Genomic DNA, 111,267 nt, shown 5'->3' on the forward strand with positions numbered 1-111,267 from the left:
GACTTCCCGCGCGCGACGGGGACGGGTGGGGCTAGGAGGAGGGGCGGACCCAGGTGTTGAGGGGCGAGGAGAAGGGGCAGGTTTCAGGGGCGGCCGCGGCGCAGGACGGCCTCGGCGAGGTCGACGGCCTCCCGCACCGGGACGAGCCGGCAGTCGGCGGTGCCGATGCGGGCGGTGGTGATGCCGCGGGCGGTGCGCAGGACCTCCTCCCCGAGGCGGTCGAAGTGGAGGTCGTCGAGGTCGGGGGCCCGGAAGGTGGTCCAGCCGTCCGCCCCGACGCAGCGGTACTCGCGCACCGGGACGTCGGGCATGCGCAGGTCGGCCAGGTGGAAGGCGGTGAACCGGCCCATCGGCACGCCGAGCATCAGCACCCGGGCGTCCAGTTCGTAGAGCCGCCCGAGCGGCGACTCCGGGCCGAGGTGGGAGGTCAGCGGGTGGCGCCCGGTGATCTCCCGGGCGAGCCGGCCCACGGCCGCCCAGGAGGTCTGCGGGTGGTGGCTGCGCAGTGCGCCCGGGTGGGTGCGGACCGCCTCCGACAGCGCCCCCATGGAGGGCGAGGCCGGGGTGGTGGCCGGATCGAAGCGGGGCATCCGGGCCTGGTAGTCGGCCACCGCCGCCGGGGAGAGACCGGCGGTGGCGCGCTGGTGGACGCGGGAGGTGGCGGAGTTCTCGGGCGTGGCGGTGTAGGCGACCAGGGTGCCGTCGGGGCCGAGGAGTTCGAGCAGGGCCTCGACCACACCGGCCGCCCCTCCGGGCACCGGTCCGAGGGCGCGCAGGGACGCCTGGACGTGCAGCACCGTGCCCGGACGGACCCCGAGGTCGGCGAGGTCGCGGACGAGGGGATGGACGGGGGAGGCGACGGCGACGCCGCCGCGGGGTTCGGTGAGGATGGCGTTTCCCCGGGGTTGATGGCCCCGGGCGAGGGAGGACCCGGGGCGGCGGGAGTGGGAGGTCAGACCCCGGCCCGTTCGCGCCGTACCCGGTCGGCCGCCAGCTCGGCGGCGGCGGGCAGCGGCAGGGCGAGCCAGGGTGCCACGGTGGCACGCATGCCGTCGGCGAAGCGCGAGCCGGTCCCGGTCAGGGCCCCGGACGACGCCAGCCGCTCCACGGCTTCGGCGGTGTACCGCCGCCAGAGCGCGAACTGCTCCCGTGCCCGGTCGGCGGCCGGTCCCGGCAGTCCGTCGTACGCGCGGGTGCGGGTGCCCCAGTACTCGGTGACGGCCAGGTGGGCGTACGTGCCCTGGAGCAACCCTTCGAGCGGCCGGGGGTCGGGCCGCCAGGGGGCGAGGTACAGCGTGGTGTCGGCGCGGTCGTACAGGTCCGTCAGGTCCAGCACCGCGCCGAGCTTGACGTGCTGGAACTCGTGCGCGAGCAGCAGGGCGAGGGTCGGCGCGGTGGCGGGCCGGGCGATGCCGACCGCGCCGTACGCCTGTCGGGCCGCCGAGCTGACGTCCCGGCCGGTCGGGCCGGGACGCAACGGGGTGACCGTCGCCAGGCCGGCCCGGATGCCCTCCGCGTACCCGGGCAGGTCCCGGCCGAGCAGTTCCCAGGCCTCGCGCAACGCGCCCGTCCAGTCGAGCAGTTCGCCCTCGGACAGGCGGTCCGCCACCGGGTGGTCGTGGCTGTCGCGCAGCGGGTCGGTGTCCTCCAGGGCGACCGTCCAGCCGCCGGCCAGCCGGACCCGCCGCAGCGGTTCGTCCGGCACGGTGTGCACCGAGCCGTCGGACGCCCGCACCTCGAAGCCGTCGGCCCGCCCGGTGACCACGGCCTCGCCGTCGGGTACGGCGATCCGGCCGAGCGTCGGCAGGTGCAGCCACCCGCCGCGGACGGGCACCGCCACCGCGTCCCCCCGCCCGGCCCGCACCGCGGCCGCCGCGGCGAGCGCGGCCAGTGGGCCGAGCCCGACCGGCAGGTCCCCGGCGAGTCTGCGGGCCGCCCAGGAGCGGGCGTACGGGTGGGCGAGCACGGTGTCCACGGCGGCGGGGGCCGCCGTGTCGAGCTCCGTCAGCAGGGCCCACGCCTCGGCCCGCCCCTGTCCGGAGGCGTCCCAGGCGGCGGCCAGCATCGCCCGGGTGAGGGCGAGTTGGGAGCGGCCGAGCGCGGCGATGGTCTCCGCGCCCCCGTATCCGCGCGCCAGCTCGTCGAGTTGCGACGGGGTGAGCGCGCCGGGCGGCAGCGGCTCGGCGCCGGGCCGGGCGGCCTCGGCCGCCCGCACCGGAACGCCAGTCGAACTCCCGTTCCCCGCAATGCCGTTGATGAACGTCATGAGATCACCGCAGTAGACGGAGGGATGGTCGAAGCTGCCTCCTCCATCGTCGCTCCGATAGCGGTGGGCGTACAGCCCGCCACCGCAGGAGCGGACCACGGAGCAGGCGCGGCAGGCCTCGCTCAGTCCGGCCAGGCCGGACTGGCGGGCGGCGATGCCGGGGTGGCGGGCCAGGTCGTCGAGGCTGTGCGCGAAAACGTTCATGCCGGTGACGGGCGCGCCGTCGTACGCGGTCTTCAGGCTGTCGGCCTGCTCGAAGGTCCCGTCCGTCTCCAGGACCGCCAGGTCGGAGGGCTCCAGGCCGAGCGACTCGGTGAGGCTGGAGAATCCGCGCAGGGTCCGGTGCACGGACTCGAAGGTCCGTACGGCGAACGGCCGTCCGTCCGCTTCCCACAGCCCGTGGACGGTCAGCAGCCAGTCGGCGTACGGGGTGGTGGCCGGCCCGGCGGGGCGCGCGGGCGGATCGTCCCAGGTGGCGTGCGGAAGCAGGAAGTCCACGGCGGGCGGGCGGAGTTCGGCCAGCGCCCGGTACACGGCCACCGGGTCGTTCTCGACGTCCATCGTGCACAGCAGCCCGGCGAACAGGTGCCGGTACTCGGGCTCGTTCAGCAGCGCGACCGCCCGCAGCACCTGCGGGTGGCTGCTGCGTCCGTCGGCGAACCGCCGGTGGCGGTCGTTGGCGGCCCGGTCGCCGTCCAGCGAGATGCCGACCTTGATGTCCTGCTCCGCGAACAGCGAGCAGAAGTCCCGGCTCAACAGCACGCCGTTGGTGTGGATGCGCAGGTCGAGCACGCAGCCGGGCGGGAGCGCCGCCCGGAGCGTCCCGGCGGCGCGGCGCAAGCGGTCCGGGCCGGCGAGCAGGGGTTCTCCCCCGTGCAGGACGACCCGGACGGCGGGCAGCCGGTGGGCGGCCGCGTGCTCACCGATGCGCTCGGCGGCCTTGGCCATGATCCCGTCCGCGATGACCTTCGGCCGGGAGCGCCAGCTGCTGTCCGCGTGCTCGTAGACGTAACAGTGGTCGCAGGCCAGATCGCACCTGCTGTGCATCTTGACCACGAACTGCGTCAACGGCAGCGGAATCGACGTCGTCATGGAACTGTTCGGCTCGGTTCGGTCTGCTCGGTCTGGGTTCCGCTCGGAGGTCCGGGTCGGGTCAGATCGAGGAGTTGAAGGCAGCGACCGGCACGAGGCCGGATTCCGCGCCGGGGAGCGCGCGCTGGAGCCGGGAGGCGAGTTCTTCCGCGCCGAGCGCGGCGAGATCGGCGAGGGAGGGGCGTTCCGGCGTCTCCTGAGGGTCAGTGAGCTTGCCGGCCGGCCTGATGCTGGTTACCGGGGTCATATTCGTTTCCTTAGGCGCGGTTAGGACCTGCCGAGGGTGGGTAAGCCCACCCGGTTGCGACCAATGTAGTGCCAGCGAAGACTCCGCGCGGCACCTTGCGGACTCACGTTGAACTCCCCAGGCGGTCCACGTCGTACGACAGCGCGTTGAGCCCCCAGAATTCACCCGTTCAGCGGTCGCGCACTTCGCCCTGGCGCACGCCGAAGCGCACCGCCGGGACGAGCGCCCGGACGAACACCCGGGCCCGCATCCGGAGGAGAACCCGGAGGAGGCCCCGGACGGGAACCGGGACCAGCACCTGAAGCAGTACCTGGACACACCCCGGGAGTGCCCGGGGAAGCCCTCCGGCAAGCACGCCATCCGGCCAAGCGTCCGATGTCCGGGATTCATTCCCCCGGCTCGCCGAGCTCCCGGACGGTCCGCACCAGCTCCTCGGTGAACTCCAGCCCGCTCGACGTCAGTTCGCCGCAGCCCAGGAGCGTCCGCCCGGCGGCCAGGGTGTGCGTCCGCCAGCGCGCGAACTCCCCGTGCGCGCGGGCGGCGTCGCCCGCCCCGGCGGCCGCCTCCGCCCGCCAGAAGTCCGCCACGCCCAGGTGCGCGTACGCCCCCTGGAGCAGCGCCCCGGCCGGGCGCGGGTCGGGCCGCCAGGGGGCGTGGTGGACGGCCGGGCCGTTGGGGCGGTGCAGCGGCACCAGGTCCAGCAGGGCGCCGAGTTGGACGTGGAGGAACTCGTGCACCAGGGCCAGCGCCAGCAGCACCGGATCGCCCGGCAGCGAGGCCGCCACCGCGCCGTAGGCCCGCCGGGCGGCGGCGCTCACCGCCTCCCCGCCGGGGGCGGGCCGCAGCGGGACGACGGTGGTCACGCAGGCCGCGACGGCCGCCGCATGGCGGCGGTGACGGCGCACCAGGATGTCCCAGGCCTCGGACAAGCGCTGCTCCCAGAGCCCGATTTCGGCGTCGGCGAGCGGACCGGCCGGCGGACGTCCGTAGTCCACCCGGCGCGGACCGGCGTGGTCGATCGACGGCGCCCAGCGCAGCCCGTCGCACTCCAGCGCGAGGGGCGCGCCGGAGCCGGGGCGGAGGAACTCGCCCAGTCCGCCGAGCGGAACGTCCTCGCCCGCCGCCGCGCCGCGCAGGCAGTCGGCCGCCCAGGCGTCCAACTCGGGCCGCAGCAGCACCTCCTCCCACTGGTCCCGGTCGTCCCGCTGCAGCGCCCGCACCCGGGCGTACGCCTCCCGGTAGCCGTCGTGCTCCGGCACCGCCCGGCGCAGCGCCAGCAGCAGCAGCGCCCGCTTGCTCAACTGCCCGCCGCGCAGCAGCCGGACGGCCTGCGGCCCGCCGCGCGCGCCCGCGATCGCCCGGAACGTCTCCCGGTCCACGCCGTGCCGGGGCAGCCCGTCCGCCCCGCGGGCGCCCGGTACCCCGGCCGCCACCACCTCGCCCGTACCCGCCACCGGTCCTCCTCCTCGTCCGTTCGGCTCCCGGCCCGGTCGGCCGGCCCATCGCCCAACCCGCCGGGTCCGCCCGCAGTCTCCCCGCGCCGGGGCGGATCAGCCGGACGGCGGCCGGGCATGACCCGGACGGGTGAGCCGAACCGCCGCCCGCCGACGTCCGACGCCTGACGCCTGACGCCTGACGCCCGACGCCTGACGCCCGACGCCCGACGCCCACCAGGAACCCACCGCCCGGCCCCGCACCGGTCCTCAGCTCCCCGCCAGCCCCGCCACCCCCGCCCGCAGGCGCCCCGCGATGTGCCGGACCAGCCGGTCCAGGTCCGCGCAGTACACCGACGGGTGCCCGAAACCGTCCCCCGCGTACCGGTGCGCGTACAGCCCCCCGCCGCAGACCCGGGCCAGCGGGCAGCCGGCGCAGACCGGCCCGAGGCCCGCGAGGCCGCGCTGGCGGGCCCGGAAGGCCGGGTGCGCGCCCGCCCGCGCGAATCCGTGCCGCCACACGTCCAGGCCGGTCCCGGGGGCGCCGTCGTAGGCCACCTTGAGGCTGTCCGCCTGCTCGATCGTCCCGTCCGCCTCGACCACCACCAGGTCGACGGGCGCCAGCCCGACCGCCTCGCTGGCCGCCCGCCCGCCGAGCAGCAGCACCGCCAGTTCCTCGAACAGCCGTACCCCGGTCTCCCGGCGCGGCGCGTCGTACCAGCGGTCGAAGGCGGCGATCAGCCACTGCCCGTACGGCGCCGGCTCCGCGCCCGACGGCGGCGCGGCCGGCACCGGCCGCGGCCGGACGCCGGGCGGCGGCTCCCGCCAGGTCGCGTGCGGCAGCAGCAGGTCGATCCGGGGCGGCGCGAACTCCAGCAGCGCCTCGTAGGTGGCCACCGGGTCGGACTCCAGGTCGACCACGCACAGCAGGCCGGCGAAGAGGTCCCGGTGCCGGTCCGAGCCGAGCAGCCGCACCGCCTCCGCGGTGCGTGCCCAACTGCCCGCGCCGGAGGGCAGTCTGCGGTGCCGGTCGTGGTCGGCCCGGGTGCCGTCCAGCGAGACCCCGACCGCGACCCGGTGGCGGTGCAGCACGTCGAGCAGGGCCGGTTCGTCCAGCAGCCGCAGCCCGTTGGTCTGCACGGTGAACCGCGTCCGGGGCCGGACGGCCGCCAACTCGGCCAGCAGCGCGTCCAGATGGGCCGCGCCGACGAGCAGCGGCTCGCCGCCGTGCAGCACCACGGACACCTCGTCCAGCCCGTGCTCGGCCGCGTGCTCCTCGATCCGCCGGGCGGTGCGGCGGACGGTCGCGAGTTCCATCCGCCGCGGCCGCCCGCGCCAGCTCTGGTCCGCGCCCTCGTACACGTAGCAGTAGTCGCAGGCCAGGTTGCACCGACTGTGGATCTTCAGCAGGAACTGCCGGAACGGCACCATGCCGGTGAGCCTAGGCCACGCCGGCCGACCGTCCGTCACACGTGCGGCGGCTCCACGTCGGAGTCCAGCCGCGTCCCGGCCCGCACCGCGATCGTCGTCGGGTGCTCCTCCCCCAGGGTGATCCGGGCCCGCCGGATGCAGTCCGCCCGCAGCTCCGCCGCCCGCTCGGCGTACCCGAGGGCGGCCATCGACAGCGAGAGGTTGGAGTTGATGCCGATGGAGTCGTAGTGGTCCTGGCCGAGGGCCTCGGTCATCAGCGGCGCGGCCTCCAGTTCCAGGTCGAGCGCGTCCTGGAGCTCCCCGGCCAGCGACAGGTCGTTGGCGTGGTTCATCATCGCGATCGGGATGTAGAGGTGGTGCGCGCCGAGGACGGTGCGGAACTGCGCCAGCGTACGGCCGGACAGCTCGCGCGCCTCCGTCGCGCGCCCCGCCAGCCGCAGGTACACCGAGAGGTTGTTGGCGCCGGCCAGCGTCACCGGGTGGTTCTCGCCCAGGTAGTCGCGGTACCGCGCCAGCGCCCGTTCGGCCAGCGGGATCGCCCGCCCGGTGTCGCCGAGCGCGTTGAGGTCGCTGGCCAGGTTGGTGGCGGCGGCCAGGGTGTCGGGGTGCTCGGGGCCGTTGATGTCCAGGTAGCGCTGGTAGATGTCCTCGTCGATCTCCAGGGCCTCGTGGTACCGGCCGGCCCGGCGCAGCGCCACGGCCAGGTTCTTGCGGGCGCGCAGGGTGTCGGTGTGGCTGTCGCCGATGGTCTGCTGGTAGATCCGGACGGTCTCCTCCAGCAGGTCCAGGGCCTCCCGCAGCCGCCCGGTCTCGCGCAGGTCGCGGGCGTAGTTGGAGGCCGAGGAGAGCGCGTAGAGGCTGTGCGCGCCGAGCGCGTCGCGCTGCTGGAGGTAGTTGCTGCGGTGCCGCTCCAGGGCGGCCCGGCGGTCGCCGGCCAGGTAGTCGGAGACGGCGAGGTTGTTGGTGATCATCAGGGTGCGGGGGTGGTCCGGGCCGAGGGTGCGCCGGGCGGCGTCCAGGGTGCGGCGGTCGAGCGCCCGGGCCTCGTCGTAGCGGCCGAGGAAGCGCAGGTCGGCGCCGAGGCTGTTGGCGACGGCGAGGGTGTGGGAGTGCTCCGGGCCCAGGGTCGCGGTGAAGCGCTCCAGGATGTCCCGGTCCATCTCGTACGCCTCCTGGAGGGCGCCCTGGGAGCGGCGGATGTTGCTCAGCTGGGTGCGCAGCATGAGCGTCTGGGCGTCGTTGTCGACGTCGAAGCCGGGCCCGCCGTAGCCGTCCTGGCGCCAGTGCTCCAGGGTCCGTTCGGCGAGTTCCCGGCCGGACTCGTGCAGGCTGCGCTTCCACTGGTAGCGGACCGAGTCGATGATCCACTGCCGGACGTCCTCGTCGGCGCTGTCGAGCGCTCCGGACGGCCAGAGGTGGGGCAGGAGTTCGGCGTACTCGGCCCAGTTCACGGGCACGTCCGGGTCGCCGGGGTTGGCGGTGGCGAGCGCGGCGTGGACGACGCCGCGCAGTTCGGCCCGCCGCTCCTCCTCGACCTGGTCCCGCAGCACCGCCTGGACCAGCCGGTGCACGGTGATGGTCTCGCTGCCCTGGTCGGTGCGGGCGAGCCCGAAGCGGTTGATGGCGCGCAGGAACTCGCCGATCGCGAGCTTGTCGCGGGGCGCGCGCGGGGGCAGCCGCAGGGCGCGGGTGACGGCCCGGCTGTAGAGCAGCCGCATCGGGATGGCGTCCGGGCCGAAGAAGGCGCAGATCTCCAGGATCTGGGCGGCCGGGGCGTTCATCCGGCGCAGCTCCTCGACCGAGATGCGCCAGGTCGCGGCGGCCGAGTGCGGGTAGTCGGCGGCGCGCAGCCGGGTGCGCTCCAGCATCTCGGTGAGCTCTTCGTCGAGCAGTTCGAGGTAGGTGGCGATCGGCATCGACGTCTCCTGGAGCCAGACGGCGGCCTGGCCGACGGCGAGCGGCAGGTCGCCGAGGCGCTGCGCGACCTGGTCGGCGTCCTCCGAGGAGAGCCCGCCGTTGAAGCGGCGCAGCAGCCGGACGCTCTCCTCGCGGAGGAAGACGTCGACCTCCACCAGGCCGGCGTGCCGGGCCCAGCCCTGGTTGCGGGAGGTGATCAGCACGTGCCCGCCGGAGGAGCCGGCCGGCTGCCAGGGGGCGAGCTCCTCGGGGGTGCCGGCGTTGTCGAAGACGAGCAGCCACCGGCGGTACGGCTGGCCGCGGCGCAGCGCGTCGAGCACGGCGGCGGCGGTGTGCGCGACGTCGTCGCTGGTGGGCACGCCGAGCCGGGGCGCGAGTTCGGCGAGCTTCTGCGGGATGTTGGCGGGCTCCTCGGCGGGCACCCACCAGACCACGTCGTAGGCGGCCTTGAAGCGGTGCGCGTACTCGGCGGCGATCTGGGACTTGCCGGCGCCGCCGAAGCCGTAGAGCACCTGGCTGAGCACGGCGGCGGGCCCGCCGGTGAAGCGGTTGCGGAGCAGTTCGAGCAGCTTGCCGCGGCCGATGAAGGCGGCGTTGCGCGAGGGCGCCTCCTGGACCTGCGGGGCAGTGCCGGGGAACCGCGCGGGGGCGGCGAACTCCCCGCTGTCGGTGTCCGATTGGCGGCTGCTGCCGGGCGGCGGGCCGAGTTCGGCGTAGAGCTGGGACTCGGCGCCGACCGCGGAGGAGCGGACCAGGTCGGGCACCGGCGGCCCGGTGAACGGGCGGGGCACCGGCTCGTCCGAGTCCTGGAGCCGGAAGGCGACCAACGACGGTGATCCGGAGGCGAGTTCGCGCCCCTGGAGGAGCTGCCAGACCTCGGCCGCGCGGGGCAGAGCGGTGTACTCGGGCGAGAGCAGCGCGAGCAGCCGGCCCTGGCCGTCGACCGGCCCGGCGACCTCCGGCGGCCGGGGGCCGCTGTACGGCTCGGCGGCGCTGTGCAGGGAGGTCTGGTAGCCGAAGCGGGTGAGCGTCCCGGCGGCCCACTCGGCCCACATCCGGTCCTCGGGGGCGTAGCTGACGAACACCTGGCGCGGAACCGCCCGGGCGGAGCGCAGGTAGGCGCCGTAGAGCCGGCGGCGGGTCTCGGCGGTGAGCGGGCGAAGGGCGCGGACCCGGCCGTCGGTGATCCAGCCGGCCAGCCGCTCGAAGGCGTTGAGCAGGCTGCGGGCCTCCTGCGGCCGGTCGGCGACGGTGGCGGGCACCTCCTCGTAGGCGTAGAAGGGCTTGTACGGCACCTCGACGTCGGCCCAGTAGCCGGCCCGGCGGTCGCCGGCCAGCCAGCGGCCGAGGTAGGGGGCGAAGGCCTCGCGGGCGTAGTCGCGGCCGGCCTCCAGGCGCTCCTGCTCGGCGTCCTCGACCCGCATCGGCACCGGCAGGACCCGGATCGCCCGCTCCTCGGCCGCGGCGATGTCGCGGGCCGCGTCGACGCCGCCGCGGATGTTCTGGACGCTGAAGGTGAAGCAGTCCACCACGGTGTCGGGCATCAGGACGGTGCAGATGCCGGAGGTGTCGCTGACGCCGGTGCGGCTGTCGATGAGCACGTAGTCGTAGCCGCGGGCCCAGCGGTCGCGCAGCTCGCGCAGGAACTCGCCGCCGCGGATGTCCCGGCCGTGGTAGAAGCTGCGCCAGTTGAAGCTGGTGACGGCGGCGGCGTAGGCGGCGTTCTGCCGGCCGGCGGGCAGGAAGTCGAGCCGGCCGCCGGGCGGCAGGTCGAGGGCGAGGCCGCAGACGTAGCCGTCCAGGCGCCCGGGCTCGTCCAGCCAGGCGGCCGGGGACTGCCCGACCGGCCCGGTGGCGGAGGGCAGCGCCTGCTTGACGTAGGAGCGCAGCAGGTCGATCAGGCCGTCGGTGGAGTGCAGTTCCGGGTCGACCAGCAGCGGGTGGTAGTACCGGTGGAGGCCGGGCGCCTCCAGGTCCCAGTCGACGACCAGGACGCGCAGGCCGCGGCTGGCGAGGATCCAGCCGACGTTGGCGAGCGCCATGGTGCGGCCGGTGCCGCCCTTGAAGGAGTAGAACGTGACGACCGATCCCGGTCCGCCGCGCTCCGGATCCGCGCCGGGCTCAGTGGTCATCGTTCTTCTCCCCCCTCAGCGGGACAGCGGTGTCCTTGCCCCGGCTCTGGTGCGGCAGGTCGGTGGAACCCGGGAGGCCCCGGTTGACGCGTGCGGGCCCCGGGCGGGGTCCCGGCGGGCCGGCCGGGATGGTCAGCCCGGGCATCGCCGGGCCGGTGTCCGGGCCGCCGGGGCCGAGGCCGAAGGCGTCGCCGCCATCGTCCCCCCAATCCAGGTTGTCGTCCATGAGCTTGTTCTGAGCGACCGTCACCATGATGGTGAGGTCGTTGTCGAAGCTCTCCCGGCTCACTTTGACCCGGAACAAGTGCTCCAGGTCGCTCCGGCGCAGCCAGTTGCGCCGGAACACGTCGCGCACGCCCGCCCAGAGCGCGTCGCGCCCCGGCCCGTCGGCCGGGTCACCGCTGCCGGTGGGCACCATCACGCCGGTGACGGGGTGGTTCTGCTCGTCGTACGCGCGCAGCGCGGAGCGGTAGCGCTCGGCTCCGGCCACCCACGGGTCCACCAGCAGGATGCTGACCTGGCTGTCCTCGCGGGCCTGGTCGAGCTTGTCGGCGAGGGCGGTGTCGACCTCCTCCAGCGTGGTGGTGTGCCCGGCACCGGTGATCACCTGCTGGGCGCGGGCCGCCAGGGAGGGCTGGACGGGCGGGTGGTAGGGCGCCCAGTGCCACGGTTTGGAGCCGTACCAGCCGCCCTCGGCGGCGGACTCCGAGGCGCGCCCGGCCGCTATGAACAGCCGCACCATCCCGGGGGCGGACGCCGCGGGCGGCGCCGCCGGGGGCGGGAAGTAGCCGCGCACGGCGCCGAGGTCGAACTCGGGCAGCTCGCCGAGCCGGCGCGCGGCCGCGTCCCGGACCCGCTCCGCGACCACCCGGACGACCTGCTCGTACGCCCCGCCCTGCGCGGTGCGCAGCAGCGCCCGCAGGCCGTACCGGGCGTAGGCCTCGCCCATGTCCGGCTGGGCCCACTGGATCTTGTTGACCTCGTCGGCCAGGTCGCCCGGCTCGACGGGTTCCCAGAGCACCGGGACGAGCGCCGGGATGAGTTCCCCGGTCTCCTCGTGGTGGCGCCGGACCCGGCCGCGGAAGGCGGTCCACTCCTTGCCGCAGTAGAGGCTGGTGAAGTAGGCCGGGGAGTAGAGCGCGATCATGGTCCGGCTGCGGCCGAGCATCGTGGCCAGCCGCTCGGCCCAGTCGTCGCCCAGGCGCAGCTGCTCGGTGTCCCGGTAGGCCAGTTCCTCGCCGCGCACGCCGGTGCCGACCAGCCGCCCGAGTTCGTCCCGCAGGTCGTTGAAGAACTGGTTGACGAAGGCGTCCTCGGCCTCGAAGTCCCGACGCGCGTAGCTGAAGAAGAAGTACGGCCGGTGTTGTTCCTGCTCCATCACCTGTTCCCCCCGTGCCCAACGGTCCGCGACGGCGCTGGTTTCATACCCCAGCATGTCCCGAACTCCACCGTCCACGCTGGCGAGTTGGCGGATTCGACCGCCTCGGTGGGTTTAGCCGGTGGTCAGGCGCACTTCCCCGGCCGGGGGCGCTCCGGCGCTCAGGGGGCGCACCGGTGGGGGCGCGGGCGCCCGTCGGGCTCGACGCGCCGGGCGCGGGGGCGCGGGCTCCCGCGGTGCTACCGGTCGAGCGCCGACTGGAAGGCCGCGAGCGGCTCCGCGCCGGGGGTCAGGGCGTCCGCGACCACCCGGCGCAGCAGGTCACCGAGGACGGTGTCGGGCAGGGCGTCGAGTTCGTCGAGCGGCAGGGCGGCGACGTCGACCAGGTCAGAGCCGAGTCCAGCGGCGGTTCCCGCACCGGTGACGCCCATCAGTCCCTCACTCAGTCCCTCACTCGATCGTGTCGGCACGGCGGGCCGCCGGCCGGAGCTGCATCGGCCCAGGTCCGCGACGGGCATCCTACCGGACGGATGACGGTCCATCAGCTCCGCGCGGACGCCGCGCGGAGCCTTTGGGCCGAAGGGATCACGGGCAGAGCCGCTCCACCCGCCACCCCGTCGGGTCGGACGGGTCGGCGACGTAGCGGAGCCGGTCGTGCAGCCGGTTCTCCCGGCCCTGCCAGAACTCGACGCTCTGCGGGACCACCCGGTACCCGCCCCAGAACGGCGGGACGGGCACGCCCTCGCCCTCCGGGTAGCGCCGCTCCAGCTCGGCGTAGCGCTGTTCGAGGACCTCCCGGCCGCCGACCGGGCTGGACTGCTCGCTGGCCCAGGCGCCCAGCTGGGAGCCGTGCGGGCGGGTGCGGAAGTAGGCGGCGGTCTCGTCCCGGCCGACCTTCTCCACCCGGCCCTGGACGATCACCTGGCGGGCCAGCGCGATCCACGGGAAGAGCAGCCCCGCGTACGGGTTGGCGGCCAGCTCGGAGCCCTTGCGGGAGCCGTAGTTGGTGAAGAACACGAAGCCGCGCAGGTCGTAGCCCTTGAGCAGGACGGTGCGCGAGCTGGGCCGCCCCCCGGCGTCGGCGGTGGAGAGCACCATGGCGTTGGGCTCCACCACCCCGGCGTCGTCCGCCTCGTGGAACCAGCGGGTGAACTGGCCGATCGGCTCGGGCGCGAGCCGCTCCTCGACCAGGCCCTCGTGGCTGTAGTGCTTGCGCATCACGGTGAGGTCCGGGCCGGGGCGGGCCTCGTCGGCCAGGGTCCGGTTGGCGGGGCTCGGGGGCGTCGACTGGGCGCGATCCGGGGTCTGCACGCCAACATCATCCCGTACGACAAGCAACCGGCGCCGCTACCTACGGACAAACCCCGGTGGGAGATGAGGTGGCCCGCCGCCGCTTGACCGACCGCCCCGCGGGGAATTGTCCGGAACAGGGCGTTTGGTTCCCGGGATCGCAGGGGTTCCGGGGCTCCCCCGGGCGCGACCGGCCCGTCCGGCGGGCAGGTCGAGCGGGCCCGCGGGAAACATCACCACGGTGGTGTATGGCGCAATGCACCCCGTGCCTGTCACTCTGGCACCGAGTGCCAAACACCATTCGGTCACTGGTGCGCCGCCCCACCACGGCGGAGCGCCGATCACAGAACTGAGGGAGCCGTCGCATGTCCGATTTCGTACCCGGGCTTGAGGGAGTCGTCGCGTTCGAGAGCGAGATCGCCGAACCCGACCGTGAGGGCGGCGCCCTGCGGTACCGCGGTGTCGACATCGACGACCTGGTGGGCAACGTCTCCTTCGGCCACGTCTGGGGCCTGCTGGTGGACGGCAAGTTCAACCCCGGCCTGCCGGCCGCCGAGCCGTTCCCGATCCCCGTGCACTCCGGCGACATCCGGGTCGACGTGCAGTCCGCACTCGCCATGCTCGCCCCGGTCTGGGGCCTCAAGCCGCTGCTGGACATCGACGCCGAGCAGGCCCGCGACGACCTCGCCCGGGCCGCCGTGATGGCCCTGTCCTACGTCGCCCAGTCGGCCCGCGGCCAGGGCCTGCCGATGGTCCCGCAGAGCGAGATCGACAAGGCCGAGACGGTCGTCGAGCGGTTCATGATCCGCTGGCGGGGCGAGCCGGACCCGAAGCACGTCAAGGCCGTCGACGCCTACTGGACCTCGGCCGCCGAGCACGGCATGAACGCCTCCACCTTCACCGCCCGGGTCATCGCCTCCACCGGCGCCGACGTCGCGGCCGCCCTCTCCGGCGCGGTCGGCGCGATGTCCGGCCCGCTGCACGGCGGCGCGCCGTCGCGCGTGCTCGGCATGATCGAGGAGATCGAGCGCACCGGCGACGCGACCGCCTGGGTCAAGAACGCCCTGGACAAGGGCGAGCGCCTGATGGGCTTCGGCCACCGCGTCTACCGCGCCGAGGACCCGCGCGCCCGGGTGCTGCGCCGCACCGCCAAGGAGCTCGGCGCGCCGCGCTTCGAGGTCGCCGAGGCGCTGGAGAAGGCCGCGCTGGAGGAGCTGCACAACCGTCGCCCCGACCGCGTGCTGGCCACCAACGTCGAGTTCTGGGCCGCCATCATGCTGGACTTCGCCGAGGTCCCGGCGCACATGTTCACCTCGATGTTCACCTGCGCGCGCACCGCCGGCTGGTCGGCGCACATCCTGGAGCAGAAGCGCACGGGCCGGCTCGTGCGCCCCTCCGCGCGCTACATCGGCCCCGGCCCGCGCCGCCCCGAGGAGATCGAGGGCTGGGACGCCATCGTCCACTGATCCCCTCCCGGGGATACCGGACGAGCGTCCGGACAGTGCCCCTGAGCAGCGGGTCCGGCTCCGGCCGGGCCCGCTGCCGCCTGTCTGCGGCCCGCCTCCGGGCAGCAGTGATCACGGTCTCAGCGGGCGGACGGCCGTACCCCGCCGAACCCTCCGGCCGGTAGGCTGCGCGCGTGGCTCAGATCCAGATCCCCGCTGACATCAAGCCCGCAGACGGCCGTTTCGGCTGCGGACCGTCCAAGGTGCGCCCCGAGGCCCTGAGTGCCCTCGCCGCGACCCAGACCTCCCTGCTCGGCACCTCGCACCGCCAGGCCCCGATCAAGGACCTGGTCAAGCGCGTGCGCGAGGGCGTGAGCAGCCTGTTCTCGCTGCCGGACGGCTACGAGGTCGTCCTCGGCAACGGCGGCTCCACCGCCTTCTGGGACATCGCCGCCTTCGGCCTGGTGCGGGAGAAGTCCCAGCACCTGGACTTCGGCGAGTTCTCCTCGAAGTTCGCCTCCTCGGTCAAGGCGGCACCGTGGCTCGGCGAGCCGACCGTGATCAAGACCGCCCCGGGCACCCACCCGCTGCCGGTCGCCGAGGCCGGCGTGGACGTCTACGGGCTCACCCACAACGAGACCTCGACCGGCGTCGCGATGCCGATCGGGCGTCCGGTGGGCGCGGACGAGGGCTCGCTGGTCCTGGTGGACGCGACCTCGGGCGCCGGCGGCCTGCCGGTGGACATCACCGAGACGGACGTCTACTACTTCGCCCCGCAGAAGTCCTTCGCCTCCGAGGGCGGCCTGTGGCTGGCGACCTTCTCCCCGGCCGCGCTGGAGCGCGCCGCCGAGATCGCCGGCTCCGGCCGCTACATCCCGCCGTTCTTCTCGCTGCCGACGGCCATCGACAACTCGTCGAAGGACCAGACGTACAACACCCCGTCGCTCTCCACCCTCTTCCTGCTGGCCGACCAGCTGGAGTGGCTGAACGGCAACGGCGGGCTGGACTGGGCGGTCGCCCGCACCGCGGACTCCTCGTCCCGGCTGTACTCCTGGGCCGAGAAGTCCGCCTACGCCACCCCGTTCGTGGCGAACCCGGCCGAGCGCTCCCAGGTGGTCGGCACCATCGACTTCGACGAGTCGGTGGACGCCGCCGCGGTCGCCAAGGCACTGCGTGCCAACGGCATCGTGGACACCGAGCCGTACCGCAAGCTGGGCCGCAACCAGCTGCGCATCGCGATGTTCCCGGCGATCGACCCGGCCGACGTCGAGGCGCTCACCCACTGCATCGACCACGTGGTCGAGCAGCTCGCGAAGGTCTGACCGGTCCCCCGAGGACACGGCCGAGGGCCACCGCCGACGGGCGGTGGCCCTCTCGCCGTTCCGGGGCCGGGCCGGGGGTCCTCCCGCCGGGGCCCGCCCTAGCGGCCGACCAGCGAGCTGATCAGCACGACGACCAGCATCAGCACCAGGGTGCCGGAGACGATGCGCATACGAGTCTTGGGATCCACGGTCATCGAGCGTACCTGCGGCCCGCCCCGGACTTCTCCCGGGCCCCGGCCCCGGGCCCCGCGACCCCGGTCCCGGAGCCGCCCCCGGGGGCCTCAGCTCCAGTCCGCCAGCGGCCAGGTGTGCAGCGACTCGTAGTGGACGGAGCCGCCGCCCGGGTCGCTGCGCACCAGGTGCAGCCCGGTGGCGTCCCAGTCCGGCCCCCGGTAGTCGGCCAGCGCCGCCACCAGGCCGTCCAGCTCGGCCGCCGCGACCCGCCGCACGGCCCTGCGGTGGCCGCGCGAGGAGCCGGCCCGGGCGAGGGTGAGGTGCGGGTGGAAGGCGTAGTCGTCGGTCGCCCCGGTGACCTCGGCGGTGGCCGCGGTGACGGCGTCGGCCAGCCGGCGCAGCGCCCAGGTCCGGCCCTCGACCCCGGCCCAGAGCACCCGGTCGCCGAACCGCCCCGCGCCCGCGATCCGCAGCCGGTGCACCGGGTGGACCTCGGCGACGGCGGCCAGGCCCGCCGCCAGCTCCGGCAGCCGCTCGGCCGGCACCTCGCCCAGGAAGGCCAGGGTCAGGTGCCAGCCCTCGACGCCGGTCCAGCGCAGCCGTTCCGCCCCGGGCAGCTCCCGCAACGGCGCGACCGCGTCGAGGAGCCCCTGCAGCGCCTCGGCGGGCGGCAGCACCGCCACGAACAACCTCATGGATCAATCTTCCCGCGCACGCCGGTTCGGGATAGAACGGATCCATGATCGATTCCAGCGGCGTGAAGATCCGCACCGGCGGCCCCGAGGACATCCCCGACGTCCTCGCCCTGCTCGACGGCGCCGTGGCCTGGCTGGCCGGCCGCGGCCGCACCGGCCAGTGGGGCGACCAGCCCTTCAGCACCGACCCGGCCCGGGTGGAGCACATCGCGAAGTACGGCGCCGAGCCGTTCCTGATCCGTCTCGCGGTGGACGACCGGGGCCGTACGGTCGGCTCCTGCGTGCTGTCCGAGGAGCGCGGCGCGTACGTCCCCGCCGTGGCCGAGCGCGAGCTGTTCGTCCGCAACCTGGTCACCGACCGCACCCGCAAGGGCTCGGGCATCGGCGCCGCGCTGATCGCCGACGCGGTGGAGGAGGCCCGCCGCCGCGGCATCGGCCTGCTCCGGGTGGACTGCTACGCCGGCGCCGACCGCGGGCTGGTCGCCCAGTACCGGGCGCTCGGCTTCACCGAGACCGAGGGCTTCGAGGTCGAGCGGCCGGACGGCGTCTGGCCGGGCCAGGTCCTCGCCATCCGGCTCTGAACCGCCACGGCCCCCCGGGACGCCCCCCGGGGGCCCGACGGACGGTCAGCAGGCCGCGGCCAGCTCCGACTTGGCCGCCGGCGCGGTCCGCGGCACGAAGGCCACCACCCGGCCGCCGCGGCCCGGGTGCAGGTCGAACCGCACCCGCAGGTCCGCGCTGCGGGCCAGCACCAGGCCGACCGTGCCGGCCGCCGCCGCGGACACCAGTCCGCAGGCCAGCAGGCCGAGCCGGGGCCCGTACGAGGCCGTCACCCAGCCGACGATCGGGGCGCCGATCGGCGTGCCGCCGGTGAAGACCAGCACCAGCAGGCCCATCACCCGGCCGCGCATCGCGGGGTCGGTGGCCAGCTGCAGCGAGGAGTTGACCGAGGTGTTGAAGCTCAGCCCGAAGACCCCGACCAGCATCAGCAGCAGCGCGAAGGTCCAGTAGTCGGGCGCGAACGCGGCGACCACCTCCAGCGCTCCGAAGGCCAGCGCCGCGCCGACCAGCCGGCGCAGCCGCGGCACGCCCCGGCGGGCGGCGAGCAGCGCACCCGTCAGCGAGCCGATCGCCATCGCGGTGTTCAGCAGGCCGTACTGGCCGGCGCCGACCTTGAAGGTGTCGTACGCGAAGCCGGAGAGCAGCGTGGGGAAGTTGAAGCCGAAGGTGCCGATGAACCCGGCCAGCACCATCGGCCAGAGCAGTTCGGGCCGCTCCTTGACGTACCGCAGCCCCTCGCGCAGCTGACCCTTCTCGCGGGCGATCGGCTCGGTCGGGCGCAGTTCGCTCTCCCGCATCGCGAGCAGCCCGCCGATCACGGCGGCGAAGGACAGCGCGTTGACGGCGAACGCCCAGCCGCTGCCGACCGCGGCGATCAGCAGGCCCGCGACGGCGGGGCCGACCAGCCGGGCGGTCTGGAAGTTGGCGGCGTTCAGGCTGACGGCGTTGGCGAGGTCCTTGGGCCCGACCATCTCGGAGACGAAGGCCTGCCGGGTCGGGTTGTCCACCACGGTGACCAGGCCGAGCAGCAGTGCGAAGGCGTACACGTAGTACGGCGTCACCACACCGCCGACGGTCAGCACCGCGAGGCCGGCGGCCAGCAGGCCCATCGCGCCCTGGGTGAAGACCAGCAGCCGGCGCTTGGGCATCCGGTCGGCGAGCACGCCGCCGAACAGGCCGAGCAGCAGCATCGGCAGGAACTGCATGGCGGTGGTGATGCCGACCGCGAGCGGGCTGCCGGTGAGGCTCAGCACCAGCCAGTCCTGGGCGATGCGCTGCATCCAGGTGCCGGTGTTGGAGACCACCTGGCCGGCGAAGTAGTAGCGGTAGTTGCGAACGCGCAGTGAGGAGAACATCCCCCCGGGCCTGGTGAAGCGGGTGCCGGTCGGCGACGAGAGCGGCCGGGCGGAGCCCGTCGCAGGAAGGGCGGTGGCGGGCGACGGGTGGGAGGCCGCGTGGGCGCGGCGCTGGGCGGCGGAGTCCGCCGCGGTGCGTTCGTCGGGGTCGTCGTCGCCGTTGCCGGGCAGCCCCGTGGGGGCGGGTGCCTGGGCGTCGGCGGCCGCGGCGGTGGCAGCGGCGGGGTCGGTGGTCGGGTCGTCGGTGCGGATGGCGGCGGCGCTGGCTGCGGCCGGCGGTGTCACGTTGGTCTCCCCTCGTGGGGGGGGGGGGGGGGGGGGGGGGGGGGGGGGGGGGGGGGGGGGGGGTCCGGTGGTCCACCCCGGGGGGCGCCCGGGCCTGGGGGGGGGCCGCCCCGCTCCTGGTGTCGGTGGTCGGTCCTGCGGTGATGCGGGCTCCTTCTTCTCCCGGCGGCCGGCCGGGGTCGGTGTGCCTCGGAGGTGTACGAGCGACAGGTGTACGGGCTACAGGTGGGCGAGCTTGTAGAGCACGGGCGCGGCCTCCCTGAGGACGGCCCATTCCTCCTCGTCGAGCCCCTGGGCGAGCTCGGCGAGCCAGACGTTCCGGCGTCGACGACTCTCCGCGAGGATCGTCTCGGCCTGCTCGGTGCTGCTGACGACCACCTGGCGGCGGTCCTCGGGGTGCGGTTCGCGCCGCACCAGCCCCTTCTCCTCCAGCATCGCGACGATCCTGGTCATCGAAGGAGGCTGCACGTGCTCCTTCCGGGCGAGCTCACCCGGCGTCGCCTTTCCGCACCGGGCGAGGGTGCCCAGCACTCCCATCTCGGTGGGACTCAGCGACTCCTCCACCCGCTGGTGTTTGAGTCGTCGGGAGAGGCGCATCGTGGACGATCGCAGCTGACTGACCGCTGCGAGGTCCTGCTCGGACATCTCGGGCATCTCTTTAGCCTACGTCATTACTCTCGCTAAGGAAAATGAGATCCGCCGCCGTGCCGGAGGGTCACCGCGGTGCCATATTGGTCATGGGCCTCAGCTCTCTCCCAGAAGGGCCGACCTGCCATGTCCGACCTCGCCACCGAGCAGTCCGAGCGGTCCCAGCGGTCCGAACAGCCGCAGCCGTCCGAGCGGTCCGCGCGCACCGGGCCCGGCGACACCGGCTTCGCCCGGCTCGCCATGGTCACCATCGACTGCGCCGACCCGGTCGCACTGGCCTCGTTCTACGGCGAGCTGCTGGGGTGGGAGACCAGGCACGCGGACGAGCGCTTCGCGATCCTGGACAACCCCGAGGGCGGCAGCCCGCTGGGCTTCGGCCGGGTGACCGGCTACCGGCCGGAGCCGTGGACGGAACCGGACGGCAGCAAGCACTTCCACCTCGACTTCTACGTCGACGACCTGGACGAGGCCACCGCGAAGGCCCTCGCGCTCGGCGCCACCGAGCCCGCCTACCAGCACGGCCGCACCCTGCGGGTGCTGATCGACCCGGCCGGCCACCCGTTCGGGCTAGCCCCCCTGGAGTGAGCGCCGACGGCGGCCCGCAGTCACCCGGAGGCGGTGCGCAGGCGGTGTCAGGGGTTGGTGCCGGGATCATGCAGGCCGCGTAAAGGCCCATCCTGACCTGGGACTTCACGAAAAGCACGAACATTGTGCGACCGCCGGGCAGTGGTTACTCTCCCCGATTGTCAGGGGCACCACATGCCAGGCTCCTCCCCTGCGGGAGCACGTTCCCGCTCCGGTGCCCGCCGCCGCGCGCCTTCCCCGGCCAGCCGCGTCCGCCCGCGCCCCGGTGCCCTCAACCCTCCTCCAGGGAGCTCCATTGGGTGAGATCCACCATGCCGACCACGGCTGGGTGACACCGGCGGTCTCGTACTTCGTCGCCTGCGTCGGCGCCTTCGTCGCCCTGCGCAGCGCCCGCTGGGCACTCGTCTCCCGGGGCCGCACCCGGGCCGTCTGGCTGCTGTTCGCCTCGACCTCGCTCGGGGCCGGGATCTGGTCCATGCACTTCATCGCGATGCTCGGCTTCTCCGTGACCGGCGTCGAGATCGGCTACCGGCCCGGCCTGACCGTGCTCAGCCTGCTGGTCGCCGTCGCCGTGGTCGGCGTCGGGCTCTTCACCGTCGGGTACTGGCGGCGCCGCGTCCTGGCGCTGCTGGTCGGCGGGCTGACCACCGGTCTGGGGGTCGCCGCGATGCACTACCTGGGCATGGCCGCGATGGTCCTGCCCGGCACGCTCGGCTACGACCGGCCCACCGTGGCCGCCTCGGTGGCCATCGCCGTGGTCGCGGCCACGGCCGCGCTCTGGGCCGCGCTCAACATCCGGGGCACGCTCGCCGTGCTGGCGGCGGCGCCGGTGATGGGCGTGGCGGTCTGCGCGATGCACTACACCGGCATGGCGGCGCTCTCCGTCCAGCTGGACTTCTCGCGCTCCACCGAGGCCGGCGTGATGGCGCTCCAGTTCATCTTCCCGCTCGGGGTCGGGCTGGGCTGCTACGTGTTCTTCGGCTCGCTGGCCTTCGCGGTCTCGCCGAGCCGGTCCGACTCCCAGCCCCTGCTGGCCGGTCCGGCCGCCCCGCTGCCTCCGCGGCCCCAGCGCGCCTCCGGGACCGCGCGGGCCGCGGGGGCCGCGCGCACCCCGGGCGACCAGGGCAGCCCGCTGCTCCCGCAGCGGCGGCCGCTGGGCGGGGCCGCCCGGCGCTGAGGCCGGGCGCGGGAGCGGGGCCCGAGCGGGCGTCCGGCCGGGCCCCCCACCCCGGCCGGGCGCCGCCCGTCCCCGCTCCCGGTATCCCCGCGGTCCCCGCCGGGGCCCGGGCCGGCCGTTACGGCTGTCCGGGCCGCCCGAGCAGCCCCGCCACGTGCTCCGGCGTGGCCACCGGGCAGACCTTGTGCACGAAGTCCCGCCGCAGCGCGTGGTACGGCTCGCCCGCCCGGTAGAAGTTGGCGTGCATCCGGCGCAGTTCCTCCGCCCGGTACTCGGCCAGCGGCTTGGCCTCCTCGTCGACCGCGCGGCGGCGCTTCTTGTCCACCAGCCGCCCGGTGAGGTCCGGCGAGGCGGCGATCCGGGCCGCCTCGCGCGCCACCCAGCGGCGGAACCCGGCCGCGTCCCCGCCGACCGTGCGGTCCACCAGGCCGATCCGGCGGGCGTGGTCGGCGCCGACCGGCAGCGCCTCGGCGGTGAGCCGCTCGGCCTGCTCGGCACCGACCCGGCGGGGCAGGGTGTACGTCCAGTACTCGGAGCCGTACAGGCCCATCAGCCGGTAGTGCGGGTTGAGCACCGCCGACTCCCGGCACCACACCTCGTCGGCGGCGAGCGCCGCCATCAGCCCGCCGGCGGCCGCGTTCCCGGCCAGCGCCGCCACCGTCACCTTGTCCGTCGTGGTCAGCACCGCCTCGACGAAGTCGTCCATCGCGTTGATGTTCTCCCAGGACTCCAGCGCCGGGAAGGCCGCGCCCTCGATGACGTTGAGCTGGATCCCGTTGGAGTAGAAGTCCCGGGGCGCGCCGAGCACCAGCACCGAGGTCGGCCGGTCGGCCGCCTCCCGGTAGGCGGTGAGCAGCCGACGGCACTGCTCGGTGCTCATCGCCCCGCCCGCGTGGGCGAATTCGAGGAAGCCGACCTCGCCCTCCTCGCGGTAGCGCAGCTCCGACCAGGTGTCCCGACTGCCCGCCCGCTCCGGGCTCACCGGCACCTCGCGGACCCGGTACAGCTCGTCGGCGAGCACCGTGGCGGCCGGCAGCTTGAAGGTGACCGGCCCGCCGGGGGTGCGGCGCGGGCGCAGCTGCGGTATCCACACCGCGCCGTCCACGGTGGCCCGGCAGATCGCGCCGTCCCGGGTGGCCAGCACGGCGCCGGGCACCGGGCCGCGCAGTTCGTCCTCGGGGTGGCCGCCGTGCAGGAAGAACTCCCGTCCGTACAGCTCGTCCAGGACGCCGGGCTGGGAGTCGGCGGCGCGCAGCCTGCGCAGCACGGTGGCGGTGCCGTCCCGCTCCCAGTCGATCCGGCGTTCCTCCTGGCGCAGGAAGGGGCGCGCTTCGCCGTGCACGTCCGGCCGCGCGTAGTCCAGCGGCTCGGGGGTGAACAGCCCGCCCTCGTAGCGCTGGACGGCCAACAGGACGGCCTCGGTGGCGGCGTCGGCGAGCTCGCCCCGGTACAACTCGCTCTTGCCGCAGGCGGGGACGGGGAACCCGACGGACGCCCAGATGTCGCCGGCGTCCATCTCCGCGACGGCCTGCAGCACGGTGACGCCCCAGCGCTCCACCCCCTCGGTGATCGCCCGGTCGAGCGAGGAGGGGCCGCGGTCGCCTTTGGGGCCCGGGTGCACGATCAGGACGGTCCGGGTGGACCAGATGTCCTGCGGGACGGCCTTGGTGAGCATCGGGCAGACGATCAGCTCGGGGTCGGTGCGGGCCACCGCCGCCCTCATCCGCTCGTCGTCGAGGGCGAGTTGGACGGCGACCTGGTGGCCGCGCTCGCGCAGGGCGGTGTGGACGCGCTGGGTCAGGCTGTTGAACGCGCTGGCGATCAGGAGAATGCGCAAGGAGGGCCTCCGGCGGGAACTGGGGTCGCGCGCAGGCGATGAAACCAGGGCATGGACACGTAATGATTACGGTCCGTACCTGGGCGCTCTACCCTCACGCACCCCGCACACCTGCGCCCCGCGTTTCGCCGGATCTCCCCAAGTCCCCGCTCCGGTCGAGTACTCTCCCCCGCCCGGCCCGGCTCAGCGCGGGAACGCCCTGCGGGCCCGCCAGGTGGTGTGCTCCCGGGAGACGGCGTCCTCGGCCTCGGCGGCCAGCCGGGCCCAGCCCGCCTCGGCGTCCGGCGCCCGGAGGTCGAGGTCGGACAGCTGGTTGCCGACGTTCTCCAGCTCGCGCGCGGCCAGTTGGTAGGCGGCGGCCAGCGGGCCGAGCTGCTTGAGCTGCGTCCAGGCGATGATCGCCGCGGCCGCGGCCGAGGTGGCGCCGAACAGGTGCACCGGCAGCGCGCCGGTGGCCTGGGCGACGGCCGCCGCGGCACCGACGATGATCAGCACCGCGACGCCGAGTCCCCAGGAGACCGCCTGCGAGTCGCAGGCCTCGGCCCGGGAGCGGTACCAGGTGCGCTGGCCCTCGACCCGGGTGCGCAGGTAGAGGGTGCGCCGCGCGGTCAGGCTCTCGGCGCGCCGGCGGCGCATCTCCGGGGTGATCTCGGCGACGCTGCCGGGCGGCACGATCTCCGGGTCCTCGAAGGCCCGCAGCACGTCCTCGACCTGGAGCAGGTAGCCGCGGTCGACGTCCGCGGACTCGGCCGGGCCGTCGAACGGCCGGGCCCGGACGGTGTACTTCCAGGCCAGCGTCTTGACCGACTCGGCCGCCGCCCGGGCCTGGTACCAGCGGCCCTGCGGGTTGCCGCGGCGCAGCCGGGACCAGAAGTAGCCGGCCACCAGGAAGGCGGCGACCGAGAACAGCGGCCAGACGTCGAAGTCGCCCTTGTCGTCCGGGCCCGGGAACGACCCGATCACAGCGGCGACCACCAGCATCGCGATCAGTCCGCGGTACCAGCGCAGCGTCTCGCGCTGGCCGTCCAGCGAGGCCTTGTCCGTCGTCCAGAACAGCTCCGGCAGCAGCTGTGCCTCGACGCCCCCCGGCGGATCCTGTTGCACCATCGGTCGAGTCCCCTCCCCCTTCTCCGTCCAGGCAGTATTCCCTCCGCCAACTCGCCTACACGAGTGCCTTTTTGACAACTTCTGACGGCCGGTCGTTGCCCGCCCTCCCGGTAACCGGTAGAAACGGTTACATGCCGCTGCACTGGAAGCTCGTCATCGACTGCGCCGATCCGCACCGCCAGGCCGCCTTCTGGGCCGCCGCCCTGGAGTACAGGCAGGAGGACCACGGCGCGCTGATCACCCGGCTGCTCGCCGCCGGCGCGGTCGGCCCGGAGGACCTCACCGAGCTGGACGGCCGCCCGGCCTGGCGCTCGCTGGCCGCCGTCCGCCACCCCGAGGACCCGTTCGATCCGGCCTCGGACACCGGCCTCGGCCGCCGTGTCCTGTTCCAGGCCGTCCCCGAGCCCAAGCGGGGCAAGAACCGCCTGCACCTCGACGTCCACCCCGGCCCGGGCGAGCGCGAGGCCACCGTCGCCCGCCTCGGATCCCTCGGCGCCACCGTCCTGCGGCACGTCGAGGAGCCCGGCGGCGCCTGGACCGTCATGCGGGACCCGGAGGGCAACGAGTTCTGCGTCCACTGACCGGACGGCCGCCCCGGGAACGCCGGAGCCCCGCCCTCCCGGAACCGGGGGGACGGGGCTCGGTCGGCGTACGGCGTCAGAGCAGGCCGAAGGCCGGCATCAGGTAGTAGAAGGCGAACACCGCCGCCACCGCGTACATCGGCACGGGGACCTCCCGGCCGCGGCCGGCGGCCAGGCGCATCACGCAGAAGACGATGAAGCCCATGCCGATGCCGTTGGTGATGCTGTACGTGAACGGCATCATCACGATGGTCACGAAGGCCGGGATCGCGATCGTGTAGTCGGCCCAGTCGATCGACTTGATCGAGTTGGCCAGGATCAGGAAGCCGACGGTGACCAGGGCCGGGGTGGCGGCCTGGGCCGGGACCATGGTGGCGAGCGGGGTGAGGAAGAGCGCCACCACGAAGAGCAGGCCGGTGACGATCGAGGCGAAGCCGGTCCGGGCGCCCTCGCCGACGCCGGCGGTGGACTCGACGAAGCAGGTGTTGGCGGAGGCGGAGGTGGCGCCGCCGGCCGCGGTGGCGATGCCGTCGACCATCAGGACCTTGTTGATGCCGGGCAGGTCGCCCTTCTCGTCCAGCAGGTGGGCCTCGTCGGCCACGCCGAGGATGGTGCCCATCGCGTCGAAGAAGCAGGACATCAGCACGGTGAAGACGAAGAGCAGGCCGGTCAGCACGCCGACCTTCTCGAAGCCGCCGAACAGGCTGACCTTGCCGACCAGTCCGAAGTCCGGCGCGGAGACCGGGTTGCCCGGCCAGGTCGGGACGGTGAGGCCCCACTTGGCCGCCGGGACGTCGGCCACCTTGTCGATGACCGCGGCGAGCGCCGTGGAGACCGCGATGCTGATCAGGATGGCGCCGGGCACCTTGCGGATCAGCAGGACCAGGGTGAGCAGCAGGCCGACCACGAAGATCAGCACCGGGAAGCCGAGCAGGTGCCCGTTGCCGCCGAGCTGGAGCGGGACGGTGGTGTGGGCGGCGTCCGGGATGCGGCTGACGAAGCCGGAGTCGACCAGGCCGACCAGGCTGATGAACAGACCGATACCGATCGCGATCGCCTTGCGCAGGCCGAGCGGGACGGCGTTCATGACGCGCTCGCGCAGACCGGTGGCGACCAGCAGCATGATCGCGAAACCGGCCAGCACGACCATGCCCATGGCGTCCGGCCAGGTCATCTTCGGAGCGAGCTGGAGCGCCACGATCGTGTTGACGCCGAGGCCGGCGGCCAGGCCGATCGGGACGTTGCCGATGACGCCCATCAGCAGGGTGGTGAGACCCGCGGTGAGGGCGGTGGCGGTGACCAGCTGGCCGCTGTCCAGGTGGGCCCCGGTGACGTCCGTGCCGCTGGCCAGGATGATCGGGTTCAGCACCAGGATGTACGCCATGGTGAAGAAGGTGGCGACACCACCGCGGATCTCGCGCGGCAGGGTGGAGCCGCGCTCGCTGATCCGGAAGAAGCGGTCGACGGCGCTCGTGGGGGGCTTCGGCGCGGCGTCGGCGGGTTCGGGCGACTCGGTGGTCGGCTGGACCACAGGCATGCGTGCGTCCTCTGTGGGGGAGCTGAGGAGAGGGTGGGGGACGCCCGGGGCGACGGTGGCCGGGCGCAGATCTTTAAGTATGGTTTCCCGATCGCACACGCGCTATCTTCGCGCGTAGAGCCTGCGGGGGGCCTGCGGGGCGTCCCGGCACCCGCGCGGCCGCCCCACCGCACCGTACGCTAGACCCCATGCCCAAGACGCCGCTGCACCCCTCGCCCCCTCCGCTGGAGGCCAACGACGTCGCCATCGTCGGCGGCGGCACGGTGCTGTGGTTCATCGCCTTCCTCGCCCTGCTCCCCTTCCAGGGCAGCCTCTCCGCGCACGGCCACGGCACCTGGCCCTGGATCTGCCTCTCCGGCGGCCTGCTCGGCCTGATCGGCCTCTGGTACTGCCGCGCCCGGCGGGACGCGATCGCCCGCAGCCGCGCCGCCGAGGCGGCCGGACCGGCACCGGGGCACACGGCCGAACGGGCGACCGGGGACGACGGCCAGGGTCCGGCCACCCGGTCGGACTGAATGGTCCTTTAGTAGCACGCACCGGACATAAGGCGCCCGTAGAGTCGGTGCCATGACGCAGCCTGCCCAGCCAGCGGAAGAGCGGCCGACCGACGAAGACCGCCCGGACGGAGCGCACCCCCTCGGCCTGCTGCCCGGCCGACGCGGCGGCCTGACGGCCTCCGAGGTGGCCGAGCGGGTCGCGAAGGGTCAGGTCAACGACGTCCCCGTACGGTCCAGCCGGTCCACCCGGGAGATCGTCCGGGCCAACGTCTTCACCCGCTTCAACGCGATCATCGGCGTGATGTTCGGGATCATCCTGATCGTCGGTCCGATCCAGGACGGCCTGTTCGGCCTGGTCATCGTGGCCAACACGGCGATCGGCATCATCCAGGAGCTGCGCGCCAAGAAGACCCTGGACAGCCTGGCCCTGATCGGCGAGGCCCGACCGCAGGTCCGCCGGGACGGCGCCGTCCAGCAGATCGGCGTCTCCGAGATCGTCCTCGACGACACCGTGCTGCTCGGCATCGGCGACAAGGTGATCGTGGACGGCGAGGTCACCGAGGCGGACGGCCTGGAGGTCGACGAGTCGCTGCTCACCGGCGAACCCGATCCGGTCCTCAAGCAGCCCGGCGCCCAGGTGATGTCCGGCAGCTTCGTGGTGGCCGGTGCCGGCGCGTTCACCGCCACCAAGGTCGGCCGCGAGGCCTACGCGGCCCAGCTCGCCGAGGAGGCCAGCAAGTTCACCCTGGTGAAGTCGGAACTGCGCTCCGGCATCGACAGCATCCTGCGGATCATCACCTACCTGCTGATCCCCACCGCCCTCGGCCTGATCATCAGCCAGCTGGCCGTCGAGGGCCGGGACTGGCGGGAGGCCGTGCGGCGCATGGTGGCCGGCATCGTGCCGATGGTCCCCGAGGGGCTGGTGCTGCTGACCTCGGTCGCCTTCGCGATCGGCGTGGTCCGGCTCGGCCGCAAGCAGTGCCTGGTCCAGGAGCTCCCGGCGATCGAGGGCCTGGCCCGGGTGGACACCGTCTGCCTGGACAAGACCGGCACCCTCACCGAGGGCGGCATGGACGTGATCGACCTGCGGGTGCTCTCCGACGGGGAGCCCGGCGCCGTCGCCCCGGAGACCGTCCAGCACGCCCTGGCCGTGATGGCGGGCGCCGACGCCCGCCCCAACCCGTCCATGCAGGCGGTCATCGACGCGTACGGGCGCGGCGACGACGACGCCCGCTCCGGCCACGACGGCTGGCGGGTGATCGAGGCGATGCCCTTCTCCTCCGCCCGCAAGTGGAGCGGCGTGCAGCTGCTGGAGCCGCAGGGCGGCGAGGCCAGCTGGCTGCTCGGCGCGCCCGACGTGCTGCTGCCCGCCGGACACCCGGCGCTGGCCGAGGTGGACGAGCTCGGCGCCCGGGGCCTGCGGGTGCTGCTGCTGGGCCGCACGCCCGTCCCGCTGGACTCCCCCGACCCGGCGGCCGACCTCACCCCGCTGGCCCTGGTGGTGCTCCAGCAGCGGCTGCGCTCGGACGCCGCCGAGACCCTGCGCTACTTCGAGAGCCAGCGGGTCCGGGCCAAGGTCATCTCCGGCGACGCGGCGGTCTCGGTCGGCGCGGTGGCCGGCCACCTGGGCCTGCCCGGCGCCGACCACCCGCTGGACGCCCGCTCCCTGCCCTCCGATCCGGAGGAACTCGCCGAGACCGCCGACCGGACCAGCGTCTTCGGCCGGGTCACCCCGCAGCAGAAGCGCCAGCTGGTCGGGGCGCTGCAGTCCCGCGGCCACACCGTGGCGATGACCGGCGACGGCGTCAACGACGTGCTCGCCCTCAAGGACGCCGACATCGGCGTGGCGATGGGCACCGGCTCCGACGCCACCAAGGCGGTCGCCCAGATCGTGCTGCTGAACGACTCCTTCGCCTCGCTGCCGTCGGTGGTGGCCGAGGGCCGCCGGGTGATCGGCAACATCGAGCGGGTCGCTTCACTCTTCCTGGTGAAGACCGTCTACTCGGTCCTGCTGGCGCTCCTGGTGATCTTCACCCATTCGCCGTACCCGTTCCTGCCCCGGCACTCCACCGTGCTGTCCTCGCTGACCATCGGCATCCCGGCCTTCTTCCTCGCGCTCGCCCCCAACGACGAACGGGCCCGCACCGGCTTCGTGAAACGCGTGCTGCGGCTGGCGATCCCCGGCGGAGCCATCGCCGGCACCGGCACCTTCGTCGCCTACTCGCTCGCCCGCGCCGACCACGCGACCGACCTCAAGGCCGACACCAGCGTGGCCACCCTGACGCTCTTCCTGATCGCCCTCTGGGTCCTCGCCATCGTCGCCCGCCCCTACAACTGGTGGCGACTGCTGCTGATCGGCAGCATGGGCGGCGCCTTCGCGCTGGTGCTGCTGGTGCCCCCGCTGAAGTCCTTCTTCGACCTCTCCCTGGTCGGCTACCGCGACCCGCTGATCGGCGTCGCCATCGCGGTGGTCTGCGGCATCGCCCTGGAGATCACCTGGCACTTCATGAAGCGCCGCGGCCTGGAGTGAGTGACCCGCCCCGCGGGCCCGCCGGTCGGGGCGGGCCCGCGGGGGGCGCTCAGCCCTCGAAGTCGCGGGCGGCCGAGAGCTCGTAGGCGCGGTCCGGCTCGCTGAGGGCGGCCAGCACCTCGAAGCGGCGGTGCCACTGCCCGACCGACCAGGCCAGCCCGGCGGCCAGGCCCTCCGGAGTGGCCGCGTGCAGCAGACCGGGCACCGGCGGGACCTCGAACTCGTCGTCCTCGTCGGCGGCCTCGGCCAGCTCCGGGTCGTACGGCGGCTCCGGGGCGTCCGCCCCGGTGTCCCAGCGCCAGTCCACCGCCGCCTCGCCGCCGTCCGGCCCGACGACCAGCAGCTCCTCGTGCTCCTCGTAGGCGACCGGGCAGCCGGGCAGCAGTTCCCGCACCACCGCCGGGACCCGGTGCAGCACGCCCTCGGAGAGCACCCGGCCGCCCGCCACCTCGCTGGCCAGCGACACGTGCAGCCGCTCGGCGAGGTCGGCGGCCAGCGCCGGGGCGACCGGCAGCAGCGGGTACCGGTGCAGCAGCTGGACCAGGTCGGGAGCGTCGGCGACGACCGCCTCGGTGGCGTCCACCACCACCGTGTGGTCCGGCCGGCGCCCGGTGTCCGGGTCCAGCGGCGGCAGCGCCCGCACCACGTCCAGCGGCTCGATCCGCCCACGGTCCACCCGGGCCAGCGCGGTGTGGATGCCGTGCAGCTGACGGTGGCCGACCTCGGCCTCCGGGTCGGTCATCCGGTCCAGCACCTCGTCCGGCCCGTGCGGCTCGGCGAGCAGCGCGGCCAGCGTGGTGCGCACCCCGAGCGCGTGCAGGAACTGGTCGTCCAGGGTGGTGCGGGCCTCGTCGTACAGGCCGCGCAGCAGCGGGTCGGCCCCGGCGGCACGCAGACCGGCCGGCTCCCGGCCCGCCAGCACCGGGTGGTCGCGCAGCCACCACGCGGTGTACGGCGGCAGGTCGGCGTACGAGCCGTCCGGCAGCAGGGTGCGCACCGGGGCGACCACGGCGTCCCGGTACGGCGGGCGGGCCAGCGCCGCGAGCGCCTCCGGCCAGGCGTCGTCGTCCACCAGGTCGAGGTCGCGCACGGCCAGCAGCTCGGCGGCCACCGGCGGGACGCCGACCGCCTCGTCGGCCTGCAGCGCCTCCAGCGCGTCCTCGGCCCACTCGGCGAGCCCGTCCGGCGCCTCGTCCAGCAGACCGGTGGGGTGGCCGCCGGCCGCGCGGTCGGCCGGGACGGTGGGGTCGAGCCGCTCCAGGTCGTCCGGGTCGAGCACCACGTCCTCGGCGCGCACCAGCACGAAGTCGGCCAGCACGCCGACGGCGGTCAGCACCTCCGGCCCCCAGCGCTCCAGCAGCTCGTCGTCCACCCAGCCGGCGTCCTCCTCGCGGGCGAGCGCGGCGAACGGGCTCCCGGGCAGCACGAGTTCGCCGGCCCGGGCGGGCTCGCCCTCGTCGTCGAGCAGCGCGAGCCGGGCCAGCCAGGGGTGGGCGCCCGGCTCCGGGGCGGCGGCCTTCACCAGGGCCAGGACGGCGTCGGCGAGTTCGAGCGCCGCGTCCAGGTCGTCCTCGGCCAGGTCGTAGGAGCGGGCGACGGCGGCCCGCACCTCGGGGGTGTCCAGCACCCCGGCCGGGGTGGCGGTGCCGGCACCGAGCTTGGCCAGCAGCGGGTGGGCGGCCTCGGGGTGGGCCAGGCGCAGGTCGAGCGCGGCGAGCGCGCCCGCCAGCGACTCGGGGTAGCCGGGGAAGGCCGCCCAGTCGGCGTCCTCGGAGGGCAGCAGGACGCGCCGCGGCCCGGTGACCGTCCGCCCGTCGGCGAGCGGGACGGGCAGCGCGCCGAGCGCCTCCGGGTCGGCCGCGCCCAGCGCCGCGTACAGGTTGCGCCACCAGGCGGGCTCGCGGTCCAGCCCGCCGAGCTGGTCCACCACCTCGGCCAGCGGCACCCGGCGCACGTTCAGCACCCGCAGCTCGGTGCGCCGCTCCAGGCCGGCCGGCAGCAGCCCCGGGAAGATCGGCGAGAGCGCCTCGACCACCGAGCCGTCCGCGCCCTCCAGCAGCGTCGCGTCCCGCGGCCGCAGCGCGGGCGTGCCCTCCTCGACCGGCGCCGGGTGCGGCAGGAACGGCGTCCCGGGCAGCCGGGAGAGCACCTCGGCGCGCAGCGCGTTGTCCAGCGCGCCCTGGCCGAGCGGGGCCGGTACGAGGCCGAGCGAGCCGAGGTCGGCGCCGCGGGCGCGCAGCAGCTCGGCGTAGCTGTCGGCGGCGCGCTCGGTGAGGAAGTCGGCCAGCGGGCCGGGGGCGACGTGCCGGCGGGTGGAGTCCAGCGGGTACGAGGCGATCAGCAGCGCGGGCAGACCGACCGGCTCGTCGCTGGGGGTGGGCGCGTGCAGCACGGAGGCGATCCCGGGACGCTGCGGGACGCCGTCCGGGCCGACCGGGACGGCCCAGGTCACCGTCCAGTACGGGCGGGCGCGCTCCTCGGTGGGCCGGTCACCCAGCAGCTCGGCCGAGAGCGTGCCGGAGGCCCCGACGGTCTGCCAGACCGTCTGCCGCAGCCGGCCGCCCGCGTCGTCGGTGACGGTGACCTCGGTGACCCCGTCCGGGCGGGTCTCCGCGGCGTCCCGGGTGAGCGTCCGGGTGCCGTCCGGGGTCTCCACCACGACCTCGCGCAGGCCGGGCAGGGTGAGCAGCAGCGCGTCGTCGATCCCGGCCAGCAGACGGCGGGTCAGGTCCTCGGCGGCGGCGTCCCGCAGCGGCAGCACCACCACCGTGTCGTAGCCCTCCGGGGCCGGGCCCTCGGCCGCGAACGGCAGCCGCAGCAGCGGCACGTGGCCGTCCCGGCGGCGCAGCTCGTCGGCCAGCTCGGGCTGGGCCGCGGCCAGCGCCCGCGCCTCGCCGAGCGACCAGCGCACCCCGCCGGTCGCGCTCAGCACTGCGGGCTCGTCGGTGACCGCGAGGACGGCGGCGAAGCCGACCCCGAACCGGCCGACGGCGGGCGTCTCACCGCGCTTGGAGGAGGCGCGCAGGGTGGACAGCGACTCGACGGCGGCCTCGTCCAGCGGGGCGCCGGTGTTGGCGGCGGCGAGCACGCCGTCGGCGAGGGTCAGCCGCAGCCGGCCGGGGCCGTGCCCGGCCCGGACCGCCGCGTCGGCCGCGTTCTGCGCCAACTCGACCACCAGGCGGTCCCGGTAGCCGCCGAGCGCCAGCTCCTCCTCCGCGTTGGCGTCCTCCCGGAACCGGGCCGGCGAGGCGGCCCAGGCGGCCAGCACCCGTCGGCGCAGCGCGGCGCTGCCGAAGGGGTCCGCGAGGTGCTCGTCCGTGCCGCTGCCGATGATCCGAGGTTCCACTGGACCTGCCGCCTTCCGCTGCCCTGTTCGTCGTAGGGCATTCTTCCCTGCCCCACTGACTGCTCCCGACCACGGGCCCCGCCGCCGGCGGGCCGGGGACGGCGCCGGCGGCGGACCTGACGGCCTTTCCGCCGCCCGCCCGCAGCCCGGAAAGCAGCGCGGCCCGCGCCGGTCGTTGACCGGGCGGGCCGCTGGAGCCTGGGCGCGTGCCCGGCTCAGGAGTGGCCGAGCTCCTCGGCCGGGGCGTCGGGTTCGACCGAGCCGGAGGCACGGTCGGGGTGCAGCGGGAGCGGCTCGACCACCAGCTCGTCCAGGATCAGCTCGGACGGCGCCGGCGGGGCCGGGATGACGGCCGCCTCGGAGTGCCCGCCGCAGCCGTACGCGAAGGAGACGATCTGGCCGTCGGCCGGGCCGAACTCGTTGCCGCACACGCCGAAGGCCTGTCCGAGCGAGCCGCCGATCGGCACCAGGAAGCCGCAGCTCGCGCACGAGGCCGGTGCGGCCTGCGCCATCGGGGTCTGCGAGCCGTGGGACTTCTCCCAGCGCTCGGCGGCCAGGTGCAGGCCGAGCCGGGAGAGCACCCGGCTGCGGCCGAGGCCCAGCTCCTCGGCGACGGCGTCGATCCGGGCGCGGGCCGGGGCGGGCTGGACGTGCGGGTCGGTGACGACCAGGTCCTCGTCCTGCGCCAGGGCGACCGCGGAGTTCGGCGCGGGCTCGTCCTCGCCGGTCCAGCCGGGCTCCAGCCGCAGGTCGTCGGCGCCGGTGGGCAGCAGGTCGCCCGGGCCCATGTCGCCGGGGCGCAGCCGGTCGCTCCACGGCACCCACTGGGGCGCGAGCACCGCGTCGGGGCCGGGCAGCAGCACGACCTCGTCCAGAGTCACGTTCTTGGCGCGCGGCGCACGGGCGACGGTGACCGCCCAGTGCCAGCCGCGGTAGGCCGCGTCGAGGCACTCGAAGGTGTGGGTGACGACGCGGTCGGCGTCCGCCTGGACACCCAGGTGCAGCCCGACGGCCTCCGCACCGACGGCCTCCTCGGCGGCCTGACGGGCGAGTTCGACGGCCTCGGCACAGAGCCGGTCGGGGGTACGGCTTCGCATCGCAGCACTCACGGCGTCGATTCTCTCCCAGTTCTTCTGTCGCCCACGGCGTGTTGCCTGTTCCGTCGCGGCTCGGTGTCCCTCGTCCATTCTGCGTGACCGGGAGCCCCCTCGGGTACCGGCCGCGCCGCTCGACCGGCCTGCCGGCGCCCCGGCGGGTCGGCGGGTCGACCTTGGGCAGGCTACCCGTCGGTCGGCGCCCCGGCACAGTCCGGGGCGGACCCGGCCCTTCCGGGACCGCGCCGAGCCGGGCCCGCTCCCGCGTCGGCTCGGCGATTCTGGGGCAGGATGGGCTTGTGGCGGACCACGACCCGTCGCAGCACGCACTGCGCGACCCACGGGCCGGCAGCCCCGACCCCACGGACGCCGTGCCGCGACAGCAGCCCCCGGTCCCCGGCGCGGACGAACCGCAGCCGGCGGACGGCCCCGGGCCGCCCGCAGACACCGTGGACCCCTCCGGGGCCGAAGCCCCGGAGGGCCCCGACCGGGCCCCGCGGGAGCCGGACGGGGACGAGAACGAGGCCCCCGAGCCCCGCCGGCACTTCCTGATCCGCACCGCCTCCGCCGCCGGCTCCCGCACCGGCAAGGTGGTGCACGGCACCGGCCGCCGGATCCGCCGGGCCACCGCCGCCGAGGGCGCGGGCGAGTCCGGCCTCGCGAAGCTGATCGAGCTGCACGCGCTCAACTCCTTCGGCGACATGCTGATCACCGTCGCGCTGGCGTCCACCATCTTCTTCTCGGTGCCCACCGGCGAGGCCCGCGGCCGGGTCGCGCTCTACCTGCTGATCACGATGGCCCCGTTCGCCCTGCTGGCCCCGGTGATCGGCCCGCTGCTGGACCGGCTGCCGCACGGCCGCCGGGCGGCCATGGCGATGGCGATGCTGGCCCGGGCGGTGCTGGCCTGGACGATGGCCGGGGTGATCGTCGGCGGCGGCATCGCGCTCTACCCGGAGGCGCTCGGCGTGCTGGTCGCGTCCAAGGCTTACGGCGTGGTGCGCAGCGTGGTGGTGCCGCGACTGCTGCCGAGCCGGCTGTCCCTGGTGAAGGCGAACTCCCGGGTCACCCTGGCCGGACTGCTGGCCACCGGCGTGGCGGCCGGGGTGGGCGGGCTGCTGCACCTGGTCGGGCCCGGCTGGCCGCTGCGCGGCGCCTTCCTGGTGTTCGTGGTCGGCACCCTGATGGCCTTCCACCTGCCGCCCGCGGTGGACTCCGCCAAGGGCGAGCAGCGCGCCGTCCTGCACGCCGAGGTGCACGGCGAGGGCTCGCACCTGATCCATCACAGGCCGCCGCCGGTCAAGGCCTCGCTGCGCACGGTCGGCCCCTCGGTGATCCTGGCGCTGCGGGCGATGTCGGCGATGAAGTGGCTGGTCGGCTTCCTGGTGATGTTCCTGGCCTTCCTGCTGCGGGAGGAGCCGATCGGCGGGCTGCGGCCGACGGTGGCGCTGGGCCTGGTGGCGCTGGCCGCCGGGACGGGCAACGCGCTGGGCTCGGTGCTCGGCTCCTGGCTGCGCACCCGGGGCCCCGAGAAGACCATCAGCGCGATGCTGCTGCTGGCGACCTGCGCGACGGCCGCGGCCGCGCTCTGGTACGGCGTGGTGACGGTGGTCGTGGTCGCCGCGGTGGCCGGGATGGCGGCCTCGCTGGGCAAGCTGGCCCTGGACGCGCTGATCCAGCGGGACGTCCCGGAGGCGGTGCGGACCTCGGCGTTCGCCCGTTCGGAGACCCTGATGCAGCTGTCCTGGGTGGCGGGCGGCGCGGTCGGCATCCTGCTGCCGCTGAACGGGAAGCTGGGCCTGTCGATCGCCGCCGGGGTGGTCGGCCTGGCGCTGCTGTGGACGCTGCGCTCACTCCTGCGGGTGGGGCCGCGGCGGCACCCGGCGACGCCCCGGGTCGCCTGACCGCGCCGACGCGGCAACACGCGGTGCCGACCCCCGCGTCGCGTGATCGGCCGGGCCCGGTAGATTCTGACGCATGAGCCTCAATTCCCGTGCCATCGCCGCCCTCGGCGCCGTCGTCGTGGTCGGCGCCGCCACGGTGGGCACCTCCGTCGCCATTGCCGCCGGCCAGACCGAGCACATCTCGCACCGTGCCACCCTCACGGTCGGCAACTCCTCGATCGTCGCGGACCCGCTGTGCTGGAACGCCGGCAGCCCGCTCACCGACGACCAGCAGCAGAAGTGCCAGGAGGACGCGACCAAGGCCCTGCACGACGGCACGCTGCCCACCTCGGACGTCGTGGGGAGCGACCGGGTCGGCGTCGGGGTCTCCCCCAACGTGGCCGACACGGGCTGGTGGGCCTTCACCAACGGCGGCTCGTCCAACCAGGGCGGTCGCTACACCCTGTTCTCGGCCGCCAAGGGCCCGACCTGGTCCGGCGCCCAGTCGGCGAACAAGGTGCTCAACTCCAGCGGCAAGACCGTGGTGACCGTGGTCGAGGGCGACCCGAACCAGGAGGCCCCGATCGCCGTCTGGTACTTCCAGCTGAAGACCGAGGGCAACAGCTCCGACAACGGCTGACCGGTCCTGCGATGACCGCGCCCGCCGTCACCGACGGCCGCACCGAGCAGTCGGGCCCCGCACGGGCCCGGCTGCTCGTCGTCGTCGCGGTGGCCGCCGAGGCCGAGGCCGTGCTGCGCGGCCTGCCCGGTGCGACCGCCGCGCTGCCGCTGCCCGGCGGCACGCTGCACCGGGCCCAGGAGGTGCCGGTGGACGTGCTGGCCGCCGGGGTCGGCCCGGCCGCAGCCGCCGCAGGCGCCTGCGCCGCGCTGGCGGCCCACCCGTACGCGCTGGCCGTCTCGGCCGGGATCGCTGGCGGCTTCGCCCCGCTCGCCCCGGTCGGCTCCACGGTGCTGGCCGACGCGATCGTGGCCGCGGACCTCGGCGCCGAGACCCCCGAGGGCTTCGCCGACGTCACCGAGCTGGGCTTCGGCACTGTCCGGCACGCCCCGCCCCCGGCCGCCGTCGCGCTGGTCGCGCGGGCGCTGGGCGGCCCGGGCCTCGCCGTCGGCCCGGTACTGACCGTCTCCACCGTCACCGGCAGCGCCGCGCGGGCCGCCGAACTGGCCGCCCGCCACCCCGGTGCCGTCGCCGAGGCGATGGAGGGCTTCGGGGTGGCCGAGGCGGCCGCCCGGTACGGCGTGCCGGCCCTCGAACTGCGCACGGTGTCCAATCCGGTGGGCCCGCGCGACCGGGCCGCCTGGCGGATCGGCGAGGCGCTGGCCGCCCTGGAGCGGGCCTTCGCCGCGCTGCCCGTGCACGACCTGGCCGCGCGCCACGAACCGGACCCGGCCGCGCGGCACGAACCGATTGAGGAGGCCGGCCGTGGCTGAACGGCTGAGCATCGCGTACTCGCCCTGCCCGAACGACACCTTCGTCTTCCACGCCTGGGCGCACGGCCTGGTGCCCGGGGCGGACGCCCCCGAGGTGACCTTCGCCGACATCGACGTCACCAACGGCCGGGCCGAGCGCGGCGAGCTGGACGTGCTGAAGATCAGCTACGGCGCGCTGCCCTGGGTCCTGGAGGAGTACGCCCTGCTGCCCTGCGGCGGCGCGCTGGGCCGCGGCTGCGGCCCGCTGGTGCTCACCCTGCCGGGCGTGGCCTCCCCCGCCGACCTGGCCGGGAAGACCGTCGCGGTGCCCTCCGAGCGCTCCACCGCCTACCTGCTGTTCCGGCTCTGGGCGGCGAAGGCGGTGCCCGGCGGTTTCGGCGAGATCGTCGTCCTGCCGTTCCACGAGATCATGCCCGCCGTCCGGGACGGCCGGGTGGACGCCGGCCTGGTGATCCACGAGGCCCGCTTCACGTACCAGCAGTACGGCCTGCACAGCCTGGCCGACATGGGCGAGGCCTGGGAGCAGGAGACCGGCCTGCCGATCCCGCTGGGCGCGATCGTCGCCCGGCGCTCGCTCGGCGCCGAGCGGCTGCGGGCGATCGCCGACGCGATCCGCGCCTCCGTGCGGCAGGCCTGGGCGGACCCGGCGGCGAGCCGCGAGTACGTGCTGGCGCACGCCCAGGAGATGGACCTGGACGTCGCCGAGCAGCACATCGGGCTGTACGTCACCGAGTTCAGCGAGGACCTCGGCGAGGAGGGCTACGCCGCCGTCCGCGCGCTGCTCACCCGGGCCGCCGCGGAGGGGCTGGTGCCCCCGCTCGACCCGGGTGCGCTCGCGTTCTAGCCGTCGGCCGGCCGACGGTCAGACGTCGAACTGGTCGGCCACCGCGCGCAGCAGGCCGGCCAGCTTCTGGCCGGTCGGCTTGGCGGGGTAGCGCCCGCGCTGGAGACCGGGCAGCACCGCGTCCAGCGTGGTGATCAGGTCCTGGACGATCGGTGCCATGTCGTCGGCGCTCCGGCGCTGGGCGGCGGCCACCGAGGGCAGCGCCTCCAGCAGCTGTACCGCCATCGCCTGGTCCCCGCGGTGCCCGGCGACCACGCCGAACTCGACCCGCTGGCCCGGCTTCAGCGACGTGACACCGGAGGGCAGCGCCTTGGTGTGGACGAAGACGTCGCCGCCGTCGTCGCGCGACAGGAAGCCGAAGCCCTTCGTCTCGTTGAACCACTTGACCTGGCCGGTGGGCATCTCGAACAGTCCTCGAATGGGTGTGGGGGATCCCGGCCCGGGCCGGGGATCACTGGGTGGTGGGAAAAGACGACCGGCCTCGACTCGGCGCCCGTGGGCACTCATGGCCGGCACGCGGTCAGGAGCAGACTAACCGTCCGTCACTGCCTCATCCGCGTTCCGCGAGGGATCCGCGTTCCGAGGCCCGGTCGGGGCGGCGGGACCGGGATCTCGCGGTCACGGGCAACCCGGCGCCGGCACGGCCGGGGCGCGGCTCCGCGCGGTCCATCGGCTCACACCCCCCGGGTCTGAGGACGCGGGGCGCACCTGTAGCGCCCCTCGGCACCCCGTGCATACCCCCGCTCAACAGGGATCAAAACGTTCAGCTGCCGGGAAACTGCGCAACGTGACCGACCCGCTCCGGTGGCGGCCCCCGGCCGCCGCTCTGCCAGACTGGGGACAGTGCCGACCGGCCCGGAGGAGTGAGCAGACGTGAGCAGCCAGAGCACCGACCCCGGCGACGTGTACGTCAAGGCCGGGGCGATCGTCTTCGGTCTCGGCGCACTCGCCACCCTGGTCACCTTCGTCCCGCTGTTCCTGCACCTGACGCCGCTGCCGACGGCGGCCTACTGGCTGAGCATGCTGATGCCGGCCGGTTTCCTGGCCGCGCTGACCGGGCTGCTGCTGAACGCGCGGTCCCAGCGCCGCCGGAGCACGCCCGTCGAGTCCTGAGGACGGCCGGGACGGCCGCCGGGGACCGGCTGCGGGCCGCGCGGACGGCTACGGGCCCGCCCGGCCGCTACGGGCCGCAGCGGGCCGCAACGGGCCGGCGCTAGCGTTCGGCCAGGTGCGCGGCGAGCCAGTCCGGGAAGTCGGTGAGGTCCGCCAGCACCACGTCCGCACCCGCCTCGCGCAGCTCCTGCGCGCTGTACGGGCCGGTGGGCACGCAGACCGCGAGGGCGTCCGCGTGCCGGGCGCCCCGGATGTCGCCCAGGTGGTCGCCGACGTAGACGCTCGCGCCGTGCTCGCGCAGCGCCTCGCCCTTGGTCTCCGCCCACAGGTCGCCGATCACGGTGTCCGCGGCCAGCCCGGCGTGCTCCAGGTGGAGGCGGGCGTTCGGCTCGTACTTGCCGGTGATCACCGCGACCCGGCCGCCGTGGGCGCGGACCGCCTCGACGGCGGCGTGCGCGCCGGGCAGGGCCACGGTCGGGGCGAAGGCGTGGTCGCGGTAGAGCTCGCGGTAGCGGTCGGCGACCCGCTCCACGTCGGCCTCCGGGAACCAGTTGCGGATCTCGTCCAGCAGCGGCGGGCCCAGCCGGGTGACCACCAGGTCGGCGTCGACGTAGGTGCCGGTCTCGGCGGAGAGCGCCAGGTAGGTGGCGCGGATACCCGGCCGGGTGTCCAGCAGCGTCATGTCGAGGTCGAAGCCGACGGTGAGCGGAGCGGGTGGGGTCGCGGACATGCCGTCAGGCTACCCAACCGGCGCCGCGGACCACGAGGCGATTTGCCCGGGCTTCTCAGCTGAACTTAGGTTTACCTGAGTTGTCTGCGGAGAGGGCCCATGACCGACACCAGCGCACCGCCCGGCGCACCGCCCGGCTCGCCGTACCGCGCGCCTCGGCGCCGAGCACTGTGGCTCGCCGCCGCCCTCGCCGTCCTGGCCGCCGCGGTGCTGCTGAGCCTGGCGGTCGGCAGCCGGACCATCCCGTTCGGCGACACGCTCGACGCCCTGCTGCACGGCGGCGACACCGCCAACGCCGTGGTGATCCGCGAGCTGCGGGTGCCGCGCACCGTCGTCGGCCTGGCCGTCGGCGCGGCGCTCGGCCTGGCCGGGGCCGTCATGCAGGGCCTGACCCGCAACCCGATCGCCGACCCCGGCATCCTCGGCGTCTCCCAGGGCGCGGCGGCCGGCGTGGTGGTCGCCATCTCCGGCTTCGGCGTCTCCACCCTCACCGGGTACGTCTGGTTCGGCTTCGTCGGCGCCGTGATCGCCACCGCGCTGGTGTACGGGCTCGCCGGGCGCGGCCGGGGCGGGGCCACGCCGATCAAGCTGGCGCTGGCCGGCTCGGCGACGTCCGCCTTCATCGCCTCGCTCAACACCCTGGTGCTGACCACCGACGCCGCCACCATGGACCAGTTCCGCTTCTGGCACGTCGGCTCGCTCTCCGGGCGGACCTCGGACGTGGCCTGGCAGCTGCTGCCGTTCCTGGCCGTCGGCACGGTGCTGGTGGTCGCGGTCGCGCGCGGACTGGACGCGCTGGCGCTCGGCGACGACACCGCGAAGGGGCTGGGCGCCAGGACCGGCCTGGTCCGGGCGGTCGGCGCGCTCGGCGCGACCGTCCTGACCGGTTCCGCGGTCGCGGCGGCCGGTCCGATCGCCTTCGTCGGCCTCGCCGTCCCGCACGCGGCCCGCGCGGTGGCCGGCGCCGACCACCGCTGGATCCTCGCCTTCTCCGCCGTCCTCGGCCCGGCGCTGCTGCTGCTCGCCGACACCCTCGGCCGGGTCCTGTTCCCGCCGTCCGAGGTCCCGGCGGGCGTGATGACGGCCCTGGTCGGGGTCCCGGTGCTGGTGGCCCTGGTCCGCCGCCGGAAGGTGGTGGCGGCATGAGTTCCGTCCCCGGCACGGCTCCCGGCCCCGGCGCGCCTCCCGGCCCCGGCGCGCCTCCCGGCCGCCGCAACGGTTCCGTCCCCCTGCGCGGGTACTCCGTCGTCCGGGCCGGACGGGCGTCGTTCCTGCTGCACCGGCGCTCGGTGGCCGTCGCCGTCGGGCTGCTGGTGGCGCTGGCCGCGACCGTGGTGGCCGCGCTCTGCCTGGGCGAGTCCACCGTCCCGCCGGGCGAGGTGGTCAAGGTGGTGCTCGGACGGCCCAGCCCGCACGAGCTGGTGGTCGGCGAGTTCCGGCTGCCCCGGGTGGTGGTCGGGCTGCTGGTCGGGCTGGCGCTCGGGCTGGCCGGGGCGCTGATCCAGACCGTCGCCCGCAATCCGCTGGCCAGCCCCGACGTGGTGGGCGTGACCTGGGGCGCGACCGCGACCGTGGTCGGCCTGATGGCGTACGGCGTGGTCGGCTCGACCGGCCAGGCCCCGTACGCGGCGGTGGCCGGCGGGCTGGTGGCCGGGCTGCTGGTGTACGCGCTGGCCTGGCGGCGCGGCCTGCACGCGCAGCGCTTCGTGCTGATCGGCATCGGCATCAGCGTCGCGCTGTCCTCCCTCACCTCCGTCTTCCTGACCAAGGGCGACGGCTTCCAGGCCCAGGCCGCCAAGGTCTGGATGACCGGCAGCCTGAACGGCGCCGGCTACGACCAGGCCGGATGGCTCGCCCGGGTGCTGCTCGCCGCCCTGCCGGTCGCGCTGTGGGCCGCCCGCGCCCAGCGGTCGATCTCCTTCGACGACGCCACCGCCGTCGGCCTCGGCCTGCGCCTGGACCGGATCCGCCTCGGCATGGCGCTGCTGGGCATCGTGCTGGCCTCGTGCGCGGCCGGGGCCGCCGGGCCGGTGGACTTCGTCGCGCTGATGGCCCCGCAGATCGCGCTGCGGCTGGCCCGCTCGGCGCAGATCCCGCTGTTCTGCTCGGCGCTGACCGGCGCGCTGGTGGTGGTCCTCGCCGACCTGATCGCCCGGCGGCTGCTCGCTCCGACGGAGCTGCCGGTGGGCGTGGTGACCGGCATGGTCGGCGCCCCGTACCTGATGTGGCTGCTGATCCGATCCCGCCGTGGAGGTTCCTGATGTCCGCTCACCGCCTGGAGGCCCGGGGCCTCACCCTGGCCTACGAGGCGCGCACGGTCGTCGAGGGCCTGGACGTGGCCGTTCCGGACGGGCGGGTGACGGTGATCGTCGGCCCGAACGCGTGCGGCAAGTCGACCCTGCTGCGGGCCCTCGGCCGGCTGCTGAAGCCGGTCCGGGGCGCGGTGATGCTGGACGGCGAGGAGCTGGCGCGGATCCCGACCAAGCGGATCGCCCAGCGGCTCGGCCTGCTGCCGCAGTCGCCGACCGCCCCCGAGGGCATCTCGGTGGCGGACCTGGTCGCGCGCGGCCGCCAGCCGCACCAGAGCTGGTGGCAGCAGTGGTCGCCGGAGGACGAGGCGGCGGTCGCCGAGGCGCTGGAGCGCACCTCCACCGCCGAACTGGCCGAGCGGAGCATGGACGAGCTGTCCGGCGGCCAGCGCCAGCGCGCCTGGATCGCGATGGCGCTCGCCCAGGGCACCGACATCCTGCTGCTGGACGAGCCGACCACCTACCTGGACATCGCGCACCAGGTGGAGGTGCTGGACCTGGTCCGCCGGCTGAACGTCGAGCGCGGCCGGACGGTCGTCGCGGTGCTGCACGACCTCAACCAGGCCGCCCGGTACGCCGACCACCTGGTGGCGATGCGGGACGGCCGGGTGGTGGCGCAGGGCCCGCCCGCGGACGTGGTGACGGCCGAGTTGGTGCGGGAGGTGTTCGGACTGGACTCGGTGGTGGTGCCGGACCCGGTGACCGGCACCCCGCTGGTCGTGCCGGGCGCCCCGTGGGTGGCGCTCACCCCGGACGGCACCCCCGCTTAACGGCACTTTATCTGCCATTTCGGACATAATCGACGGCGCCCCGCCCCGCCCGCGCCGCCAGAGGACCGCCGATGCCCCGGATCTCCCGCCGCACCCTCCTGACCGGCCTCGGCGCGGGCGCGCTCGCGGCGGCCGCCGGCTGCACCAGCCGGCACCCGGCCCCGGGGGCGGCGGACGGCCCCGCCACCGGCGCCTGGCCGTCCCCGGCCCCGGTGCCGCCGGTGACGGTGAACGCCGCCACCGGCCCGGTCGTGGTGCCGGGCGCGCCGATGCGGGTGGTCGTGCTGGACACCGACGTGCTCGACTCCGCGCTGACCCTCGGCATCACCCCGGTCGGCGCCGCGCTGCCGGGCCGCGACACCAGCTACCCCGAGTACTGGCCGGCCTCCCGGACGGCCGGGATCCGGCTGGTCGGCCCGGTCGGCGCACCCGACCTGCCGACCGTACGGGCCCTGCGGCCGGACCTGATCCTCTCCAACCAGACCCGCGACGGCGACCGCTACGAGCAGCTGCGGGAGATCGCCCCCACCGTGCTCACCCAGACCTCCGGGGCGCCGTGGAAGGCCGACTTCCAGCTGCACGCCCAGGCGCTGAGCCGGGAAGCGGCCGGGGCGGCCTTCGCCGGCGCGTACCAGAAGCACGCCGGACAGGTCGCGCAGGCGCTGGCGGCGGCGAAGCTGTCGGGGCGCAAGGTGAGCCTGGTGCGGTTCGTGGAGGGCGGCGGCATCCGGCTGTTCGGGCGGCAGAGCTTCCCCGGGACGGTGCTCTCCGACGCCCAGATCGGCCGGCCCGACGCGCAGAACGTCGACCAGTCGGACTTCGAGATCCCGCCGGACCAGCTCGCCCGGGCCGACGGCGACCTGCTGCTGTACGCCACGTACGGCGATCCGGAACTGTCGGGCGCCACCGCGGCACTCGCGAGCCCGGGGTGGCAGGCGCTGGGAGCCGTCAAGGGGCACCGGGCGTTCCCGGTGGACGACCAGCTGTGGTTCCAGGGGATCGGGTACACCGGGGCCAACTACGTGCTGGACGAGCTGCAGCGCTTCCTGGGGGCGTAGCCGGGGTCCGGCGCGACCCCGCGTAACGGGCCGGGGAGACGCCGACGGCCGCGGTGAAGTCCCGGGTGAGGTGCGCCTGGTCGGCGTAGCCCAGCTCGGCGGCGAGCGCGGCCAGGTCCAACCCGCCGTCCGTACCGGCGCGTTCGGCGGCCTCGTGGAGACGGGCACGGCGCAGCACCCACTTCGGGGAGGCGCCGACGTACTCGGCGAACAGCCGCTGGAGACGGCGGACGGTCAGGCCCAGCTCGGCGGCCAGCTCGTCCACCCGGCGAAGGTCCGGCGTGCGGGTGATCCGGTCCACCACGGCGGCGACCTCGGCGGCGACCGGGTCGGGCGCGGGCAGCCGGGGGCGGAGGAAGGCGTCGGCGAGCGCGGCCGGATCGCCGGGCGCCCCGAGGACCTCCGCGTTGAACCGGTCGGCCCCGGGCCCGAAGTACTCGGCGGCGGGCACGGAACGGTCGGCGAGCCCGCTCACCGGGTGCCCGGCGAGGGCGCGGAAGGCGCCGGGACGGAACCGCGCGCCCAGCACGTGCCCGGCGCCCTCCAGCCGGCGGACGAAGAGCGAGCGGTCCACCCCGTACACCCGCGCCACCGGCGCCTCGAAGACCAGGTGGACGTTGGGGTGGGCGAGCACCTTCTGCTCGTACGGCGGCAGGCCGTGCAGGTCCCAGCGGACCAGCCAGTAGTACTCGACGAACACCGCCACAACCGGGTCGGGCGCGAGCCGGTCCACGGTGATCAGCTCGGCCGCCCGGGCGGGGTGGAGCACGCCCCGGCCGAGGTCGGGGGCGTCCGGGGAGGCCCGGGGGTCCGGTGCGGCCGGGGAGTCCGGGGGGACCGGAGTGTCCGGGGAGGCCGGGGAGTCCATGCCCATGCCGCCAGGCTAGTCGTCGCGTTTCTTCAAGACCCGCCGGTACGGCCCGGCCCAGAATCGGGGCCATGAACGCCCACCCGATGCACCCGTTCCTCACCCGCGCCGCCTCCGCCGCGGCCGGTGTCGCCGCCGCCGTCCCGGCCGACCAGCCGCTGGACGCGCCGACGCCCTGCCCGGAGTTCGACACCCGCGCGCTGATCAACCACTGGGTGCTCTACACCTCGCACGGCCTGGAGCACCGGGCCCGGCGGGTCGAGCTGCCCGAGGAGCTGAACGCGCGGGACTTCGCCGCCGACGCCGACTGGCGCTCCGCCTACGCCGCCCAGTTGGAGCGCGCGGTCGCGGCCTGGGCGGACCCGGCCGCCTGGGAGGGGGACCTCGACCTCGGCGGCACCCCGATGCCGGCCGTCGGCATCGCCCGGATGCTGATCCTGGAGCTGCTGCTGCACGGCTGGGACGTGGCCCGGGCGACCGGCGGGCGGATCGAGGTCGACGAGGAACTCGCCCTGCTGACCGGGGAGATCGTGGCGGAGAACGCCGAGCTGTACCGGCAGTACGCGGGCTTCGCCGAGGCGGTGGCCCTGCCGGAGGACGCCCCCGCGTGGGACCGCGCGCTGGCCGCCTCGGGCCGCGACCCGCACGGGAAGGCCTGAGCCGAGGACACCGGGCCCGGCCGGGTCGCACGGGCGGTACGGGATCAGCCCTGACGCAGCGCCGCCCTCAGCCGGGCCATCAACAGCCGTACGGCCGGGGAGGGTTGGTCGCGGCGGGCGACCAGCCCGAGCCGGGCCCGGATGGCGGCGTCGGCCAGCGGGACGGCCCGCAGTCCGTCGCCCGCGGCGGAGGAGGGGCTGAGGACGGCCACGCCCGCGCCGCGCTCGGCGAGCCGGAGCAGGGCGACCGGGGAGCTGGCCTCGATGTCCACCCGCGGGTCGAGGCCGAGCCGGCGGCAGGAGCCCCGGTAGGCGGCACGGATGCCGGTGCCCGGGGAGAGGCAGAGGATCTTCTCGCCCCGCAGGTCCGCGAGCCGCAGCCGCGCCCGGTCCAGGGCGTGCCCGACCGGGACGACGGCGGCGATCGGCTCGTCGATGGCGACGGTGGCCTCCAGGCCCGGGAAGACCTCGCCCGCGTAGCCGATCAGGGCCAGGTCGAGCGAGCCGGCCAGGACCTGCGCCTGGAGGTCCTCGGAGTGCCCCTCGTGCAGGCTGAGTTCGATGCCGGGGTGACTGCGGCCGAGGTCGGCGACGGCGTCCAGGAAGGGCGGGATCGAACAGCCCGTGATCATGCCCAGCCGGACCCGGCCGCGGACGGCGTCCGCGAACTCGGCGGCGGTGTGCTGGATGGCGTCGAGGGTGGCCAGGGCGTTCTTCGCCAGCGGGAGGACCGCTTCGCCGGCCGGGGTGAGGCGCACCTGCCGGCCCGCCCGGTCGAGCAGCAGCTGGCCCAGTTCGCGCTCCAGCTTGGCCACTTGGGTGCTGATGCCGGACTGACTCACGTGCAGCCGGGCCGCGGCGGCGGTGAAGGTCCCCTCGTCGACCACGGCGGCGAAGTAGCGCAGCTGGTGCATCTCCATGACCGGTGACGATATTCGACCGGCGCTCCATCCGCTCGGCCGATCGGTCCGCCGGCCGAGCGACCCGGCGGGACGACCCGCGGGGACGGAGCGCGGCCGCGCGGGGCGGTCACGGCCCGGCCGACGTCACCGGCGGCGGTCCTTGCTCTGGATCTCCTTGCCCTGGACCGCCCTGCTCTGGATCTCCTTGCCCTGCGTCCGTGCCGTCCCGCCGTCGGGCAGGTCGGCCTCGATGCGCTCCTTGCGCACCCGGCCGGTGACGGTCTGCTCCTCGACGCGTTCCTCGGTCACCAGCCGCACGCGCTCGACCGGGACGGCCTCGGTGCGCACGACCGGCCGCTCCGCGTGCAGGGTGACCTCGTACTCGGCCTCCGAGATGAGCTCGCCGGACATCGCGGCACCCCGGTCGGCCTCGGCGATGGGTTCGTGCTCGACGTGGACCTCCTCGTGCCGCACCGGCACGGTCTGCCGCTCCTCCTCGGTGACGACGTACTTGCGCAGCTTCGCGTGGCCGGCTTCGTACCGCTCGACGCCGACGCGCATCCGCTCCTCGGAACGGGTCATCGCGCCGTCCTCGCCCGGGTGGACACCGGTCCCCCCGGCGGCGGAGGCGGCGCCCGGAGCCGCGGCGGCACGCGTGGTGGCGGTCGGGGTCGCGGCGGCGGTCGGGGTCGCGGCGGCGGTCGGGGTCGCGCCGGCCCGGCCGGTCGCGGCGGCGGCGCCGGTCATGCCCGCGGGACCGGCCGTGCCGACCGCACCGGTGTGTCCGGTCGTGCCGGTGTGCCCGCTCGCGGCGGCGGTTCCGGCAGCGGCGGCCGCGGCGGTGGTGCCGATGCCCGCGGCGGGCCGGTCGGCCGCCTTCCGGGCCCCGTCCCCGATGCCGTAGTACTGGTGGAGCCGATGTTCCTCGCGCTCGGAGAGGTGTCCGCCACGGTCCACGTCCACCAGCGGCGCGTTGTTGACCTTCTCCTTGGGGTACGGCACCTCCAGGTGTTCGCCGACGACCCGGGCGTCGCGGATCGGCACGAACAACTCGCCCGCCCCGAACCATCCGGTCTTGACGCTGACCCACTCCGGCTTGCCGGTGACGTCGTCGAGGAACACGTGGTCCGCCTTGCCGATCCGGCTGCCCCGTACGTCGTGGACGGGCCGGTGCAGCATGGAGCGGGCCTGCTGTTCGGTGATCACGATTCACGCCTCCTTCGCATTCCAGCGATGAGCGCCTTACCGACCCGAACGGTCCGAAACCACTTCAGCTGGCCCTCACTCAGCGTGACGGTCGTGGCCCGCCGATCACGCAGCACACCCTTCTTCCATCATCAGCAGAGATAGGTGCCATCTGATTCATCTGTTGGACCGATGGTCGTGGTGGCCGGGAGGATGGAGGCATGACGACGACGAAGACCGCGCGTGAGCTTGCCGAGACCTACTTCACCGCCTGGGAGGCGGGCGACTTCGAGACCGTCCGGGGGCTGCTGGCCGAGGACGTCGACTTCGTCGGCGCGCTGGGGACGGCCTCCGGGGTGGAGGAGGCGCTGGCCGGGCTGAAGGGGCTCGGGCAGGTGCTGGAGAAGATCGACGTGAAGGTCCGGGTGGCCGAGGGCGACGAGGTGATCACCTGGTTCGAGCTGTGCACGAGCGTCGCCCCGCCGGCGCCCACGGCGAACTGGATGCGCGTCGAGGACGGGAGGATCACCCGGATCCGGGTCACCTTCGACCCGCGCGGCCTGCTGGCCGGCTTCGAGCGGAAGGCCTGAGGCCGACGGGCCTGAGGGCGACGAGCCCTACCCGGCCTCGTGCTGCGCGTACCTGGTCGTGAAGCCCAGGACCGCCACGTACCGGCCCTCGGCCGCCTTCGTGACCTCGCTCGGCCGCACGGGCTGCCAGGTCAGGTACGCGGACCGCTGCCCCTCGTCGTTCCGGTAGCGCCGGCTCCCGTACTTCTCGTACCAGTAGTCCTCACCGGAGGTCAGGAGTTCGGGGCCGGGCGGCCGGGTGACGTTCACGGCCAGTTCCGTCCGCACCGCCTCGCCCGTCGCCAGCGCGAACTCCACGGACGGGGCGATCGGCCTGGCCGCCGCCTCCGCCGCCTCCTCCGGGGTCGGGTCGGCGGGCGGCTGGTGGTCGTATTCGTCGGCCGCGACCAGGCTGTTCCACCTCTGTGAGCTGCGCCAGCCCTGGCCGTCCAGGTACCGGTCCAGATCGGCCAGCCGGGAGCGGACGTCACCCCCGTCGAAGGCCAGGTAGACGTTGACGGTCCGCTCGCAGGACACCGGCAGCCACGTACCCCGGCTGAACAGATCACCGCGGTAGTCGGTGCGGCACACGTCGACCGTCGACCTCCCCAACCCCTGCGCCCACGGCAGCAGTTCGGGCAGGTGGTCGATCCGGTCGGCCATCCGCTCCTCGGCCGCCCGGCGGGCCTCCCCGGTCACCGGGGCCTGTGCGATCCCCGGGACGTCCGGAGGGGCCGGGATGGCCGTGGCGCGGTAGAGCCGCCACCCCGCCCAGCCGCCGAACACGACCGCCGTCCCCAGGACCGCGATCATCACCCACCGCAGCCAGAACCGAACCACATCCACCTCCGGCCTCCGCCCACCCCGCTCGGGCATCGTACGGGCGCGAACGCGCGACCGTACGGTCGGTGCCGCAGGACGGCCGGTCCGCACGGGACGCCGGCCGGTCCGATCTCCCCTGCGGGGCAGCGGCGTTCACGCCCTCCCGCGCCTCCCGCCGCGGCGGAGGTGACCGCCGGCCGCCGCGGCGGAGGTGACGGTCACCCGTCGGAGCGGAGCGGCTCGCCGGCCCGGTGCAGGTGGGCGAAGATCTCCCGGTAGGAACGGAACAGGCCGGTCTCGCAGTACGGGACGCCCTTCTCGGCGCAGAACTCCCGGGTGATCCGGGCGGCCCGCCCCAGCGCCGGGGTCGGCATGCTGGGGAACAGGTGGTGCTCCACCTGGTAGTTGAGGCCGCCCATCAGCGAGTCGATGAGCACCCCGCCGCGGACGTTGCGCGAGGTGAGCACCTGGCGGCGCAGGAAGTCGAGCTTCATCCCGGGCGTCACCATCAGCATGCCCTTGTGGTTCGGGGCGAAGACGCACCCCAGGTAGACCCCGAGCAGCGCCTGGTGGACGGCCAGGAAGGCGACCGCCTTGCCGGCCGGGAGCGCGGCGAACACCAGGCCGAGGTAGCCGGCGAAGTGGACCACCAGCAGCACGCCCTCCAGCACCGGGCGCTTCATGACGGGGCTGCGCAGCGCGCGGAAGCTGTTGAAGCTGAGGTTGAGGCCCTCCAGCAGGAGCAGCGGGACGAACAGGTACGCCTGCCGGCGGCCGATGAACCGGGCGAGGCCGCTCGCCTGCCGGGCCTGCCGCTTGGACCACACCAGGAGTTCGGGTGCGACGTCCGGGTCCCGCTCCTCGTGGTTCGGGTTGGCGTGGTGGCGGGTGTGCTTGTTCATCCACCAGCCGTAGCTCATGCCCATCAGCAGGTTGGCGGCGATCCGGCCGCCGATCTCGCTCGGCAGTCGCCGGTCGAAGACCTGGCGGTGCGCCAGGTCGTGGGAGAGCAGGCCGATCTGGGCGAAGACGACGGACATCGCCGCCGCCAGGCCGAGCTGCCACCAGGTGTCGCCCAGCGCGAACAGGGCGTACCAGCCGCCGAGGAAGGCGGCGAGCACCAGGCCCACGCGGACGGCGTAGTAGCCGGGGCGCCGGTCGAGCAGGCCCTCGGCGGCTATCCGGCGGGTCAACTGGGCGAAGTCGCTGCCGCCGCTCCCCGGCCGGGGGGAGGGGGCTTCGGGCGCTTCGGTCGTCATCACGGGCTGCGCGGGCATGCCCCGAGTCTGGCGGTGGCCGGCCCGCCCGCAGAACGGGGAAAGCACCCGTTCCGTACGGGTGTTAACCCCCGTGCCGCGAGGGGTGCCGGCCCGCCGCCGGGATCGGCGGGGAGGCGATTCGGCGGGGAGCCGATTCGGCGGGGCGGGGATCGGCGGGCGGGCCCTCAGCCGGCTGCCGGCCGGCCGAACAGCTCGTCCAGGTGGTACGCGAGGACCGCGAGCGCCTGCTCACCGGTGCGCTGGCCGCCCAGGACGCTGGAGCCGAGTCCGTTGACCATCGCCAGCAGCCCGGCCGCGACCGTGTCGACGTCCCGCTCCGGCCCGATCTCCCCGGCCCGCTGCGCCGCGCGCAGCTGCTTGGCGAGGAAGCCCTCCAGCACGGCCGGCGGCTGCGCGGCCTGCTTCTCCAGCACCTCGGGGTCGCCGAGCACCAGCGTGTAGTACGCCGCGTACGTCCTGGTGATCCGGCGGCTCTCGGCGTCCGTCGGCAGGATGCAGGACAGGACCGCCGTCACCACCTCCCGGGGGGCGCGCGCCGGGCCGATCCACTGCTCCATCCGGGCCTGGAGCTGGGTGCCGAGCCTGGCCAGGGCGTCCAGGAGCAGGCCCTCCTTGGTCGTGAAGTAGTACTGCACGAGTCGCAGGGAGACGCCGGCCTCGGTCGCGACCGCCCGCATGCTGGCGGCCTGCAGGCCCTGGGTGTCGGCGATGCGCAGCAGGGCCTCGGCGATCTGCCGGCGGCGTTCCTCGTGGTCGACCTTCGCGGTCATGTTCCGGCCTCCGTACGTCCGACCCGTTCTCCTGGTACACCCGTATCATGCATGTGATACACATGTACCATGCGAATCAGCGAGTTCAGGAACGGCAAGGCCGAAGCCCGCTTCCGCACCGCCTACGAGCGCGCGCTGACCGAACTGCGGCCCCGGCCGTGGACGCCGCTCGACGTCCCCACCGGCTACGGCACCACCCGCGTCTACCGCACGGGCCCCGCCGAAGGACGGCCGATCGTGCTGCTGCCCGGCTCCGGCGGCAACGCGCTGATGTGGCACGGCTACCTCGACACCCTCGCCGCACAGCACCCCGTGATCGCCGTGGACACCGTCGGCGAACCGGGCGCCAGCGTGCAGAGCGCCCCCATCGCGGACGGCCGCGACGCCGCCGCCTGGCTGGAGGACCTGCTCACCGCCCTCGACGTGCCCACCGCCCACCTGGTCGGCTGCTCCTACGGCGGCTGGATCGCCCTCAACCACCAGATCCACCACCCCGGCCGGACCGCCGGCCTCACCCTGGTCGACACGGCGGGCCTGGCCGACCTGGACCGCCGCTTCTACACCTGGATGATCCTCGGCGGCCTCGCCGCCATGGCGCCGCGACCGCTGCGCCCCAGGCTGGCCCGAATGGTCGGCAACAGCGCCGTCCTGGAGACCGAACTGATGGCCCTGGTCCGCGCCTCGATGGGCTTCCGCCGCCGGCTGCCCCCGGCCGCCACCCTCACCGACGAGGAACTCGGCCGACTCACCGCCCCCGCCCTCTTCCTCCTCGGCGAACGCAGCGCCCTGCACGACTCCCGGGCCGTCGCCGACCGCCTGCACCGGCTGGTGCCCGCCGCCCGGGTCGAGATCGTCCCCGGCGCGGGACACTCGCTGCCCACCGACGACCCGGCGACGGTCACCGCCGGGATTCTCGGCATGGCCGCGCGGCAGGCCGGCTGACCGGGGCGGCCGCCGGGGCGCGGCCCCGGAGCCGCTACGGCCGCTCCACCGGCCCACCGAGCGCGGCGCGGACCAGACGGATGACGGCCGGGGTGGCCGCGGTCGGACCACCACCACGACCGCCGCCGTCCGGCGTGCCCGCCGCCTCCGTCCCCATCTCCGTCCCCGTCGCCGTCCCCGTCGCCGTCCCCGTCGCCGTCCCCGTCGCCGTCCCCGTCGCCGCCTCCGCCTCCAACGCGTCGTAGGTCTCGAAGGCGGTGAGGACGAAGAGCAGGCTCGCCGCGTCCGGCGGGGCCGCGGGCAGCCGGCCGGCCAGGACGGCGGCACCCTCGCGGCGGCGGGCGTCGCGGTCGGCGATGACCCGGCCCACCTCCTCGTCGAGCGCGGCGAGGGCCCGCAGCCGCCGGGTGCAGACCCGGTCGACCGCCCAGAAGCCGCCCATCACCTCGACGAAGCGGTCCACCGCCGCCCAGGGGTCGGCCAGGGTGAAGGCCTCGGCGAGCCCGGCCATGCCACCCTGCGCGGCGAGGGCGTCGCAGACCGCCTCCAGCAGGCCCGCCTTGGAGCCGAACTGGTAGTAGACGGTCGCCCGGGCGACGTCCGCGCGGCGGGCGACGGCGTCCAGCGAGACCCCGCCGGTCTCGGCCAGGTGCGCGCGGGCGGCCGCGACGATCCGGGCGCGGGTCTCGTCGACCTCCGCCTGCCGCTGTCCCATCCGGTAGGACCGGGGGCTCATCCCGCTCGCCTCCACTCGTTCCGCTCGTCCGCGTGAACTGGCAGTATCGCCGATCGGTTCACCCGGGCGGGGCCGCCCCGGCGCCCGCCGGGACGGCCCGGCCGCTCAGAGCATGACCCGCCCGCCGCTGACGTCCAGGGTCTGCCCGGTGATCCAGGAGGACGCGTCCGAGCCCAGGAAGAGCACGGCCGAGGCGATGTCCACCGGCTCGCCGAGGCGGCCCAGCGGGTGCGCGGCGGCGACCGCGGCCTGCACCTCGGGCGGCATCTGCGCCGCCGTCCGCTCGGTACGGACGGCACCCGGCGCGACGGCGTTGACCCGCACGCCCTCACCGGCGACCTCCAGGGCGAGGTGCCGGGTGAACATCAGCACGCCCGCCTTGGCCGTGGCGTAGGCGGCGGAGGCGCCGCTGGGCAGCCGGCCCGCCGTGGAGGCCATGGTGACGATCGAACCGCTGCCGCGGGCCAGCAGGCCGGGCAGGAAGGCCTGGACGGTGAGGAAGGTGGCGGTGAGGTTGCCGTCCAGCACGGCCCGCCAGTGCTCCTCGGTCTCGCGGACGGTCGGCACCGGGTAGCCGTCGCCGCCGGCGAAGGCGGCCAGGACGTCGACCGGGCCGAGGTCCTGCTCGATCCGGGCGGCGGCGGAGCCGAGCGCCGTCGCGTCCGTGCAGTCGGCGACCAGCCCGAGCGCCCGGGCGCCCTCCGCCCGCAGCTCCCCGGCCACCTCCTTCAGCGCTGCCTCGTCGCGGCCGAGGACGGCGACGGCCGCACCCTGCCGGGCGAAGGCGCGGGCGGTCTCCGCACCGATGCCGCGGCTGCCGCCGGCGATCACGACCACCCGGTCGGCCAGATCGGGGTACCGCACCTGCAGAACTCCCATGTCCCATCGCTCCTTTGGACTTGCACTCGCGGTGTGCTGTGGTTCACTTGGTTTCATTCATACAGTCCGTCTGAATGAATGACAAGCACCGACCCCGGACCGTCCGAGTCCCGGAATCCTGAGGAGGAACCGATGAGGATCGCAGTCGTGGGCGCCACCGGACGCACCGGCCGCCTGGTGGTCGACCTCGCACTGGCGGCCGGACACACCGTCACCGCCGTCGCCCGCGACCCCGCCCGGCTACCGGCGCACACGCACGGCAGCGCGCTCACCGCGCGGGCCGACGTCGGCGAACCCGGCTCCCTGCACGGCCCGTTGAACGGCCAGGACGCCGTCGTCGCCACCCTCGGCAGCACCGGCCGCGGGGCCACCACCGTCTTCTCCGACGGCGCCCGGGAGCTGACCGCGGCGGTCCGGGACGGCGGCGTCCGGCACCTGGTGACGATGAGCTCGGCGGGCCTGGACACCAGCCGGCTCCCGTTCGCCCAGCGGGTCGTGAGCAGGCTGGTGGTCGACCGGCTGTACCGGGAGATCCATCACGACCTCGCCCGGATGGAGGCGGTGCTCGCCGGCTCCGACACCGCCTGGACGGTCGTCCGGGTGCCGATGCTCAAGGACGGACCGCCGTCCGTGGGCCCGCAGATCTCCTACGACCGGCCGCTTCCCCGCGCCGGCACCGCCACCCGCGCCACCGTCGCGCACTGGATCGTCGGCCACCTCGGCGACCCGGCGACCTTCCACCGCCTCGTCCACCTCGCCGACGACTGACGCCCGGCCCGCCGCGGCGGCCGCGTCACCCGAGCCGTGAGCGCACGGGCCATGAGCGCACGGGCCATGAGCGCACGAGCCGTGAGTTCACGAACCACGGAGCCGCCGAGCCGCGAACGGCCGTCACCCGGCGGCCGCCGCCGACCGCCCCCGGCTCAGCCCTGCTGCTGCGGCGGGCGGCGGCGCACGGCGAGCAGCAGCAGGACCACCGCCGACAGCACCGCGGCCAGCCGCAGCACGTTCGGGGCCGACGACCAGCTGATCTGGCCCAGCGGCGAGCCCGACTGGAGGCCGCCGCCCTGCCCCCCGGCCTGTTTGGCCTGCCGCATGGAGTAGAGGGTGGTCGCGCTCATCGTGACCAGCGGAATGCCGAGGATCACGAACTTGCGCATCAGGTCGGAGATCTGGCGGGACAGGTAGCCGAGGCCCCAGCCGGCCAGCATGGCCGGGAAGAAGCCGGAGACCGCGCCGCCGACCAGCAGGCCGCAGGAGAGCAGGATCAGCGGGGAGGGCTTGCGGGCGGGCGCGTCCTTCTGCGCCTCCTGGCCCTGTCCCTGACCCTTGCCCTTCGCCTTCGCCTTCCCCTTCGCTTTGCCCGCGGTCTTCCCGGCAGGGGCGGCGGCCGCCGCCGGGGCCTGCTCGATCCGGCCCCTGCGCCGCTTCTTCTTCAGGTCCGCGGCGGGCACCGCCGGTTCCGGCGCGGGCTCGGCCTCCTCCCCGGTGCGCTGCTCGGGGATGGGCTTCGGCGCTGGCCGCGGCCCGTCCGAGAAGTCGAAGAGGGTCATCGTCCACGGGCCGGTGCTCGACACCGTGGGCGGCGGGATCGCGTGCGCCCGCGCCTCGGCGGTGGCCAGGTCCGGCGGGTCCAGCGGTACGGACGGGATGCCGGCCGCGCTCGGCGCCGGCGGGTCGTACACGCTGTCGGGGTCGAAGTCCGGCACGGGCCCCGGGGCGGGGACGGGAGCGGAGGAGGAGGCGGACGGAGCCTCCGCGGCGCCGCCGGAACCGGAGCCCGCGTCGGCCTCCGGGCCGCCGCCCGAACGCTCGCTCCACGGCCCGCTCTTGCGCCACCACTCGCCGTCCGTCATCACCGACCACCCCGCCTCGCCCGTACCGGCCGCCCACCGAACCGCCCTCGGCGTGACGCTACCCACCCCGCCCCCGCCCGCGCGAGTCCGTCCGCGGGTCCTGCGGTGCGCCGCGGGTGCGGCGGGCCGAGGGACACCCCGTCGTCCCCGCGCCCGACTAACCTAGGTCGAATGACCACACAGCAGGGCCCTCAACGCCGGAGCAGGTCCGCCACCGGCCCGCGCACCCTCGCCGAGGAACTGCGCGCCCGTCCGGACGACGCGCTCGCCGCCCTGCTCCGCTCCCGCCCCGACCTGCTGAACCCCGTCCCCGGCGACCTCACCCAGCTGTCCGCCCGGCTCTCCTCGCGCGCCTCCGCGCTGCGCGCCCTGGAGCGGCTCGACCGCTTCACCCTCCAGGTCGCCGAGGCGCTGGCCACCGCCCCGGACGGCACCTCGCTGAGCACCGTCCGCACGCTGCTGACCGGCCCGGCGAAGGTCAAGCCGCACCCCGGCGCGACCCCGCTCACCCCCGCCGACCGGTCCGCCGTCGCCACCGCCCTGCCGCGCGCGATCGCCACCCTGCGCGACCGGGCGCTGCTCTGGGGCCCGGACAACGGGCTGCGGCTGGTCCTCGCCGTCCGCGAGGCGCTCGCCCCGACCACCGGCAACCCGGGCCGCACCGGCCTCGGCCCCACCCTCGCCGACGCCACCATCGGCATGTCCCCGGCCCGGCTGCAGCAGCTGCTCGCCTCCGCCGGGCAGCCCGCCACCCCGGACCCGGTCAGCGCCGTCGCCGCGCTCACCGCACTGCTCACCGACCGCACCCGCTGCGCGGCACTGCTCGACACCGCGCCCGAGGCCGCGCGGCGGCTGCTGGAACGGCTGGTCTGGGGCCCGCCCACCGGCACCGTCCCGGACGCCGCCCGCCCGGTCACCGCCGAGGACGCCCAGAGCCCGGTCGAGTGGCTGCTCGCCCGCGGTCTGCTGCTGCCCAACAGTCCCGGCAGCGTCGTGCTGCCCCGCGAACTCGCCCTGCACCTGCGCGGCGGCCGCACCCACCGCACCGTCGAGCCGGTCCAGCCCGAGCCCGCGCCCGCCGCCGCCCCGCGCGACCCCCGGGCCGTGGACGGCGCCGCGGCCGGCCAGGCGCACACCGCGGTCAAGACCGTCGAGGAACTGCTGGACGGCTGGGGCCTCACCCCGCCGCTGACCCTGCGCGCCGGCGGCCTCGGCGTGCGCGACCTCAAGCGCACCGCCCAGGCCCTGGAGAGCACCGAGCGGCAGACCGCCTTCTGGCTCGAACTCGCCTACACCGCGGGGCTGCTGGCCCCCGACGGCGAGGTGGACGAACGCTGGGCCCCCACCCCGGGGTACGACACCTGGCTGCACCTGGACACCGCCGAGCGCTGGTCCGTGCTGGCCTCCGCCTGGCTCGCCGCCACCCGCGTCCCCGCCCTCACCGGCACCGCGGACGGCCGGGGCAAGCCGCGCGCCGCCCTCGGCCCCGAACTCGACCGCACCCTCGCCCCCTCCGTCCGCCGCGCCGCCCTCGCCCTGCTCGCGGAACTCCCGCCGGGCACCCCGGCCACCGCCGAGGAACTGCTGCCCACCCTGCGCTGGCAGCGCCCGCTGCGCGGCGGCCCCACCGGCCCGGACGGCCGCGAACTGCGCGACGAGCTCACCGCCTGGACCCTCGACGAGGCCGAACTCCTCGGCATCACCGGCCGCGGCGCCCTGGCCGCCCCCGCCCGCGCCCTGCTCACCGCCGAGTCCGACCCGGCCGAGGTGCTCGCCCCGCTGCTCCCCCAGCCGCTGGACCACGTGATCCTCCAGCCGGACCTCACCGCGATCGCCCCCGGCCCGCTGCTCACCCCGCTCGCCCAGGCCCTCGCCCTGTGCGCCGACATCGAGTCCAAGGGCGGCGCCACCGTCTACCGCTTCACCCCGGCCTCGGTGCGCCGCGCCCTCGACGCCGGCCGCACCGCCACCGACCTGCGGTCCTTCCTGGAGCAGCACAGCCGCACGCCCGTCCCGCAGCCGCTCGCCTACCTGATCGACGACGTCGCCCGCCGGCACGGCGTCCTGCGGGTCGGCGCCGCCTCCTCCTACCTGCGCTGCGACGACCCGTCCCTGCTCGGCGAGGTGCTCGCCGACCGCCGCTCCGCCGACCTGCGGCTGCGGCTGCTCGCCCCCACCGTCCTCGCTTCCCAGGCCGCCCCGGACGTGCTGCTCGCGGCCCTGCGCACCATGGGCTACGCACCGGCCGCCGAATCCGCCGAGGGCGACGTGCTGATCACCCGCCCGGACAGCCACCGCACCCCGCCCCGGACGGCCCCCGTGCCCGTCCCCGACGGCCCGCCCGCGCCCGACGACACCCTGCTCGCGGCCGCCATCAAGGCCATCCGGGCCGGCGACCGCGCGGCCACCGCCACCCGCCGCGATCCCGCCTCCGACCCGCGCCGGCTCCCCCGCACCGCCGCCGCCGAGACGCTGGCCGCCCTGCAGACGGCCGTCCTGCTCGGCGAGCGCATGTGGATCGGCTACCTCAACGCCGAGGGCATCGCCAGCCAGCGCATCATCGACCCGGTCAAGGTCGAAGGCGGCTTCGTCACCGCCTTCGACCACCACGCCGACGAACTCCGCACCTTCGCCCTGCACCGCATCACCGGCGTCGCGGAACTCGACGAGTGAGTCCGGGGCCTCAGTGCCCCTGCTGCGCCTCCTTCATCTTGTCCTGGACGGCCTTGTCCGCCAGGCTGCCGATCTGCCCCTGCCCGACCGGCATCGAGCCCCCGGTGACGGTGTCCGCCAGCAGGAACCCGGGCGCCGCGAGCAGGCCGCCGGGCCCCTCGCCGATGCCCGCGAGGGCGTGGGCCGAACCGGCCGAGGAGGCGGTGGCCGCGAAGGCCGAGCCCATCAGGGCGAGGGCGGTGAGAACACGCTTCGACTTCTTCATGGCCAGCTCAACGAGCGAGTACGCACCGTGGTCACTCGAAGTAATTGACGGGCCGGTCCCATCGGCGTAGTCCGGAAGCAGGGGATTCCGACAAGGAGGCACCCACCATGCTCGGCGAATTGATCGGTGAGATCCAGGCCGAGGAGACCGGCCGACGCGTCCTCTCCGCCGGAGACGGGCACCCGGTCGTCGAGGTGTCCATCAAGGGCACCGGCAGCTACTACGGCACCGCCGTCAGCACCATCGCCACCTACGAATCCGAACTGCGCTCCGACGGCTGCCTGTTCGGCGAGGGCCAGGGCGTCGACATGACCGCCGACGGCCAGGGCGTCGGCTGGCACGGCAGCGGCATCGGCCACTTCACCGACGGCGGAGGCACCAGCTTCCGCGGCGCGATCTTCTTCTCCACCGCCTCGCCCGCCCTGGAGCGCCTCAACGGCGTCGTCGGCGTCTTCGAGTTCGAGACGGACGCCGGAGGCAAGATCACCGGCAAGTTCTACGAGTGGAAGTAGCCGCCAGGGAACCGGCCCGCCCACGCTCCCGGCGGAATGCGCGACACTGGAGGGTCTGCGTCAATCCACCCTGTCAGCCAGTGGAGGGCTTCCCCGCGTGAACGACGGACCGCTCATCGTCCAGAGCGACAAAACTCTTCTCCTGGAGATCGATCACCCCAAGGCCGGCGACTGCCGTCGCGCCATCGCGCCGTTCGCCGAGCTGGAGCGGGCGCCCGAGCACGTGCACACGTACCGGGTGACGCCGCTCGGCCTGTGGAACGCGCGGGCGGCCGGGCACGACGCCGAGCAGGTGGTGGACGCCCTGGTGACGTACTCGCGCTACCCGGTGCCGCACGCGCTGCTGGTGGACGTGGCGGACACCATGGGCCGGTACGGCCGCCTCCAGTTGCTCAAGCACCCGACCCACGGGCTGGTGCTCACCACCACCGACCGGCCGGTGCTGGAGGAGGTGCTGCGCTCGAAGAAGATCGTCCCGCTGGTCGGCGCCCGGGTCGACCCCGACACCGTGGTGGTGCACCCCTCCGAGCGCGGGCAGATCAAGCAGGTGCTGCTCAAACTCGGCTGGCCCGCCGAGGACTTCGCCGGCTACGTGGACGGCGAAGCGCACCCGATCGACCTGGACGAGGACGGCTGGCAGCTGCGCCCGTACCAGGCGCAGGCCGTCGAGGGCTTCTGGCACGGCGGCTCGGGCGTGGTCGTGCTGCCCTGCGGCGCCGGCAAGACGCTGGTCGGCGCGGCCGCGATGGCGCACGCCAAGTCGACCACGCTGATCCTGGTCACCAACACCGTCTCGGCCCGCCAGTGGAAGCACGAGCTGGTCAAGCGCACCTCGCTCACCGAGGACGAGATCGGCGAGTACAGCGGGACGAAGAAGGAGATCCGCCCGGTCACCATCGCCACCTACCAGGTGATGACGACCAAGCGGAAGGGCGTCTACGCCCACCTGGAGCTGTTCGACGCCCGCAACTGGGGCCTGGTCGTCTACGACGAGGTGCACCTGCTGCCCGCGCCGGTGTTCAAGTTCACCGCCGACCTCCAGGCCCGCCGCCGGCTCGGCCTGACCGCCACGCTGGTGCGCGAGGACGGCCGCGAGGGCGACGTGTTCAGCCTGATCGGCCCCAAGCGCTTCGACGCGCCGTGGAAGGAGATCGAGGCCCAGGGCTACATCGCGCCCGCCAACTGCTGCGAGGTGCGGGTCACCCTGACCGACTCCGAGCGGCTCGCCTACGCGACCGCCGAGCCGGAGGAGCGCTACCGCTTCTGCGCCACCACGGCGACCAAGCGGCGGGTGGTGGAGGCGCTGGTCAGGAAGCACGAGAAGGACCAGACGCTGATCATCGGCCAGTACATCGACCAGCTGGACGAGCTCGGCGAGGCCCTGGACGCCCCGGTGATCAAGGGCGAGACCAGCAACGCCCAGCGCGAGAAGCTCTTCGACGCCTTCCGGAACAAGGAGATCGGCGTCCTCGTGGTCTCCAAGGTCGCGAACTTCTCGATCGACCTGCCCGAGGCCACCGTGGCCATCCAGGTCTCCGGGACCTTCGGCTCCCGCCAGGAGGAGGCCCAGCGCCTCGGCCGGGTGCTGCGCCCGAAGGCGGACGGCCACGCGGCGCACTTCTACTCGGTGGTCGCCCGCGACACCGTGGACCAGGACTTCGCCGCCCACCGGCAGCGCTTCCTGGCCGAGCAGGGCTACGCGTACCGGATCATCGACGCGGACGACGTGCTGTAGGACGGCTGTCCGGCACCGGTTCCGTACCGGTCACCGTCGCGTTCAGTACCGGACACCGTCGCGCCCGAGGAAGATCACGCGCGCGGCGGTGTCCAGGGCGATGCCGACGTTGCGCACGACGGTGCTCAGCGGATTGCGGTGACGCCCGGAGACGGCGGTGGCGCCGGCCGGGCCGGATCGGGGGATGCGGTTCGTGGTGCTCATGTCTTCAACGGTAGGCACCCGGACGGCCGACGGCATCACTCCAAAGGCCGTATCCGCAGGTGCACGGGTCGTCCTGCCGGTGTACGGCGGCCCCCGACGCCCCGCAGGGAGGAACCCCGAGACACCGCGGGGAGGAACCCCCAGACGCCGCAGGGGCCCGCCCCGGGAGCCGCCGGGCTGGAACCGCCGGGCGGACGGGTCTAGGATCGTCCGTCTGCCCCCTCCCGAACCGTGGTACCTGCTGAAGTCCCGCAGGCAGCCGGGGGAGGTGCCGACCGCACGGCAACCGGTCGGCGTGCCCACCGTGAGCTCCTACGATCCGCTGCGCCCGCCACCGGGGCAGCCGGGAAGGTTCGCTGTGCCCGCCACCCCCATCACCGACCCCCTCCAGCGCGAACGCGACCACCTGGCCGCGTCCCGGGCCGCGCTGCGCGCCATGCGCGAGGACGTCGAGTCGCTCGACATCCGCGACGTGACCGGCACCTGGGTCACCGCCCTCGTGCTCCAGAACCAGATCGAGGCCAGGATCGCCGCACTGGCCGACCTCTCGCACACCCCGCTGTTCTTCGGCCGCCTCGACTACCTCCACGCGATCAGCGAGGAACTGAGCGAGGGCGGAGGCGGGGAGAACTTCTACATCGGCCGCCGGCACGTCCACGACGCCGACGGCGACCCGATGGTGATCGACTGGCGCGCGCCGGTCTCCCAGCCGTTCTACCGGGCCAGCCGCACCGCGCCGATGGACGTCGAGCGCCGTCGCCGCTTCGGCTACACCGGCGGCGAGCTCACCGCCTACGAGGACGAGCACCTCAGCGATCCGGCCGAGGACGACACCGCCTCCGCCCTGCTGGCCGCCGAGATCGAGAAGCCCCGCGTCGGCCCGATGCGCGACATCGTCGCCACCATCCAGCCGGAGCAGGACGAGATCGTCCGCTCCGACATCACGGGCACCATCTGCGTCCAGGGGGCGCCCGGCACCGGGAAGACCGCCGTCGGCCTGCACCGCGTCGCCTACCTGCTGTACGCGCACCGCGAGCGCCTCGCCCGCACCGGCACCCTGGTGATCGGGCCGAACAACGCCTTCCTGTCCTACATCGAGCAGGTGCTCCCGGCCCTCGGCGAGCTGGACGTCGCCCAGGCCACCGTGCAGCAGCTGGTCGGGCACGTCGAGGTGAGGGGCGAGGACGACCCGCGGGCGGCCCGGCTGAAGGGCGACGCCCGGATGGCCGAGGTGCTGCGCCGGGCGGTGCGCTCGGGCATCACCCTGCCCACCGAGCCCTGCGTGGTGGTCCGCGGTTCCCGCCGCTGGCGCGTGCCGGTGTACGAACTGGCCGAGATCATCGAGGAGTTGAAGGGCCGTGAGGTCCGTTACGGCGCGGCGCGGGACGCCCTCCCGCAGCGCATCGCGCACGCCGTGCTGCTGAAGATGGAGCAGGGCGGCGAGGCCCCGGACGACCGGGTGCAGGACGCGGTGGCCCGCAACAGCGCCGTCAAGGCGGTGGTCAAGGAGTGCTGGCCGGCCGTGGATCCGGCGAAGGTCGTCCTGCGGCTGCTCTGCGAGCCGGAGTTCCTGGCCGCGTGCGCCGAGGGCGTGCTGACGCCGGAGGAGCAGCAGGCGGTGCTCCGGCCCAAGCCCGACCGCTCGGTGCGGACCGCCCGCTGGACGGCGGCCGACGCCGTCCTGGTGGACGAGGCGACCGACCTGGTGCAGCGCACCCCCTCGCTGGGGCACGTGGTGCTGGACGAGGCCCAGGACCTCTCCCCGATGCAGTACCGCGCGGTGGGCCGGCGCTGCACCACCGGCTCGGCGACCGTCCTCGGCGACCTCGCCCAGGGCACCACCCCGTGGGCGACGGCGAGCTGGCCGGAGGCGCTGCGCCACCTGGGCAAGCCGGAGGCGCACATCGAGGAGCTGACCAAGGGCTTCCGGGTGCCGGAGGAGGTCATCGCGTACGCCTCCCGGCTGCTCCCGGCGATCGCCCCCGGCCTGGCCCCGGCCTCCTCGGTCCGCGAGGCCCCGGGCTCGCTGACGATCCGCCGGGTCGCCGACGAGGACACCACGGAGGCGGTCCTGGCGGCCTGCCGGGAGGCGCTGGGGCACGAGGGCTCGACCGGCCTGATCGCGGCCGACGCCCGCATCCCGCGGCTCGCCGAGGCGCTGACCGCCGCGGGCCTGCCGCACCTCTCCCCCGGCGCCGAGACCAGCGCGGAGGCCCGGCTCACCCTCGTCCCGGCCTCGCTGGCCAAGGGCCTGGAGTACGACTACGTGGTGCTGGACGAGCCGGCCGCGGTGATCGCCGGGGAGCCGGACGAGCGGACCGGCCTGCGGCGGCTGTACGTGGCGCTGACCCGTGCCGTCTCCGGGCTGACGGTGCTGCACGGCGAGCCGCTGCCGGAGCAGTTGCGGTAGCGCGCGAGAGGGCCGGTCCGGGGACCGGCCCTCTCGCCCGGTGGCCGCCCTCGGCCGCCCGCGGCCAGCCACCGCGGGCGCTCGGCACGGGCTCCCGACGCGGCACTCGGCACGGGCTCTCAGCGCGGCGCTCGGCACGGGCGCGCGGTACGGCGCCCGCCGCGGGCGCTCAGGCGTCGATCAGCGCCCGCCACTCGGCGACCTTGGCCGCGTCCACCGGCGTCCGCCAGCCGTCGACCCGCACCGCGCCGCCGACGTGGAAGGCGTCGAAGCCCTCCGCCCGCAGCTCCTTCAGGTGTTCGGCCCGCAGGCCGCCGCCGATCAGGATCCGCTGCCGGTAGCCGGGCTCGCCGGCCCGGGCCAGCTCGGCCGACAGCACCTCGCGCCCGGCGTCCACCCCGGCGGCCGCGCCGGAGGTGAGGAAGGTGTCCAGGCCGGGCAGCCCGCCGACGGCGGCCCGCAGGGCGGCCCGGTCGGCGCTGTGGTCGATGGCCCGGTGGAAGGTCCAGCGGCAGCCGGCGATCGCCCCGGCGACGGCCGTGGTGGCGGCCAGGTCGACGGCGCCGTCGGCGTCGAGGAAGCCGAGGACGAACTCCTCGGCCCCCTCGGCCCGCAGCGCGGCGGCCCGGGCGCACAGCCCGTCCACGTCGCCGGGGGCGAAGCCGTCCCGGATCCGCAGCATGACCCGCAGCGGGATGCGGACGGCGGCCCGGATCCGGCCGAAGTCCTCGACGGACGGGGTGAGCCCGTCGGCGGCCATGTCGGTGACCAGTTCGAGCCGGTCGGCGCCGCCCGACTCGGCGGCCTGGGCGTCCTGGGGCGTCAGCGCGATGACTTCGAAAATTGGTCTAGACATATTCGACAGCCTGCCACATCCGTCCGCCCCCGGAAACTCCGAGGAGGCCGTTCCGGTCACCCGGAAACGGCCTCCCCGCTCCTCCCGGTCAGGCCGGCCCCTGGACCGCCCCGACCGCCTCCCGCCGCCCGAACCGGTGCACCGCGACCGCCACCAGCAGCAGCACGGCCACCGTCGGCGCCGCCACCGGGAGCAGGTGCGACACCCCGCGGGACTCGCGCCAGATGTTGAACAGGCAGCCGGGGCCGGTCAGCACCAGCACCGCCGCCCCCGCCGCCGCCGGCGCCATCCGCCCGCGCAGCCCGGCGAGGGTCAGCAGCAGCGGCACGATCAGCATCACCACGACCCACCCCAGGTCCAGCGGGAAGTTGGTGTCGTCCCAGTTCTGGGCCGCCTCCAGCAGTGCGCCCACCGCCACCGAGGCCAGCACCAGGCCGCCCGTGCGCCAGGTCGGCCGGGGCAGCAGGTCGGTCGGCGCCGCGACCAGCAGCAGCGCGGCCCCGACGAACGGCAGCGTGGCCATCCCGATGTAGCCGCTCCACCACAGGTCGAATCCGGGGTACAGCGCGGCGTCCGCCAGGTCGTGCCACACGGCACCCCCCAGCTCGTACAGCGCCGACGCGCCCAGGATCAGCGCGCTGCCCCGCACCGCCGCCCACCGTCCCAGGAGGGCCGCCACCACCAGCAGCGCGGCGGCCACCGGCGGGCAGAACATCGCGAACCGGGTCCCGAACGAGTCGTCCCAGGCGAACCGGTTGGCGACCCGGTCCGCCGTGGTCAGCCAGGCCGCCAGCGCCGCCCCGGCCACCGCCCCGGCGAGCATCGGCGCGAGCAGCGCCAGCAGCCGCCCGGCCGGCGAGGCCCCGGTCAGTCCGAGCCGCACCCGCAGCCCGTACACCGCCAGGCCGAGGACCTCCCGGGCGACCGCCAGCCGGCCGCCGGCCGCGGTCGTGTCGGCGAACACCTCGGCCAGTTCCTCGCCGCGCTCGCGGCGGTACCGCTCCGGGTAGAGCTGGAGCGCGGCCCGCAGCACCGCCGAGGGCGCCGCGCCGATCGCCGGCGTGCTCATGAGAGGCCTCCCCCCGCCGCGGGCCGCCCCTGCGACCCGGCCTTGCCCGGCAGCATCGACCGGATCCTGCTGAGCCGGCGCTCGGCCTCGGTGGCCACCGCCCGCAGCCGCTCCGCCTCGGCGGCCAGCGCGTCCCGGCCGGCCCCGGTCAGCGCGTAGCTGCGCCGGGCGCGGCCGTCCACCACCTCCTCGGCGGCGACCTCGATCAGGCCCTGGCCCAGCAGCCGGTCGAGCGCCCCGTAGAGCGTGCCGGTGCGCATCCTGACCCGGCCGTCGGAGATCGCGGCGATCTCCTGGATGAGCGCGTAGCCGTGCCGCGGGGCATCGGCCAGCGCGGTGAGCAGCAGCAGCGTGGGCTCCTGCATGGAGCGTTCAGTCATACGACTACATATATCGTCAACCTACCTATAGGTCCAGCGCCCGGCCGGGCCGCCACAATGGTCGCCATGCCGACCACCGAGCACGACCCGTCCGCCGCCGCGCACCGGCAGTCCGCCGGGCACCGACCGTCCACCCCCGGGCACCGGCCGCTCGGCGAAGGCCCGCTCACCGAAGGCCTGCTCGCCGCCTGGACCGCGCTGCTGACCCGCTGCGGGGCCGCCGTCGAGCCCGAACCGTACGGCCGGGAGCTGCTGCGCCGCTGGTCGGAGCCGCAGCGCCGCTACCACACCGTCACCCACCTGCACGCCGTGCTGGAACACGTCGACGAGCTGGCCGGGCACGCCGACGACCCGGAGGCCGTCCGGCTCGCGGCCTGGTTCCACGACGCCGTCTACCGCCCCGACCGCACCGAGAACGAGGAGCGCAGCGCCGCCCTGGCCGTCCGCGCGCTGACCGCCGCCGGACTGCCCGCCGAGCGGGTCGCCGAGGTCGAGCGCCTCGTGCTGCTCACCGTCGGCCACGACCCGGCGCCCGGCGACCGCAACGGCGAGGTGCTCTGCGACGCGGACCTCGCCGTCCTCGGCGGCAGCCCCGAGGCGTACGCGGCGTACGCGGCCGCCGTCCGCGAGGAGTACGGCTTCGTCCCCGCGCCGGACTTCTCGGCCGGCCGGGCCGCCGTCCTGCGCCATCTGCTCGCCCTGCCCGCGCTCTACCGCACCCCCGCCGCCCGCGAGCGCTTCACGGCCGCCGCGCGGACCAATCTGACGGCCGAACTCGGCGCCCTCTGACGCCCGTCAGCCCCGCCGCGCGAGCACCCGGTCCGCGGCGGCCATCCCCGCCGGCACCGCGGGCAGGCGACCCACCACGGCCCACCACGCGTCCTGGCCGGCCCCCGACAGCTCCACCGCGGCCCACCAGAGCCCGAGCCCGCAGCACCCGCCCACCGCACCCCACACCCAGCGCCTCATGCCGCCACCGTACGCACGGGTCTACGCGAGCTTCCCCACGGGTGCCACCACCGCGCCCTGCTTGCCGCACACCCAGTGCGGGTCCGGCCCCAGCTCGGGCTCCACGCCGAGGGCGTGCGGGTCCCCGTCGGCCGCGCAGTCGGCGCACAGCGGCCAGCGCCCGTACGCCTCCAGCAGCGCGTCCTGGACGTCCTGGGCGACCAGCCCGAGCACGTACTCGGTGCCGTCCGGCCACTGCTCCAGCCACCAGCGGCGGTGCGTCACGGCCTGTTCCACCAGCGAGACGACGGCGGCGTCCGCCACGTCCCGCGCGGTGAGGTCGGCCAGGATCAGTGCCCGCGCGTTGTGCAGGGCGGTCTCGATGTCGTCAGCAGCCATCCGTCCATTCTCCGTCGACACGTCCGGAACGCCGAAACGCCCGGAACACCCGGAACGCCCGGAACACCCGGACCGCCGAAACGCCGTGTGGGCGGCCCCCCGAAGGGAACCGCCCACACGGACGAGGTCCAACCGATCCGATCGAAGCGATCAGGATCAGAAGTCCATGTCACCGCCCGGCATGCCGCCGCCGGCGGCCGCGGCGGCCTTCTCCGGCTTGTCGGCGATGACGGCCTCGGTGGTGAGGAACAGCGCCGCGATGGAGGCGGCGTTCTGCAGCGCGGAGCGGGTGACCTTGGCCGGGTCGATGATGCCCTCGGCGATCAGGTCGACGTAGGTGTTGGTGGCCGCGTTCAGGCCGTGACCGGCGGGGAGGTTGCGCACCTTCTCCACCACGACGCCACCCTCCAGGCCGGCGTTGGTCGCGATCTGCTTGATCGGGGCCTCCAGCGCGACCTTGACGATGTTGGCACCGGTGGCCTCGTCGCCGTCCAGCTCCAGCTTGTCGAAGGCGACACCGGCCTGCAGCAGGGCGACGCCACCACCGGCGACGATGCCCTCCTCGACGGCGGCCTTGGCGTTGCGGACGGCGTCCTCGATGCGGTGCTTGCGCTCCTTGAGCTCCACCTCGGTGGCCGCGCCGGCCTTGATGACGGCCACGCCGCCGGCCAGCTTGGCGAGGCGCTCCTGGAGCTTCTCGCGGTCGTAGTCCGAGTCGCTGTTCTCGATCTCGGCGCGGATCTGGTTGACGCGGCCCGCGACCTGCTCGCTGTCGCCGCCACCGTCGACGATGGTGGTCTCGTCCTTGGTGATGACCACCTTGCGGGCGGTGCCCAGCAGGTCGATGCCGGCGTTCTCCAGCTTGAGGCCGACCTCCTCGGAGATGACGGTGCCACCGGTGAGGATGGCGATGTCGCCGAGCATGGCCTTGCGGCGGTCACCGAAGCCCGGGGCCTTGACGGCGACGGACTTGAAGGTGCCACGGATCTTGTTCACGACCAGGGTCGACAGGGCCTCGCCCTCGACGTCCTCGGCGATGATGACCAGCGGCTTGCCGCTCTGCATGACCTTCTCCAGCAGCGGGAGCAGGTCCTTGACCGAGCCGATCTTGGAGTTGGCGATGAGGATGTACGGGTCCTCGAACGTCGCCTCCATGCGCTCCAGGTCGGTGGCGAAGTAGGCGGAGATGTAGCCCTTGTCGAAGCGCATGCCCTCGGTGAGCTCGAGCTCCAGACCGAAGGTGTTGCTCTCCTCGACGGTGATGACGCCTTCCTTGCCGACCTTGTCCATGGCCTCGGCGATGAGCTCGCCGATCTGGGTGTCGGCGGCCGAGATGGAGGCGGTGGAGGCGATCTGCTCCTTGGTCTCCACATCCTTGGCCTGGGCCAGCAGCTGGTCCGAGACGGCGGCGACGGCCTTCTCGATGCCGCGCTTCAGGGCCATCGGGTTGGCGCCGGCGGCGACGTTGCGCAGACCCTCGCGAACCAGGGCCTGGGCGAGCACGGTGGCGGTGGTGGTGCCGTCACCCGCGACGTCGTCCGTCTTCTTGGCGACCTCCTTGACGAGCTCCGCACCGATCTTCTCGTACGGGTCCTCGAGCTCGATCTCCTTGGCGATGGAGACACCGTCGTTGGTGATCGTGGGGGCGCCCCACTTCTTCTCCAGCACGACGTTGCGGCCCTTGGGGCCGAGCGTGACCTTCACCGCGTCGGCGAGCTGGTTCATGCCACGCTCAAGGCCGCGGCGAGCTTCCTCATCAAAGGCGATGATCTTGGCCATCAGAAGTGGTCCTCCGGGACACGGTCGACTGCTCGGACCAAGGGGTGCCCGCGACGGACGGCCCTGGTGCGCGGAGGTCCATTCCCTCCGCTCCCGGGGGCCTCACCGACCCGGTCCGCTGTCACTCTCACACTGTGAGTGCTAACGCCAATGATTAGCACTCCGGGTGGGCGAGTGCAAGCCCAATCGGCAATCCGCGAGCCGCCGCCGGGGCCGCCCGGGAACGCCGACGGGCCCGTGCGACACGAGTCGCACGGGCCCGTCGAGAAGCGAGAGGTCACCAGCCGCAGGGCCGCGCCGAGCTCCTGGGGTCGGAAGGGGTCAGACCGCGGCGCGGACCATGTCCGCCTGCGGGCCCTTCTGTCCCTGAGAGATCTCGAACTCGACCCGCTGGCCCTCCTCGAGGGTGCGGTAGCCGTCCATCTGGATCGCGCTGTAGTGGACGAAGACGTCCGCACCACCGTCGACCGCGATGAAGCCGTAGCCCTTCTCCGCGTTGAACCACTTGACGGTGCCCTGAGCCATTCCGAACTCCCCTAGTGCTGTGCTGGCCCTTCACGCGCCCGCAGGTCGCGGGCCCGGGTTGGTTGAAGGCCGGCCCGGGGAACCCCCCCTGGGCGCAGCCGTGCACGCCGCAACCCTCCGTGCAGGACGCCAGGCGGCTTCCGGCGAGCGGGTGATTGCGTCGACCGCCGCTGAATGTATCCGGATCGACGCCCTCTGCAACAGGGCCAGCCACCGGTAATTCCGCCTCGATGTCAAGGGACAGGACGGGCCGAATCGGAATAATCTCGGCATTTCACGCCGGACATAGCGGACGAATTACTCAAATGTCCGCGGGAATTCTGACATCCGCCTGACATGTTTCACGGGCCGGTCCCGCCGGCCGGACGCCCCCGGGCCGAGCACTGCGGGGGCCGAAAGGGAAACCCTGTTCCCAACCGAGCCACACTCTACTCCGACTCGACCGGGAAATATTCCGGCCGGAATGCCAGCGGTCGCCCGCGCATACGGGAAACGGAATTCCGTACGCGCGGGCGACCGCGGGTTGGTCGCGAAGGCTCAGCAGCCGCCGGCCACCGCCGGGATGATCGAGATGCCGGCGCCGTCCTCGATCTCGGTCGCCAGGCCCTCGGCGAAACGCACGTCGTCGTCGTTCACGTAGACGTTCACGAAGCGGCGCAGCTTGCCGGTGTCGTCCAGGATGCGGGCCGAGATGCCCGGGTGGTTCTTCTCCAGGTCGGCGACGACCTCGGCCAGGGTGGCACCCTCGGCGGTCACCACGGCGGCACCGTCGGTGTAGGTGCGGAGGATGGTGGGAATGCGGACGTTGGCGCTCATGACTCTCCTTGCGGGGGCGGGGCCGATCGGGTGGTTCAGGCGGACGCGAGGCCGGCGGCGCGGAACGAGTCCAGCGTCGGGCGGATGACGGCGGTCATCCCGGCGTCGGAGACGGCGTCCAGGGTCTTCAGGCCGTCGCCGGTGTTGATCGCGACGGTCTCCTTGGCCGGATCCAGCTGCCCGGTCTCGACCAGCTTCTTCAGCACGCCGACGGTCACCCCGCCCGCGGTCTCGGCGAAGATGCCCTCGGTCCGCGCCAGCAGCCGGATCGCCGCCACGACCTCGGCGTCCGTGACGTCCTCCACCGCGCCACCGGTGCGGCGGGCGATGTCCAGCACGTACGGGCCGTCGGCCGGGTTGCCGATCGCCAGCGACTTGGCGATGGTGTCCGGCTTGACCGGCTTGATCACGTCCCGGCCGGCCTTGAACGCGGCCGACACCGGCGAGCAGCCCTCGGCCTGGGCACCGAAGATCCGGTACGGCCGGTCCTCGACCAGGCCGAGCCTGATCAGCTCCTGGAGGCCCTTGTCGATCTTCGTCAGCTGCGAGCCCGAGGCGATCGGGATCACGATCTGCTCCGGCAGCCGCCAACCGAGCTGCTCGCAGATCTCGTACGCCAGCGTCTTGGAACCCTCGCCGTAGTACGGCCGCAGGTTCACGTTGACGAAGCCCCAGCCCTCGCCGGCCGAATCGCCGATCAGCTCCGAGCAGAAGCGGTTCACGTCGTCGTAGTTGCCCTCGATGCCGACCAGCTCGCCGCCGTACACCCCGGCCATGACGACCTTGCCCTGCTCCAGGTCGTGCGGGATGAACACGCAGGACCGGAACCCGGCCCGGGCCGCCGCCGCCCCCACCGCGCCGGCCAGGTTGCCGGTGGAGGAGCAGGACAGCGTGGTGTACCCGAACGCCCGGGCCGCCTCGATCGCGCAGGCGACCACCCGGTCCTTGAACGAGTGCGTCGGGTTCCCGGAGTCGTCCTTGACGTGCAGCTGGGCGGTGAAACCGAGCTCCCGGCCCAGGTTGTCCGCCTTCACCAGCGGGGTCCACCCCGGGTTCAGATTGGGCTTCGACGCCACGTCGGCCGGAACCGGCAGCAGCGGCGCGTACCGCCAGATGGACGCCGGACCGGCCTCGATCCGCTTGCGCAGCTCCTCGGCGCCCTCGCTGCCGAACTCGTAGGCGATCTCCAGCGGGCCGAAGCACTCCAGGCAGGCGAAGCTGGGGCCGAGCGGGAAGCGGGTGCCGCACTCGCGACAGGACAGCGCGGCGGCGGGGCCGAGGTCGACGGGCGGGGGTCCCCCCGGCCGAAGGCTGGGGGAGGGTGCGGCGGTGTCGATAGCCATGATGGCGAGGCCTCTCTCCTCATCTTCCCCGTGGCACGGTCGCGCCACAGGCCGGAATTGGCACCTGTCCCGCCGGGGCCTGTCGACAGACAGCCGCGCGGGAAGGTTGCCGGGACGTCAACGGGCCGTTCCCTCAGTCCCTCTGGATGAGCTTGTGAAATTGTGGTGATGCTCAACGGCGACCCCGGCGTGCAAAGGTCCGACCGCTGTACGAAGACTGTATCCGAAGGCGTCAATCCTGAACGGGTCCGTCCGCCACGCGAGATGACCCGTCCCACCGACCCCGCCGAGGAGACCTCCGTGCCCGCCGAACCGATTCCCGAGCTCCTCCCGCAGGCGGCGTCCTGGCTGCGCCGCCGCTCCTGGAGCGCGGCCGACCGGCCGGTCCGCACCCTCCTCGCCGCCAAGGAACGCACCGGCCGCACCGTCAGCGTGGTCCTCCCCGCCCTGGACGAGGAGGCCACCGTCGGCGACATCGTCCGCACCATCCGCCGCGAGCTGATGGAACGCCTCCCGCTCGTCGACGAACTCGTCGTCGTCGACTCGGGCTCCACCGACGCCACCGCCGCCGTCGCCGCCGAGGCCGGCGCCCGGGTCGAGCACCGCGACGCCGTCCTGCCCCGGCTGCCCGCCGTCCCCGGCAAGGGCGAGGTGCTCTGGCGCTCGCTGCTGGTCACCCGCGGCGACATCGTCTGCTTCGTCGACGCCGACCTGCGCGAATTCGACCCGTCCCTCGTCTCCGGCATCCTCGGCCCGCTGCTGACCGACGAGTCCATCCAGCTGGTCAAGGCCATGTACGACCGCCCGCTGGAATCCGAGGGCGCCGTCCTGCCCGCCGGCGGCGGCCGGGTCACCGAACTCGTCGCCCGGCCCCTGCTCAACCTCCACTGGCCGGAACTCGCCGGTTTCGTCCAGCCCCTCGGCGGCGAGTACGCGGCCCGCCGCTCACTGCTCGAACGGCTGCCCTTCCCCACCGGCTACGGCGTCGAACTCGGCCTGCTGGTCGACGCCCTGGAACTGGCCGGCCTGGACGCCCTGGCCCAGGTGGACGTCGGCGTCCGGCACCACCGCCACCAGGACGGCCAGGCCCTCGGCCGGATGGCCGCCACCATCTACCGGACCGCCCTGGAACGCCTCGACCGCACCCACCGCCTCAAGGCCTCCGCCGACCTCGTCCACCCCCAGCTCACCCAGTTCACCCGCGACCCGGAAACCCGCGCCTTCACCGCCCACACCCACCCGGTGACCGCCCTGGAACGCCCCCCGATGCACACCGTCCCCGAATACGCGACCCGTCATTGAGGGGTTTGCCGCCCCGAACCCCCGGCAACATCCCAACCATGGGCGATCTCACGACCAACCGTTCGAGCGCGACCGGCACCGCCCCCGTCCTGGTTGCCTCCAACCGGGGACCGGTGTCCTTCAGCACCGCCGACGACGGCACGCTGACCCTGCGCCGCGGCGGCGGCGGACTGGTCTCCGGCCTCTCCGCCATCGCGGACCCGAACGCCGTCTGGGTCTGCGCCGCCCTCAACGACGCCGACCGCAGAGCCGCCGCCGAGGCGCCGCGGGGCCGCCTCGACCTGGCCGGCCACGAGGTCGGCGGCCAGGCCGTACGGATGCTGGACATCGACCCGCAGACCTTCGCCCGCGCCTACAACGGCGTCGCCAACTCCACCCTGTGGTTCGTCCACCACCTGCTCTACGCGACCCCCACGGCACCCGCCTTCGACGCCGGCTTCCGCACCGAGTGGGCCGCCTACCGGGCGTACAACGAGGCCTTCGCCGAGGCCCTGGCCGCCGAGGCCGCCCCGAACGCCGCGGTCCTCGTCCAGGACTACCACCTCTCCCTGGTCCCGGCCCTGCTCCGGGCGGCCCGCCCCGACCTGCGGATCGGCCACTTCTCGCACACCCCCTGGGCCCCGCCCGAGTACTACCGGATGCTGCCCGACGACGTCGCCCGGGCCGTCCTCACCGGCATCCTGGGCGCCGACCGGGCCGGCTTCCTGACCGAACGCTGGGCCCGCGCCTTCGCCGCCTGCTGCGAGGACCTCCTGGACGCGACCGTCGACCACGACGCGCTCACCGTCACCCTCGACGGCCGCACCACGGGCCTCGGCGTCCACGCCCTCGGCGCCGACGCCGGCTTCCTGCGCGAACGCGCCCACCGCCCCGACGTCGACGAACGCCTCGCCGCCCTCCGCCGGACCGTCGGCGACCGCCGCACCATCGTCCGGGTCGACCGCACCGAGCTGAGCAAGAACATCGTCCGCGGCCTCCAGGCCTACCGGCACCTGCTCCGCACCCGCCCCGAGTGGCACGACCGGGTGGTGCACATCGCCTTCGCCTACCCCTCCCGCACCGACCTGGCCGAGTACCGCGACTACACGGCCACCGTCCAGCGCCTCGCCGACGAGATCAACGCCGAATTCGCCACCCCCGCCTGGCAGCCGCTGCTCCTCCACGTCGACGACGACTTCCCGCGCTCGCTCGCCGCCTACCGCCTGGCCGACGTCGCCCTGGTCAACCCCATCCGCGACGGCATGAACCTGGTCGCCAAGGAGGTCCCGGTGGTCTCCGACAACGGCTGCGCCCTCGTCCTCTCCCGCGAGGCCGGCGCCCACGCCGAACTCAAGGACGACGCCCTCACCGTCAACCCCTACGACGTCATCGCCACCGCCGACGCCCTCCACGCCGCTCTCACCATGGACCCGAAGGAGCGCGCCGACCGCACCGGCCGCCTGGCCGCGGCGGCCACCGCGCTCCCCCCGCAGCAGTGGTTCCTGGACCAGCTCAACGCCCTGTGAGCGCCTCCCCGAGAGCCCCCAGCAGCTCCACCACCCCCTCCGGCCCGGCGACCACCAGATCCGCCCGGTCGGCCAGCTCCCGCACCGGCGCGTCCCCCACCGCACCGGCGCACACCAGCACCCCGGCCACGCCCTCGCCCCGCAGCTTCTCCACCGCGGCGAAGGCCGCCACGTCCCCCAGGTCGTCCCCCGCGTAGAGCACCGCACGGGCCCCCCGCTCCCGCAGGAACCCGGTCAGCGCCGCCCCCTTGTCCACCCCCGGCGGCCGCAGCTCCAGCACCAGCCGCCCGGGCTCCACCACCAGCCCGTGCTCGGCCGCCAGGTCCCCCACCGGCGCCCGCAGCAGCTGCAGCGCCTCCTCGGGCGCCGCCGTCCGCCGGGTGTGCACGGCCACCGACCGCCCCTTGTCCTCCACCCACGTCCCCTCGGGCGCCCCGACCCGCTCCAGCACCACCGGCAGCACGTCCCGCACCCGCGCCACCCCCGGATGCGCCTCCGGCGCCGAGAGCTTCCCGTCCTCCCACCGCTCGGCCCCGTAGTGCCCCAGCACCACCACCCCCGGCAGCCCCGCGAACCCCCCGTACTCCACCGCCACCGCGGCCGGCCGGCCCGTCACCACCACCACGGCCCCCACCACCGAGCCCAGCCGCCGGAGAGCTCCCACCACCCCCGGATGCGCCCGCGCCCGCCCCGGATCCGCCACGATCGGCGCCAAGGTCCCGTCGAAGTCCAACCCGATCACGGCGTCCCCGGGCGCCGCCAGGACGGCCCGCACCCCGTCCCGGCCGGCCTCGGTCCCCGGCACGAACATCTCTTCAAAACCCATACCGAAGCCCCTACCCCGGACCGCCCCCTCCGCACCCACCCGGCGCCCGGCCGTCCTCCCTGGAGCCGTCCCGTCACCGGGCCCCCCGCCGGGCCTCGCGAATCCGCCGCAACCGATTCACCAGCACCGGCGCGTGCGCCAACGCCGCCTCCCGGTCCAGCAGAGCGTTCAGCACCTGGTAGTACCGCGTCGAGGAGAGCCCCAGCTCCTCCCGGATCGCCCGCTCCTTGGCCCCCGCCGTACGCCACTGCCGCCCTTCCAGCGCCAGCACCGCCCGCTCCCGCTCACTCAGCCCACCCGGTTCGCCCACCGGAACCACCTCCGTCCACCGCTACGGAGTGTCATTCTCGCGCGCAACCCCGACACACCCTGCTCGCCCCACCGCTCCCCGCGCCCGGCTACCGTCACCCCCATGACCACGCCCAGCTTCGCCCTGCACGTCCCCACCGCCGACCTCGACCCCGACCCGCTGGACCCGTCCCAGGTCGTCTCCGGTTCCCCCGAGGTCACCGGCAAGGTGCTGTCCGAGTCGGCCGACGGCCGCCACCTGCGCGGTCTCTGGCAGATCACCCCCGGTGTGGTCACCGACGTGGAGGCGGACGAGATGTTCGTGGTGCTCAGCGGCCGGGCCACCATCGAGATCGAGGGCGGCCCGACCCTGGAGGTCGGCCCCGGCGACTGCGCGGTCCTGCGCGAGGGCGACCGCACCACCTGGACGGTCCACGAGACCCTCCGCAAGGCCTACGCCATCACGCTCCCCTGAAGCAGCACCCCCAGCGGGGCCGGGGCGGGTCCCGGCCCCGCCCCGGTCCCCGGTCCTACTTGCGGACCTTGGCCGCTTCCTTCACCGCCGCGTCCTGCAGTCCCCCGAGCACCTGCTTGGGATCGCCGGTGACGGCCTGCCCGATCCCCGCCTTGATCCCGTTGCTGACCTCGCCCCAGGCCGGGTCGCCGAACGGGTAGAAGCTCGCGTTGGCCAGCCCGACCGCGAACTGCTTGAGGTCCTCGTGCTTGGGGTCCGACGACATCTGGGCGAAGGCGTCCTGGGTGACCGGCAGGAGGTTGTACTGCTCGTCGAACTTCAGCTGGTTGTCCTTGCCGTAGACGAAGGACAGGAACTTCTTGATCTCGTTCTTGTGCCCGTTCGCCTTGAACGCCATCATCCAGTCGGCGACCCCGAGGCTCCCGGTCCGCCCGACGCCGTCCTTCTTGGGGATCGGCGCCGTCCCGAAGTCGATCTTCCCGGCGGTCGCCATCCGCAGCAGCGTCGGGTGCCCGTTCAGCATCGCGACCTTCCCGGCGGCGAAGTCCTGGAACACCGGGGTGCGGTTCATCCTGCCCGGGTCCGGGTACGTCAGCCCGGTGCTCACCAGGTTGCTCTTCAGCCAGCCGAAGGTCGCCTGGTTCTGGGCGCTGTCGATGGTGTAGTTGCCGACGTCGTCGGAGATGCTGCCGCCGCCGCTCAGCGTCCACAGCATCGATTCGGCCGGCGCCTCCTCCGGCCCCAGCGGCAGCCCGTACGGGGTCACCCCCGGCACCTTGGCCTTGATCTTCTCCGCGTCCTGCCGCAGTTCGTTCCAGGTGGCGGGCGGCTGGGTGATCCCGGCCTGCCGGAACATCGCCTTGTTGTAGAAGAGCACCCGCGACGAGGAGACGAACGGGATGCCGTACTGCGTCCCGAGCACCTGCCCGGCGTGGGCGAAGGTGTCCAGGAACCTGGCCTGGGTGTCCACCGAGAGCACGTCGGAGGCCGGGTAGAGCCGGTCCGCCGCGACCTGGTCCGCGAAGCCGCCGGTCTGGAGCAGGTCCGGCGACTTGCCGGCCGCGATCATGTCCTCGACCTTCTTGCCGATCTCGGTCCAGCTGTCCACCTCGACGCTGACCTTGATCCCGGGGTTCGCGGCCTCGAAGTCCCTGGCGACGGTGTCCCAGTAGTGCTGGGAGCTCGTCTCGGGGCTCTCCCCGTAGTCGGCGGCGACCAGCCTGAGGGTGACCGGTCCGTCGTCCTGCCCGCCGCAGGCACTGACCGCGGTGAGGACCAGTGCTCCGGCCAGCGCACCGCCGAGCACACGGGTGGGAACGTGGACGCGCCTGTTCAACGCGGGTACCGCCTTCGGGGGGATGAACGTGGATGTACGTCGACCGGATCGGGGGAAATCCGGCGGGGGGAGGCGCAACACTGCCAAACCCGCCGACCACCGGTCCACACCACCGACCGGGGTCGCCCCGGTAGTTATCGAAGTGCGCGGAGTCATTGCACAATGCGCAACAAAACCCCCGCCCCCACCCCGCACATCCCGTTCGGCACCCGGCCCCGCCCCCGGGCGCAAAGCCCCGCACACCCCCGCAGCTGCGACAAAGCTCACCCAGTATGGACCAGACCAATCCGACAACTGGACTAGACCTCTTCTACCCGCCCAAGGGAAACTGTCCTCCGTGAAGCACGTCATCGCACTCGATGTAGGCGGCACCGGCATGAAGGCCGCGCTGCTCGCCCAGGACGGCTCCGTGCTGTTCGAAGCACGCCGACCGACCGGGCGGGAGCACGGCACGGACGCCGTCGTCGCCGCCATCCTCGACTTCGCCGCCGACCTGGCGGACGAGGGCCGCAGCCGCTTCGGCGTCGCCCCGCTCGCGGCCGGCGTCGCCGTCCCGGGCACGATCGACGAGAAGAACGGCATCGCGGTCTTCTCCGCCAACCTCGGCTGGCGCGACCTCCCGCTGCGCAAGCTCCTCGGCGAGCGCCTGGCCGGACCGGACGGCGGCCCGATGCCGGTGGCCCTCGGCCACGACGTGCGCTCCGGCGGCCTGGCCGAGGGCCGACTCGGAGCCGGCCGCGGCGTCGACCGCTTCCTGTTCATCGCCCTCGGCACCGGCATCGCCGGCGCGATCGGCATCGGCGACCGGATCGAGGCGGGCGCGCACGGCTACGGCGGCGAGATCGGCCACGTCGTGGTCCGCCCGGGCGGACCGCCGTGCGGCTGCGGCGCCCGCGGCTGCCTGGAGACACTGGCCTCCGCCTCCGCCGTCTCCCGCGCCTGGGCCGAGGCCAGCGGCGACCCCGACGCCGACGCGGCATCCTGCGCCGCCGCGGTGGACGCCGGGGACGACCGCGCCCTCGCGGTCTGGCAGCAGGCCGTCGACGCCCTCGCGGACGGCATCGTGCTGGCCCAGAGCCTGCTCGACCCGTCCACGGTGATCGTCGGCGGCGGGCTGGCCGAGGCCGGCGACACGCTCTTCACTCCGCTGCGCGCGGCCGTCACCGAGCGACTGACCTTCCAGATGCCCCCGAAGGTCGTACCCGCCATGCTCAAAGACACCGCCGCGTCCCTGGGCGCGGGCCTGCTCGCCTGGGATCTGCTCACAATGGAGGTGACCGCGTGACCACCGCGGACCGTGACCGCATCACCCTGGCCGGCGCCCGCCTGGTCCTGCCCGGCGGCGTCGTCGAGGGCGACCGCCTCGCCGTCGGGGGCGAGCGCATCGCCGGCCTCGGCGGCGACACCGAACCCGGCGACCTCGACCTGACCGGGTACACCGTCGTCCCCGGCTTCGTCGACCTGCACGTCCACGGCGGCGGCGGCGCCTCCTACGCCTCCGGCATCGCCGAGGAGGCGCTGCTGGCCGCCCGGACCCACCTGGAACACGGCACCACCACCACGATCGCCTCCACCGTCACCGGCGAGATCGACGAGGTCGCCCGCCAGGCGCACGTCCTCTCCGAACTCGTCGAGGACGGCGTCCTGGCCGGCATCCACTTCGAGGGCCCGTTCATCTCCCACAACCGCTGCGGCGCCCACCGCCCCGACCTGCTGCGCGACCCCGACCCCGCCCTGGTCCGCAAGCTCGTCGACGCCGCCCGCGGCCACGCCAGGATGGTCACCCTCGCCCCCGAACTGCCCGGCGGCCTGGACTCGGTACGGATGCTCACCGACCTCGGCGTGATCGCCGCCGTCGGCCACACCGACTCCGACTACGCCACCACCCTGGAGGCGATCGAGGCCGGCGCCACCGTCGCCACCCACCTGTTCAACGCCATGCCCGGCATCGCCCACCGCGCCCCCGGCCCGATCGTGGCCCTGCTGGAGGACGAGCGGGTCACCGTCGAACTGATCAACGACGGCGTGCACCTGCACCCCTCCGTCCTCGACCTCGCCTACGGCACCGCCGGCGCGAACCGGGTCGCCCTGATCACCGACGCGATGGGCGCCGCCGGCATGGGCGACGGCCTCTACCCGCTCGGCCCCCTCCAGGTCCAGGTCAAGGACGGCGTCGCCATGCTCCCGGACGGCAGCTCCATCGCCGGGTCCACGCTGACCCTCGACCGGGTGTTCCGAAGAGCCCTCACCGTCGGGAGGCTGACGCTCGGCCAGGCCGTGGAGTCGCTGTCCGCCACCCCGGCCCGGCTGCTCGGCCTGAGCGACTCCATCGGCTCGCTGGAGACCGGCAAGCTCGCCGACCTGGTCGTGGTCGACTCCGAGAGCTACGACCTGGTCGCCGTCATGCGCCGCGGCCGCTGGGTGCTCGGCGGCGAGGCGTTCCGCACCGTCGGACCCGCCTGAGCAACGACGCGGCCGCCCGTCCCCCTCGGGGGCGGGCGGCCGTCGCCGTGCTGTGGTGATCCCGGTCGGGCTGCGGGCGGTGGTGGCGGCTCAGGCCGCCGGTGCTGTCGCCTTGAGGACGCCGAGCAGGCGGGTGACCTCGGCGGCGACGGCCGCGCGGGCCGGCCCGAGGTAGCGGCGGGTGTCGACCAGCCGCGCGTCGTCGGCCAGGGCCCGGCGGACGGCGGTGCTGAACACCTGGTTGAGGTGGGTGGCGATGTTGACCTTGGTCATGCCGGCTTCCACGGCCGCGGTGAGGTCCCCGTCCGCCACACCCGAGGAGCCGTGCAGGACGAGCGGGACCGGCACCGCCCGGCGCAACCGTCCGATGAGCTCGAAGTCGAGCGCCGCGTCGCGGGTGAGCATCGCGTGCGAGGTGCCGACGGCCACCGCGAGCGCGTCCACGCCGGCGGCGGCGACGAACGCCGCGGCCTCGGCCGGATCGGTGCGCACACCCGGGGCGTGGACGCCGTCCTTGCCGCCGACCTCGCCGAGTTCGGCCTCCACCCAGACACCCGCGGCGTGGCACCGCCGCACCACCTCGGCGGTGGCCCGCACGTTCTCCTCGTACGGCAGCACCGAGGCGTCGAACATCACCGAGGTGAAGCCCAACTCCACGGCACGGTGGACGAGTTCCACGGAGGTGGCGTGGTCCAGATGGACCGCGACCGGCACCCGCGCGGCCCGGGCGACGGCCAGGGTGGCGGCGCCGATCGGATCGAGGGCGCCGTGGTAGCGCACGGCGTTCTCGCTGATCTGCAGGATCACCGGCGCACCGGCGGCCTCGGCCCCGGCGACGATCGCCTGGGCGTGTTCCAGCTGGATGACGTTGAACGCGCCGACGCCGCACGCGGCTTCGGCAGCGGCGGCGGCGATCGCGCCGGTTCCGCTCAGGGGCATGGGTCGAACTCCTCGGTTGCGAAGGGACGGACGTCCACGCGGGACCGCAGGGCCTGGTGGAGGGCGGGGTCGAAGTCGCCGGCCAGCGGTGCGGCGACGGCGGCCGCGGACAGTGCCACGGCCTCGGCCAGCCGGTCGGGCCAGGGCGTTCCGCCGACCAGGCCGAGGGTGAGCGCGGCGACGGCGGCGTCGCCGGCGCCGGTGGGGTTGCCGGCCAGCCGCTCGGGCGAGCGGGCGCGCCAACCGCCCTGCGCGGTGACGGCGACGAGGCCGTCGGCGCCGAGCGAGGCGACCACCGCACCGGCGCCCGCGGCCCGCAGCCCGCGGGCTGCGGCCACCGGATCGGTCAGGCCGGTGGCGGCGGCGAGTTCGTCCGCGTTCGGCTTGATCAGGGCCGGTCCGGCCGCCAGCGCCGTGCTGAGCGCCGCCCCGTCGGCGTCGAGCACCGCCGGGACGCCGTGTGCGTGCGCGAGCCGGAGCAGGTGGGAGTAGGCGTCCTCGGGCACGCCGCGCGGCAGGCTGCCGGAGAGGACCGCCGCCGCGGCGCGCGGCAGCAGGGTGTCGAGGTGGTCGAGGAACCGCGCCCATTCCTCGGCGCTCACCACCGGGCCGGGTTCGAGCAGGATCGTGGTGTCCCCGAGGTCCTCCTCGACCACGGCCACCGTCCGCCGGGACTCGCCCGCGATCGACAGCATGCGGTCGGCCAGGCCGGCGGACGCCAGTTCGGCGCGGATCGCCCGGCCGGTGAGGCCGCCGGTCAGGCCGGTGACCACGGTCGGGTGGCCGAGGGCGTGCAGGATCCTGGCGACGTTGACGCCTTTGCCGCCCGCGCGCTGGGCCACCGCCCGGACCCGGTTGCTGCCGTGCGGGCGCATCCGGTCCAGGTGGTGGGTGATGTCCAGGGCGGCGTTCAGGGTGACGGTGAGGATCACGCGGCCGCTCCCTCGCCCAGGAGGTCCCGCGCGAGCAGTCCGGCACCGAAACAGCCCGCCTCGTGGCCGAGTTCGGCGGGTACGAGCTCCGGCATCGTCTGGAAGGAGAGCCGCGCCGCCACCGCCGCCCGCAGTGGCGCGAAGTACGGCTCGCCCGCTCGGGCGAGGCCGCCGCCGATCACGATCCGCTCGGGGTCGAGCAGCGTGATCGCGCTCGCCAGGCCGTCGGCGAGTGCGTCGACGGCCTCCCTCCAGACGGCGGAGGCCGCGCGGTCCCCGGTCGCGGCGCGGTGGCCGACCTGCTCGGCGGTGACGCCCGCCTCCCCGGTGGCGGCGGTGTAGCGGCGGGCGACGGCGGCCGCCGAGGCGAGGGTCTCCACGCAACCGCGACGGCCGCAGGCGCACGGCTCGCCGCCGGGGCGCACCACCAGGTGGCCCAGCTCGCCGGCGCGGGTGTGGGTGCCGGTGAGCGGCCTCCCGTCGACCATCAGCGCGGCGGCGATCCCGGTGCCGACGGGTACGAAGAGGAAGTTGCGGCTGCCGCGGCCGGCGCCGGCCCTGGCCTCGGCGACGCCCCCGGCCCGCACGTCGTGCCCGAACGCGACGGGGATGCCCAGGTGTTCGGACAGCCAGTGCCGGACGGGCAGGTCCCGCCAGCCGAGGTTGGCGGCCAGCACCGCGGTGCCGGCCGCCTCGTCGACGATGCCGGGCACGGCGATCCCCGCGGCGGCCGGGCGGAAGCGTCCGGCGAGTTCGGCGGCGCAGTCGAGGACGGTTTCGAGGACGGCCTCCGGCCCGCGTTCGGCGCGGGTGAACCAGCGCTCGGTGTGGCAGAGGCGGCCGTCCGGGGCCACGGCCGCGCCCTTGATGTAGGTTCCGCCGACGTCGAGGGCGATCGCCGTCGCGGTCACGGCCGGGTGAGCACGATGGAGCGGGTGAGGTTGCGCGGCTGGTCGGGGTCCAGTCCGCGGCCCTTGGCCAGTTCGACGGCGAGCCGCTGGGCGCGGATCAGGTCGGCCATCGGGTCCAGCGCGCTCACCGACAGCACGGCGCCGGTCGGCTCGACCTGGTCGACCAGTCCGGTCGGCGGCTCGCCGAAGAACCACACCACGCTGTTCGGGCCGGTGACGCTGATCGGGCCGTGCCGGTACTCCATGGCCGGGTAGGACTCGGTCCACGACCCGGAGGCCTCGCGCAGCTTGAGGGCCGCCTCGTGGGCCAGGCCGACCGTCCAGCCGGTCCCGAGGAAGGTGAACTGGCCCGCCTCGGTGGCCCGTTCGGGCAGCGGGGCGGCCAGCGCCCGCTCGGCGTGGGCGGCCAGGTCGGCGGGGGCGAGGCCGAGGTGGCCGCGCAGCAGCGCCAGCGCGGTGGTGGCGAAGCGGGTCTGCACCACCGACTTCTCGTCGGCGAACTCCAGGTCGACCACGGTGCCGGCGGCCGTGCCGATCGGGGTGGCGAGGTCGCCGGTGAGTGCGACGGTAGGCGTCCCGCCGCAGCGCTCCAGCGCGGCGAGCACCTCGGTCGTGGTTCCCGAGCGGGTGATGGCGACGACGCGGTCGTAGCCACGGGCCGCCGGGAACTCGGAGGCCGCGAAGGCGTCGGTCTCACCGAGGCCGGCGCCCTCGCGAAGGCCCGCGTACGCCTGCGCGATGTAGAGCGAGGTGCCGCAGCCGATCACGGCCACCCGCTCGCCGCGCTCGGGCAGCCCGGCGGGCTCCAGTTCCAGTGCCTTGCGCCAGCACTCCGGCTGACTGGCGATCTCCCGCTCGACGTGACTCATCTGGCTCTCCTCGCTGGGGGCACCGGTGGTGCTCGGGGATCGGTCCGCACCGAGCACTGCTTCATGCTGCAAGCATCTGCTTGAAACTGCTCTATTCATAGCTCAATGCGTCATCTTTGAGCAATACTGCTTCATCGAGAGGATCGCGCCACCCGGTCGATGACGGCTGGCGGATAGGCTCGTGACCAGGGACGACCGAGTCGAGGAGAGAAGATGAGCCCGGATGAGCGATGGTCGCGGCTGCTGGAGATCCTTGGTGATCGGGGCCGGATCGACGTCATGACGGCGGCCGAGCTGTTGGGCGTCTCCGCTGCCACCGTGCGCCGGGACATGGACGAGCTCGCCCGCCAGCAGCTGCTGACCCGCACCCGCGGCGGCGCGGTGCTGAGCGAAGTCGCGTACGACCTGCCCCTCCGCTACAAGACCGCGCGCCAGGCCGGCGAGAAGCAGCGCATCGCGAAGGCCGCCGCCGCGCTCGTCCCGCCCGGTGCGGTGGTCGGGCTCAACGGCGGCACCACCACCTCCGAGGTGGCCCGAGAGTTCGCCACCCGGACCGATCTGGCCGGGCACGGCAATCAGACGGCGCTGACCGTGGTCACCAACGCGATCAACATCGCCAACGAGCTGGCGGTGCGCCCGTACGTGAAGACCGTGGTCACCGGCGGCGTGGCCCGGCCCCAGTCCTACGAGCTGACCGGACCGTTGGCGACCATGATGCTGCAGGCGATCTCGCTGGACTACGCGATCCTCGGCGTCAACGCCGTCGACCCGCAGTTCGGCGCCGCCACCCACGACGAGGGCGAGGCGAGCGCCAACCGGGCGATGGCCGAGCGGGCGGAGCGGGTCATCGTGGTGGCCGACTCCACCAAGCTCGGCAAGCGCGCGTTCGCGCAGGTCTGCGACACCGGCACGATCGACGCGCTCGTCACCGACGCCGACGCCCCGGAGGAACTGGTGGAGCGGTTCACCGCCCGCGGGGTGGACGTCCACTGGGTGTCCCCCCCCCCCCCGCCCGGGCGCCCGGGGTGGGGGGGGGTTCCGTGGACCCCGCCCGCACCGCAGGGACGATGACGTTTCGTCAGGCCGAAGGCGGGGTGTTGAACGGTGCCGCCCAGGTCTGGTTGCTCTGGACCGCGTCCGGTGCGGCGCCGCACGGGTACAGGTCGACGGGCGTGCCGGCGGCTGTCGTGGTGCCGCCGTAGACGTCCAGGCAGGAGCTGGTCCCGGCGAGCTTCAGATTGCCGTCCCGGTTGTAGCTCCAGCTCTGGTGGCCGGGGGCCGAGCCGCAGGCCGCGACGCCGACCCACTGGCCCTGCTGCCCGTTGAGCGCCCCGGAGGTGCTGCCGTCCTGCGCGGTCAGGCAGAGGCCGGCCGCGCCGGCCTGGAGGAGCTGGACGGATCCGTCGGTGTTCAGCTGCCACTGCTGGTTGCTGCCGCCGGTGCAGGGGGAGACGTCGACCGGGTTTCCGGCGCCGGTGCCGGAGGCGTGGTTGTCCAGGCAGAGCGAGGCCTTGCCCCAGTCGTCGCGCGAGACGGTGATCTGGCCGCGCGGGGTGGCGGTGCCGCCCTTCGGCGGGGTGATCCGCAGCATGGCGCTGTCGTGCGAGCCGATGGTGAGGGCGACGGTGCCGGTCGAGCGGCTGGTCCGGTGCGCCCACAGGTCGCGGACGGTGTACCTGCCGCCGCCGTTGAAGCCGACGGCGTTCAGATCGAGCGTGTAGCTCGCGCTCGCGGCACCCTTGTTGGTGACCACGACCGCGCGGCCGCCGTCCGCGAGCGGCTTGACCACGACGTCGATGCCCGAGGCCGCGGCCGGGGTGCCGTCGGCGTTCGCGCCGCCGCCGGCCACGCGGTGGCCGCCGGCGCCCAGCGGGTCCTGGTCGACGGCGATGACCTCCGGGTTGGACAGGATGCCGATCGACGCCTTCAGGTGCGGGGCCTCGGCCGGGTGGGCGGCGAGGTAGGCGGGCTCGAACTTGCGGGCGTCGGTGGAGATGACGAGCGGCGCGGCCAGGGCGGAGAACAGGGACATCTGGCTGCGTTCCTCGGCGGTGGTCATGCCGTTGTCGCCGATCAGCAGCATGTCGGCGTCGTTCCAGTTGCCGGGGCCCTGGTAGCGGCCGAGTTCGACGGTGTTGTCGAAGCTCTGGTAGGCACCGAAGTTGTAGGAGGACTGCCGGCCCAGCGGCTGGTTCCACGGGTCGGTGGCGCCGTTGTCGTAGTCGTTGTAGATGTCCGGGCCCACCCGCCACAGCTGCCCGAGCGGGCGCACCCACCGCATCGCGGCGAACTTGGCCGGCCCGTTGCCGTAGCCGGCCGGGGCCGAGATGTTGAACATCACGTTCGGGGTGGGCCTTCCGGCCTTGTTCGCGGCGGCGACCGCCGAGTTCAGGGCGCCCGACATCCGGGTGTCGAGCGTCCGCACCGGCTCCTGGTCGCCGCAGTTGTCGTACTTGAGCGCGTTCACACCCCAGGAGACGAAGGAGTTGGCGTCGTCCTGCTCGTGGTACTCGCTGCCGTTGGGGAGGTTGGGGGAGCTCGGCGTGGCGGTGGAACAGGTGTGGGTGCCGGAGGTCTCGTAGATGCCGAACTCGGCACCGAGTCCGTGCAGGTAGTCACCGTACCCGGTGAGCTCGTGGTCGAAGCCGGGCTGCCTGGTCGTGTCGCGGACGTCGGTGGCGCCGCCCCAGTTCAGCGCGCCGTGCAGGTAGCCGGCGCTGTTGCGGTACATCCAGCAGTCGTCGACGGTGACGGTCCGGTAGCCGGCCGCGATCAGGCCGGTGTCGGACAGCGCCTTCGCGTTGTCCTCCATGTACTGCTGGAAGGAGTAGTGGAGCGGGTCCGAACCGTCGAGCGGGGCTTGGGGGGTGCACTGGGCCCGGGCCCAGTTGTTGAAGCCCATCGGGGGGAGCGCGCCGATCGGACCGTTGGGGGCGGCCGAGGCGGTGTGGTTGGCGGCCGGCGCGGTGACGCCGTCGTTCGCCGCGGCGGGGGTGGCGCCGAGTGCGGCCCCGGCGAGGAGGGCGGTCGTCGCGGCAAGGGACGCGGCCCGGCGGGACAGGAGTCGTCTGGTCACAGGTGTGGGGGATCCTTTCGATCTGAGTGAAACTGCTTCAATCATCGCTTCATGAAGCAGTTTCGATCACCTGCGGAGCAGCTTCGGGCGGCCGGGCGCCTCGCGTCAAGACGCCGTCCTGCCCCGCCTCGCCGCTCTTCCTCGACTGCAACGCTTCGGTAACGCGGCTGGCCTGCCGGGATGGCCCCGAGGCAAACTCGGTTCGGCGCAGCTGCTCGATATTGAGCAAATATCAGTCGCATAGCGCACCTTCGTGCAGATCGCACCATCCCCCACTCGGGCCACCGCGGTGTCGGCCCCACTCGCAAAAGGCGGTACCAGAGATGAAGCGGCGCCTGCTCGCCCTGTCGGCGGCCACCCTGGCCGGAACACTCGCGCTGTCCGGATGCGGCAAGGGCTCGGCCTCCGGTTCGACCTCCGCCGACGGCGTGACGACGATCAGGTTCGTCGCCGCCGACTACGGCTCCAACGGCCAGAACCCGAGTCGGACGTACTGGCAGGGCGTGATCTCGGCCTTCGAGCAGCAGAACCCCGGGATCAAGGTCGACCTTCAGGTCATCAACTGGAACGACATCGACACCCAGGTCAAGACCATGGTGCAGAACGGCAACCAGCCGGACATCCTGCAGACCGGCGGCTACGCCGACTTCGCCAAGAACGGCCAGCTCTACCCGGCCCAGGACGTGCTCTCCGGCAGCACCACGGCGGACTTCCTCCCCGCGATCGCGCACGCCGGCGAGCAGGACGGCACCCAGTACGGCATCCCGTTCATCTCCAGCGCCCGGATGTTCCTGATCAACAACGAGCTCTTCAAGAAGGCCGGCCTCGACCCGGCCGACCCGCCCAGGACCTGGGCCGACCTCACCGCCGCCGCCACCGCGCTGAAGAACGCGGGCGTGGAGATCCCGCTCGGCGTGCCGCTGGGCAAGGAGGAGGCGCAGGGCGAGTCGTTCATCTGGATGCTGGAGAACCACGGCGGCTACCAGGACGCCAAGGGCCAGTACAGCATCAACTCCCAGGCCAACATAGACACCTTCGGGCAGCTCAAGAGCTGGGTGGACGCGGGTCTGACCGAGCAGAGCCCGGCCTCCGTCAACCGCACCGACCTGGCCAAGGACTTCGCCTCCGGCAAGGTCGGCATGCTCAACGGCATCCCCACCCAGCTGAACGACGTCAAGGCCATGGACGTCACCTGGACCGCGATGCCGAGCAAGGACGGCACCGGCAAGGCCACCCTCGGAGTCGCCGACTGGATGATGGCCTTCAAGAAGGGCGGCCACAAGGAGCAGATCAAGGCCTTCCTCGACTTCGCCTACGCCAAGGACAACGCGGTGAAGTTCGACAAGCAGTACAGCCTGCTGCCGGTCACGCAGTCCGCGCTCACCGCACTCCAGGCGGACCCGGACGAGAAGGCCCTGGCACCGTTCCTGCAGATCCTGCCCACCGCCACCTTCTACCCCCTCAGCGACCCGACCTGGCCGGCGGTCTCCGCGCAGATCAAGACCCAGATCGGCAGCGCGGTCGGCGACCCGAAGAAGACCCTCGACGCGCTCCAGAAGGCCGCGCAGCAGGCCGGCGAGTGACCCTGACGAGCGCACAAGGAATCCCCACACCGTGTCCTTCCCCAGCAGCACAGACGCCCGGCCCGGCGACCCCGCCCGGCCGGCCGCGCCGCCGACGAGTCCGTCGGCCCCGCCCGCGAGCCCCGCGCCCGGGCGCCGCTCCCTGTTCGAACGGCTCGGGCCACTGCCCTGGCTGGCCCCGGCCATCGTGCTCATCCTCGGCGTGGTCGTGTGGCCGGTCGTCGAGATGGTCACCACCTCACTGCGCAGGATCGACACCACCGGCACCGACCACGGCCCGGCCGGTCTGATCAAGTACCGCAAGCTCCTCGGTGACCCCCGCCTGCCCGGAGTGCTCACCTGGACCGTCGTCTGGACGGTCGTCGTCGTCGGCCTGACCATGCTGATCTCGCTCGCGCTGGCCCAGCTGTTCAACCAGAACTTCCCCGGCCGTCGCGTCACCCGCTGGGCGCTCGTCGCCCCCTGGGCCGCCTCCGTGCTGATGACCGCGATCGGCTTCCGCTGGATGCTCGACCAGGTCGCCGGCGTGTTCAACCGGCTGCTGCTCGACCTCGGCCTGATCGACCACTCCCGGGCCTGGCTCGGCGACGCCGCCCACGCGAAGCCCTGGCTGGTCCTCGTCGCCGTCTTCGTCTCACTGCCGTTCACCACCTACACCCTGCTGGCCGGACTGCAGACCATTCCCGGAGAGGTCTACGAGGCGGCCAGGGTCGACGGCGCCACGCCCTGGCAGACCTACCGCAAGGTCACCCTGCCGCTGCTGCGTCCGGCCTTCCTGGTCGGTCTGGTGATCAACCTGATCAACGTCTTCAACTCGTTCCCGGTCATCTGGGGCATGACCCAGGGCGGCCCGAACGCCGACACCGCCACCACCACCGTGTTCATGTACATGTTGCGCGGCTACGACGTCGCCGAGTCCGCCGCCATGTCCGTGGTCAACTTCGGCGTCGTGATCCTCATGGTGATCGTCTTCCTCAAGGTCAGCCGCTGGAACGGGGAGGAGAGCTGATGACCATCCTTCAGCCGCCGCCGGCGAAGCACCGCCCGCGCGCACGGACCGTCCTGCTCACCGCGCTGGCCTGGGCGCTCGCCGCGCTCTTCGTGCTCCCGTACGTCGAAATGCTGATCACCGGCGGACGCCCGGCCGGCCAGCTGCGGGACAACTCCTACCTGCCGACGCACTTCGACTTCTCCTCCTTCACCAAGGTCTGGACGGACACCACGCTCGGCCAGAACCTGCGGACCACCCTGCTGGTGGCCGGAGGATCGACGTTGCTGGTGCTGCTGGTCGCCCTGCCCGCCGCGTACTACACCGCCCGGGTGCGCTTCCGCGGCCGCAAGGCCTTCCTGCTGCTGGTGCTGGTCACCCAGATGTTCCAGCCCACCGCCCTGCAGGTCGGCCTCTACCGGGAGTTCTTCGCACTGGACCTGCTGGACACCCCGATCGTCCTGGTGCTCGCCAACGCCGCCTTCAACCTGGCCTTCGCGATCTGGATCCTGAGCGCCTACATCGGCTCCATCCCCAGGGAGTTGGAGGAAGCCGCGATGATCGACGGCAACGGTCGCATCGGCGCGCTGTTCCGCGTCACCCTGCCGCTCGCGCTGCCCGGCGTGGTCACCGCCGTGATCTTCACGTTCATCTCGGCCTGGAACGAGTTCATCATGGGCCTGACCCTCACCAACTCGCCGGACCGGCAACCGCTCACCGTCGGCATCAACAACATGATCGGCGCCTACAGCGTGCAGTGGAACTACGTGTTCGCCGCCTCGCTGGTGGCCATCGTGCCGGTCGTCGTCCTGTTCGCGGTGATCGAGCGCCACGTGGTCTCCGGACTCACCGCCGGCTCGGTCAAGTAGCCGGGCCACCACGCTGCCACGCCACGAGGTCGCCCCGCGGAACGCGGCCTCGCGGCGTGGCAGCTCCGCCGGGCACCGGGGCCGGGACGGGCTCCCGGGCGACCGTCCTCGCACTCGTCACAGCCCGATGTTCGACTTCGGCCCCATGTACGTGCCGGCACCCGGCCAGTCGGCCCTGGCCAGCTTCACGAACCGCTCGGAGAAGCCGTGAGCGGGAAGGTCGTCGAGCTTCACCCACTCCACGCCCCGGATCGGCCGGGTGTCCGCGCCGGCGGCGACGTCGCCGATCCGGGCGCCGGTCACCGCGACCTCGAAGGTGATGTGCACGACGCCGGCGGCCGTGACGTCGCAGACGTACAGCAGGCAACCGACCTCGACATCGAGTCCGGTCTCCTCGACCATCTCCCGGCGCAGGGCTCCGGCCAAGGTCTCACCGTCCTCGACCTTCCCGCCGGGCAGGGACCACCTCCGCGGTCCCTCGGTGTCCTGGTTCAGCAGCAGCATCCGGCCGCCCCGTACGGCGATGCCCGTCACACGTGTATGCATCCGCGCACCGTACCGCTTGCCAACGCCGGGAGAGGAAGGGCGTGTTGAGGAACCTCGCGGTCCCCGTCGGCATCGCCGCCGGTGGGCCGGGCACCCGGGCGGCCGAGCGGTCGCGGACGCCGCCCGGGAGGTGTCGCCCGGTCGGGGGACGGCCCGGTCGGCTCACGACCTCGAAGGGGCGGTGGCCGGTGTCGCCCGCGGGCTCAGGTGAGGGCGGTGACCAGCAGGGTGAAGGCGGCGACGATGACGGCGACGCGGACGTAGTGGAAGCGGTCCCAGCGGTTCATCTGCTGCTTCCAGTCGGCGGGCCGGTTCTCGGGGGTCCACGTCTTGCCCCGGTTGTTGATCGGGACGAGCAGCAGGACCGACATGATCACGCTGACGATCAGCAGCGCGCCGGCGACGACGACCAGGCCGGCGCCGGGGCGGTGCCAACCGGCGACGGCCCAGACGGCACTCAGGACGAGCGAGCCGATGTACCAGAACGGCATCAGGGCGCCGAGCATCCGGCCCCCGTGGGCGCGGCCGAGTTGACCGCTGTCCTCGGGGAGTGCGTCGAGGATCCGGTTGATGACGAAGGCGACGGAGAACTCCACCCCCACCATCAGGCCGACGACCACGGTGGTGAAGACCTCAAGTGCGTTGAGCATGGCGACCCCCTGGGATCTAGCATTGCTAGCTGATGAGACAACGCTAGTACTACCGCCGCTTGATTGTCTAGCAGTGCTAGGATCGGATCATGTCGGTACAGGAACGCAAGCAGCGCGAACGGGCGGACCGCGAGCGCCTCATCGTGGCCACGGCCCGCGAACTCGCCGAGCAGCAGGGCTGGGACGCGGTCACCACCCGCCGGCTCGCCGAGCGCATCGAATACAGCCAGCCCGTCCTCTACAGCCATTTCCGCGGCAAGCGCGAGATCATCGGCGCGGTCGCCCTGGAGGGCGCCGCCGAGATGGCCGTGGCACTGCGGGCCGCGAGCTCCGCCGCGGACGGCCCCCGCGCCCGGGTCACCGCCCTCGCCCGCGCCTACCTCGACTTCGCCGAACGCAACCCGGCGGTCTACGACGCCATGTTCCAGCTCGACGGCGGCCTGGCGTTCGCGCGCGAGGACACCCCGGAGCCGCTGAAGGACGCCTTCGCCGCCCTGCTGGAAAGCCTCGGCGAGGTCGCCGGGGACGGCGTCCACCCGGCGCTGTTCACCGAGGTGTTCTGGGCGGCCCTGCACGGGCTGGCCACCCTGACCCGGGCGGGACGACTGCCGCCGCCGGACACCGGGCGCAGGGTGGAACTGCTGGTGGACCGGCTCGCCGTGCTCTGAAACACCGGACGGGCGGGGACGGGCGGGCCACCGGCCCCGTCCGGCCGGCCCCGGCCCTCGGGCGTCAAGGAGCGGCGGCCGGGTCGGTGCGGTGAGCCGGCCCGTCGGGGGAGGGGTGCTACGCGGAGAGGGCGGCGCGCCGGGGTGCCCGGCGTCGGTCGGAGGAGCCCTGGTTGTCGCGGCCGGAGGCGGCCCGGGTGGTGCCGCCGGTGTTGGCCCGGGTGTTGCCGCCGGGGTTGGCGGGGCCGCCGCGGCCGCGACGGCCCCGGCTGGTGGACGCGCTGCGGCGCGGCCGCTCGACGACGGGGTCGGGGATCACGACGGGAACGCCGGTGGGCACCCGGGCGCCGGTGATGCGGACGAGTTCCTCGTCGCCGGCGCTGACCCTGGTGGTGACGGGGGTGATGCCGGCGGTGGTCATCATGCGGGCCATCGCGCGGCGCTGGTTGGGCAGGACCAGGGTGACGACGGTGCCGGACTCGCCGGCCCGGGCGGTGCGCCCGCCGCGGTGCAGGTAGTCCTTGTGGTCGCCCGGCGGGTCGAGGTTGACGACGAGGTCGAGGCCGTCGACGTGGATGCCGCGGGCGGCGACGTTGGTCGCGATCAGCGCGGTCACCTGGCCGGTGCGGAACTGTTCCAGGGTGCGGGTGCGCTGGGGCTGGGACTTGCCGCCGTGCAGGGCGGCGGCCTTGACCCCGTTCGCGAGCAGGTCCTCGACCAGGCCGTCCGCGCCGTGCTTGGTGTCGATGAACATGATCACCCTGCCGTCACGCGAGGCGATGTGGGCGATCGTGGCGTTCTTGTCGAAGTTCTGCACCTGCAGCACGTGGTGCTCCATGGTGCTGACCGTCGCCGCGGACGGGTCCACGGAGTGGGTGACCGGGTCCTTCAGGAAGCGCCGCACCAGGCGGTCGACGTTGCGGTCCAGCGTGGCGGAGAACAGCAGGGTCTGGCCGCCCTCGGCGACCTGTTCGAGGAGCTCGGTGACCTGGGGCAGGAAGCCCAGGTCGGCCATCTGGTCGGCCTCGTCGAGCACCGTGATGTCGACCCGGTCCAGCCGGCAGTCGCCGCGCTGGATCAGGTCCTTGAGCCGGCCGGGCGTGGCCACCACGACCTCCGCCCCGCGGTTCAGCGCCTGGGCCTGGCGGCCGATCGAGGTCCCGCCCACCACGGTCGTCATCCGCAGCCGTACCGCGTGCGCGAACGGGGTGAGGGCGTCGGTGACCTGCTGGGCGAGCTCGCGGGTGGGGACCAGCACCAGGGCCAGCGGCTGGCGGGGGTCGGCCTTCCGGCCGGCGGTGCGGGCCAGCACGGCGAGGCCGAACGCGATGGTCTTGCCGGAACCGGTGCGGCCCCGGCCCAGGACGTCGCGTCCGGCCAGCGAGTTCGGGAGCGTCGCGGCCTGGATCGGGAACGGCGCCGTGACGCCCTGCCGGGTCAGCGTGGAGAGCAGGGCCTTGGGCATGTCCAGCTCGGCGAACGCCTCGACGGCCGGGAGTGCCGGGGTGGTGCTCACCGGCATCGCGAACTCGTGCTGGGCGGAGGAGCCCTGACGGGCGGTACGGCCGCCGGAGGGCCGGTCTCCGTAGAAGGAGCTGCCGCCGGCGCGGGTTCCGTGGGCGCGGCCGGAACGGGAGTTGGCGTTCTGGTACGAGGAGCGAGTGGAGCGGTTCATGCGGGAGACCTTCCTCGGGGCGGCACGTCACGGGGAAGGCTCCGGGGCGCGGCGCGCCGACGGAGACCGCAAGGGAACGGGCCGAGAGCTGTGACGGGTGGGGCGTGGACGGGGCAACCGTGCGGCACGCCACCTGCGGTCGGCGCCCACCGGCAAGGGCGGGAGCGAGGACCTCGCATTGAGATGTCACGGCAGGGGGGTGATTCGGACGCGGCGCTGTGCGTCTCGCGTGGGGCGACCGCCGGTGGCGGTGCGTGTCAGGGGGCCCGATGGCCGGGGGCGTGCCCGGGGCAACGCCGAGGGGCCCGCACCGGGCATTGTGTACGCGGTGCGGGCCCCTCGCTGCTTGGCGGGTGCCGTGGCAGAAGAATTACAGCGGGCGGATGTTCTCGGCCTGCGGGCCCTTCTGGCCCTGAGTGACGTCGAACTCCACCTTCTGGCCCTCGAGCAGCTCACGGAAGCCGTTGGCGTTGATGTTCGAGTAGTGGGCGAACACGTCCGGGCCGCCACCCTCCTGCTCGATGAAGCCGAAGCCCTTTTCCGAGTTGAACCACTTCACGGTGCCATTAGCCATTAAAAATCTCCTTCAAGGGGCTTTCCGAAGCACGCACAGCGCGAGCTCCGAGTCGCCGCGATGAGCACCCACCCGGGGAAGAGCCGGGAAACAAAAATGCGCCTGCGGAATACATCAGCAGGCGCACACAAAGTTCATGGGAACCACTACTGCAACTAAAACGACTCTAGCAGGCCCGAGCGGGCAACGGGCGGATATTTCACCTCCGGTTTCGGGGGAGCCTCGCCCGGGGCCGCCGGTCCCGAGCGAGGCAGGGGCCCAACAGGCTTTGAGGACAGGATGGTTGGCTGACGTGCACGGTCCGTGGCGGCGCCTCCCACCGGGGTGAATCCGCTGGGCGCGCCGTGTCCGACCGCGCACCCCCGCGCCCCGGCGCACTCCGAACGGGACACGTCGCCGTCGGCGACCGCCTCACCCGCGACACGTACGGGGACCGGGCCGTGCCCTACCCTGGGAATCATGTCGAACCCTGATGGGCTGCTCGTCGACATCGCCGCGATGGTGGAGTCCGAGCACAGCAACCAGATGGCCTTGACCGTGGTGGTCCCCGGCGCGGTGATCACCGGCAGACTCGCACCGGTGGCCCTGTGGTGGGAACGGGTGGCGGAGGTCCTCCAGGCCTCGGACCACCTGAAGCCGTTCGCCGCCCTCTTCGCCCCGCCCGCGGACGGCCCGCCCGCGCGGCCCACCCACCTCCACCTCCACCGGGCGAAGATCCTGCAGGGCGACTTCGCGCTGCCCCACACCGGCGGCATGTACCGCATCGCCATCGAGGACATCAGCAGTTGGACGATCGGGGACCTCAGCTATTCCGATACCTGACGGCCCCGGCTGCCGTGCTCCCGCTCCGGCGCTCAGCCGTCCAGGCGGCGCTGGCTGAGCCAGGCGACCATCTCGGGGTCCCGGTGGTCGAAGAACAGCGTCGTGCCGGTGTCCAGGGCGGCGACGGCGGACATCTGGTCGTGGTCGAGTTCGAAGTCGAAGACGTCGATGTTCTGCGCCATCCGGTCGGGGTTGACCGACTTGGGGATGGTGACGATGCCGCGCTGGACCAGCCAGCGGAGCACGACCTGCGCCACGGATTTGCCGTGCGCCTCGCCGATCCCGGCGAGGACGGGGTTGGTGAACAGCTCGTTCCTGCCTTCGGCGAAGCCGCCCCACGCCTGGTGCCGGACGCCGTGCTCGCGCATGAGGGCCTGGTCGGCGGGGCGCTGGAAGAAGGGGTGGGTCTCGATCTGGTTGACCGCCGGGGTGATCTCGTTGTTGAGGATCAGGTCGAGGAGCCGGTCGGGGTAGAAGTTGGCGACGCCGATCGCCTTGGCCAGGCCCTCGCGGTTGACGGCCTCCATGGCGCGCCACTGGCCGTACACGTCGCCGTAGGGCTGGTGCATCAGGTACAGGTCGACGTGGTCCAGGCCGAGCCTGGTCAGTGAGGTCTCGAAGGCGCGGCGGGCGTTGGCCTCGGCGGGGGCGTCCTGGATCCACAGCTTGGTGGTGACGAAGAGCTCCCGGCGGGGGATTCCGCTGCTCCCGATGGCGCGGCCGACGGCTTCCTCGTTGCCGTAGGCGGCGGCGGTGTCCAGCAGGCGGTAGCCGGCGGCGAGGGCCTCGGAGACGGCCTGCTCGGTCCGGTCCGCCGGGATCTGGTAGACGCCGAAGCCGAGGATCGGCATCCGGACGCCGTTGTTCAGGGTGACGTGCTGCACGGGGGCTCCTGGAGAGGACCGGATGGAAGGGGGGCGGTGGCAGGTCGGCCGGTGGCCTCGGCGATCGCCGCCAGGACGCCGGTGGAGCGCCGTCCGGCGGCCTGCTGCTCCGCCCGGGTGGCCGTCCGAGGGTCCGCGCACGTCGGTGCCGCGCCATGGTGGTTCGCACTCTATCCATGACTCGTGCGATGCGCGCCCGCGCGTCGTGTCCACGCCGACGGAGGCGGAGCGAGCATGGGAACGGTCACCACGGACGGTGACGGGCAGGGACTGCCCGACAAGGTCAAGGGTCTGATGAAGGGGATCACCGACGACCTGATCGAGCTGGTGAAGATCCGGTCGATCTACGACACGAAGGACCCGAAATCCCACGAGGCGGACCTCGACAACGCGGCCACGACGGCGCAGAAGCTGTTGCAGAAGGCGGGCCTCACCCAGGTCGACCTGGTGGAGATCGGCGGCGGGGGCGCGGGGGAGCAGTTCGACTCCAAGCTCGTCCACGGCACCTACCACTGCCCGGACGCCGGGCCCCACACGCCCACCGTCCTGCTGTACGCGCACTACGACGTCGTGCAGACCGACGAGACCAAGTGGCCCGACGCCTTCAAGCCGAGCATCGACGAGCACAACCGGCTGAAGGGCCGCGGCGCCGCGGACGACAAGTCCGGGGTGATGATGCACGTGGGCACCCTGCGGGCGCTGGACGGCAAGCCGCCGGTGAACCTCGTCGTCGTCCTGGAGGGCGAGGAGGAAGCCGGCCGGGGAACCCTGGAGGCGTACATCCAGGCCCACCCCGAGAAGTTCAAGGCGGACGTCATCATCGTCGCGGACGGTGGCAACACCAGTCTCGGCCAGCCGACGCTCACCAAGTCACTGCGGGGCTTCGCCATCGTGGACGTCACGGTCACCACGCTCGTCGACGGCACCCGGCACAGCGGCATGTTCGGCGGCCCGGCGGGGGACGCCTTCATCGTGCTGGCCCGCATGCTGGCCCGGCTGCACGACGCCGACGGCAACGTGGCCGTGCCGGGGCTCCGCTCCGACAAGTGGGACGGCGTGCAGCCGGGCGAGGACGCGTTCCGCGCCGACGCCGGGGTCGTCCAGGGGATGAAGCTGCTGGGCACCGGCCAGCTGGGCGACCGGCTGTACACCAGGCCCTCGATCAACGTCATCGGCCTGACCTCGAAACTCCCGCCGCACGACCAGCCGGTCAACCAGCTCATTGACACGGTGACCGCCCGGATCGGCATGCGGCTCGCGCCGCTGGAGGACCCGGAGAAGGCCGCCGGGAAGCTGAGCGAGTTCCTGAACAGCGCCGACGTCAATCAGTGGGGCGCCAAGGTCGTCGTCTCGGCGCCCCAGGAACTCGGCCGGGGCTTCTTCGCCGACATCAAGCTGCCCGGCTACGACACCGCGGAGAAGGCGCTGGCGAAGGCGTACCCCGGCACCACGACCCAGTACGCCGGGCAGGGCGGCTCCATCCCCCTGGTCACCCTCCTCCAGGCGAACAGCCCGAAGGCGGTCGTGCTGGTGATCGGCTGCGAGGAGCCGAAGTGCATGATCCACGCACTGCACGAGAGCGTCAGCCTCGACGAGCTGGAGCACATGACGTTGGCCCAGAGCTACCTGCTGCAGGACTTCGGCGCCGCGAAGACCCCGATCGGCTCCGGCACGGAGCAGAGCCGGGCCGCGGCGGCCACCCCCTCCCTCTCCTAGCCCTCCCACCCCGTCGCAGGAGCACCGCCATGACCGACACCCCCGCCAAGCCCGATCCGACGACACCCCGCGCCCGGTTCGCCCAGGCCCTGGAACGCCACCGGGCCGACCTCGACCTCGCCGCGGCCCCCGGGACCTCGACGCTCGCCGCCTGGTTCCTCGGCCCCAAGGCCGAGAACCAGCGGCTGCTGGAGGAGCTCGTCCTGGACGCCGTGCGCGCCAACGCCGCCGACCGTCGCGAGCTCTACCCGGACGACCCGCCCTACGTGACCGACGACATCAAGGCGTCCGACGGCTACCACCAGGACGTCAAGACCCTGCGCTCCGAGTTCGACACCCTGCTGAAGTCGCTGCGCGGCTCCGTCCCGGCGTACAGCTACCGGTTCCAGGGCCACATGAACTGGGACCTGACCATCCCCGGCATCGCGGGCTACTTCGCCGCCATGCTCTCCAACCCGAACAACGTCGCCGCCGAGGCCTCGCCGGTCACCACCCAGCTGGAGAGGACCGTCGGCGAGGACCTGTGCCGGCTGCTCGGCTACCGGACGGACACTTCCTGGGGGCACATCACCTGCGACGGCACCGTCGCGAACCTCGAAGCCGCCTGGTCGGCCCGCAACCTCACCTACCACCCCGTCGCCGTCGCCGAGGCCGTCCGCCGGGAGTCCGCCCTCGCCGCCGCCCGGAACCTCACCGTCCTGCTGCCGGACGGCACCGAGCACCTGCTGCCGGACCTCACCCCCTGGCAACTGGTGAACCTGCGGCCGGAGACCGTCCTCGACCTGCCCGCCCGAGTGCGCGAGGCCTGCGGGATCGAGGACGAGCGGCTGGGCATCGTCGACAAGTACACGATCCAGCACCTGGGGTACGAGGCCTTCCGCGCGTACCTCAAGGACGACGTCGCCCCCGGCGTGATCCTGGCGCCCGCCACGATGCACTACTCCTGGCCCAAGGCGGCCGCCGTGCTCGGCATCGGCCGCGGCCGCCTGCGCACGGTGGCCGTGGACCTCGACGCCCGGGCCGAGCTCCAGTCACGCCGCGAGCTGCTCGACGCCTGCCTGCGCGACCACGAACCGGTGCTGCTGGACGTCGCCGTGATGGGCAGCACCGAACTGAGCGCCGTCGATCCGCTGGCCGGCATCCTCGCGCTCCGCGAGGCGTTCGGGGCGAAGGGCCTGTGCTACCCCGTCCACGCCGACTCCGCCTGGGGCGGCTACTTCGCCGCCGTCAAGCGCCCGCCCCGCCAGGCGCCTCCCGGCTACACCGGGGCCCGGATCACCCCCGACCTGGCGATGAGCGCCTACGTGAACCAGCAGTACGACCTGCTGCACCACGTCGACTCCATCAGCATCGACCCCCACAAGGCGGGCTACATCCCCTATCCGGCGGGCGGTCTGTGCTACCGAGACCGGCGCCAGCGCGAGCTGGTCGCCCTCGGCGCCGCCTACCTCGACCAGGGCGCCTACGACGCCAGCGTCGGCCTCTTCGGCATCGAGGGCTCCAAGCCCGGCGCCGCCGTGGCCGGTGTCTACCTCAGCCACCGGGTGATCCGCACGGACGCCGCCGGCTACGGGCGGATCCTCGGCCAGGCGCTGTTCAACAGCAAGCGGCTCTACGCGGCCGTCCGTACCATGGCCCGCCCCGACGACCCGTTCACCGTGACCACCGTCCAGCGCCTGCCCGCCGAGCGGGCCGCCCACCCGGGGGCGCAGGGCGTCGAGGAGCAGCTCGACTTCATCCGTCGGCGCATCGTGCCGTGGAGCAACGAGAAGCTCCTGGAGGACGACGAGGCCATGGCCCTGCTGAAGGAGCTCGGCTCCGACCAGATCATCATCGGCTACGCGTTCAACCCGGTCATCGACGGCAGGCCCAACACGGTGCTGCAGAAGGCCAACGACCTCAACGACCTGATCTACTCCAGGCTCAGCATCCGGCCGAGTGCCACCGAACCCCGGGTCCCGGCGCCGGAGGAGATGCCGCCCCTGATCCTCACCGGCTCCGAGTTCGATCCGGCCGTCTACGGTCAGGACTTCGTCGGTGACTTCCGCGCCCGGCTCGGCGTCACCGCCCACGAGGACGACCGGCTCCCGGTCCGCTACCTGATCTCCACCACCATGGACCCCTGGGTCACGGACACCGCCACCGGCGACTTCATCCCGCACATCGTGGACACCCTCCGCGACGTCGTCCTGAGCTGTATCGACGAGCTCCACCCGGTCGTCTGACCGTCCTCCCCGGGGCCGCCGGCCCGGCCCGATCCGGCCGGCCGGCGGCCCCGCGCACGGCGGCCTCACCGTTCGGCCGGGACCCCCGTTCCGGCGGCCCCGGCCGGGGCGGTGGCGTCGGCAGGGCCGGCCCCGGCCGGGGCACCGCGCGAACCGAGGAGCTGTGCGACCGGATCGGCGCTGCCCGTGGCGCTCAACTCCTGCACCAGCTCGCAGTTCCTGGCGATCCTGTCGGCGACCCACTCGCGCAGCCACTCGGACAGCTGCGGGAGCGGCAGGTCGGACGGGGCCAGCCCGGTGAGCACGCAGCCGGTCGCCGCCGCGCCGCCGACGTTGACGACCACGTCCGGCAGGACGGTGTGCCCGGCCTCGCGCAGCAGCCGGCGGGCCGGTGCGGTGCAGCTCAGGTTCCCGCCCTCGACCACCAGGCGGGCCCGGACCGCGGGCACGGCCTCCTCGTCGACCGCGGCGGCGGAGGCCGCCAGCACCAGTACGTCGGCGTCGACGTGCAGCCACGCCTGCCCGGGGCCGTGGACCGTGACCCGGTCGGGCAGCCGGCTCCGGTCGATCGTGCCGTCGCTGCTGGTGAGCGAGGCGAGTTCGGCGACGGGCAGTCCGCGCTGGTCCTCGACGGTGCCCCGGACGTCGGCCACGGCCACCACCCGGTGGCCGTGGGCGGCCAGGTGGCCGGCCACCGCGCGCCCGACGGTGCCGAAGCCCTGGATCGCGATGCGCTGCGGGGTCCGCGCCCCGGAGGCCCGTAGGGCGCCGAGCACCGCGACGGCCACGCCGAACCCGGTGATGTCGGCCATGTGGTCCCACAGTTCGGCCCAGCCGACGGTGAGGCGGGTGGTGCCGGGGAGGCGGGTGACGTCGTACCCGGCGGCCTCGAAGGCCAGCCGCCGGTCGGCGTAGGTGGTGCCCTGGTCGCAGCCCAGGTACACCCCGCCGTGCAGCAGCGGGGCCGCGGCGCGGCCGAACTCCCGCATCACCGCCTCCCGTTCGACGGTGGCGCCCGGAGCGGGGGCGATGCCGGCCTTGGCGCCACCGATGGGCAGGCCGACCAGCGCCAGCTTGTGGGTCATCGCCCTGGCGAGCCCGGTCAGCTCCTGCTCGGTCACCGTCCGGGTCATCCTGGTGCCGCCCATGGCGAGGCCGTCGACCATGGAGTCGACGACGACCCAGCCCCGGGCCCGGCACTCCGGGAGGTCCAGGGCGGTGGAGAGCACGGGCCCGGTCGCCCCGCGCGCACCGTGCGGCGCGAGCGTCGGGTTCACTGCGCACCGTCCTCCGGGACGGACCGCAGGCGCAGGCTGCGGGGGCGCATGTCGGTCCACACGCGTTCGATGTGCGCGAGGCATTCGTCCTTCGCGCCCTGCACGCCGACCTCGTGCCAGCCCGCCGGCGACTCGCGGTCGGCGGACCAGATCGAGTACTGCTCCTCGTCGTTGACGACGACCTTCCACTGCTCGGTTGCCGCGCTGGTCATGGCCTTACCTCCGGATGTCGCTGGTGGGTGGGGGGTCCGCCGGGCGGCGGACGGGTGGAGCCGGTTCGGGGCCGGCGTCGGGGCGGGTGCCGAGGCGGGCGTCGAGGCCGTCCAGCCAGCCCGGCAGGCTGGCGGTGCGCAGGAGGCCCGTCCCGACGAGCACACCGGCGAAGCCCTCCCCGAGCAGGCGGGCGGCGTCCTCGGGGCAGCGGACGGCTCCGGCACTCACCGGGCACCGGGTGCCGCTGTTCAGCACCGCGGGCAGGAGCGAGGAGCTCCGCCCGAGGTCGCCCGCGCCGCGTTCGCGGGTGGTGATGTCCTTGTTGTTCACCGCGACCACGCAGTCCTCGGCGCGTGGCACGCGGCTGATCTCCTCCTCGGTGGTGACCTCGACGAACGGCGTCAGGCCGAGGCGCAGGCCGAGGTCGACCAGGTGGCCCAGGGTGGCGCGGGGCAGCAGCGCGGCGGTGAGCAGGACCGCGGACGCGCCGCTCTCGCGGGCCTGGTGCAGTTGGCTCCGGCGGGTGATGAAGTCCTTCTGCAGCACGGGCAGGTCCGTCGCCGCCACGACCTCGCGCAGCAGGTCCTGGGTGCCGCCGAACCACCGCCCGGTCACCACGGACAGGCAGGGCGCGCCGACGTCCCGGTAGTCGGCGACCAGGCGGGTGGCCGACCTGTCACCGAACAGGTCGTTTCCCGCGGCGTCCTGCCGCTTGAGCTCCATGATCACCGGTCGGCGGGCGTCCAGCAGCGCCTCGATGAACTCGGCCGTCATCCGGGCACCCCGCTGCCGTCCGTCGCCCGCCAGCCGCGCCGCAGGGCCGTGACCCGGTCGGTGCTCAGCCGTCCGTCGGGGTCCCTGGCCGCCGTGTCCACGTCGATGCCCAGGAACAGGGGGTGGTCGACCACCTCCCGGTAGTCCTCCCGGTTGTCGGCCGTGATGCCGCCGGCGAGCAGGAAGGGGCGCGAGAGGCGGTCCGCGATCCCGAGGACGGCCGCGCGGTCCGCCGGTTGCCCGGTACTGCCGATCCGGCCGTCCCCGGCCACCGTGTCCAGCAGGAAGAGGTCCGTTCCCGCCCGCTCGTACGCCGCGATCAGGGACCGCTCCGCGCGGGTGTCCGTACCGAGGTGCAGCACCTTGACCACGGTGAGGTCCGTGGTGCTCTTCAGGGCGCGGACCAGGCCCGGCGGCTGGTAGCCGTGCAGTTGGACCCACGACACCCGGGCCGCGTCCGTCGCCGCGCGCAGCGCCCCGGCGTCGTCCAGGAAGGTCACGAGGACCGGACGCAGTCGCGCCGTTCGGTGCACGGCATCTGCCAGCACCGTCAATTGACGGAGCGTCAGGTCCGTGCGACCCCCCGGTACGCCGTGCCACAGGCCGACCAGGTCGGCCCCGGCCCTGTCGAGCGAGGCCACGTCCCCGGCCGAGGCGGCTCCGCAGATCTTGACCAGCATCAGGCGTCACAGCCCCAACATGGCGGCGACGCGGTTGCGTTGGATCTCCGAGGTGCCCGAGTAGATCGGGCCGGCGACCGCGTCGCGCACGTCCTTCTCCAGCCCGTACTCGGCCAGGTACCCGCTGCCGCCGAAGATCTGCACGGCGGCCAGTGCGGAGGAGAGGTTGCCCTCGCTGGCGACGAGCTTGCTGACGGCGATGTCCCTCGTGACGTTCTCGCCCTCCGTCAGCCGAACCGCCGTGTCGTAGAGCCATTTCCGCGCGGTGTCCAGGCCGATGCTCATGTCCACGAGCTTGTGGGAGATCGACTGGTACGAGCCGATCGGATGGCCGAACTGGACGCGCTCCTTGGCGTACTCGACGCAGCGGTCGAGCCGGTACCGCATCTGCCCGGTGTTGATGACGAAGGAGCAGAGGATCTCCCACTTCATCACGTGGTCCAGGACCAGGAACCCGGATCCGACCCGGCCGATCACGGCGGACGCGGGGACCCTGCAGTCGTCGAAGTGCAGTTCACCCAGCGGAGCGGTCCGCAGCCCCATGGTGGCGACGGGTGGCCCGACGACGAGCCCCGGGGTGTCCCGCTCCACGACGAAGGCGGTGATGCCGAGCGGGCCGCCGTTCGGGTGGGTGCGCGCGTAGACCACGAACACGTCGGCCACCGGGCCGTTGGTGATGAAGGACTTGCCGCCCCGCAGCACGAAGCCGTCGTCCTCGCGGGTGGCCGTGGTCCTCATCGCCAGCGCGTCGGAGCCGCTCTCGGTCTCGCTGATCGCGTGCGCCCCGATCGTCTCACCCGAGCAGATCCCCGGCAGGTAACGCGCCTTGAGCTCCGGTGAGCCGAACCGTTGCAGCGGGACCCCGGCGCCGACCAGGTGGGTGGCGACCGAGAAGTTCAGTCCGCCGTCACGGCATCCGGTACCGAGCTGTTCGAGCACGTGCATGGTGGTGAGCAGGTCCTGGCCCAGCCCGCCCCACCGCTCGTCGAACGGCAGGCCGAGGATTCCGGACCTCCGGATCAGCTTCCACTTGTCCCACGGGAAGGCGCCTTCGGCGTCCCCTTCGAGATGGCCCGAGCTGAGTTCCTCGCCCCACTGGGCGATCCCCTCGCCGAGGGCGATCTGGTCGGCGTTCCACCTGATCATCTGTCGGTCCTGTCAGTCCTGTCGGTCCTGTTAGTACTCGGAGAAGTCGGCCGAGTCCAGGTTGTGGCGTTCGTCGCCGCGCAGCGCGGGCGAGAACACGCACACCAGGCGGAGGTCCTCCTCCGGGCTCGCGATCAGGAAGTGGGCGTCGTTGCGGTCGAGCGCGTACAGCGTGCCCGGCTCCAGCGGGTGGGAGGTGCCGTCGGTGTCCACGACCTCGCCCTTCCCCTCGATGCAGTAGCAGGCCTCCAGGTGGCGGCGGTACTCCAGCCGCGACTTGGTGCCGGCGCGGACGGTGGTGTCCGTCATCGTGTAGCCGAGGCCGTCGGATTCGAGCAGGAACCTGCGGCTGAGCCCGTTGCCCCAGTCCACGGTCTTCACGTCGGCAAGGTGTCGGACGATCATCGGTGTGCCTCCTAGTGGCTTGTCGAGTACGGCGAAACGGTCTGGATGAAGGTGTGGAACTCCTCGACCACGTCGGCCCCTTCGGCGAGGGCGCGCTCGATCCGGGCGACCCCGGCGCTGCCCACGACCGCGGCGTCGGCGCCGAGGTCGTGCAGCAGGGCGATGTCCGCCCGGGAGCGGACGCCGAATCCGACGGCGATCGGTGCGGTGGTCCTCGTCCGCAGTTCGGCCAGCGCGGCGGCCAGCTCCTGGTGGTCGGCGGTGAGCCCGCCGCCGCTGCGGCCGTAGTGGGCCACCAGGTACAGGTACGCGGTGGCGCACTCGGCGGCCGCGGCCTTCACCTCGGCCGTCGACGCGGCGTAGCAGGTGGCGACCATGGGCAGCCCCGCCTCCCGCACCGCTTCCAGGCAGCCGGCCCGTAGCCGCGGTGGCAGGCCGTGCACCAGCAGCCCGTGGACGCCCGAGTCGGCGACCCGCCGCACGAAGCAGGGCACGGTCAGGTCCCTGACCGTGTGGCTCCAGTCGGCCAGCAGGGCCACCCGCAGGTGGCGCAGCCGGGGCAGGATCCCGCCGAGGAAGTCGAGCACCTCGTCGAGTCCGCCGCCGTCGGCCAGGGCCCGCTGCGCCGATCGGCGGATGACGGGCCCGTCGGTGACCGAGTTCGGAAAGGGCACCGCCAGCTCCAGGCAGTCCACCCGGCAGTCGTCGAGCATCCGCATGACGTCGGCCAGTACGGGCAGCGGGGGGTCTCCGGCGTTGAGGAACACCGCCAGGCCGGGCCGGTCCGGCGGCCGGTGTGCGAAGAACCCGCTCACCGCGCACGCACCGCGGCCGCCGTGCGGCGCGCCGGCCGGGCGCGCAGGCGCTCGACGAGGTCGCGGGCGGCGCCGCTGCGCAGGGCGTCGTCGGCGGCCCCGATCGCCTCCGGCCACCCGTCGATCAGCCCGCTCGCGACGGCCAGCGCGGCGGCGTTCAGGCGGACGGTCCGCGTCGCGAGACCCGTCCCCTCCCCGGAGAGCACGCCGAGGAAGTGGGCGACCACGTCCTCGCCCCTTCCGGCCGGCCGCAGTTCGGCGATCGCGTCGGTCCCGGGCCCGGTCCCGGTCCCGGTCCCGGTCCCGGTTCCCGGAGCCTCGGCCGGCAGCCGGATCCCGTCGGTGCCGTCATTGGTGAGGACGACGTTGTCGACGGAACTGACGAGCTCGTCGATGCCCAGCTCGTTGGAGCACAGCCAGATCCTCCGGCCGGCGACGGTGGCGGCCGCGGTGGCGGCGACATGGCCCAGAGTCGGCACCAGCGAACGGTCCGAGACGCCGACGAGCTGGGCGGAGACCGGCACCGCGGCCAGGAAGGGGCCGACGGAGTTGATGAATCCGCCGATCATCCGAAGGTCCATCGGCACGATGCTCCGGGCCAGCAGCGCGACCTCCCGCGGGTAGACGAAGTTCCCCGGGAACGCGATGCCGAAGCGTTCCAGCAGGTCGTCGGTCTGCTCGTACGAGCTGGTCCTTCCGATGCCGAGACGGTCGAGCAGATCGTGGGAGCCGCAGCTGCTCGTGTAGGCGCGGGACCCCGTCTTGACGATGCGCACGCCCAGGGCCGCGGCGACGAACGCCGCCGCGGTGGAGATGTTGAACGTGGCCGGCCCGCCTCCGGTGCCGACGATGTTGGCCGTGCCGTCCAGCCGCGCGGGGACGGTCGGCCGCCGCTCGTCCAGCGAACGGAGCATCGCGACCAGCGTGTCCCGATCGGGCATCCGGGTGGACAGCGAGGACAGCAGCGCCACCGTCTCGCCGGACCGCAGCGTGCCGTCGCGCAGCTGGTCCCAGAAGGACCCCCACAGCTCCTGGTCGACGGTGCGGTCCCGGTCGATCAGCGCTCGCAGCACCTCGTGCATGACTAGTGGGAGTCCGTCCGGTGCGGCTGGGCCTCTTCGATGAACCTGCTGATCGAGGCGACGGACCGGAAGCTGTCCGGGTCGAGGTCGAACTCCTCGACGCGCAGGTCGAAGCGGTCCTCGAGCCAGGCGATCGTCTTGAGCAGGCCGAGGCTGTCGATGACCCCGCCGTCCACGAGGTCGTAGTCGGAATCCAGCTCGTGCGCGCCGACGTCCGGCAGGAACTCCTCGATGATGAACCGGGTGACTGTCGCGGCGTGCTTCACGTGGCCGTTCCTTCGCTGGGCTGGGGCTGGGGCTGGGGCTGGGACTGTGGCTGGGACGGGGAGCAGGTGCGCTCGATGGGCGCGCGGTCGATCTTTCCGGTGGACGTCCTGGGCAGCGGGTCGTCCACGATCAGCAGGGTGGAGGGGACCGCGGTGAGCGGAAGCCGCTGTGCGCAGTGCCGGCGCAGGGCCAGCGAGTTCAGCCGACTGTCCGGGGCGCGACGGACCACGCTCCGCAGCAGGCGGCCGGCCACCGGGTCGGGCACGGCCAGCACGGCCGCCTCGACGACGTCGGGATGGTCGAGCAGCACCTGTTCGACCTCGTGGGTGTTGACCCGCGTGCCGCGGACCTTGACCTGGTGGTCGTTGCGGCCTTCCAGGGTGATGCGGCCGTCCCGGTCGCGCCGCACGAGGTCGCCGCTGCGGAAGTAGCGCCGCGTCTCCCCTTCGTGGCGGTGGGTCGCGAACCGGTCGGCGTTCTGGTCCCGGTCCAGGTAGCCGGTGGTCTGGAACGGCGTCGCGACATGCAGCTCGCCGGTTCCCGGCCCGGTCACGATCCCGCCGTCGGCATCGACGATCACCGCGTGGACGCCGGGCAGCGGGTGCCCGATCGGCACCGGGCCGTCCGCCGGCTCGGTGCCGTCGACCTCGTGCAGGAAGCTGTCGTTGGTCTCGGTGCAGCCGTAGACGTTGTAGAGCCGCGCGCCGGTGAACAGCTGCGGAAGCTCGGCCAGGCAGCGGGCGGGCATGCTGTCACCGGTGAAGACGACGTGCTCGACCGTGTCGAGCCGCCGGCCGCTCTCCGCGGCCGCGTCGACCAGCAGCCGGTAGAACATCGGTACCGCCTGGACGAGTTGGACCCGGTGGCGGGAGACGAGGTCCAGCAGGTGGCCCGGGTGGGTGGCCCGGGCCGGATCGACCAGGACGACGCGGCCGCCGTACTTGAGCGTGGTCCAGATGTCCAGCAGGCACAGGTCGAAGGTGAGCGGGGCGTAGTTGAGGACCGTGGTCCCCCGACGGATGCCGAACCGCTCGCCGGCCCAGGTGGTGAAGCGGTCCACCGCCCCCGTACTCAGCGGTACGATCTTCGGCTGCCCGGTGGAACCGGAGGTGGTGAACATGAAGGAGACGTCGGCGGGCTCCGTGTCGCGCGCCGCCCCCGGTTCCGCCGGCCGGTCCCCGGCGCCCGGCCCGGGCGCCCGGGGGCTGTCCGGAGTCAGGACGTGCCGGATTCCGGCCCGCTCCACCAACGCGTGGGACGTCCGCCCCTCCGGCGTGGGGGCCGGCAGCAGCAGGAAGCGCCGCCCTTCGAGCAGGCAGGCGAGCACCAGGGCGATCGTCGAGGGCGACTTTGCGGCCAGGATGCCGATCGGCTCGTTCCCGGCCGGGGCGATCCGGGCGATCCGGACGCGCTCCCGCTCCGCCAGTCGGTGGAGTTCACCGTAGGTCGTCTCTTCTCCGTGCCACACCAGCGCCGGATCACCGGGGTGGCCGGTGGCGTGCGAGACGAATGAACCCACCAGGCTCTGCTGCTGCGTCATGCCTTCTCCGAGTTCATGCGAACGAAGTGGGTTCATATTCAACGGATGAGTTCATGCAACGGGTTCACCGATCTCATTCGGAACAATGAAGGGGTCGACGCGAAAGGGGCTCACCCGGCCGTCCACCTGGTGAAGGAAGAATTATCACGTGGCGACCGTCCACGGAAGTGGGTTGCTCGACCGGCGTCATGACGGCACGTCAGAGACGGTTTCGTGGCCGATCGCGCCGATGCTAGCCGTCGAGCGTGTTCGATCTACATAAGGAATCCGGTGGACTGGCGTAAAGATTGTCTTGATGCCTGCAACCCCGTTTCCTGTCTTGCGGAGTGAGACGGGAGCTGCCTACTATCCGCCGTACTGATCGCGATGAAGCGAATCGGCGAGGGTATTCCCGGGGCGTTCGAGCGTTCCCGATCGCCGTGAAAGGTGGATCCGTCATGCCTGGCTCCGATCGGCGCGCGCACGCTCCGACCCTGTTGTCCTTCGCCCAGCAACGGCTGTGGTTCCTCGACCGGCTGCGGCCGGGTCGGCCGGACCACAACGTCCCGACCGCGGTTCGCCTGCGCGGCCGGCTGGACCAGGGCGCGCTCGTCCGGGCGCTGACCGAAGTCGTGCGGCGCCACGAGGTGTTGCGCGGCAGGATCGTCGACACCGACGACGGCCCGTGCCACGTCACGGACCCGGTCGAGACCTTCGTGCCGACGATCACCGATCTGACGCACGCCCCGGCGGAGCAGGCCCGGCAGCGGGTCCGGGAGCTGGTGGCCGCCGATCTGGCGACCCCGTTCGACCTCGGGGCCGCTCCGATGCTGCGGGCCCGGTTGATCCGCACCGCCCCCGACGACCACCTGCTGCTCCTGGTGATCCATCACATCGCCTGTGACGGCTGGTCGTTGTCGGTGCTGTGGCAGGAGATATCCGCCGGGTACGGTGCCGCCGTCGAAGGCCGGCCGATCGCCCTGGCGGACCTTCCCGTCCAGTACGCCGATTTCGCGGACTGGCAACGGAGCCACCAGGACGGAACGGCGCTGCAGAACCAACTCGCCTACTGGCGCGAGCACTTGGCCGACCTGAGCCCGTCGGTGCTCCGGACGGACCGGGCCCGCCCCGCGGTGTGGTCGGGCCGGGGCGACCAGGTCGAGATCGAGATTCCCGCCGAACTCGCCGACCGCGTCCGCGCACTGGGGCGCGCCCACGAGGTCACGCCGTTCATGACGCTGCTGGCCGCCTTCCAGGTCCTGCTGGCGCGCTGCACGGGACAGGCCGACGTGACGGTGGGGACGCCGATCTCCGGACGGACCCGGATCGAGCTGGAGCCGCTGATCGGCTTCTTCGTCAACACGCTCGTCCTGCGCACCGACCTGTCCGGTGACCCCGGCTTCACCGACGTGCTCGCCCGGGTGCGGCGGTGCGCGGTGGAGGCCTACGCCCACCAGGACGTCCCCTTCGAACGGCTGGTACAGGAGCTGCGGCCCGAACGCGATCTGGGCCAGCACCCCCTGTTCACCGTCATGTTCCAGCTGGAGGATCCGCCGGCGCTCCCGTCCGGCCTCCCGGGGATCGAGGTGAGCGACCATCGGATACCGAACGAGGTGGCGAAGTTCGACATCGAGGTCTCCCTGACGGACCGCGGAGACCGCATCACCGGCGTCATCCGCTACGCCACCGACCTCTTCGACCGCGACACGGTGCGGCGACTCTCCGAGGGTTTCGGGGCGCTGCTCGACCAGCTCGTCGGCAGTCCCGAACGGCCGATATCGGCGTGGGAGACCCCTCCGGGCCTCCGTGCGAGCCGCTCCGCCCCCGCCACTCCCGCCGTGCCGCCCGCGGCCCCGCAGTCCGATGCCGACGGGGCCGGCGCTCCCGTCGTACGGACCGCGACCGAGACCGAGCTTCTCGTGCTGGAGACCTGGGCCGAGGTGCTCGGTGCCGCCCCGGACGACGTGCACGGCGACTTCTTCGAGCTGGGCGGCCATTCGCTCCTCGCGTCGAAGATCATGTCCCGACTCGGCCGGGCACTCGACCTCGAACTGCCGGTCACCCTGCTGTTCTTCCACCCGACCGTCGCCGAACTCGCCGACGCCGTCGACGCGGCGCTGCTGGCGGACCTCGGCGCCGCCGAAGCGGAACCACTTCCCGCCGAAGCGGAACCGCTCCCCGCCGACGCCGACGCCGACGCCGAACCGCTTACCGCCGAAGCCGAACCGCTCCCCGCCGGAAAGGCCCGTCACCCGTGAAGGCACCGCACAGTCGATCCGAGCCCGGCCGACCGACCGGCTCCACTCCGGCCACCACCCGGGCCCTGCTGGACCAACGCGTCCGCGCGGCCCGGAGCAGGGCCGCCAAGGGCGAGCCGGGGGACGCGGTCCCACGCCGCCCGGCGGGCGCGCAGGTGACCTCGTTCACCCAGGAACGCATGTGGCTGATCGAGCGGCTGTCCAACGGCCCCGCGATGTACAACGTCCACGAGGTCTTCCGGCTGCACGGCCCGCTGGACGTGGCCGCCCTCGGCCACGGCCTCACCGAGCTGGTGCGGCGCCACGAAGTCCTGCGCACCGCCTTCCCCGAGCAGGACGGGCGCCCCGTCCCCTCGGTCGAGCCGGCCCGGCCGCTCGACCTGCCCGTCACGGACCTGCGGGCCGAGCCCGCGGACCGCCGGACGCAGTTGGTCCTCGATCTCGTCCACGCCGAGATCCTGCGCCCGTTCGACCTGGCCACCGCCCCACTGCTGCGCGCGGCACTGCTGCGGGTCGACGAGGACGAGCACGTCCTGGTGGTGGTCGTCCACCACATCGCGGTCGACGGCTGGTCGATGCCGCTGCTGTGGGACGACCTGTCGGCGATGTACCGGAGCCGGCTGGAAGGCCGCGAGCACGAGCTGCCGCCCTTGCGGATCCAGTACGCGGACTTCGCCCACTGGCAGCGGGCCCGCCTCTCCGGCGAACGCCTGCAGCGCCAACTGGACTACTGGAGCGCACAGCTGTCCGGGCTGTCGCCGTTGGACCTGCCCACCGACCGCCCGCGCGGTCCGGTCCGCGCGGGCCGGGGCGAGCGGATCACCTTCACGGTGCCCGAGGAACTGGCCGGGCGGTTGCGGCTGCTGGGCCGGCGGCACGGCGCGACGATGTTCATGACGCTGCTCGCCGCGTTCCAGGCCCTGCTCGCCCGCTACAGCGGGCAGTCGGACGTGGCGGTCGGCACTCCGGTCGCGGGCCGGAACCGTCCGGAACTCGACCAGCTGGTGGGCTCGTTCATCAACACCGTGGTCATCCGCACCGACCTCGCGGGCGACCCGAGCTTCGCCGAGCTGCTCGATCGGGTCCGCCGGACCGCCGCGGACGCCTACGCGCACCAGGACGTGCCGTTCGAACGGCTGGTGCAGGAGCTGCGGCCGGCCCGCGGTCTCGACCGCAACCCGCTGTTCCAGGTGATGTTCGCCGGTCTGT

General features: G+C 73.8%; 103 protein-coding genes and 1 riboswitch (1 of these 104 only partly in view). Of the genes, 41 read left to right on the forward strand and 62 right to left on the reverse strand.

The window, feature by feature from the left end:
* Positions 1-83: 83 nt before the first annotated feature.
* The 9 genes from ACFVHV_RS05665 to pdxH all read right to left on the reverse strand — a co-directional run bounded on the left by ACFVHV_RS05665 (position 84) and on the right by pdxH (position 13,114).
* On the reverse strand, positions 84-797 hold the full coding sequence (locus ACFVHV_RS05665; protein ID WP_359913879.1) for an AAC(3) family N-acetyltransferase: 714 nt from the start codon (positions 795-797) through the stop codon (positions 84-86).
* Between the two features lie 155 nt (positions 798-952).
* Positions 953-3,358 carry an FxsB family cyclophane-forming radical SAM/SPASM peptide maturase gene (locus ACFVHV_RS05670; RefSeq protein WP_380349012.1) on the reverse strand — a complete coding sequence of 802 codons (2,406 nt, stop codon included), beginning with the start codon at positions 3,356-3,358 and terminating at the stop codon, positions 953-955.
* Between the two features lie 61 nt (positions 3,359-3,419).
* The gene (locus tag ACFVHV_RS05675) at positions 3,420-3,605 is read right to left on the reverse strand and encodes a hypothetical protein (RefSeq protein ID WP_359913873.1); all 186 of its coding nucleotides are present in this window, start codon (positions 3,603-3,605) and stop codon (positions 3,420-3,422) included.
* 386 nt (positions 3,606-3,991) lie between these two features.
* Entirely contained in the window at positions 3,992-5,059 is a 1,068-nt protein-coding gene (locus ACFVHV_RS05680; protein WP_359913870.1) for an aKG-HExxH-type peptide beta-hydroxylase, read from the reverse strand.
* A gap of 249 nt (positions 5,060-5,308) precedes the next feature.
* Positions 5,309-6,469 carry an FxsB family cyclophane-forming radical SAM/SPASM peptide maturase gene (locus ACFVHV_RS05685; protein ID WP_359913868.1) on the reverse strand — a complete coding sequence of 387 codons (1,161 nt, stop codon included), beginning with the start codon at positions 6,467-6,469 and terminating at the stop codon, positions 5,309-5,311.
* Between the two features lie 35 nt (positions 6,470-6,504).
* Positions 6,505-10,518, reverse strand: a complete 4,014-nt coding sequence (fxsT, locus tag ACFVHV_RS05690; protein ID WP_380349015.1) for an FxSxx-COOH system tetratricopeptide repeat protein — start codon at positions 10,516-10,518, stop codon at positions 6,505-6,507.
* Positions 10,508-11,896, reverse strand: a complete 1,389-nt coding sequence (locus tag ACFVHV_RS05695; RefSeq protein WP_380349017.1) for a TIR-like protein FxsC — start codon at positions 11,894-11,896, stop codon at positions 10,508-10,510. Before ACFVHV_RS05695 ends, fxsT begins: the two co-directional genes overlap by 11 nt.
* A gap of 239 nt (positions 11,897-12,135) precedes the next feature.
* Complete coding sequence (fxsA, locus tag ACFVHV_RS05700; protein ID WP_359913861.1) at positions 12,136-12,327, reverse strand: FxSxx-COOH cyclophane-containing RiPP peptide; 192 nt, start codon at positions 12,325-12,327, stop codon at positions 12,136-12,138.
* A gap of 154 nt (positions 12,328-12,481) precedes the next feature.
* On the reverse strand, positions 12,482-13,114 hold the full coding sequence (gene pdxH / locus ACFVHV_RS05705) for a pyridoxamine 5'-phosphate oxidase (protein ID WP_359913884.1): 633 nt from the start codon (positions 13,112-13,114) through the stop codon (positions 12,482-12,484).
* Positions 13,115-13,551: 437 nt separating this feature from the next.
* On the opposite strand from pdxH, the gene ACFVHV_RS05710 reads away from it, so the two are divergent.
* Both ACFVHV_RS05710 and serC read left to right on the forward strand, forming a co-directional pair.
* Positions 13,552-14,652 (forward strand): citrate synthase 2, encoded by a 1,101-nt coding sequence (locus tag ACFVHV_RS05710; RefSeq protein ID WP_359913858.1) that lies wholly within the window; start codon positions 13,552-13,554, stop codon positions 14,650-14,652.
* Positions 14,653-14,825: 173 nt separating this feature from the next.
* Entirely contained in the window at positions 14,826-15,953 is a 1,128-nt protein-coding gene (gene serC / locus ACFVHV_RS05715) for a phosphoserine transaminase (protein WP_359913855.1), read from the forward strand.
* A 281-nt stretch (positions 15,954-16,234) separates the two neighbouring features.
* Here the strand turns inward: serC and thpR are convergent, their stop codons facing one another.
* A complete protein-coding gene (gene thpR / locus ACFVHV_RS05720) occupies positions 16,235-16,822 on the reverse strand; it encodes an RNA 2',3'-cyclic phosphodiesterase (RefSeq protein WP_359913852.1) in 588 nt (195 codons plus the stop codon).
* Positions 16,823-16,866: 44 nt separating this feature from the next.
* Here thpR and ACFVHV_RS05725 point away from each other — a divergent pair, with 44 nt between their 5' ends.
* Positions 16,867-17,403: a GNAT family N-acetyltransferase gene (locus ACFVHV_RS05725; protein WP_359913849.1), complete on the forward strand. Its 537-nt coding sequence runs from the start codon at positions 16,867-16,869 to the stop codon at positions 17,401-17,403.
* 45 nt (positions 17,404-17,448) lie between these two features.
* Here ACFVHV_RS05725 and ACFVHV_RS05730 read toward each other — a convergent pair whose 3' ends face one another.
* Both ACFVHV_RS05730 and ACFVHV_RS05735 read right to left on the reverse strand, forming a co-directional pair.
* Entirely contained in the window at positions 17,449-19,023 is a 1,575-nt protein-coding gene (locus ACFVHV_RS05730) for an MFS transporter (RefSeq protein WP_380349020.1), read from the reverse strand.
* A 219-nt stretch (positions 19,024-19,242) separates the two neighbouring features.
* The gene (locus tag ACFVHV_RS05735; protein WP_359905720.1) at positions 19,243-19,677 is read right to left on the reverse strand and encodes a MarR family transcriptional regulator; all 435 of its coding nucleotides are present in this window, start codon (positions 19,675-19,677) and stop codon (positions 19,243-19,245) included.
* 120 nt (positions 19,678-19,797) lie between these two features.
* Here ACFVHV_RS05735 and ACFVHV_RS05740 point away from each other — a divergent pair, with 120 nt between their 5' ends.
* Both ACFVHV_RS05740 and ACFVHV_RS05745 read left to right on the forward strand, forming a co-directional pair.
* On the forward strand, positions 19,798-20,256 hold the full coding sequence (locus tag ACFVHV_RS05740; protein WP_359905722.1) for a VOC family protein: 459 nt from the start codon (positions 19,798-19,800) through the stop codon (positions 20,254-20,256).
* Positions 20,257-20,551: 295 nt separating this feature from the next.
* Positions 20,552-21,433, forward strand: coding sequence for an MHYT domain-containing protein (locus ACFVHV_RS05745; protein WP_380349023.1), 882 nt, complete (start codon positions 20,552-20,554; stop codon positions 21,431-21,433).
* A 118-nt stretch (positions 21,434-21,551) separates the two neighbouring features.
* Here ACFVHV_RS05745 and ACFVHV_RS05750 read toward each other — a convergent pair whose 3' ends face one another.
* Complete coding sequence (locus ACFVHV_RS05750; protein WP_380349025.1) at positions 21,552-23,270, reverse strand: enoyl-CoA hydratase-related protein; 1,719 nt, start codon at positions 23,268-23,270, stop codon at positions 21,552-21,554.
* Positions 23,271-23,453: 183 nt separating this feature from the next.
* Entirely contained in the window at positions 23,454-24,377 is a 924-nt protein-coding gene (locus tag ACFVHV_RS05755; protein WP_359905728.1) for a DUF4231 domain-containing protein, read from the reverse strand.
* A gap of 131 nt (positions 24,378-24,508) precedes the next feature.
* Here ACFVHV_RS05755 and ACFVHV_RS05760 point away from each other — a divergent pair, with 131 nt between their 5' ends.
* The gene (locus tag ACFVHV_RS05760; protein WP_380349027.1) at positions 24,509-24,958 is read left to right on the forward strand and encodes a VOC family protein; all 450 of its coding nucleotides are present in this window, start codon (positions 24,509-24,511) and stop codon (positions 24,956-24,958) included.
* A 76-nt stretch (positions 24,959-25,034) separates the two neighbouring features.
* Here the strand turns inward: ACFVHV_RS05760 and ACFVHV_RS05765 are convergent, their stop codons facing one another.
* Positions 25,035-26,495, reverse strand: coding sequence for an NCS2 family permease (locus ACFVHV_RS05765; protein WP_359905734.1), 1,461 nt, complete (start codon positions 26,493-26,495; stop codon positions 25,035-25,037).
* 188 nt (positions 26,496-26,683) lie between these two features.
* On the opposite strand from ACFVHV_RS05765, the gene ACFVHV_RS05770 reads away from it, so the two are divergent.
* Both ACFVHV_RS05770 and ACFVHV_RS05775 read left to right on the forward strand, forming a co-directional pair.
* On the forward strand, positions 26,684-27,010 hold the full coding sequence (locus ACFVHV_RS05770; protein WP_359905737.1) for a DUF2530 domain-containing protein: 327 nt from the start codon (positions 26,684-26,686) through the stop codon (positions 27,008-27,010).
* A 52-nt stretch (positions 27,011-27,062) separates the two neighbouring features.
* Positions 27,063-29,522 (forward strand): HAD-IC family P-type ATPase, encoded by a 2,460-nt coding sequence (locus ACFVHV_RS05775; RefSeq protein ID WP_380349030.1) that lies wholly within the window; start codon positions 27,063-27,065, stop codon positions 29,520-29,522.
* A 49-nt stretch (positions 29,523-29,571) separates the two neighbouring features.
* Here the strand turns inward: ACFVHV_RS05775 and ACFVHV_RS05780 are convergent, their stop codons facing one another.
* Positions 29,572-32,868, reverse strand: a complete 3,297-nt coding sequence (locus ACFVHV_RS05780) for a sacsin N-terminal ATP-binding-like domain-containing protein (RefSeq protein ID WP_380349032.1) — start codon at positions 32,866-32,868, stop codon at positions 29,572-29,574.
* Positions 32,869-33,083: 215 nt separating this feature from the next.
* Positions 33,084-33,965 carry a DUF3027 domain-containing protein gene (locus tag ACFVHV_RS05785; RefSeq protein WP_359905871.1) on the reverse strand — a complete coding sequence of 294 codons (882 nt, stop codon included), beginning with the start codon at positions 33,963-33,965 and terminating at the stop codon, positions 33,084-33,086.
* A 548-nt stretch (positions 33,966-34,513) separates the two neighbouring features.
* On the opposite strand from ACFVHV_RS05785, the gene ACFVHV_RS05790 reads away from it, so the two are divergent.
* From ACFVHV_RS05790 to ACFVHV_RS05805, 4 genes are all read left to right on the forward strand, one after another.
* Positions 34,514-35,863, forward strand: coding sequence for an MFS transporter (locus tag ACFVHV_RS05790; RefSeq protein WP_380349138.1), 1,350 nt, complete (start codon positions 34,514-34,516; stop codon positions 35,861-35,863).
* A 73-nt stretch (positions 35,864-35,936) separates the two neighbouring features.
* A complete protein-coding gene (locus ACFVHV_RS05795; RefSeq protein WP_359905746.1) occupies positions 35,937-36,482 on the forward strand; it encodes a hypothetical protein in 546 nt (181 codons plus the stop codon).
* An 11-nt stretch (positions 36,483-36,493) separates the two neighbouring features.
* Positions 36,494-37,294 (forward strand): futalosine hydrolase, encoded by an 801-nt coding sequence (locus ACFVHV_RS05800; RefSeq protein WP_359905749.1) that lies wholly within the window; start codon positions 36,494-36,496, stop codon positions 37,292-37,294.
* Positions 37,287-38,138, forward strand: a complete 852-nt coding sequence (locus ACFVHV_RS05805) for a 1,4-dihydroxy-6-naphthoate synthase (protein ID WP_359905752.1) — start codon at positions 37,287-37,289, stop codon at positions 38,136-38,138. The genes ACFVHV_RS05800 and ACFVHV_RS05805 overlap by 8 nt, the downstream gene beginning before the upstream one ends.
* Before the next feature lie 18 nt (positions 38,139-38,156).
* Here the strand turns inward: ACFVHV_RS05805 and ACFVHV_RS05810 are convergent, their stop codons facing one another.
* Complete coding sequence (locus tag ACFVHV_RS05810) at positions 38,157-38,540, reverse strand: cold-shock protein (protein WP_359905755.1); 384 nt, start codon at positions 38,538-38,540, stop codon at positions 38,157-38,159.
* A gap of 471 nt (positions 38,541-39,011) precedes the next feature.
* Here ACFVHV_RS05810 and ACFVHV_RS05815 point away from each other — a divergent pair, with 471 nt between their 5' ends.
* Entirely contained in the window at positions 39,012-39,251 is a 240-nt protein-coding gene (locus tag ACFVHV_RS05815) for a hypothetical protein (RefSeq protein WP_359905758.1), read from the forward strand.
* Positions 39,252-39,351: 100 nt separating this feature from the next.
* On the opposite strand, the gene ACFVHV_RS05820 is transcribed toward ACFVHV_RS05815, so the two are convergent.
* Positions 39,352-39,981: an HAD family hydrolase gene (locus tag ACFVHV_RS05820; RefSeq protein WP_359905761.1), complete on the reverse strand. Its 630-nt coding sequence runs from the start codon at positions 39,979-39,981 to the stop codon at positions 39,352-39,354.
* Positions 39,982-40,080: 99 nt separating this feature from the next.
* Between ACFVHV_RS05820 and ACFVHV_RS05825 the strand changes: the two genes are divergently transcribed.
* The 4 genes from ACFVHV_RS05825 to ACFVHV_RS05840 all read left to right on the forward strand — a co-directional run bounded on the left by ACFVHV_RS05825 (position 40,081) and on the right by ACFVHV_RS05840 (position 44,118).
* Complete coding sequence (locus ACFVHV_RS05825) at positions 40,081-41,127, forward strand: iron ABC transporter permease (RefSeq protein WP_359905764.1); 1,047 nt, start codon at positions 40,081-40,083, stop codon at positions 41,125-41,127.
* Positions 41,124-42,242: a FecCD family ABC transporter permease gene (locus tag ACFVHV_RS05830; RefSeq protein ID WP_380349035.1), complete on the forward strand. Its 1,119-nt coding sequence runs from the start codon at positions 41,124-41,126 to the stop codon at positions 42,240-42,242. The genes ACFVHV_RS05825 and ACFVHV_RS05830 overlap by 4 nt, the downstream gene beginning before the upstream one ends.
* Positions 42,242-43,060, forward strand: a complete 819-nt coding sequence (locus ACFVHV_RS05835; RefSeq protein ID WP_380349037.1) for an ABC transporter ATP-binding protein — start codon at positions 42,242-42,244, stop codon at positions 43,058-43,060. The genes ACFVHV_RS05830 and ACFVHV_RS05835 overlap by 1 nt, the downstream gene beginning before the upstream one ends.
* A 71-nt stretch (positions 43,061-43,131) precedes the next feature.
* Positions 43,132-44,118 (forward strand): ABC transporter substrate-binding protein, encoded by a 987-nt coding sequence (locus ACFVHV_RS05840; RefSeq protein ID WP_380349039.1) that lies wholly within the window; start codon positions 43,132-43,134, stop codon positions 44,116-44,118.
* Here ACFVHV_RS05840 and ACFVHV_RS05845 read toward each other — a convergent pair.
* Positions 44,009-44,992 (reverse strand): DUF6597 domain-containing transcriptional factor, encoded by a 984-nt coding sequence (locus ACFVHV_RS05845; RefSeq protein ID WP_380349041.1) that lies wholly within the window; start codon positions 44,990-44,992, stop codon positions 44,009-44,011. The genes ACFVHV_RS05840 and ACFVHV_RS05845 overlap by 110 nt on opposite strands.
* A gap of 65 nt (positions 44,993-45,057) precedes the next feature.
* Between ACFVHV_RS05845 and ACFVHV_RS05850 the strand changes: the two genes are divergently transcribed.
* Positions 45,058-45,645 carry a TIGR03086 family metal-binding protein gene (locus ACFVHV_RS05850; RefSeq protein ID WP_380349043.1) on the forward strand — a complete coding sequence of 196 codons (588 nt, stop codon included), beginning with the start codon at positions 45,058-45,060 and terminating at the stop codon, positions 45,643-45,645.
* Between the two features lie 44 nt (positions 45,646-45,689).
* Here ACFVHV_RS05850 and ACFVHV_RS05855 read toward each other — a convergent pair whose 3' ends face one another.
* Both ACFVHV_RS05855 and ACFVHV_RS05860 read right to left on the reverse strand, forming a co-directional pair.
* Complete coding sequence (locus tag ACFVHV_RS05855; protein ID WP_359905782.1) at positions 45,690-46,565, reverse strand: LysR family transcriptional regulator; 876 nt, start codon at positions 46,563-46,565, stop codon at positions 45,690-45,692.
* A gap of 126 nt (positions 46,566-46,691) precedes the next feature.
* A complete protein-coding gene (locus ACFVHV_RS05860) occupies positions 46,692-47,753 on the reverse strand; it encodes a PRC and DUF2382 domain-containing protein (protein WP_380349044.1) in 1,062 nt (353 codons plus the stop codon).
* A 200-nt stretch (positions 47,754-47,953) separates the two neighbouring features.
* On the opposite strand from ACFVHV_RS05860, the gene ACFVHV_RS05865 reads away from it, so the two are divergent.
* Positions 47,954-48,322 (forward strand): nuclear transport factor 2 family protein, encoded by a 369-nt coding sequence (locus tag ACFVHV_RS05865; RefSeq protein ID WP_380349046.1) that lies wholly within the window; start codon positions 47,954-47,956, stop codon positions 48,320-48,322.
* Between the two features lie 27 nt (positions 48,323-48,349).
* On the opposite strand, the gene ACFVHV_RS05870 is transcribed toward ACFVHV_RS05865, so the two are convergent.
* From ACFVHV_RS05870 to ACFVHV_RS05880, 3 genes are all read right to left on the reverse strand, one after another.
* Positions 48,350-49,147 (reverse strand): hypothetical protein, encoded by a 798-nt coding sequence (locus ACFVHV_RS05870; RefSeq protein WP_359905790.1) that lies wholly within the window; start codon positions 49,145-49,147, stop codon positions 48,350-48,352.
* A gap of 194 nt (positions 49,148-49,341) precedes the next feature.
* On the reverse strand, positions 49,342-50,382 hold the full coding sequence (locus ACFVHV_RS05875; protein WP_359905877.1) for an acyl-CoA desaturase: 1,041 nt from the start codon (positions 50,380-50,382) through the stop codon (positions 49,342-49,344).
* 185 nt (positions 50,383-50,567) lie between these two features.
* Positions 50,568-51,173, reverse strand: a complete 606-nt coding sequence (locus tag ACFVHV_RS05880; RefSeq protein ID WP_359905793.1) for a TetR family transcriptional regulator C-terminal domain-containing protein — start codon at positions 51,171-51,173, stop codon at positions 50,568-50,570.
* A 69-nt stretch (positions 51,174-51,242) separates the two neighbouring features.
* Here ACFVHV_RS05880 and ACFVHV_RS05885 point away from each other — a divergent pair, with 69 nt between their 5' ends.
* Positions 51,243-52,115, forward strand: a complete 873-nt coding sequence (locus ACFVHV_RS05885; protein WP_380349048.1) for an alpha/beta fold hydrolase — start codon at positions 51,243-51,245, stop codon at positions 52,113-52,115.
* 34 nt (positions 52,116-52,149) lie between these two features.
* Here the strand turns inward: ACFVHV_RS05885 and ACFVHV_RS05890 are convergent, their stop codons facing one another.
* Positions 52,150-52,851 carry a TetR/AcrR family transcriptional regulator gene (locus ACFVHV_RS05890; RefSeq protein WP_380349050.1) on the reverse strand — a complete coding sequence of 234 codons (702 nt, stop codon included), beginning with the start codon at positions 52,849-52,851 and terminating at the stop codon, positions 52,150-52,152.
* Positions 52,852-52,956: 105 nt separating this feature from the next.
* Complete coding sequence (locus ACFVHV_RS05895) at positions 52,957-53,730, reverse strand: SDR family NAD(P)-dependent oxidoreductase (RefSeq protein WP_359905802.1); 774 nt, start codon at positions 53,728-53,730, stop codon at positions 52,957-52,959.
* Positions 53,731-53,862: 132 nt separating this feature from the next.
* On the opposite strand from ACFVHV_RS05895, the gene ACFVHV_RS05900 reads away from it, so the two are divergent.
* Positions 53,863-54,498, forward strand: coding sequence for an NAD(P)-binding oxidoreductase (locus ACFVHV_RS05900; protein ID WP_359905805.1), 636 nt, complete (start codon positions 53,863-53,865; stop codon positions 54,496-54,498).
* Between the two features lie 155 nt (positions 54,499-54,653).
* On the opposite strand, the gene ACFVHV_RS05905 is transcribed toward ACFVHV_RS05900, so the two are convergent.
* A complete protein-coding gene (locus ACFVHV_RS05905) occupies positions 54,654-55,586 on the reverse strand; it encodes a hypothetical protein (protein ID WP_359905808.1) in 933 nt (310 codons plus the stop codon).
* 171 nt (positions 55,587-55,757) lie between these two features.
* Here ACFVHV_RS05905 and ACFVHV_RS05910 point away from each other — a divergent pair, with 171 nt between their 5' ends.
* A complete protein-coding gene (locus ACFVHV_RS05910) occupies positions 55,758-58,259 on the forward strand; it encodes a helicase-associated domain-containing protein (RefSeq protein WP_380349052.1) in 2,502 nt (833 codons plus the stop codon).
* 10 nt (positions 58,260-58,269) lie between these two features.
* On the opposite strand, the gene ACFVHV_RS05915 is transcribed toward ACFVHV_RS05910, so the two are convergent.
* Positions 58,270-58,524, reverse strand: coding sequence for a hypothetical protein (locus tag ACFVHV_RS05915; RefSeq protein ID WP_049652328.1), 255 nt, complete (start codon positions 58,522-58,524; stop codon positions 58,270-58,272).
* Positions 58,525-58,631: 107 nt separating this feature from the next.
* On the opposite strand from ACFVHV_RS05915, the gene ACFVHV_RS05920 reads away from it, so the two are divergent.
* A complete protein-coding gene (locus ACFVHV_RS05920; RefSeq protein WP_380349054.1) occupies positions 58,632-59,036 on the forward strand; it encodes a hypothetical protein in 405 nt (134 codons plus the stop codon).
* Positions 59,037-59,133: 97 nt separating this feature from the next.
* Positions 59,134-60,771, forward strand: coding sequence for a DNA repair helicase XPB (locus ACFVHV_RS05925; protein WP_359905817.1), 1,638 nt, complete (start codon positions 59,134-59,136; stop codon positions 60,769-60,771).
* A 42-nt stretch (positions 60,772-60,813) separates the two neighbouring features.
* Here ACFVHV_RS05925 and ACFVHV_RS05930 read toward each other — a convergent pair whose 3' ends face one another.
* On the reverse strand, positions 60,814-60,975 hold the full coding sequence (locus ACFVHV_RS05930) for a hypothetical protein (protein WP_359905820.1): 162 nt from the start codon (positions 60,973-60,975) through the stop codon (positions 60,814-60,816).
* 358 nt (positions 60,976-61,333) lie between these two features.
* Here ACFVHV_RS05930 and ACFVHV_RS05935 point away from each other — a divergent pair, with 358 nt between their 5' ends.
* Positions 61,334-63,385 carry a HelD family protein gene (locus ACFVHV_RS05935; RefSeq protein WP_380349056.1) on the forward strand — a complete coding sequence of 684 codons (2,052 nt, stop codon included), beginning with the start codon at positions 61,334-61,336 and terminating at the stop codon, positions 63,383-63,385.
* A gap of 169 nt (positions 63,386-63,554) precedes the next feature.
* On the opposite strand, the gene ACFVHV_RS05940 is transcribed toward ACFVHV_RS05935, so the two are convergent.
* From ACFVHV_RS05940 to ACFVHV_RS05950, 3 genes are all read right to left on the reverse strand, one after another.
* The gene (locus tag ACFVHV_RS05940; protein ID WP_380349057.1) at positions 63,555-64,241 is read right to left on the reverse strand and encodes a copper homeostasis protein CutC; all 687 of its coding nucleotides are present in this window, start codon (positions 64,239-64,241) and stop codon (positions 63,555-63,557) included.
* An 88-nt stretch (positions 64,242-64,329) separates the two neighbouring features.
* Positions 64,330-65,310: a hypothetical protein gene (locus tag ACFVHV_RS05945; RefSeq protein WP_380349058.1), complete on the reverse strand. Its 981-nt coding sequence runs from the start codon at positions 65,308-65,310 to the stop codon at positions 64,330-64,332.
* Positions 65,307-65,690 carry a PadR family transcriptional regulator gene (locus tag ACFVHV_RS05950; RefSeq protein ID WP_380349060.1) on the reverse strand — a complete coding sequence of 128 codons (384 nt, stop codon included), beginning with the start codon at positions 65,688-65,690 and terminating at the stop codon, positions 65,307-65,309. Before ACFVHV_RS05950 ends, ACFVHV_RS05945 begins: the two co-directional genes overlap by 4 nt.
* A 66-nt stretch (positions 65,691-65,756) precedes the next feature.
* On the opposite strand from ACFVHV_RS05950, the gene ACFVHV_RS05955 reads away from it, so the two are divergent.
* Complete coding sequence (locus tag ACFVHV_RS05955; RefSeq protein WP_359905834.1) at positions 65,757-66,479, forward strand: hypothetical protein; 723 nt, start codon at positions 65,757-65,759, stop codon at positions 66,477-66,479.
* 6 nt (positions 66,480-66,485) lie between these two features.
* Here the strand turns inward: ACFVHV_RS05955 and ACFVHV_RS05960 are convergent, their stop codons facing one another.
* The 6 genes from ACFVHV_RS05960 to thrC all read right to left on the reverse strand — a co-directional run bounded on the left by ACFVHV_RS05960 (position 66,486) and on the right by thrC (position 71,500).
* Positions 66,486-66,659, reverse strand: coding sequence for a hypothetical protein (locus ACFVHV_RS05960; protein ID WP_380349061.1), 174 nt, complete (start codon positions 66,657-66,659; stop codon positions 66,486-66,488).
* A gap of 21 nt (positions 66,660-66,680) precedes the next feature.
* Entirely contained in the window at positions 66,681-67,037 is a 357-nt protein-coding gene (locus tag ACFVHV_RS05965; RefSeq protein WP_359905840.1) for a hypothetical protein, read from the reverse strand.
* Between the two features lie 156 nt (positions 67,038-67,193).
* A complete protein-coding gene (gene groL, locus ACFVHV_RS05970) occupies positions 67,194-68,816 on the reverse strand; it encodes a chaperonin GroEL (RefSeq protein WP_359905842.1) in 1,623 nt (540 codons plus the stop codon).
* Positions 68,817-69,137: 321 nt separating this feature from the next.
* Entirely contained in the window at positions 69,138-69,341 is a 204-nt protein-coding gene (locus ACFVHV_RS05975) for a cold-shock protein (RefSeq protein WP_030289665.1), read from the reverse strand.
* A gap of 537 nt (positions 69,342-69,878) precedes the next feature.
* Positions 69,879-70,157 (reverse strand): ubiquitin-like small modifier protein 1, encoded by a 279-nt coding sequence (locus ACFVHV_RS05980; protein WP_359905845.1) that lies wholly within the window; start codon positions 70,155-70,157, stop codon positions 69,879-69,881.
* 35 nt (positions 70,158-70,192) lie between these two features.
* Positions 70,193-71,500, reverse strand: a complete 1,308-nt coding sequence (gene thrC / locus ACFVHV_RS05985; protein ID WP_359905848.1) for a threonine synthase — start codon at positions 71,498-71,500, stop codon at positions 70,193-70,195.
* Positions 71,501-71,516: 16 nt separating this feature from the next.
* A riboswitch (SAM riboswitch) is annotated at positions 71,517-71,653 on the reverse strand.
* Between the two features lie 111 nt (positions 71,654-71,764).
* Here thrC and ACFVHV_RS05990 point away from each other — a divergent pair.
* Positions 71,765-72,802, forward strand: a complete 1,038-nt coding sequence (locus ACFVHV_RS05990) for a glucosyl-3-phosphoglycerate synthase (protein ID WP_359905851.1) — start codon at positions 71,765-71,767, stop codon at positions 72,800-72,802.
* A gap of 38 nt (positions 72,803-72,840) precedes the next feature.
* The gene (locus ACFVHV_RS05995) at positions 72,841-74,307 is read left to right on the forward strand and encodes a trehalose-6-phosphate synthase (RefSeq protein WP_359905854.1); all 1,467 of its coding nucleotides are present in this window, start codon (positions 72,841-72,843) and stop codon (positions 74,305-74,307) included.
* Here ACFVHV_RS05995 and otsB read toward each other — a convergent pair.
* The gene (otsB, locus tag ACFVHV_RS06000; protein WP_380349140.1) at positions 74,294-75,118 is read right to left on the reverse strand and encodes a trehalose-phosphatase; all 825 of its coding nucleotides are present in this window, start codon (positions 75,116-75,118) and stop codon (positions 74,294-74,296) included. The genes ACFVHV_RS05995 and otsB overlap by 14 nt on opposite strands.
* 88 nt (positions 75,119-75,206) lie before the next feature.
* Complete coding sequence (locus tag ACFVHV_RS06005; RefSeq protein WP_380349064.1) at positions 75,207-75,452, reverse strand: DUF3263 domain-containing protein; 246 nt, start codon at positions 75,450-75,452, stop codon at positions 75,207-75,209.
* Positions 75,453-75,545: 93 nt separating this feature from the next.
* Here ACFVHV_RS06005 and ACFVHV_RS06010 point away from each other — a divergent pair, with 93 nt between their 5' ends.
* Entirely contained in the window at positions 75,546-75,896 is a 351-nt protein-coding gene (locus tag ACFVHV_RS06010; protein ID WP_359905862.1) for a cupin domain-containing protein, read from the forward strand.
* A 55-nt stretch (positions 75,897-75,951) separates the two neighbouring features.
* Here the strand turns inward: ACFVHV_RS06010 and ACFVHV_RS06015 are convergent, their stop codons facing one another.
* Positions 75,952-77,232, reverse strand: coding sequence for an extracellular solute-binding protein (locus tag ACFVHV_RS06015; protein WP_359905865.1), 1,281 nt, complete (start codon positions 77,230-77,232; stop codon positions 75,952-75,954).
* A gap of 337 nt (positions 77,233-77,569) precedes the next feature.
* On the opposite strand from ACFVHV_RS06015, the gene ACFVHV_RS06020 reads away from it, so the two are divergent.
* Together ACFVHV_RS06020 and nagA are read left to right on the forward strand one after the other, a co-directional pair.
* Positions 77,570-78,517 (forward strand): ROK family protein, encoded by a 948-nt coding sequence (locus ACFVHV_RS06020; protein ID WP_359905868.1) that lies wholly within the window; start codon positions 77,570-77,572, stop codon positions 78,515-78,517.
* Entirely contained in the window at positions 78,514-79,695 is a 1,182-nt protein-coding gene (gene nagA, locus ACFVHV_RS06025; protein WP_380349067.1) for an N-acetylglucosamine-6-phosphate deacetylase, read from the forward strand. Before ACFVHV_RS06020 ends, nagA begins: the two co-directional genes overlap by 4 nt.
* 90 nt (positions 79,696-79,785) lie before the next feature.
* Here nagA and ACFVHV_RS06030 read toward each other — a convergent pair whose 3' ends face one another.
* The 4 genes from ACFVHV_RS06030 to ACFVHV_RS06045 are packed head-to-tail and all read right to left on the reverse strand — an operon-like array spanning position 79,786 to position 83,346.
* Positions 79,786-80,634, reverse strand: coding sequence for a ketose-bisphosphate aldolase (locus ACFVHV_RS06030; RefSeq protein ID WP_380349069.1), 849 nt, complete (start codon positions 80,632-80,634; stop codon positions 79,786-79,788).
* On the reverse strand, positions 80,625-81,566 hold the full coding sequence (locus ACFVHV_RS06035) for a 1-phosphofructokinase family hexose kinase (RefSeq protein ID WP_380349071.1): 942 nt from the start codon (positions 81,564-81,566) through the stop codon (positions 80,625-80,627). Before ACFVHV_RS06035 ends, ACFVHV_RS06030 begins: the two co-directional genes overlap by 10 nt.
* The gene (locus ACFVHV_RS06040) at positions 81,563-82,477 is read right to left on the reverse strand and encodes an ROK family protein (protein WP_380349073.1); all 915 of its coding nucleotides are present in this window, start codon (positions 82,475-82,477) and stop codon (positions 81,563-81,565) included. The genes ACFVHV_RS06035 and ACFVHV_RS06040 overlap by 4 nt, the downstream gene beginning before the upstream one ends.
* Positions 82,474-83,346 (reverse strand): sugar isomerase, encoded by an 873-nt coding sequence (locus ACFVHV_RS06045; RefSeq protein ID WP_359915528.1) that lies wholly within the window; start codon positions 83,344-83,346, stop codon positions 82,474-82,476. Before ACFVHV_RS06045 ends, ACFVHV_RS06040 begins: the two co-directional genes overlap by 4 nt.
* A gap of 213 nt (positions 83,347-83,559) precedes the next feature.
* On the opposite strand from ACFVHV_RS06045, the gene ACFVHV_RS06050 reads away from it, so the two are divergent.
* The gene (locus ACFVHV_RS06050) at positions 83,560-84,417 is read left to right on the forward strand and encodes a DeoR/GlpR family DNA-binding transcription regulator (RefSeq protein ID WP_380349075.1); all 858 of its coding nucleotides are present in this window, start codon (positions 83,560-83,562) and stop codon (positions 84,415-84,417) included.
* Positions 84,418-84,424: 7 nt separating this feature from the next.
* Here the strand turns inward: ACFVHV_RS06050 and ACFVHV_RS06055 are convergent, their stop codons facing one another.
* Positions 84,425-86,422 (reverse strand): alpha-galactosidase, encoded by a 1,998-nt coding sequence (locus tag ACFVHV_RS06055; protein ID WP_380349077.1) that lies wholly within the window; start codon positions 86,420-86,422, stop codon positions 84,425-84,427.
* A gap of 323 nt (positions 86,423-86,745) precedes the next feature.
* Between ACFVHV_RS06055 and ACFVHV_RS06060 the strand changes: the two genes are divergently transcribed.
* The 3 genes from ACFVHV_RS06060 to ACFVHV_RS06070 are packed head-to-tail and all read left to right on the forward strand — an operon-like array spanning position 86,746 to position 89,862.
* On the forward strand, positions 86,746-88,005 hold the full coding sequence (locus ACFVHV_RS06060) for an extracellular solute-binding protein (protein ID WP_380349079.1): 1,260 nt from the start codon (positions 86,746-86,748) through the stop codon (positions 88,003-88,005).
* A gap of 31 nt (positions 88,006-88,036) precedes the next feature.
* Entirely contained in the window at positions 88,037-89,014 is a 978-nt protein-coding gene (locus ACFVHV_RS06065) for a carbohydrate ABC transporter permease (protein WP_380349081.1), read from the forward strand.
* Positions 89,014-89,862, forward strand: a complete 849-nt coding sequence (locus tag ACFVHV_RS06070; RefSeq protein ID WP_359908842.1) for a carbohydrate ABC transporter permease — start codon at positions 89,014-89,016, stop codon at positions 89,860-89,862. The genes ACFVHV_RS06065 and ACFVHV_RS06070 overlap by 1 nt, the downstream gene beginning before the upstream one ends.
* A 117-nt stretch (positions 89,863-89,979) precedes the next feature.
* Here ACFVHV_RS06070 and ACFVHV_RS06075 read toward each other — a convergent pair whose 3' ends face one another.
* Together ACFVHV_RS06075 and ACFVHV_RS06080 are read right to left on the reverse strand one after the other, a co-directional pair.
* Positions 89,980-90,408, reverse strand: coding sequence for an NUDIX domain-containing protein (locus ACFVHV_RS06075; protein ID WP_380349083.1), 429 nt, complete (start codon positions 90,406-90,408; stop codon positions 89,980-89,982).
* A 203-nt stretch (positions 90,409-90,611) separates the two neighbouring features.
* Positions 90,612-91,058 carry a DUF1772 domain-containing protein gene (locus ACFVHV_RS06080; RefSeq protein WP_359908845.1) on the reverse strand — a complete coding sequence of 149 codons (447 nt, stop codon included), beginning with the start codon at positions 91,056-91,058 and terminating at the stop codon, positions 90,612-90,614.
* Between the two features lie 89 nt (positions 91,059-91,147).
* Here ACFVHV_RS06080 and ACFVHV_RS06085 point away from each other — a divergent pair, with 89 nt between their 5' ends.
* On the forward strand, positions 91,148-91,726 hold the full coding sequence (locus ACFVHV_RS06085; RefSeq protein WP_359908848.1) for a TetR/AcrR family transcriptional regulator: 579 nt from the start codon (positions 91,148-91,150) through the stop codon (positions 91,724-91,726).
* Between the two features lie 118 nt (positions 91,727-91,844).
* Here the strand turns inward: ACFVHV_RS06085 and ACFVHV_RS06090 are convergent, their stop codons facing one another.
* Together ACFVHV_RS06090 and ACFVHV_RS06095 are read right to left on the reverse strand one after the other, a co-directional pair.
* Complete coding sequence (locus tag ACFVHV_RS06090) at positions 91,845-93,401, reverse strand: DEAD/DEAH box helicase (protein WP_380349086.1); 1,557 nt, start codon at positions 93,399-93,401, stop codon at positions 91,845-91,847.
* Between the two features lie 370 nt (positions 93,402-93,771).
* Complete coding sequence (locus ACFVHV_RS06095) at positions 93,772-93,975, reverse strand: cold-shock protein (RefSeq protein ID WP_045694210.1); 204 nt, start codon at positions 93,973-93,975, stop codon at positions 93,772-93,774.
* Positions 93,976-94,434: 459 nt separating this feature from the next.
* On the opposite strand from ACFVHV_RS06095, the gene ACFVHV_RS06100 reads away from it, so the two are divergent.
* The gene (locus ACFVHV_RS06100; protein WP_359908853.1) at positions 94,435-94,797 is read left to right on the forward strand and encodes a hypothetical protein; all 363 of its coding nucleotides are present in this window, start codon (positions 94,435-94,437) and stop codon (positions 94,795-94,797) included.
* A gap of 32 nt (positions 94,798-94,829) precedes the next feature.
* On the opposite strand, the gene ACFVHV_RS06105 is transcribed toward ACFVHV_RS06100, so the two are convergent.
* Complete coding sequence (locus ACFVHV_RS06105) at positions 94,830-95,681, reverse strand: aldo/keto reductase (protein ID WP_380349088.1); 852 nt, start codon at positions 95,679-95,681, stop codon at positions 94,830-94,832.
* Between the two features lie 234 nt (positions 95,682-95,915).
* Here ACFVHV_RS06105 and ACFVHV_RS06110 point away from each other — a divergent pair, with 234 nt between their 5' ends.
* Both ACFVHV_RS06110 and ACFVHV_RS06115 read left to right on the forward strand, forming a co-directional pair.
* Complete coding sequence (locus tag ACFVHV_RS06110; protein WP_380349090.1) at positions 95,916-97,397, forward strand: M20/M25/M40 family metallo-hydrolase; 1,482 nt, start codon at positions 95,916-95,918, stop codon at positions 97,395-97,397.
* A 29-nt stretch (positions 97,398-97,426) separates the two neighbouring features.
* Complete coding sequence (locus ACFVHV_RS06115; protein ID WP_380349092.1) at positions 97,427-99,622, forward strand: pyridoxal phosphate-dependent decarboxylase family protein; 2,196 nt, start codon at positions 97,427-97,429, stop codon at positions 99,620-99,622.
* Positions 99,623-99,687: 65 nt separating this feature from the next.
* Here ACFVHV_RS06115 and ACFVHV_RS06120 read toward each other — a convergent pair whose 3' ends face one another.
* From ACFVHV_RS06120 to ACFVHV_RS06165, 10 genes are read right to left on the reverse strand one after another with little or no spacing between them, the layout of a single operon-like run.
* The gene (locus ACFVHV_RS06120; protein ID WP_380349094.1) at positions 99,688-100,899 is read right to left on the reverse strand and encodes a Glu/Leu/Phe/Val dehydrogenase dimerization domain-containing protein; all 1,212 of its coding nucleotides are present in this window, start codon (positions 100,897-100,899) and stop codon (positions 99,688-99,690) included.
* Entirely contained in the window at positions 100,896-101,111 is a 216-nt protein-coding gene (locus ACFVHV_RS06125) for an MbtH family NRPS accessory protein (RefSeq protein WP_359908868.1), read from the reverse strand. The genes ACFVHV_RS06120 and ACFVHV_RS06125 overlap by 4 nt, the downstream gene beginning before the upstream one ends.
* Before the next feature lie 4 nt (positions 101,112-101,115).
* A complete protein-coding gene (locus ACFVHV_RS06130) occupies positions 101,116-101,886 on the reverse strand; it encodes an indole-3-glycerol-phosphate synthase (protein WP_359908871.1) in 771 nt (256 codons plus the stop codon).
* Positions 101,883-102,566: an N-(5'-phosphoribosyl)anthranilate isomerase gene (locus ACFVHV_RS06135; RefSeq protein WP_380349097.1), complete on the reverse strand. Its 684-nt coding sequence runs from the start codon at positions 102,564-102,566 to the stop codon at positions 101,883-101,885. The genes ACFVHV_RS06130 and ACFVHV_RS06135 overlap by 4 nt, the downstream gene beginning before the upstream one ends.
* Before the next feature lie 6 nt (positions 102,567-102,572).
* Entirely contained in the window at positions 102,573-103,712 is a 1,140-nt protein-coding gene (locus ACFVHV_RS06140; RefSeq protein ID WP_359908877.1) for an acyl-CoA dehydrogenase family protein, read from the reverse strand.
* 30 nt (positions 103,713-103,742) lie between these two features.
* Positions 103,743-104,117: an ectoine synthase gene (locus tag ACFVHV_RS06145; RefSeq protein WP_049650325.1), complete on the reverse strand. Its 375-nt coding sequence runs from the start codon at positions 104,115-104,117 to the stop codon at positions 103,743-103,745.
* An 11-nt stretch (positions 104,118-104,128) separates the two neighbouring features.
* Positions 104,129-104,932, reverse strand: coding sequence for a tryptophan synthase subunit alpha (gene trpA / locus ACFVHV_RS06150; protein ID WP_380349100.1), 804 nt, complete (start codon positions 104,930-104,932; stop codon positions 104,129-104,131).
* Complete coding sequence (locus tag ACFVHV_RS06155; RefSeq protein ID WP_380349102.1) at positions 104,929-106,014, reverse strand: anthranilate phosphoribosyltransferase; 1,086 nt, start codon at positions 106,012-106,014, stop codon at positions 104,929-104,931. The genes trpA and ACFVHV_RS06155 overlap by 4 nt, the downstream gene beginning before the upstream one ends.
* A gap of 2 nt (positions 106,015-106,016) precedes the next feature.
* Entirely contained in the window at positions 106,017-106,280 is a 264-nt protein-coding gene (locus tag ACFVHV_RS06160; protein ID WP_359908886.1) for an acyl carrier protein, read from the reverse strand.
* Positions 106,277-107,821 (reverse strand): AMP-binding protein, encoded by a 1,545-nt coding sequence (locus ACFVHV_RS06165; protein WP_380349104.1) that lies wholly within the window; start codon positions 107,819-107,821, stop codon positions 106,277-106,279. Before ACFVHV_RS06165 ends, ACFVHV_RS06160 begins: the two co-directional genes overlap by 4 nt.
* 437 nt (positions 107,822-108,258) lie before the next feature.
* Between ACFVHV_RS06165 and ACFVHV_RS06170 the strand changes: the two genes are divergently transcribed.
* Positions 108,259-110,058 (forward strand): condensation domain-containing protein, encoded by a 1,800-nt coding sequence (locus ACFVHV_RS06170; protein ID WP_380349106.1) that lies wholly within the window; start codon positions 108,259-108,261, stop codon positions 110,056-110,058.
* Positions 110,055-111,267: the 5' portion of an amino acid adenylation domain-containing protein gene (locus ACFVHV_RS06175; RefSeq protein WP_380349108.1), read on the forward strand. It continues 2,861 nt past the right edge of the window; the window shows 1,213 of its 4,074 coding nt (coding positions 1-1,213); it begins with the start codon at positions 110,055-110,057; its stop codon lies off the right edge, out of view. Before ACFVHV_RS06170 ends, ACFVHV_RS06175 begins: the two co-directional genes overlap by 4 nt.

The organism is Kitasatospora sp. NPDC127116, from assembly GCF_042677365.1.
Classification (GTDB): domain Bacteria; phylum Actinomycetota; class Actinomycetes; order Streptomycetales; family Streptomycetaceae; genus Kitasatospora; species Kitasatospora lactacystinica.

Excerpts from the sequence above, each read along its gene's own strand:
- ACFVHV_RS05670 (WP_380349012.1), bottom strand. The coding sequence starts at position 3,358 with ATGACGACGTCGATTCCGCTGCCGTTGACGCAGTTCGTGGTCAAGATG.
- ACFVHV_RS05675 (WP_359913873.1), bottom strand. The coding sequence starts at position 3,605 with ATGACCCCGGTAACCAGCATCAGGCCGGCCGGCAAGCTCACTGACCCT.
- ACFVHV_RS05685 (WP_359913868.1), bottom strand. The coding sequence starts at position 6,469 with ATGGTGCCGTTCCGGCAGTTCCTGCTGAAGATCCACAGTCGGTGCAAC.
- fxsT (WP_380349015.1), bottom strand. The coding sequence starts at position 10,518 with ATGACCACTGAGCCCGGCGCGGATCCGGAGCGCGGCGGACCGGGATCG.
- ACFVHV_RS05695 (WP_380349017.1), bottom strand. The coding sequence starts at position 11,896 with ATGGAGCAGGAACAACACCGGCCGTACTTCTTCTTCAGCTACGCGCGT.
- fxsA (WP_359913861.1), bottom strand. The coding sequence starts at position 12,327 with ATGGGCGTCACCGGTGCGGGAACCGCCGCTGGACTCGGCTCTGACCTG.
- pdxH (WP_359913884.1), bottom strand. The coding sequence starts at position 13,114 with ATGCGCAAGCACTACAGCCACGAGGGCCTGGTCGAGGAGCGGCTCGCG.
- ACFVHV_RS05710 (WP_359913858.1), top strand. The coding sequence starts at position 13,552 with ATGTCCGATTTCGTACCCGGGCTTGAGGGAGTCGTCGCGTTCGAGAGC.
- thpR (WP_359913852.1), bottom strand. The coding sequence starts at position 16,822 with ATGAGGTTGTTCGTGGCGGTGCTGCCGCCCGCCGAGGCGCTGCAGGGG.
- ACFVHV_RS05725 (WP_359913849.1), top strand. The coding sequence starts at position 16,867 with ATGATCGATTCCAGCGGCGTGAAGATCCGCACCGGCGGCCCCGAGGAC.
- ACFVHV_RS05735 (WP_359905720.1), bottom strand. The coding sequence starts at position 19,677 with ATGCCCGAGATGTCCGAGCAGGACCTCGCAGCGGTCAGTCAGCTGCGA.
- ACFVHV_RS05740 (WP_359905722.1), top strand. The coding sequence starts at position 19,798 with ATGTCCGACCTCGCCACCGAGCAGTCCGAGCGGTCCCAGCGGTCCGAA.
- ACFVHV_RS05755 (WP_359905728.1), bottom strand. The coding sequence starts at position 24,377 with ATGGTGCAACAGGATCCGCCGGGGGGCGTCGAGGCACAGCTGCTGCCG.
- ACFVHV_RS05760 (WP_380349027.1), top strand. The coding sequence starts at position 24,509 with ATGCCGCTGCACTGGAAGCTCGTCATCGACTGCGCCGATCCGCACCGC.
- ACFVHV_RS05765 (WP_359905734.1), bottom strand. The coding sequence starts at position 26,495 with ATGCCTGTGGTCCAGCCGACCACCGAGTCGCCCGAACCCGCCGACGCC.
- ACFVHV_RS05770 (WP_359905737.1), top strand. The coding sequence starts at position 26,684 with ATGCCCAAGACGCCGCTGCACCCCTCGCCCCCTCCGCTGGAGGCCAAC.
- ACFVHV_RS05775 (WP_380349030.1), top strand. The coding sequence starts at position 27,063 with ATGACGCAGCCTGCCCAGCCAGCGGAAGAGCGGCCGACCGACGAAGAC.
- ACFVHV_RS05785 (WP_359905871.1), bottom strand. The coding sequence starts at position 33,965 with ATGCGAAGCCGTACCCCCGACCGGCTCTGTGCCGAGGCCGTCGAACTC.
- ACFVHV_RS05795 (WP_359905746.1), top strand. The coding sequence starts at position 35,937 with ATGAGCCTCAATTCCCGTGCCATCGCCGCCCTCGGCGCCGTCGTCGTG.
- ACFVHV_RS05800 (WP_359905749.1), top strand. The coding sequence starts at position 36,494 with ATGACCGCGCCCGCCGTCACCGACGGCCGCACCGAGCAGTCGGGCCCC.
- ACFVHV_RS05810 (WP_359905755.1), bottom strand. The coding sequence starts at position 38,540 with ATGCCCACCGGCCAGGTCAAGTGGTTCAACGAGACGAAGGGCTTCGGC.
- ACFVHV_RS05820 (WP_359905761.1), bottom strand. The coding sequence starts at position 39,981 with ATGTCCGCGACCCCACCCGCTCCGCTCACCGTCGGCTTCGACCTCGAC.
- ACFVHV_RS05825 (WP_359905764.1), top strand. The coding sequence starts at position 40,081 with ATGACCGACACCAGCGCACCGCCCGGCGCACCGCCCGGCTCGCCGTAC.
- ACFVHV_RS05830 (WP_380349035.1), top strand. The coding sequence starts at position 41,124 with ATGAGTTCCGTCCCCGGCACGGCTCCCGGCCCCGGCGCGCCTCCCGGC.
- ACFVHV_RS05835 (WP_380349037.1), top strand. The coding sequence starts at position 42,242 with ATGTCCGCTCACCGCCTGGAGGCCCGGGGCCTCACCCTGGCCTACGAG.
- ACFVHV_RS05840 (WP_380349039.1), top strand. The coding sequence starts at position 43,132 with ATGCCCCGGATCTCCCGCCGCACCCTCCTGACCGGCCTCGGCGCGGGC.
- ACFVHV_RS05845 (WP_380349041.1), bottom strand. The coding sequence starts at position 44,992 with ATGGGCATGGACTCCCCGGCCTCCCCGGACACTCCGGTCCCCCCGGAC.
- ACFVHV_RS05850 (WP_380349043.1), top strand. The coding sequence starts at position 45,058 with ATGAACGCCCACCCGATGCACCCGTTCCTCACCCGCGCCGCCTCCGCC.
- ACFVHV_RS05855 (WP_359905782.1), bottom strand. The coding sequence starts at position 46,565 with ATGGAGATGCACCAGCTGCGCTACTTCGCCGCCGTGGTCGACGAGGGG.
- ACFVHV_RS05865 (WP_380349046.1), top strand. The coding sequence starts at position 47,954 with ATGACGACGACGAAGACCGCGCGTGAGCTTGCCGAGACCTACTTCACC.
- ACFVHV_RS05875 (WP_359905877.1), bottom strand. The coding sequence starts at position 50,382 with ATGACGACCGAAGCGCCCGAAGCCCCCTCCCCCCGGCCGGGGAGCGGC.
- ACFVHV_RS05880 (WP_359905793.1), bottom strand. The coding sequence starts at position 51,173 with ATGACCGCGAAGGTCGACCACGAGGAACGCCGCCGGCAGATCGCCGAG.
- ACFVHV_RS05885 (WP_380349048.1), top strand. The coding sequence starts at position 51,243 with ATGCGAATCAGCGAGTTCAGGAACGGCAAGGCCGAAGCCCGCTTCCGC.
- ACFVHV_RS05890 (WP_380349050.1), bottom strand. The coding sequence starts at position 52,851 with ATGAGCCCCCGGTCCTACCGGATGGGACAGCGGCAGGCGGAGGTCGAC.
- ACFVHV_RS05895 (WP_359905802.1), bottom strand. The coding sequence starts at position 53,730 with ATGGGAGTTCTGCAGGTGCGGTACCCCGATCTGGCCGACCGGGTGGTC.
- ACFVHV_RS05900 (WP_359905805.1), top strand. The coding sequence starts at position 53,863 with ATGAGGATCGCAGTCGTGGGCGCCACCGGACGCACCGGCCGCCTGGTG.
- ACFVHV_RS05905 (WP_359905808.1), bottom strand. The coding sequence starts at position 55,586 with ATGACGGACGGCGAGTGGTGGCGCAAGAGCGGGCCGTGGAGCGAGCGT.
- ACFVHV_RS05910 (WP_380349052.1), top strand. The coding sequence starts at position 55,758 with ATGACCACACAGCAGGGCCCTCAACGCCGGAGCAGGTCCGCCACCGGC.
- ACFVHV_RS05915 (WP_049652328.1), bottom strand. The coding sequence starts at position 58,524 with ATGAAGAAGTCGAAGCGTGTTCTCACCGCCCTCGCCCTGATGGGCTCG.
- ACFVHV_RS05920 (WP_380349054.1), top strand. The coding sequence starts at position 58,632 with ATGCTCGGCGAATTGATCGGTGAGATCCAGGCCGAGGAGACCGGCCGA.
- ACFVHV_RS05930 (WP_359905820.1), bottom strand. The coding sequence starts at position 60,975 with ATGAGCACCACGAACCGCATCCCCCGATCCGGCCCGGCCGGCGCCACC.
- ACFVHV_RS05940 (WP_380349057.1), bottom strand. The coding sequence starts at position 64,241 with ATGTCTAGACCAATTTTCGAAGTCATCGCGCTGACGCCCCAGGACGCC.
- ACFVHV_RS05945 (WP_380349058.1), bottom strand. The coding sequence starts at position 65,310 with ATGAGCACGCCGGCGATCGGCGCGGCGCCCTCGGCGGTGCTGCGGGCC.
- ACFVHV_RS05950 (WP_380349060.1), bottom strand. The coding sequence starts at position 65,690 with ATGACTGAACGCTCCATGCAGGAGCCCACGCTGCTGCTGCTCACCGCG.
- ACFVHV_RS05955 (WP_359905834.1), top strand. The coding sequence starts at position 65,757 with ATGCCGACCACCGAGCACGACCCGTCCGCCGCCGCGCACCGGCAGTCC.
- ACFVHV_RS05960 (WP_380349061.1), bottom strand. The coding sequence starts at position 66,659 with ATGAGGCGCTGGGTGTGGGGTGCGGTGGGCGGGTGCTGCGGGCTCGGG.
- ACFVHV_RS05965 (WP_359905840.1), bottom strand. The coding sequence starts at position 67,037 with ATGGCTGCTGACGACATCGAGACCGCCCTGCACAACGCGCGGGCACTG.
- groL (WP_359905842.1), bottom strand. The coding sequence starts at position 68,816 with ATGGCCAAGATCATCGCCTTTGATGAGGAAGCTCGCCGCGGCCTTGAG.
- ACFVHV_RS05975 (WP_030289665.1), bottom strand. The coding sequence starts at position 69,341 with ATGGCTCAGGGCACCGTCAAGTGGTTCAACGCGGAGAAGGGCTACGGC.
- ACFVHV_RS05980 (WP_359905845.1), bottom strand. The coding sequence starts at position 70,157 with ATGAGCGCCAACGTCCGCATTCCCACCATCCTCCGCACCTACACCGAC.
- thrC (WP_359905848.1), bottom strand. The coding sequence starts at position 71,500 with ATGGCTATCGACACCGCCGCACCCTCCCCCAGCCTTCGGCCGGGGGGA.
- ACFVHV_RS05990 (WP_359905851.1), top strand. The coding sequence starts at position 71,765 with ATGACCCGTCCCACCGACCCCGCCGAGGAGACCTCCGTGCCCGCCGAA.
- ACFVHV_RS05995 (WP_359905854.1), top strand. The coding sequence starts at position 72,841 with ATGGGCGATCTCACGACCAACCGTTCGAGCGCGACCGGCACCGCCCCC.
- otsB (WP_380349140.1), bottom strand. The coding sequence starts at position 75,118 with ATGTTCGTGCCGGGGACCGAGGCCGGCCGGGACGGGGTGCGGGCCGTC.
- ACFVHV_RS06010 (WP_359905862.1), top strand. The coding sequence starts at position 75,546 with ATGACCACGCCCAGCTTCGCCCTGCACGTCCCCACCGCCGACCTCGAC.
- ACFVHV_RS06030 (WP_380349069.1), bottom strand. The coding sequence starts at position 80,634 with ATGCCCCTGAGCGGAACCGGCGCGATCGCCGCCGCCGCTGCCGAAGCC.
- ACFVHV_RS06045 (WP_359915528.1), bottom strand. The coding sequence starts at position 83,346 with ATGAGTCACGTCGAGCGGGAGATCGCCAGTCAGCCGGAGTGCTGGCGC.
- ACFVHV_RS06050 (WP_380349075.1), top strand. The coding sequence starts at position 83,560 with ATGAGCCCGGATGAGCGATGGTCGCGGCTGCTGGAGATCCTTGGTGAT.
- ACFVHV_RS06060 (WP_380349079.1), top strand. The coding sequence starts at position 86,746 with ATGAAGCGGCGCCTGCTCGCCCTGTCGGCGGCCACCCTGGCCGGAACA.
- ACFVHV_RS06070 (WP_359908842.1), top strand. The coding sequence starts at position 89,014 with ATGACCATCCTTCAGCCGCCGCCGGCGAAGCACCGCCCGCGCGCACGG.
- ACFVHV_RS06075 (WP_380349083.1), bottom strand. The coding sequence starts at position 90,408 with ATGCATACACGTGTGACGGGCATCGCCGTACGGGGCGGCCGGATGCTG.
- ACFVHV_RS06080 (WP_359908845.1), bottom strand. The coding sequence starts at position 91,058 with ATGCTCAACGCACTTGAGGTCTTCACCACCGTGGTCGTCGGCCTGATG.
- ACFVHV_RS06085 (WP_359908848.1), top strand. The coding sequence starts at position 91,148 with ATGTCGGTACAGGAACGCAAGCAGCGCGAACGGGCGGACCGCGAGCGC.
- ACFVHV_RS06090 (WP_380349086.1), bottom strand. The coding sequence starts at position 93,401 with ATGAACCGCTCCACTCGCTCCTCGTACCAGAACGCCAACTCCCGTTCC.
- ACFVHV_RS06095 (WP_045694210.1), bottom strand. The coding sequence starts at position 93,975 with ATGGCTAATGGCACCGTGAAGTGGTTCAACTCGGAAAAGGGCTTCGGC.
- ACFVHV_RS06100 (WP_359908853.1), top strand. The coding sequence starts at position 94,435 with ATGTCGAACCCTGATGGGCTGCTCGTCGACATCGCCGCGATGGTGGAG.
- ACFVHV_RS06110 (WP_380349090.1), top strand. The coding sequence starts at position 95,916 with ATGGGAACGGTCACCACGGACGGTGACGGGCAGGGACTGCCCGACAAG.
- ACFVHV_RS06115 (WP_380349092.1), top strand. The coding sequence starts at position 97,427 with ATGACCGACACCCCCGCCAAGCCCGATCCGACGACACCCCGCGCCCGG.
- ACFVHV_RS06125 (WP_359908868.1), bottom strand. The coding sequence starts at position 101,111 with ATGACCAGCGCGGCAACCGAGCAGTGGAAGGTCGTCGTCAACGACGAG.
- ACFVHV_RS06130 (WP_359908871.1), bottom strand. The coding sequence starts at position 101,886 with ATGACGGCCGAGTTCATCGAGGCGCTGCTGGACGCCCGCCGACCGGTG.
- ACFVHV_RS06135 (WP_380349097.1), bottom strand. The coding sequence starts at position 102,566 with ATGCTGGTCAAGATCTGCGGAGCCGCCTCGGCCGGGGACGTGGCCTCG.
- ACFVHV_RS06140 (WP_359908877.1), bottom strand. The coding sequence starts at position 103,712 with ATGATCAGGTGGAACGCCGACCAGATCGCCCTCGGCGAGGGGATCGCC.
- ACFVHV_RS06145 (WP_049650325.1), bottom strand. The coding sequence starts at position 104,117 with ATGATCGTCCGACACCTTGCCGACGTGAAGACCGTGGACTGGGGCAAC.
- ACFVHV_RS06155 (WP_380349102.1), bottom strand. The coding sequence starts at position 106,014 with ATGCACGAGGTGCTGCGAGCGCTGATCGACCGGGACCGCACCGTCGAC.
- ACFVHV_RS06165 (WP_380349104.1), bottom strand. The coding sequence starts at position 107,821 with ATGACGCAGCAGCAGAGCCTGGTGGGTTCATTCGTCTCGCACGCCACC.
- ACFVHV_RS06170 (WP_380349106.1), top strand. The coding sequence starts at position 108,259 with ATGCCTGGCTCCGATCGGCGCGCGCACGCTCCGACCCTGTTGTCCTTC.